This is a genomic window from Novosphingobium sp. 9U, assembly GCF_902506425.1.
Classification (GTDB): Bacteria; Pseudomonadota; Alphaproteobacteria; order Sphingomonadales; family Sphingomonadaceae; genus Novosphingobium.
This window is the reverse complement of the sequence record NZ_LR732488.1, coordinates 57,118-172,228: the sequence shown is the minus strand read 5'-3', so window position 1 is coordinate 172,228 and position 115,111 is coordinate 57,118. Positions and strand designations below refer to the sequence as shown.

The following is a 115,111-nucleotide window of genomic DNA, read 5'->3' as shown; positions in this document are numbered from 1 at the left end:
TCACGGCGCCGTGGTTCGACAGGCGCACTTCACGTGCTTCCTTGGCGATACGCGGGTCGACCTCCGGAATCAGGTCGCCGAGCAGCCAGGGATGGATGGAGGCGAGCACCGCCTTGCGCGCCATGATAGTCTCTCCATCGGCAAGCTCAACACCGGTGGCGCGCCCGCCCGAGACAATCACGCGGGTGACCTGCGCGTTGGTGCGCACCGTGCCGCCGAAGTGTTCAATCGCCTGCGCCAGCTTGTTCGAGAGCTGCTGCGTGCCGCCCTTCACCGCGAAGGCACCATTGGCATGAACCAGCGCGAAGAGGTTGAAGACGAGGATGCCGGTGCCGTTGGCTTCCGGGTTCTCCATCGCCTCGCCGATCCACTTGAGGTGGTGGAGGCGCACCTCGGTCGATTCGAAGTAGCTGCAGATGATGTCGTACGCGCTGATGTAAAGGCTGCGAACTACCTCGTCGCCAAGCGCGCTGCCGCCCAGGAGTTCCATGAATCGGTTGAACGGCATCGGCGGATTGGCCATGCCCATGCTGAGCAGCGGCGCCAGGGTAACGCAACGCCGGCCGAGTTGGCGATAGGCCTCTGCGTCCTTCTCGGAGAACTGCGCGATCGAAGCCGCGGTTGCGTCGATATCCTTGCTGGACACCAGGATCGAGCCATCATCGAACAGCGTTGTAAAGGCCGCTTCCCACTCGATGAACTCGAGGCCGAACTTCGAAAACAGTCCCAGTTCGTCGTTGCGCAGCGCTGGACTGCTGAAGCAGGTCATCAGGCCCGTGGCGTGGGGGTCGTGAATGAAGCCTGGTGCGACCTCGGTGGAAACGGCGCCGCCGCCGACGTGATCGTTCTTCTCGAGGACGAGCACGCTCTTGCCAGCCTTGGCCATGTAGGCGGCCGCAGTCAGCGAATTCGAGCCGCCGCCCACCACCACGATGTCGTGTGTAGCCGTCACAGAAACATCCTCTCGATCCGGAATCAAACGGTTTGTAGGCTTACTTGTTTGATCACGTTTAGGATGTCTGATCCATCCCTGTCCAGTACCTTTTTCCGGCGATACACGCGACACTTTCTATGATTGACGGCAAATTTGCGTATGCCTAGTATGCTTAACCAAGAGGCTCGAGATGAGCCAGACATCACGGGGTGAGAGGGAATGGACGCGACACTGACGGGGCTCGGCTTCGACCTGACCAGCGGTTGGGGCATCTTCTGGATCTGCACGGCCTGGACCTTTCTGGTGGTGACGCTGATCTGGATCATCGGCCTGTTCCAGCCGACACACTCGATGATGGATGGCTGGTACGGCTTCGGCTACGCCACCGCGGCCTGGGTCGCCTACCTGCTCACCCGCACCGCCTCGCCCACTGCAGCCGCGGTGCTGTTGATGACGTCGCTGCACGGCTGCCGCCTGGGGTGGTACTTGTCCAAGCGCTGGTGGGGCTATCGCAAGACGACCGGCGGCGACGCGCGCTACTTCGGGTTCAAGGACAAGCTCTCGCCCGGGTACTGGTGGAAAAGCTTTTTCGTCGTCATGGAGCCGCAGGCGCTGGTCATTGCGTTGATCGGCATCCCGTCGGTATGGGGCATCATCGGCAACCGCGGTTTCGAAGGGCCGATAGGCCCGATCGGCTTCCTCGGCATGATCGTGTTCGGCATCGGCTACTATTTCGAAACGGTCGGCGACGGCCAGCTTCAGGCGTTCAAGGCCGACGCTCACAACAAGGGCCGTTACTTGCGCACGGGCGTGTGGACCCACACGCGTCACCCCAACTACTTCGGCAACACGACGGTGTGGTGGGGCATCTGGTTGACTGCGGTCGCAGGCAACCCGGCGATCTGGTGGACGGTGATCGGTCCGGTGGTGAACACGATCATGCTCACCGGCGTGCTCGGGAAGGCCTTCCAGGACAAGCACATGGGCGTACGCCCGGAGTACCAGAAGGTCATGGCGGAAACGCGCGGCTTCCTTCCCCTGCCCGTTCCCAAGCGCTAGGGTTAGGCGCCAGCCTGCGATCCGGATACACTATGCCTGCCGCTCTCGCCGAACATGTCGAGCACGACGTCGCTGCGAGCGCGCAAGTTGCCGCCGGAACCCCGCTGGGCGTCAAGGCAGGTGCGTGGCACGTCGTGCTCGCGCGGACGGAGGATGGCGTCGTACACGCTCTCAACGATCGCTGCCCGCATGCCGCTTCACGGCTCTCGACAGGGCGGATGCGCAAGGGTCAGCTCATGTGCCCTCTGCACGGAGCGCGCTTCGGTGTGACGAGCGGGCATTGCGTCGGTGCGGCTTACGCTCCAGTCCGCACCTTTCCGGTGCGCGAGGACCGAGGCCGGGTGCTCGTCTCGGTCCCCACCCGCCCTCCCGAACTCGCCGAAGTGCCGTTGTTTTGAACGTCCGGATTTCCGCCGCGGCGGCCAAGAAGCCGCGTCCTACGCAGCAGCGCGTGCTTGCCGTCAGCGCCGAGTTGTTCAATCTCCATGGCGTAGAAGCTGTCTCCGTCGGCATGATTGCCGACCACATGCAGATCAGCCCCGGCAATCTGACGTACCACTATCGCCGCAAGGCCGACCTGATCGAGCACCACTTCGCCTTGCTCGGGACTTGTGCCGTGACGGCGCTCGAAACCTTCCCGGTCGGGGCTGAGCCGCGCGCATTTGCCCGCGCGCTGTTCGACTTCCTCAGCGAGGTTTACCAGTACCGCTTCCTGTTTCTGGGCGCGAGCTTCATCACCAAGAATGATCTTCTCGCCACGTACCGATATCGTCGGCTGCTGCGGCGGGCACATGCCATGACCAACCGCCAGGTCGAGCGGCTGATAGCGCAAGGTCACATGCCACCGCTAGCTCCGCCGATCACCGTGTCACTGTGGATGGAGAGCATTTGGTGGCAGCTTTTGGGCAAGCTGCTGTCCATGCAAATCACGCCCCCTCGTGAGGACGAAGGCGCCAGCCGGGTCGTGGGGCGAGCCATCATCGAGATCATCCTGAGCAACCCGCACTGCGCGACGTTACCATTCTTCCATCAATTGCGTGCCGAGACCGAACGGCTCGCGCGCGGGTGAGACCCTGACGCGTCAGCGGGGGGCATCGGCGGTGCAAGGGCTTCGTGCTCAGACGCCGATGTACTCACCGAACCGATCGGCATAAGAAGCGAAGATCGCGCGCAGGGCTTCGTCGCTGGTCCCGAACATCTCGGCCGAGTAGCGCGCGCTGCCATGCTTCTCGCGCCCGTTGGCAGCCTCCCAGGCAAGCATCCGTGCTGCCGCAGCCTCGCTGAGCGGCATGCCGAGGAAGTCGTACACACTGCGCGCCGCAGCAGGACCGTCATGGGTGATCTGCGCGAAGGGCAGGTCCAGCACCGGCATCGAAGTGCCGCTGCGCCAGGCCAAGTGACTGTCCGCCGCCTGGGAAAACATCCCCGCCAGCATCGCGCCGAGGTTTGCCGGTTGTGAGGCATCGCTGAAAAGCCGGCGATAGCCGTTCGATGTCGCGGCGATCGAGGGGATGCACTTGGCCGGGTCGCGATGGCTGACGATAACCTTGATGCCCCCGAACGCCTGCTCGAGCAGCGCCTCGGCCCCGAAGTGCGTAGGCGACTTGATCAGCCACGGCTTGCCGGCCTGGCCCGTCTGCCACTGGCTATATTGCAGCTGCTGGCGCAAGCTCCTGAACGTAGGGCCGGGATCCACCTGCATCAGCCAGCTCAGATAAGCCGGCACATCGAACACGCCCGCGAAGTTGGGATGGCGGAAGGTGCACTGCAGCAGCCACTGGTCTTCTTCCGCCTCGTCTGTGAATTGCGGGTGACCGCTGAGGATCTCGGGCGAGACCCGGTACATCCAGTCCTCGAACTCCTGTGTAATCCGCCGCCGCTCGTCACGGCCAGCGTCGGGCAAGCCCGGCAGGCGAGAGGGCATGTGCACCTGCCAGAAGCTCAGCGTCTGGAAGTCGCCCGATGCGGCCAGCATGCGATGGAGCTTGGTGCTGCCGGTGCGCGGCAGCGTGCTGATCACGATCGGCGCACCGACCTCCTGCTCCAGGATATCGGGATGGCGCGCAACGTCGTCGACGAAACGCTGGCGATTGGCGACGATGCGCACGAGCCATTGTTCCAGGTGATCTGTGCGATCGGGGCGGATCGCCGCATCGTCGAGCGCGGCTAAAAACACCTCCAGCCCTTCGCGAAAAAACGAGTCGCCCAGCGCGGTCAGTCCGGTCTGCTGGGCGGCCTTTGCGATGATATTGTCGGCTGCAAACATGGCTGGCTAATACGTTGGCGTACTATGTTTGTCGACCGAAAGCAGGGCAGCCGGGCGTGAAAGTGCGAGCCGAAGCCAAAACGAATTGCGATCCGCACTTGAAATCGCCTCAGATATGGTTAGCCAACGTACAGAGAGGAAGGGGAGGTGACGGCGATGCACTTCATTGATGGCAGCGCGGTACATGTCTACCCACCGCAAGATGAGCGCCCTCACCCTCCCGGCCCTGACGAGAGCTGGCAGGAAAGCTTCGTCATCTACTGGTATGATCCGGAAACTCGCGTCGGAGGCGGCTTCCGCCTCGGCACCGAGCCCAACCACGAGGGCGGCCGCAGCCAGTTCCTGATCATGCTGCTGACGCCTGAGGGCGCCTATCGCCGCATCACTTGCGTGCCCTCCCAACCCGGGGATGTCAGCGCGGATGGCGTGGCCAGCGGCGACGGCACCTTGCGGTACCGCTTCGATGGCGAGCGGATCTACTGGACTTTGCAGGAAGCGGGCGTCGCCGTCTCGCTCACGGTCGAACTCACCGTGCCGCCGGTAAATGCCCACCGCCGAGCCGGGATCGGCAGCGCCGAGGCGGTGATGAGCGCGCATGTCGACGCCGCATGCAAGGTGACCGGCTCGGTGATGCTGGAGGGGCGGGCCTATGCGGTCGACGGCTTCGGCATCCGCGACCATGCCTGGGGCAACCGCGACCTTTCCACGTTGCGTTCGCATCGCTGGCTCATCGCCGACATGGGCGATGGCGATACCTTCGTGGCGATGACCTTTCTCTCCGCGGACGATACGCTTGCCAAGTTCGGCTGGATGATCCGCGGAAACACGGTCCATCTCGCGAGCCACGTCGCCACCAGAGCACATGTCGACGACGATGGCGCCACGGCCTGGGGCGGCACCCTGGCCATGACACTCGATACGGGCGAGTCAATCGAGGCGCGCTTCGATCCCGTCTACCGGCCATTCGGCCTGGGCTGGACCTTCATCCACCCGACCTTCTACACCGACGCTTACTGCCGCGTGACGATCGGCGAGCGCACCGGCTTCGGCATCTTCGAGGCCTCAGCCAACATCCGCGGCGGCACCCTGATCCCCGCAACGACCGACGGCGCCATCGTCCGCGATGGCTTCCACCCCGACGTGCGCCCGCTGTGAAACGCCTTCTTCCCTAACTCTCTGAGGAGCAAGCCGATGGCGACCGATTTCAAGCCGCGCCTGGCGATCTACGGCACCGGACAGTTCGGACAGTTCATCACCCGCCTGGCGGTGGAGAAGGGCTGGGAGGTCGTCGCCGCCTACAATCGTGCGGGACCCAAGGTCGGCCAGGACCTCGGCCGACTAAGCGGACTAGGCCGGGACCTCGGCGTGATCGTGCAGGATTGCGACGCCGCGGACTATTCGACTCTGCAGGCCGACGTCGGCATCGTCATGGTCAGCAACCTGCTGCGCGAGAACCTCGCCGGGTACCGCCGCCTGCTCGGGGCCGGGGTCAACGTGCTGTGCCACGGCACCGAAGCTTACTTCCCACACGGCAACGACCCGGAGCTCGCCAAAGAGATCGACGCAATGGCCAAGGCCAACGGCGTCACCTTCAGCGGCAGCGGCATCTGGGACATGTCACGTATCTGGGCGGGCATGCTGCTGGCGGGGCCGTGTACTCGGATCGAGCGGCTGGTCCACACCAGCATCACGGACTGCACTCGCAACGGCAAGGCGCAGATGCTGTTCACCGGCGTCGGCTCCACCCCTGAGCAGTTCGCCGGCATGGCGAATTACCATGCGGTGCTACACACCTACAAGACGATCCCCATGCAGGTTCTGGCAGGTCTCGGCTACGCGTTGACCGACACCACCGTGCGTGTCGAACCGGTGCTGTTTGACGCTCCGATCCTCTGCGACCTGCTCGAGCGCGACATCCCGCCGGGCGAGTGCGTAGGCGCCCGCATCGTTGCCGAAGTGCAGACCGAGCAAGGCGTCAGCGCCGAAGCCCGGATCGAGCTGCGCCTCTTCCATGAGGGCGAGGTCGAGCACATGGCGTGGACGGTCGAAGGCATGCCTGTGTCTCGCATCCGAACCGAGCGCGAGGACTCCAGCCACGCGACCGTCGCCAGTCTGTTCAATCGCATTCCGGACGTGGTCGCAGCAAGGCCGGGGATCGTGCTCGTCTCCGAGATGGGTCCTCCGCGCCCGACAGCAAGACTCTGAACCCCATGTTGACGCAGTAGTAGGATCATACTAGATCGGGAGAAAGTACGCACGCGAACAGATTCGCGCAGACGATCTGGCGCGCTGAGGAGGAGAGAGGCGATGGGAGCCAGCCCACCGGTCGACATGATGGTCAATTCAGCCGCCGAGCACTGGGCGCTCGTGGTCATGGCCGCCTTGTGGTGCGCGGCGCTGATCTTTGCCTTGGTGCACTGGCGACGCAGCGGACGGCCGATCGTGCTGCTGATGTTCCTGGCAGGGGGCGGCATGATGCTGATGGAGCCCATGGTCGACACGGTCGCGGGCTGCTGGTTTCCGCGAGACTCGGTGATCTTCTATAGCGGCTGGGGACGGCCGATCCCCTTGTGGGTCTGCCTGACTTACTTCGTTTACTTCGGCCTCGGTGCCGGGACTGCCTGGCACATGATGACCCGGGGCCTGGGTTACGGTGCGCTTATGGCCTTCTACGGCGGCGAGATCGTGGCCGACACGGTGCTCGAAGTGGTCCTGCTCAACGCCGGCACTTACACCTACTATGGCCATCAGCCGCTGCTCATAGCCTCGTTCCCGTTCTGGTGGGCGACGGTCAACAGCCTCGTTTCGCTCGCCGCCGCGGGGATGACGTACCTCCTCGCGCCGCGGCTTGCCGGCGCTGCCCTGCTGCTTCTGGTGCCGGCTCTGCTCTGCACCAGCGCAGCGGTAAATGCCGCCGCCGGCTGGCCGGCATGGTTCGCAATAAATTCGAACCTTGGAATGGTGGGGACCCAGGTGGCGGGACTTGTCACCTGCACCTTCGCGCTCACGCTCGCGCATCTGATCGCGAGCTACATCAGCCGCGACCATGCGCGTGCCACTTCCTTTGGCATGCGCCCAAACTTTGCCGGAGTAGCCTGACATGGACGCCATGACCCGTAGCTCCGCCAGTTCCATGCAAGCCGAAGGCACGCCCGGATACCGCCCCGACGCGACCATCGCCACGCGCATCTGGATCGGCCTCGGCGTGTTCTGGATGGCCGTGTTCCTTTACTGCCTGATCGCATGGGTGACCGGACCGGATTTTCGGGCGGTAACGTTCGGGCGTGACCAGGCGCCGCACGGCTACGTCGTGTTCCTGAAGTCGCTTGAAATGGCGATGCTGGCGCTGACGATTTGGCTGATCTGGCGCTTCGTGCTCAAGCCGGTCTTGCGCACGGGCCGGCTCAGCTTCGATGGGATCTACTATCTGGCCTGCTTCACGCTGGTGGTGCAGGAGCCTTGGCACAGCTGGATCCGCCCGCAGCTGCTTTATAACGATATCTTCTTCAACATGGGCAGTTGGATGGGCACGCTGCCCGTGTCCAACCCCACCGCCTATCTAACACCCGTGCCGCTGGCTTTCGCTGGGCTTGGCTACTTCTGGATCTATGGCGGCCCCGCGCATGTCGGGTCGATCCTGATGGCAAGGGCCAAGCGTCGCAATCCCTCGATCTCGGCGCCGCGCATGGTGATCGGCACGTTCCTGGGCTTCTGCGTCTTCGACTTCTTCCTGGAAAGCTTCATCCTGCGCACGGGCATGTTCGTCTACCCGAGCACGATCCCCGAGCTGACGCTGTTCGCAGGCAAGTCGTACCAGTTCCCCGTCTACGAGACGGTCGCCTGGGCGGGCAGCTATACCTTCGCGGCCTGCTTGCGCCACTTCCGCAACACGAGCGGCGAGACCGTGGCTGATCGCGGCGTGGGGCTGATCGCGCGCGAGGGTTGGCGGCGCACGCTGGCGTCATGGCTTGCGATGGTGGGCTTCCTGCAGATCGGCCTGCTGGTCACCTACAACCTGCCTTACATGTTCTACGCCCTGCACGGCGGCGCCTTCACGGTGACCGAGCAAGAGCATCCCTGGCTCACCGCGGGTATCTGCGGGCCGAGCACCGCTTACGACTGCCCTGCCCCCGGCGTCCCCTTCGCCCGCCGCGAGTCGCCCACCAACCGCCTGCCCGCACCGACCGGAACCCCCGCGCAATGAACACAAATACTAAGGGCCGCGTGGCTGTCATCGGTGGTGGCATGGCCGGCACCGCCGCCGCTTGGCGGATCAAGACGCTCGGCTTCGAACCGGTGATCTACGAGAGTCGCGACCGCATCGGCGGCCGCATGTGGTCGTTCCGCAAGAACGACTTCATCATGGACGCGGGTATGTCCGCCTATCTGGGGACCTACCGTGAGGCGATCAGCCTCATTCACGAAGTCGGCTTGAGTGACCAATTGTCCGAACTGCCGGCTATCGGTGGCTTTCGCCGGCAAGGACGCAACTACCACATTGATTATACCAAGCCGGTCAGCCAAGGCATCCCCTCCGGTTATCTCAAGCCGCTGGAGAAAGTGCGCGCGCTGCGCCTGGGTCTCGACACGTTCCGTCACCGCAAGAGCCTGGGCTATTCCGACTACACCAGCCTCGCAGCAATCGACGACGAGACGGTCAACGCCTATTGCCGTCGTGTTCTCGACGAAAATCTGATGAACTATGTCGGGCGGCCGCTGGTCAGCGGCACTTGGGCCGCCGACGACAAGGACACCTCGGTCGCTCTGCTGTTCTGGACCGTGCGCAACATGCTGGCGCCCTACGTCTATAATCTCAGCGAGGGGGTTGCCATGCTGCCCGCCGAGATCGCCGCACAAGTCGAGACCCGGTACAGGACCGAGGTCCAGAACGTCGAGGCCAAAGGCAACCGCGTGAACGTGACCACAGCGGCCGGCAGCGAGGACTTCGACGGCTGCGTGATCGCCACTACGGCAGAGCCGGCGCTCGCCATCTACCCGCAAATGGATGCGGCGACGCACCGTCTCTATTCCACCAACCGCTATCGCAAGCTGGGCAACATCTGCATCGGCCTGTCACGAAGGCCCGCCGATCCTTGCACTTACTACCTGCCGACGCCGCACGAGGATCCCGACACCGTCGCCGTCATTGCCGACCACAACAAGACCACGGGGCGCGCGCCGGACGGCAAGGGCCTGCTGACGGTCCTGCTCAGCCACGAGTTCCTCGAACGCAGCGAAAACCGATCAGACGAGGACCTGCTGGACTATGCCCTCGATCGGGCCGGCGCCTACCTCAGCCCAATTCGCGGCGGCGAGGTGGAGGCCTGGAACGTCACGCGCTGGCCCCACTCGGTGCCATCGATCTACACAGGTCGCTTCCGCATGATCGCCGAATATACCGCACAGGTGGACCGCACCGCCCGCGTGCAGTTCGCCTCTGACATGGACCGCATTCCAGGTTGTAACGGCGCCCTGGTCAGCGGTGAGGAAGCAGCACGCCGCCTCGCAGGAGCTCTGGGGGCCTGACGCTAGAGCGCGTGCAGCAGACGACCGATCTCCAGCTCACGCCACTCACTCAGCAGCACCATCAGCAGTTGGCGTTGCGCGCGTCCCAGGAAGTTCCCCTCAAGCCGCGGGTCCTCGCGACCGCTCAGCTCGCGGTACTCGGGCAGCTGCGCCATCACGATCGAGGGCGCATCGATGATCCAGGCCACCCCGAGCAGAGCCACCGACAAGGCGTAGTAGTCATGCAGCTGCTTGACCGCGATCGCCGGCCCACCTGCCGCGCGGTACTCTTCCGCCCATAGCTGAATCAAGCCGTCGCGGTGTTTGGCCAGGAACTCGCATTCGGCGGCGCAGAGCATGCCATATAGGCTCTGGCCCAGGTTCATCTGCGCCGTCGCGCCCCAGTCGAGCAGCCCCGCGCTGAGGCCGCCCGCAGGTGCTGGCTCGAACCAGGCGTTGTCGAGGTTGAGATTCCAGTGACACAGCGCGACATAGTCCGGAGCAGTGTTGAGAACCCTGCGCAACTCACGCTCGCGGCCCAGTACTTCCATCGCGTCGGAAGCAAACCTGTGCAGCAATTCGGGGTCAGCAAGGCCTTCGGGGAACAGCTGCGGCGCCTCCGCCGCAAAGGCGAGCAGCACATCCATCTTCGCGGCAAGTTGCTCGGGAGTATAGGGGATCGCCGCGCCGACATCGACGGCATCTGGATCGAACGGGAAGGCCTCGTCAGCCGATGGCCCTAGCAGCCCGGCCCGGTGGCTGCCCGACAACCGCGCTCCGGCTCGCGTCAGCGCCTCATAGTACGGCAAGGGATCAGCCAGGCGGTTGTCCAAGCACTTGTCATGGCAAGGCTCGATGCCGCTTTCGCCGAATCTAATCCGCTCGGTGATGAGCAAGCTGCTGGCAGTCTGGGGGTCGTAGTCGCCGAAGTAAAGCTTAGGCACCGCGACAGGAAAGGCAGCGTTGCGCGTCAGCTGGTAAAGCCGGATCTCGGGCTCCACTACGGGCGCAAACAGCTCCCGCAAGGGATCGCCGAAAGGCCGTGGCAGCTTGGCAAACAGGGCGCGGTGAAGGCCCGGTTCTTCCTGCGCATAGCGGACATCAAACCGTAGCTTAGGGCCCATGCCGCCCGCCTCGAATGGCTCCCATTGTTCGATCGCGACCACCGCATTGTCGTGTCCGATTGCACCCGAGGCACGGAACAGCTCTGTGAGGTAAGTAGGGCCCGCCTTCTCGAAAGCGTCCAGTGTGGTCGGGATTTCGAGGCAAGAGCGCGAACCGGTAACGAACTCGGGACGCGCCAGTGTCGCGTTCATGCCATCGTTCCCGCGCTGCCGAAGCATGGCACGCGCCGCTCAAGCGCGGCTCGCACGCCTTCGCCGAAATCATCTTGCGCGACGCAGGCGACGATAGCGTCGCGCTCAGCGGCCAAGTGCTCGGCAAGGCTGACGCTACCGGCGGTATTGGCGAGCCGCTTGGCATTCTTCGCCGCCAGCCCGGCGAGCTGCGCCATGGCGCGAGCTGCCGACTCCACGCGCTCATCGAAGCCCTCGTTGGCCGCTATTTCGTTGAGCAGGCCATAGCGCATCGCCTCCTCGGCATCGACACGTGCCGCGGTCAGCATCAGTGTACGAGCGCGGCGCAAGCCGACGACTTGCGGCAGCAAGTAGCTCACGCCGGTATCCGGGCTAAGTCCGACGCGCTGGTGCGAGAACAAGAAGCGGGCGCTCGGATCGCCGATCGCCAGGTCGGCGGCGAGCGGGAACACCAGTCCCCCGCCAGCGGCGACGCCGCGCATGGCGACCACGAGCGGGCGATCGAACCCTATCACTGCGGCGGCGAGCCGGTTAGCCCCCTCCAGCCGCCGCGCGAAGTCCGCTTGGATCTGCTCACGCGGCCCCTCGAGCTTGGCTGCAAAATCGGCAAGGTCACCGCCCGAGGAGAAATGCCGCCCGTTCCCCCGTACCAGGATCGCCCGCACCGCCGGGTCGGCTTGCGCCTTGCCGAACAGGTCGACCAAGAGCGGCACGTCGTCCGAGCGGATCGGGTTTCCCGCTTCAGGCCGGTTAAAGGTAATGGTGAGCAGGCCGTCGTTCATGTCCGACAGAATGCTCGCGCTCTCGTTTATGGTGGTCATGATCTCTCCCGAATTGCCGGTCAGCGCGTGATCACAGCGGCTCGCAAGCGAGCGATCGCAGGCGCTCCTTTTGCGGCTTGTTCATGCTGTTGCGCGGGAAATCATCGACGATGAACCAGCGCTCCGGTACCTTGTACTTCGCGAGCCGCGCTAGTGCGTAGGCCTGCAAGTCCGCGCGCAGGCGGGTGCCTCCCTCGTGCTTAGCCTTGGGAAGAACCCATGCCGCGACCACTTCGCCGAGGCGTGCATCGGGCAGGCTGGCGACTACGGCCTCAGCCACGGCGGGGTGGCCATTAAGCACTCGCTCGACCTCGGCGGGGTAAACGTTGGCGCCGCCGCGCAAGATCATTTCCTTGCGCCGACCGACGATGGTGATGTTACCCGCCTCGTCCATTCGCGCCATGTCGCCGGTGCGCAGCCAAGCGCCGTGGAAGGTGGCCCGAGTGGCTGCGGGTGCGTGAAGGTAGCCCAGCATGGCGCTGTAAACACCGGCCCAAGGCCCGTCCTCGCATGGGCCGGCGCAGAGTTCGCCCACTTCCCCATTGGCGACCGACGCGCCTTCATCGTCCAGTATGGCAATCCTGAGGAATGGATGCGCTTGGCCCACGCTGTTCTCAGGGGGGCGATGCTCGGGCCGGCTGGAGGCCATGCTGCAGGGCGACTCGCTGATGCCGTAGTCAGCCACGATCTCGAAACCGAAGCGATCCAGGAACACCTGCCGGATGGTATCCTCGATCGGCGCGGCGCCGACCGCAACCACTTCGAGCGAGGGCAGCGTCACGTTGGCAAGCTCGGGCTTGACCAGCCAGTCGCGCACTGTTGTGGGCGTGCAGTTGATCGTCTGCACGCCGGCGCGCACGATCCAATCGGCAATACCCGCCGCGTCGGTTCGATCCATCGACACAAAGGTGCCGCCGCTCGCCAGCGCAACCATCGGTCCATAGATCATGCCGTTAAGGATCGTCAGCGGAATCGGGTGACTGCGCACCAGGCCTGGCCGCCACTGCCCGCCCAGATCGCCGTGCAGGCAGCCATTCACGAAGGTCATCATGGTATGCTGCGAATGGACCGCCGCTTTGGGGTCACCAGTAGTGCCGCTGGTAAAGCCGATGGCGGCGGGCGCATGCACATCCACTTGCGGCAATCCAATAGGCGCGGGCGCCGCCTGCGCGACAATGCGGGCGAAATCACTGTCGGGATCGCCGATCGAGCAGTTGCGCCAGGTTGCATCAGCGCGGGCTGCGGCCAGCCGCTCGATCACCGAGGGCTCGGCCAGCAGATGCGTCGCGCGAACGAGATCAAGCTGGGCGAGTTGTTCCGGCGAGGCGAGGAAGCGGTTTACCCCTGCCCAAAGCGCGCCCAGCCGCTGGACCGCGAGAAAGGCTATGATCAGGTCATTACCGTTGGCCGCGCTGGCGGCGACCACCGCGCCGGGGCCGATCCCGAGCCCCTGCAAGCCCCGGCTCGCACGCGCAAGCCTGTCTGCCAGTTGCGCGTACGTCAGCGTACCCGCCGCATCGACAAGCGCAGCGCGATCACCTGATAGGGTAAGGTTCGCCACGAGGTCGCCAATGCCGGCATGTCCGAACGGCATCGTCGCCGATGTTCCGAGCCCGATGCGCAGGCCATCCGGCCCGACCGCCCCTGCTTGCACTTGCGTCATGGTCACCCTTCCCCTCCGTGGCTTGCCCTTCGATTTGTTCCCGATGGTTCAGGCGGCCTGGTTCAGCGCCTGCTGCGGCGCTTCCTGCATCGCGTGCTTCATCCGTTTGAGCAGGTCGATCATCATGTCCCGTTCGTACCCCTTGAGGTCGGCCAGGACGATGCCGTTGTATTCCTCTTGATGGGCCCGGATCTGTTCGACGATGCCGTTGCCCTTGTCAGTCAGGTAGACGCACTTGGCGCGTCCGTCGTTCGGGTGTAGTTTGCGGCGCAGGAACCCTCCTGCTTCCAACTTGTCGAGCAACGAGCCAAGGTTGACGCGGCTCATGTCGAGCATGGAGGCGAGTTCAGACTGGTTCGCTCCCTCGCGCCGAGACACGAACATCACGACTTCCCACTGAGAGCGAGTGATGCCGAGCGGCTGCATGAACCGGTCAAAGTAGCTGAGCTGCAGATGCGCGACATCCTGGATCAGGAAGTTGAGGCGCAAGTCACGCTTGGCCTGCTGGGTCGCTGCAACCATCTCAGCCGCATCAGCCCCTTCCGCTTTCCCGGTTGCATACCCAGCGCCGGATCGTTCTGCCATCACTGTCACTGCCCCTTATCGTTAGGACAACTTGCTTTACAAAAAAGAGCGGTATAGCCTCACCGCGTCGATTGCAAGCTTGCGTACCATCTCATTGGCGGAACACTCGCTTTCGGCGGCATCAACAAGGTGACGGGGAACAGGATGACGGCGGCATTGGAAGTTCGGATCGAGTATCCGGCACAAGGCGTGGCGCGCGTTGTGCTGGACCGTCCACGCGCGCGCAACGCGCAGAACCTCGATCTGCTGTACCGGCTCGACGATGCGTTCACCCATTGCCTTCGAGACGACTCAATACGCGCAATCATTCTTGCCGCCGAAGGTCCCGACTTCTCGGCTGGGCATGACTTGCGCGCGCAGATCTCGGCAGAACCCGCCGAGCGCTTCGAAGCGCGGGGGACCTGGTCGGGCTTCGATGGAGAGGGTGGGCACGCCTATATCGCGCGCGAGCGGGAGCTTTTCTTTGAGCTCACCACTCGATGGCGCAACCTGGCCAAGCCGACAATTGCGCAAGTCCATGGAAACTGCGTCGCTGGCGGGCTGATCCTTGCTTGGGCGTGCGACATCATCATCGCCGCTGAGGACGCGCGCTTCTGCGATCCGGTCGTAGAAATGGGCGTATGTGGGGTCGAATGGTTCGCTCACCCGTGGGAGCTGGGCCACCGCAAAGCCAAGGAGTTGCTGCTGACCGCCGCGGCCTGGAGTGCGCGGGAGGCCGAGCAGATGGGCATGGTCAACCGCGTGGTCTCGCGCAAAGACCTTCCCGATGCGGCGCTTGAGATGGCGGTTCGCATCGCAGCGCAGCCGGTCCTTGCGGCAAAGCTAGTGAAACAGGCCGTCAACGCAGCGATCGACGCCCAGGGGCAGATGCAGGCGCTCGAAGCCGCGTTCCAAATGCACCAGGTCTGCCACTACCATAATCGCGAGCTGTTCGGGATTGAGGGCAATCCCGCCGGCATGCCCTCCCGGATCACCGGCAAAGTCCCGCGCGAAACAACTTGAACGACAAATCGCAGGATAGTGTTGACAGCCACAATCCGCTGCATATTAGTACGCTAGCATAACAGATTGGCGGTCAGACTCGCTCTGACGTGGTCATGCGAGCCCCGGCTCTCGACCCTGCCCGCGAATAAAAAGTAAGGAGGGGATGCATATCATGGGCTATCAGAAGATCCTGCTTTCAATCGGAGCCGGCGCCGCAGCACTTGCCGTGGGGACCCTCGCACAGGCGCAGGACGCGGGAACGCCCCAAGCAGCCGATGGCGTTTCGGCACCGGGCGAAATCGTCGTGACCGCACAGCGCCGCGCCGAAGCTTTGGAGAAGGTCCCTGTGGCAGTGACAGCAGTCACCGCGCAGATCGTAACGGACCTCAACCTCAAATCGGTGGACGAGATCGCCGCGCTCACCCCAAGTGTGGTATTCGATACAGGTCTCGGGTTCTCGCAAAGCTACATCCGTGGAATTGGCGCCAGCTATCCTCAGGCCGGGCTTGAATCACCCGTCGCCGTCTATGTCGACGGCTCCTACCTTCAGCGTACGCAGGGCGTGATTTTCGACCTGCTCGATCCCGGCACAATCCAGGTGCTGAAAGGCCCTCAGGGCACGCTCTACGGGCGCAATGCCACCGGCGGTGTCATTCTGCTGAGTTCGGCTGACCCTACCTTCGAAACCGAAGGTCATGTCACCGCCGAATACGGTAACTACGAACAGGCGATGGGCGAGGCCGTCGCTAACTTCCCGTTGAGCGATACGCTCGCGGTCCGCTTCGCCGGGCGCTATCGCCGCGGCGACGGCTGGGTGCACAACCTGGCGACCGGCGACGATGCCAAGGGCAATCGCACATACGCCCTTCGCGGCAAGCTGCTGTGGAAACCTACAAGCGAGGTCACCGCCAAACTCACCGTCGACCATAACCGCCAGAAGCTGCAGAATCCCTTCGCCGTGCGCGGCCGTCTCACGGCCCCGGGGTGCCTTGCATGCGCGTTAGGTGGCAGTAGCACCAGCGATCCCTACTCCGTCTACAACGATGTCGACGTAGACCTCATCAACAAGGGCACAAGCGTCAATCTGAGCATTGAGGGCAAGTTCGACGGCCTCAACGTCAGCAGCGTCACCGCCTATCGCAAACTCAAGGTCACCAACTCGATCCTCGATGCTGACGGCACCGACATTCCGCTGTTCGCCTTTGCCAACGATGTCGGCGGTACGACGTGGACACAGGATTTCACCGTATCGACCGAAACCCATGGCTGGTACGATGTGCTGTTCGGCGCGAGTTTCCTCGATGACCTTGGCTATGCACGGTCGAACCCTAATGGCCTCGCCTTTGCTCCGATCGAGGCTGCAGTGGGGGAGCAGCCCTTCTCCAGCCAAGACGTCCGTACTCGATCCGCTGCCGCCTTCGCCGAGTTGACCTTGCGCCCGACCGAGCGCCTGTCGCTCACCGGCGGCGCTCGTTACAGCTACGATCATCGTGACATTGATGTGGATGCCAATCTCGCGGCTGTCATCGGCTTCGGCGGCGGTGTCACGCCTCCCAGCTTCAAACAGTCTGTCAGTTTCCGCAGTGTCACCCCTCGCTTTGTGATCGCCTACGACCTCGACACGGTCAATCTTTACGCCAGCTTCAACAAGGGCTTCCGCGCTGGCGGCTACAACACGCCCACCTTCGCGCCGCAAATCGCCGTTGCGCCAGAAAAGATCAAGAACTACGAAATTGGCGCGAAGTATCGCTCACCTGACGGCAGCCTGCGGCTTTCGCTCGCGGCGTTCTACTACAAGTACACCGACGTGCAGGTATCCGTCGCCAACATCGACGCGGGGGGTACCGTCGTGCAGAACGCCGCCTCAGCCGACGGGCGCGGCGTCGAATTGGAAGGCAGCTATTCGCTCAACAAGAACTTGAGGTTCTTCGGCGGGGGCTCTTACCTTAAGGCCAAGTACAAGTCATTCGAGGATGCATCGGTCGTCGACTTCGATCCGGGGGTGGGGTTGTTCCAGTCGTTCGAGGATCTCTCGGGATCGCCGCTGCCGCGTTCGCCCAAATGGACTGGCTTCATCGGTCTCGATGCCTCTATGCCGATCGGCGACACCTATGCGATCGGCCTGAACGGCTTGGTGCGCTACACCGACGGCTACGACTTCTTCCCAGGCGCCGGTGGCCCGCTTCGGCTCGACCGTCAGCCCGCAGTGACCATGATCAATGCCAGCATCGACTTCGGCCCAGCCGACGAAACCTGGCAACTTAGCGTCTTCGGCAACAATCTTGCCGATGAGCGCTACTACGAGGACCGCTCGACGCTCGCACCGTTCAACGCCAACGAGTCGGTAGCGCAGCCGCGCACCTACGGTGTGCGCGCGAGCTACAAGTGGTGACAGGAGAGGCCGCAATGACCCTTGATCCCGGGCTCAGGGACTTCCATGGGCGGCCCGTGGCCGCCCACGTGCCACCCGAGCTCATTCGCCGGATCGACTACTTCAACGACCCGCTGATGGCACGCGACCCTTTCGCGTTCATACGCCGGGTCGGCGAAGAGCCGCCGCTGGTCTATAACTTGTGCAATCCGCTCAAAGGCCAGAGCTGGCTGCCGACGCGTGCCGAGATCATCCGCATGGTGCTCTCGCGTCCCAAGCTGTTCTCGGCGCGCAACCAGACCGAGTTCTCGCAGCTGATCGGCGAGACCTGGCGGTTCGGCCCGATCGAGATGGACCCGCCCGATCACGGGAAGTTCCGCGCCCTGATGAACCCTTGGTTCTCGCAACCGGCAGTCGAGGCCTTGGGAGATCGCATCCGCACCGTCGCGCTCGACCTGATAGAGCCGCTGGCAGCGAAGAGCGGCTGCGACTTCGTGCAGGAGTTCGCGATACCGTTCCCGATCTCGGTGTTCCTCGAGATTTTCGGCCTTGCCGGCCATCCGCGCGAGACATTCCTGGAGTGGGTCCGCCAGCTTCTGCATTCGTCCGACCTCGCCGAGAACGCCGCCGGCGCGCAGTCGATCGCGACATTCTTGCGGGCGCTGCTGAAAGAGCGCGCCGCCAACCCGCGGCATGACATCGCCAGCCGCATCGCTACCGCCGAGATCGACGGCGCACCGGTGTCGGATGACGATAAGCTGGGCATGGCCTTCGTGCTGTTCACTGGCGGGCTCGACACCGTCACTGCCTCGCTAGGTTTTCACTTTCAGTACCTCGCCACGCATCCAGAGGTGCAAGCGGAGTTGCGAGCGCACCCCGGGAAGATCCCCGAGGCCATCGAAGAACTGCTCCGCCGCCATTCTCCCGTCCACATCTCGCGCCAAGCGCAGGAGGACGTGACGATAGAGGGTGTGACGATCCGCAAGGGCGACTGGGTGACCATTTTGACTGGCCTCGCGAGCCTGGACGGCTCGGTGTTCGCTGCCCCCGAGACCGTCCGGTTCGACCGACAGGGTCGGCACACCGCGTTCGGCTTTGGCACGCACTTCTGCATGGGCGCGAACCTCGCGCGCTACGAGCTGCAACTCGCGATGCGCGAGTTGCTCGCACGCATCCCGCCTTTCGAACTCGCGGAGCCGCAAGAGCCGCCGCACACCCGCGGCGGCTTCGTGTTCGGAGTGGAAACGCTGGAGCTCAAGTGGTGAACGTCGAAAGCGGAACCATAACGGCACCAGGGCGGGAAGGATGCGTCATGCTTGGAGGCAAAGTCGCGATCGTCACCGGCGCGGGGCTGGGCATTGGCCGCGAGGAAGCACTGGCGCTCGCCACCCATGGCGCGCGGGTGCTGGTAAACGACTTGGCGCCGCAAGATGGCGGGTCGGACAACGCCGCCGAGACTGTGCGCATGATCCGCGGGGCTGGCGGAGAAGCGGTCGCTTTTCATGAGGATGTGGGCTCGTTCGATGCCGGGCGCCGCATTGTCGAGGCCGCGCTCGATGCATTCGGCCGCCTCGACATTCTCGTCAACAATGCCGGGTTTGCCCGGCCGGCGTCGATCGCGGAAATGACAGAGGAGGAGTGGCACTCGGTCATCGCCGTCCACCTCACCGGCCACTTCGCCACGACGCGCCACGCTGCGCCGATCTTCCGCGACCAGCGCAGCGGCGTGATCGTCAACACCGCCTCGGAGTCCGGCCTCGGTCATCTCGGCATGGCGAACTATGCCGCCGCCAAGGAGGGCATTGTTGCCTTTACCAAGTCGGTAGCGCGCGAGCTGGCGCAGTATGGCGTGCGCTGCAACGCGATCCGCCCGCGTGCCCTGACCAACATGGGCTCGGAGAAGCTGTTCGAGACGCTGACGACGTCGCAGGACGTGCTGGGCTTTCCGATCCACGGCAATCGTTGGGTCAATCTCGACGAGATCAACCCGCCCGCCCAAGTGGGCCAGTTCGTCGCATGGTTGTGCAGCGACGCCTCGCGCCCGGCGAACGGCGAGACGTTCTTCGTCGGCGGCGGCACTGTCGGGCTCTACTCCGATCCCGAGATAGTGCGCTCGATGCACGACGCGGACGGCTGGACGCCGCAGCGGCTATCCGAGCCTGCTGCCCGCGCCTATCTGCTCGACGGCGTCGAAGACCGCTATAGCGGCAAAGCGGCACGGCGTGAGGGCGTGTTGTGAGCCGCCGATTCGAGGGCAAGGCGGCAATCGTCGTCGGCGCTTCTGCGGAAGGAGGCTCGGGTTGGGCAACGGCAGAGCGGCTCGCGGCAGAGGGCGCGCGCGTCGTTGTCGCCGCCCGTAACGCGACCGAGCTGGCGCGCTTGGCCGAGCGCATCGGCGGCCATGCAGTCCCCTGCGACGCCGCTGATCCCGCGCAGATCGCACACCTGGTTGCACGCAGCGTCGAACTGCTCGGCCCGATCGACATCGGCATCTACGCCGCCGGTTGGCCGCTTGCCGGCACGATGGAGGCGATCGCGCCCGAACAGCTGATCCAGGCGATGGGTGTCAACTACATCGGGCCGTTCTGCTTCGTGCGCGACGTTGCGGCGAATATGTCCTTGGGTGGTGCGATAAGCGTCATCTCCTCGATTGCCTCGACCCACGTCGTCCCCGAGCAGATTGCCTATGCCTGCGCCAAGGCGGCAACGAACACCATGATCCGCTACGCCGCGCTCGAGTTCGGCGCCAAGCAGATCCGCGTCAACGGCGTGGTTCCGGCACTTATCGAATCGCCGATGACCGAGCCGTTCCGCGCTGCCCCAGGGGTGCTCGAGGCGATCCTCAAGGAAGTGCCGCTAAAACGCGGGGCGACCGCCGACGACATCGCCGCGGCCTGCCTCTGGCTGGCCTCGCCCGAGTGCTTCGTCACTGGCGCACTGCTGCCGGTCGACGGCGGCAATCACCTGCGACGCTCGGCCTTTCCAGAGGACTTCGCCGCCGGCGCCTTTGCGACGATGAACACGTGACGTGACGGAGAGGCAGGCCATGGACAACGACAGCGACGCCGGCTTCCGACTGGCAGTCGATCTCGCCAGTCAGAACGGCATGGATGAGACCGCGCGCGCCAATCGCGCCAGCCTGCTTGAAGCATATCAGGACATCGCCGAAGGCAAGATGGAGCGCTTCATGGCGCTGCTCCACCCTTCTGTCAGCCTGCATCAGGCTCCGTCGCTGCCCTATGCGATGGACACCAAAGGCTTGGATGAGACGCTCGCCGGCTTCGAGCAGGTCATGGTTGCCTGGGCCAAGATGCACGTGACGATTACCGAACTGACCGCCGCGGGCGACCTCGTGGTTGCATGCATGCAGGTCTCTGCCCGGTCGGCCGCCACCGGTGCACCCTACGAGGCTCCCTGCACCGAGGTCTTTCGCTTCCACGATGGCCAGATCTTCGATTGGCGACCGCTCTACTGGGACACCCATGCGGTGCGCAATGCATTCGGCTTGCCTGCAACCACGCAAGGAGCACCGGCGTGAAGGATATCGTCGACACCATCACTCGCGCTTACGAGCGCGATGCCGCGAGCCCGCCGTCCGCACTCACCGCAACTGACATCCCTTGGAGTTCGGAGTCGATGACGCCGGCGTGGTTCACCGCGGTGTTGTGCCGCAACACGCCAGGTGCGAAGGTCGAGCACATCGTGCTCGGCGAACGGGACGACGGCTCGACCAACCGCCGGCACATCGAACTGCGCTACAACGAGGCCGGACGCGCGGCCCGTTTGCCCGAACGACTGTTCTGCAAGGTCGCCGATCAGCTGCTCAACCGCATCATGCTCGGTGCCGCCGGCACGGCCCAGGCTGAGGTGTTCTTCTTCAACAACTTGCGCGCCAAGCTGCCAATCGAGGCTCCCCGAGCGCTGTTCGCCGGTTTCGATGAGGAGAGCTTCGCCTACGCGGTCGTGTTCGAGGACTTGTCCGACAAGGTCGCGTTTTGCGACGAGAGCACAGTCATCGACCGGGCGCGTGCCGAGTCCATGGTCACCCTGCTTGCTGACTTCCACGCCGCCTTCCATCAGGACCCGGCGCTGGGCACTCCAGCAGTGCCCTATCGTCCCTGGCCCGAGTTCTGGGGCAATCTGATGCTCCACTCGCCCGGGTGGGATGACTCCAGCCGCCGCTCGATCGACCGCATGGGTGAGCGCGTGCCGCCCCCCCTGCTCGCGCGGCGCGACGAGATCTGGCCCTGCACCGAAGCCTCGGTTCGGGCACACGCCGCTTTGCCCCAGACGCTGATGCACAGCGATGTGCACCTCAAGAACTGGTACGCAATGCCGGATGGCACAATGGGCCTGAGCGATTGGCAAATCATGTCGATCGGCAACTGGAGCCGGGACTTCGTGTACGCGGTCACCACCGCGCTCGCCGTTGAGGATCGCCGCGCCTGGGAAGACGACCTCCTGCGCCTCTATCTTGAGCGTTCTGCCCAGAATGGCGTCGGCGCGCCGTCGTTCGACGAAGCGCGGCTTCTGTGCCGGCAGCAGGTGTTCAGCGCCTTGGCATTCTGGACCGTGACGCTGTGCCCGGCGCAGAACATGCCCTCCATGCAGCCCGAGAAGACCAGCCTGGTGTTCATCGAACGCCTGCTCACGTCGATCGACGATCACGACGCACTCGACAGCTTTTCCTGAGGAAGCCGGCACCATGATTCCGACCACCCTGAAGAATGCGGCAGGCCGCCAGCTCCAGCGCGGCTACGGCAACGAACACCGTCCCGTGGTGAAGACGCTATGGGAGCGAGATTCCCGACCGGCTGAGCCGGCCACGCTCGCCGTAGGCGATTTCGAGCCTGATCGTCCGCATGTCGACTTCGCGCGCTATTACGAGCGCAGCTTCATGGACAAGGAAATCGAGCGGGTCTGGTCTAGGTCCTGGCTCTACGCCGCACGCGAGGAGGACATTCCCGAGGTGGGCGATCGCGTGCCTTTCGATTGCGGACCGCTGTCGTTCGTTCTCGTGCGCACCGAGGCAGATGCATTCAAGGCATTCTATAACTCGTGCCCCCACCGCGGTACCCGTCTGTGCAACGAACATCAGAACGCTGCCACCATCCGCTGCCCCTACCACGGCTGGGAGTGGCACACCTCGGGAAAACTGAAAGGCATCCCAAGCCATTGGGATTTCCCCGAGATCACACCGCTCAACGGCGGCCTGCGCGAGGCGCGTATCGAGAGCTGGGGTGGGTTCCTGTTCATCAATGCCGATGCGGATGCGCCCCCGCTCGTCGAGGCGCTGAGTGTTATGCCGGAGCATTTCGCCAAGTTCGGATTGGATAACCGTTACACCGCCGCACGCTTCCGCAAGCTGGTCAAGGCCAACTGGAAAGTGGCGCAGGAAGCCTTCATGGAATCCTACCACGTCTATGCGACGCACCCGCAGGGCGTGCCGTACAATGGCGATAGCCAGACCCAGTACGATTTATGGGAAACCGGGACCGGCCACGTAGCGCGGCAAACCACACCATCGGCCGTGCCCAGCATGCATGCGCCATCCGAAGCCAGCGCGATCGAGGCGGCACAAGTCTATGCGATGGTGACCGGCGGCTGGCATTATCCCGAGTTTCCCCAACCCGAACTCGATCCACAAGGCGACGTGCGGGCCCAGATTGGCGAGTGGCACCGCCAGGCGTATCAGGCGACCTATGGACGCGAGCGGCACGCAACCGACGGGGTCATGCTGGACAGCCTGCTCTACTTCATGTTCCCGCACGCGGTGTTCTGGCTCGCAGAATCGCTGCCGTTCACATACCAGTTTACTCCACACCCGAGCGACCCGGAGCTCTCGTTCTTCGAGGTACGATTGCTGCGTCCGATTGCAGAGGGCGCGCCACGCCCCCCCTCCTCGCCCGCGGTTGAAGTCGGCCCCGAGGAGCGCATAGAGGACAAGGTGCCTGCTTTTGGGCTTCTGGGCACCATCTTCGATCAGGACATGACCAACATGCCGCTGATCCAGCGCGGCATGCACGCCGCCCCCGCAGACCGGGCCTTTTCCACCTTGGGCAAGTACCAGGAAATGATCATCCAGCACTGGAACGAAGTTTTGGATGCGCTCATGGCCGATCCTGCCACCTGAACTCTTCGACATGGACCTGTTCGAGCGAACGGAGGAGCAGGACCTCCTTGCTGCCATGCTGGGCCGCTTCCTGGGTGATACCACCTCGCCCGGTCAGCCTTGGGCCGGCGACTTTTGGAGGGCCCTGGGCAGCGAACTCGGGGTGCTCGCAGCGCCCTTCCCCGAGCCGCTCGGTGGGACTGGGGGTGGCATGTTCGATGCCGCTATCGTGCTCGAAAAATTGGGTGAGCATGGCCTTGCGACGCCATACTTGGATACGGTCGTCATGGCCGGCCGCGCTTTGCTCAGAGCGGACGAAAACCGACACGACAACCTGCTACTGGCGATCGGCAAAGGCGATGAGATCGTAGCCGTCGCGCACGACGAACGCGGATTGCGGGGACGCGCTGGGCCGCTGCGGACGGTTGCTCAGGCAGATGATGCTGGTTGGCGATTGACGGGCTTAAAGTGCGGGGTCCGTTTCGCTCCGATCGCTCGATACCTGCTCGTGTCCGCCCATTCTGAAGATTCAGATGGACCTGGTCTGTTCCTGGTGCCCGCCGACCGCGCAGGTGTCACTCTCTCTAGCTACGATGCGATCGATGGCGCCCCGTGTGCAGACGTACTGCTCGACGGCGTACATCTCGGCCGGGAAGACCGGATCGCTAGCAACGCCGCCGCCTTGAGCGCGCTGCTGCTCGACGGGGAGGCAGGTCGCTGCTGCGAAAGCCTGGGCCTCATGCGCGCAATGCTCCGCACTACCGCCGACTACGCGCGCCAGCGCAAGCAATTCGGCAAGCGATTGGCAGACTTCCAAGTCCTGCGCCATCGCCTCGTCGACTTGTACATTGCCCTCGAACAGGCCGAAGCGCTTACCGAAGCCGCCGTTCAAGGGCTCGCTCGCGACCTTGACCGCCGCCCTCTTCTGGTCGCGGCGGCCCGCTACTCCGCCTCCACCGAACTGAACCGGGTGGCGAGAGACGCCGTGCAAATCCACGGCGCCGTGGGGATGATGATTGAGACGCCGGTCGCACGCCTTTTTCGACGCGCCACAGTGCTCCAGCGCGAGGGTCGTGACAGCCAAGGCAGTCTATCGGAGGTGGCTTTGTGCGTGGGGGCGACCTTGCCCGACACGCACCACGACCTCCTTGGCAGACTGCAAGCGGTAAATGCCGGTGCCGAAGCGCTGCGTGCCGAAGTGCGCGCCTTCCTGGCAAAAGAACTCACTTCAGAACTCGCGTGGCAAGCGGACCTGGAGACCGGTGCGTTTTCTCCTCCTCACGTCAGCACCGCGTGGCAACGGCGGCTCGCCACCAAGGGCTGGGTCGCGCCGGGATGGCCGAAGGAACAAGGCGGCACTGGCTGGAGCCCTCGCGAACGGCAGGCGTTCGAACAGGAGATGGCGCTCGCGGGTGCACCACGACTGCCTGCCATGGGGTTGCAGATGCTCGCGCCGGTGCTCATGCGTTTCGGGACGGCCGAACAGAAGGCGCGGTTCTTGCCCCGCATCCTTACTGGAGACGACTTTTGGTGCCAGGGTTACTCCGAACCGGGCGCCGGCTCTGACCTTGCGGGCCTGCAGTTGCGTGCTGCTCGCGACGGTGAGCACTACCGACTCAATGGCTCGAAGATCTGGACCACATTTGCTCAGTTCGCCAACTGGATCTTCGTGCTCGCACGTACGGACACCCAAGCCGCGCGGCATCGAGGAATCAGCTTCCTTCTTGTGCCGCTCGACAGCCCTGGCATCGAAGTGCGGCCCATCATCTCGATTTCGGGCGATCACGAAGTCAACCAGGTCTTCTTCGACGATGTGCTGGTGCCGGTAACGAACCTTGTCGGTGACGAGAACGAAGGCTGGGAGGTCGCCATGTACCTCCTTGAGCACGAGCGCGGCGTCGGACATCAGGTACCGACGCTGGTGCGCGAACTCGCCCGGCTGCGCAGCATCGCCGAGTCACAGCCTAACGCTAGTGACGGATCGATGTGGGATGATCCCCTTTTTCGGACATCGTTTGCTCAGTTGGAGGTTCGCTGCCTTGCCATTCGCCTCATCGAAGTGCACCGGGTATACAGTCCAGCACGGGTCGCGGCATCACAAGAGATGACCGCTTCCGTTCTCAAGCTGCTTTGGAGCGAGGCAGGGCAAGAAGTCGACGAGCTTGTGATGCAAACGCTCGGATCTTTCGCTGTTGTCGATCTGCCTGATCACTTCCGTGATGACGAAGTCATCACCAGAGACACGAATCACAAGGCACTATCATCAACTCGGCGCTACTTGAACAACAGGGTTCTCACGATTGCCGGCGGCTCAAGCGAGATCCAGCGCACGGTGCTCGCGAGACACATACTCGATATAGGATGAAAGTATCTTCTCTACTTCAGCCATCCTCGCGAGCTGCGCCAATGCTCATACCGCAGTGACCACTGGCAGCGGCAAGGCGAGACAGGTTAAAGAACGTGCCACTTTCGTAGCGACAATCGTCGGCATGCGCCTTACTTTGACGGTGCTCGGCGTCAAATCTGCGGCCTCCGTCGACTTGGCAACGCAAACAATTGATCTAACGAGTGCGCGAAGCCGATACTGCCCGACGGTACCCTGCCCTGTACCTCGCCAAACGCTCGATGCCGCAGCGACAGAAACACTCCCTTTCGCTCTTACAGGATTGACCTGTCTCCAATCCAGCTGATCTACTACGCTTTGCGTTCCGGCGATCCGGTAGGGTGCAGGAGGGCCATTGCTCTTCCTGGCTGCAATGTCGAACAGCTAACCAGCTCGCCGCGCAGTAGCGTCCAGCTCGGCGATGCACTCAGAGCGGATGGCGAGGACTACGCGGCCGAGCTCCTCCACGCGTTCGCCGAGCCAAGTAAGCTCGTCCGCGCTGATCTGATAGTGCTTGGAGTAGCGCGCCTCGACGTACGCATCCTTGAGCCTCTCAAACATGGCACGCTCGCGCCGGGTCTCACGAGGCCATGCGTACACCAAGCGCATGTCCAACCGCTCGGCCTGTATGCGTAGAAACGCCAGATTGTGGTTGTGTGGCGTGTAAAAGGTGCTGACCAGCAGCACGCTATGGTACAAGCGCTCGGCCGACTGTTGGAGCCGGAAGGCAGAACTGTTGTGCCGTCCCTTCGACAGATTAAAAAGGTAGTTTTAAAGGAACTCCGCCGCGCTCGGAAAACATTCGTCGAAGTACTCCCGCGCCATCGCAAGCGCCCGCTTTGGAGTTTCGGGCTTCGGCTCGGGAACGTCCTGTCGTCGACCTTCTGCAGCACGACACCATCACGTGCGATGTCGAGGAAGAAGAATCTTCCGTGTGCGAGCCGTCGCCTACTTCCTGCCAGGAGTGCACCACGAAATTGACCGGCGTGCGCAGACGCTCGACAAGCTTCTCCTCGATAAGACGCTGCTCGGTCGCGGTCCAGTAGGCGGCCCTATCGGTAAGCTCCTTCTGGTCGACGATGACAAGTAGGTCGAAGTCGGAGACGTAGCCCGTCGCCGTATGCGGCTCGTCGACCCAGCCACCGCGTGCATGGCTGTCGTAGAGGATCAGCTTAAGGATGCGCCCCCGCTTGCGCCGAGACGTAGCATTCTCGTGCGCGGCATAGAATTCTTCAAAGATGATAAGAACACCGCCTACGGTGGAGACCATCCACATGCTCACCGAGCGAAGGTCTACATGGCAGGACGCTACAGTGCTGGTGGGCAAGATCAGCCGGGCGCTGCGCAGATGGGCCAGCTACTTTTCGGTTGGCTCCACGCGCAGGGGGTACCGCGTGGAGGCACGCTCCCCGATCGTCAGTGTGACGGGCATCCGAGACGGTGAAATGATCCGCGAGCGACTCTGACCGGTTCACGAACTGGCTTAGTCTGAGGGTTGCGCTCATTCCCGAGAAATTCAACGTGGGGCGGCGTGCGCGCGATACACACAACCTACGTCGCACTCGGATCATTGCTCTGCATTTCTCCGTTATGGCAGATTGCTGCACAGTACGCGTCCCCGCGCAAGTTTCGTGTTCAACGGGTGCTACCCAACGTCCTAATCGCAAGGACTCGCCTGCCCTCTTCGCGTTAGAACGCGAGGAATACCGAGGTGCACTATGAAATCTACGATGTCCGGCGCGGCCATTTTGATCCAATCGCTCGTCGACGAGGGTGTTGACACGATCTTCGGCTACCCGGGTGGCGCGATCCTCCCGGTCTATGACGCTCTGTTTCAACAAAACCAGATACGTCACATTCTTGTCCGGCACGAGGCCGGTGCCATCCACGCTGCAGAGGGTTACGCCCGTTCGACGGGCAAGGTCGGAGTCGTGCTCGTGACGTCAGGGCCGGGAGCCACAAACACGGTGACCGGACTTGCTGATGCGCTCATGGATTCAGTCCCCGTGGTCGTCATCTCCGGCCAGGTTCCCACGCAACTTATTGGGACAGACGCCTTCCAGGAGTGTGACACGGTCGGCATAACTCGACATTGCACCAAGCATAACTACCTAGTTAAGCATCCCGACCAGCTCAACGGTGTGGTGGCCGAGGCGTTCGCAATTGCCTCGTCAGGTCGACCCGGGCCGGTCCTCATCGATTTACCGAATGACGTGCAGATTGCGGAGGGCGCCTACGCGCCAACGGAGGCTCGAGCACAGGCAGCAAAGCGCTGCAAGGTTCCTAGCAGCGCGTCGGCCGGCAACCTCGGACGGGCAGTCCAGATGCTCGCACAAGCCAAACGTCCTGTTATCTACACGGGTGGGGGCTTGATCAATGCTGGACCTCAGGCAAGCCGGGCTCTGTGCGAACTCGCCAAGTTGTCCGGAGCGCCCGTCACCTCAACACTGATGGGCCTCGGCGCGTTGCCGGCTGAACACCCACAGTGGCTCGGTATGCTCGGTATGCACGGCACCTATGAAGCCAACATGGCGATGAACCAGGCGGACCTCATCCTCGCCGTGGGTGCACGCTTCGACGATCGGGTGACTGGCAGGCTTGATGGCTCCAGCCCTAACTCCCGCAAGGTCCACATCGACGTCGATCCCAGTTCAATAGGGAAAATAGTGCTGGTCGAGCTCGGCATCGTTGCTGACGCGGCTGAGGCACTGCAGACAATTTGCGCCACGTGGCGCCAGCGGCAAATTACGGCAGCAGACAAACAAAGTTGGCTAGACCAGATCGAGGTATGGCGCCGCAGAAGGTGCCTGGACTACGCACAAGGCGACGGACCTATCCTGCCCCAGTACGCTCTGGATAGGCTCAACCGCGCGCTCAAAGACCGCGACGCCATCGTGACCACCGAAGTTGGGCAACACCAGATGTGGGCCGCGCAGTATCTCGGCTTTGTCAAACCAAACCGCTGGCTGACAAGCGGCGGATTGGGAACAATGGGGTACGGCTTGCCAGCAGCCATCGGCGCGCAGATTGGGAATCCGGACACTCTCGTGGTTGAGGTCGCAGGAGAAGCCTCACTGCTTATGAACATCCAAGAACTGTCCACAGCGGCCCAGTATCGCCTGCCGATCAAGATCTTCCTCCTCAACAATCGGCGCCTTGGCATGGTGAGGCAGCTTCAGGATGTCAGTTACGCCGGGCGATACGCCGCGAGTTACTCCGAGGCATTGCCCGACTTTGTCGCGCTTGCTCAGGCGTTTGGCTGGCATGGCTTGCGTCTCAGCGAGGCGGGTGAGGTTGACGACACGATTGAAAAGATGTTGCAAACGGAGGGACCGGTTCTGGTAGAGTGCGAAGTCGCGCAATCTTCAAATTGCTACCCGATGATCCCTAGCGGTTCCGCTCACACCGAGATGCTATTCGGCGACGCGGACATCCCCAACACTCAACGTACTGCGTCGCTGTGTGAGGTCTGATGCAAGCTGCCTGCGACTTCAATAGCTTCTCGACGCAGCTTCTCCAAAGCTGTTGTGAGACGTGCATAACATACACTCCGACGGCATCGGGCGAAGCCTCGTGTCAGGCATCTGGCCACATCCAAGCATCGGCTTGGCTGCGAGCTGGCGAATGGACAGGAATGGATCGAGATCCCGATACCGCTTAGCTCGCGGCATCTTAGCAAACCGCACGCTCGCACTGGTGCGCCCAATCGGAGAGATGTAGTGACCACGCTCATTAATTTCCGCGACTTCGGCGGGAGTCGGAACGTCGAGGGCCGTTACGTGCGGGAGGGGTGCCTGTATCGCAGCGGCCACCTCGCGTCGCTCGCACGTGACGCAAGCGAGTTGATGCTGGCGATGGACTTCGATCTGGTGGTCGATCTGCGCTACTTTGATGAACGCACTAAGCACGTGTCGCCTTGGCCGCCGGCGCACGCCGAACGCCTGATTTACCATCCCAGCAAGATCGGTGAGGATGCACCACACCTCAATATAATGCGAACCGCGGGGGAAGGCGTGGCGCAGATCGATGCAGCCTACCGCGAGTTCTACGCCGCCCTCCCCTTCGATGCGAACTACAAGCCACTTTTCGCGAACGCGCTGGAGCGCATGGCTTTTCGCGGCGGCCGCACGCTCATTCACTGCTCCGCAGGAAAGGACCGGACGGGCACGCTCGTAGCCCTGCTCCTTTCGGTTTTAGGCGTCGACGACGCGACGATTGTCGACGAATATATGCGATCGAATGGGGCGCCTGGAATGGAGCGGCTCCGCGAGTATGTCCGCGAACATCCCACGCCTTCCGGGAAGATATGGGATGATGCGCTTGTAGACGCTCTGATAGAGGTCAAACCGTCATATATCGCTGCAGCCCTCAACGCTATCCGCGAGCGGCATGGCAGTGTTGAAGGCTACCTTCGCGATGGCGGCCTCAACGCCTCCGCGCTCGAACGTCTGCGTGGAGCTTTTTTGGCAGATGGACCTGACGGCTGAGGGGGGCATGACCGGCCAAACGCTGACCGACGTGCGAACGAAAAACAGAGCCGATGAACATACTCGTCGGACGCGCCAGCAGGAATGGCGAGGCCAGCGAGCTGTGGGAATGGCCGTATAGAGTTCGCTAGCCACCGAGCGGGTCCTCCTGGTCGAAGGTCAAAGCCGTGGTGGCCGAGAACTTCGCCGCGGCAACGACACTAACGAGCTCATGACATTGGCACTGCACGTCCGTCCCGAGGCCCGATGCGACGAGCGATAGTAAGGCTAGGGCAATCCGTTCGTCGGCAACCGCATCGATCCGCGCGGCGCCGACAAGAAGTGCTCGCTTCGGTGCTCCGTGTGGAGAATTCTCAACGTGCGGATCACCGCGTTGGCACAGCTCGCCTGCTCACTTTCGATTACTTGCACAGCAGTTCGGAGCGGCATCGGCCCGGCAACTGTGTGCCCCACCTGCACGAGCAGCGGCTCGAGGTGCCTGCGGAGCCAGCCTGATGAGCCTGTCAGCAGCACCCGTACGGGTCAGCTCTCGTACTTCGCCGTGGTCTTGCTCGCGACCTCTTCGGCGCTCACTCCTGGCGCCAGCTCTACCAGCTTGAACGCGCTCGCGTGATCGGGCCGGGCGAAGACGCATAAGTCGGTGACGATCATGTCGACGACGTTCTTGCCGGTGAGCGGCAGGGTGCACGCGGGGATGAACTTGGGGCTGCCGTCCTTGGCGGTGTGCTCCATGACGACGATGATCTTCTTGACCCCGGCAACGAGGTCCATGGCGCCGCCCATGCCCTTGATCATCTTGCCCGGGATCATCCAGTTGGCGATGTCGCCGTTCTGGGCGATCTCCATCGCGCCCAGCACAGCGAGATCGATGTGCCCGCCGCGGATCATCGCGAAGCTCTGGGCGCTATCGAAGTAGGCCGAGTGCGGCAGTTCGCTGACGGTCTGCTTGCCCGCGTTGATGAGGTCGGCGTCGACCTCGTCAGCGTAGGGGAACGGGCCGATGCCCAGCATCCCGTTCTCGGACTGGAGGGTCACGGTCATGCCCGCAGGCACATGGTTGGCGACGAGCGTCGGGATGCCGATGCCCAGGTTCACGTAGAAGCCGTCCTCAAGCTCCTGCGCGGCGCGGGCAGCCATCTGGTCGCGGTTCCAGCTCATCAGGCGGTCTCCCTCTCGCGTGTGGTAGTGAACTCGATCTTCTTGTCATAGGGCGCGCCCAGGATCAGGCGCTGGACGTAGACGCCCGGCAAGTGGATCGCGTCGGGATCGAGGCTGCCGACCGGCACGATCTCTTCGACCTCGACCACGCAGACCTTGCCGCAAGTCGCGGCAGGCACGTTGAAGTTGCGCGCGGTCTTGCGGAACACGACGTTACCGGTCTCGTCCGCCTTCCAGGCCTTGACCAGCGCCAGGTCGGCGAAGATGCCTTCTTCCAGCACGTATTCCTCACCGTTGAAGACCTTGGTCTCCTTGCCCTCGGCAATCAGGGTGCCGACACCTGTCTTGGTGTAGAAGCCGGGAATGCCGGCGCCGCCCGCGCGCATCCGCTCGGCCAGTGTGCCTTGCGGTGAGAACTCCACCTCCAGTTCGCCCGAGAGGTACTGGCGCTCGAACTCCTTGTTCTCGCCCACGTAGGACGAAATCATCTTGCTGACCTGCTTGGTGCGCAGCAGCTTGCCGATGCCTTCGTTGTCGATGCCTGCGTTGTTGCTGGCGAAAGTCAGGTTCTTGACGCCGCTGTCGCGCACGGCATCGAGCAGCCGCTCGGGAAGTCCGCAAAGACCGAAGCCGCCGCTCGCGATCAGCAAGCCATCACGCAAGAGGCCGTCCAGCGCGGCGGTGGCATCGGGGTAGAGCTTCTTCATCTGAATTCTTGTCTCCATGTTGAGGAGTCGAACGCCCAACGCTAAGAGTGGCGACCAGACCACAAAGTTGTAAATTTTCGCCAAAAGTCGGAGATCAGCCACTCACCCTATCTGAGTATAGACCTATCCATCAATCTCCAAGGGAACTCTTGTGTTATAGACAACCGGCCGCAGTGCAAAACTTGTGGTTACACCAGACACGCCGGGGATCTTGGTCAGCTTCGACCTCAGGAAATCTTCGAAACTCTCGAGCGATCTGGATAGTACACGGAGTTGATAATCACAATCGCCTGTCATCAGGTAACATTCCATGATCTCGGGAAACTGAGCCACGGCCTTCTCAAAGGCGGTCAGATGACCATCGTCCTGCTGGTCAAGACGAACCCGTACGAACGCGCTAACCGCCTGATCGACCTTGCCCGGATCGACTAGAGCCACGTAACCGGAGATCACGCCGCTTTCCTCCAAGCGACGCAGGCGGCGCAGGCAAGGACTTGGCGAGAGTCCGACTGCCTCGGAAAGCTCCTGATTTGTAATCCGTCCATTCTGCTGCAATGCCGCAAGGATCTTTCGATCAAGCGCATCTAGCTTCACCTGGGCCACTATGTGCTAAACTTCCCACTAATATCGGCAGATCCTGCGCTCAGTGTATCGATCCTGACCAAATGCGCAAGGACCTGCCAAGGGGTTTTGAGGTACACAGCGGCAAACGGCAGGAAGCATTGTAATGGGAATCGAAGTCCGGCACGAGGCGCAAGGCGAACTCGTCACGCACCTGGCAACCTTGGAAGACCGCCTTCGCTGGCTATCGTCCTGGATGGTCCACAATGCCAACAACATCCGCCCGAAGCGCGACGGCCTCAAAGTAGGCGGCCACCAGGCAAGCTGCGCGTCGATCACGACGATCATGTCGGTGCTCTACTTTCATGCGCTACGGCCTCAGGATAAGGTGGCGGTGAAACCGCATGCCGGGCCGGTGCTCCACGCGATGCACTACCTGCTGGGGGAGCAATCGCTCGACAAGATGCAGCGCTTCCGGGGCCTGGGCGGCGTCCAGAGTTATCCTTCGCGCACCAAGGACACGATCCCCGTCGATTTCTCGACCGGCTCGGTTGGCCTTGGCGTGGCAGTCACTGCGTTCAGCAGCCTGGTCCAGGATTACCTGGTTGCTCATGGTCGCCTCGACGAGGCGGACACCGGCCGCATGATCGCGCTGATGGGCGATGCCGAGCTCGATGAGGGCAATATTTACGAGTGCCTCATCGAGGGCTACAAGCACGATCTTCGCAATTGCTGGTGGATCGTCGACTATAACCGCCAGTCGCTCGATGCGACTACTGCCGACCGCATGTTTCGCCGCTTCGACGACATCTTCGAGACCTGCGGCTGGCGCGTTCTGACACTGAAGTACGGCAAGCTGCAGCGCGATGTATTCGCGCGCCCTGGCGGCGAGGCGCTCCGTGAGTGGATCGACAATTGCCCCAACGCCGAGTTCGCGGTGCTCACCTACCAGGGCGGCGCCGCGTGGCGCGCGCGCCTCACGACGGACATCGGCGGCAAGCCGCAGGTCGCCAAGCTGCTTGCCAGCTTCGATGACGATGGCCTCGCCAAGCTGATGACTAACCTTGGCGGCCACTGCATCGAGACCTTGATGGAGGCGTTCGCAACCGCCGACGATGATCGGCCGACGCTGTTCATCGCCTACACCGTCAAGGGCTATGGCACGCCGCTGGCTGGCCACAAGGACAACCACTCGGGCAGCATGAATGGTCCGCAGATCGAAAAGTTGCGCGACGACATGGGCATCGCCGCCGGTCAGGAATGGGACAAGTGGGCCGGCGTCGGCGCCAATGCCGTCGCTCAGTTGCAGGCGTTCCTCGAGCAAACACCGATCGCCCGCAAGCTCCGGGAGCCCGACGCCGCGCAAGTGCCGGTGCCCGCATCCTTCCCCGTTCCGACCGGCGACGAGCTTTCGACCCAGGCCGCGTTCGGGCGCGTGATGCTCGATCTCGCCAAGTCAGGCGAGCCGCTGGCCGACCGCCTCGTCACCACGGCGCCCGACGTCACACAGACCACCAATCTGGGCGCCTTCGTCAACCAGCGCGGGTTGTTCCGCCGCCAGGAGCTGCACGACGTCTTCCAGCACGCCAAGATCCCCTCGGCGCAGAAGTGGATCCAGCACGCGGCCGGGCAGCACATCGAGCTGGGCATTGCCGAGAACAACTTTTTCCTGATGCTGACCTCGCTGGGACTTGCCGCTTCGCACTTCGGCACGCGGCTGCTGCCGGTGGGAACGGTCTATGATCCCTTCATTGCACGCGGCCTCGATGCGCTGAACTACGGGTGCTACCAGGACTCCCGCTTCCTCCTGGTCGGCACGCCCTCGGGCATCACGCTGGCCGGCGAAGGCGGTGCGCACCAGTCGATCAACCCGCCTCTGATCGCCATGGGCCAGCCCAAGCTGACCTACTTCGAGCCGGCCTTCGCTGACGAAGTGGCGATCATGATGCGCTGGGCGTTCGACTACATGCAGCAGCAGGACGGCAGTTCCGTTTACCTCCGCTTGTCGACCCGCTCGATCCCGCAAGCCAAGCGCGCTGACGATGCGTGGCAGGCCGATGCGCTGGCGGGCGGCTACTGGCTCCGTGAGCCCGGCCCGGATGCCGAAGCGGCAATCGTCTTCACCGGTGCTGTTGCTCCCGAGGCACTCGCCGCATGGGAGTCGATGATTGGCGACGTGCCGGGGCTCGGCCTCCTCAACGTAACCTCGCCCGACGTGCTTCACCGCGGCTGGTCGGCCCGCCATGCCGCGCGCTGGAAAGGTGCGTCTCCGACGCCGTGCCATGCCGAGACGCTGCTTGGCCGGCTCGCTCCGGACGCGGCGCTCGTCACGGTACTCGATGGCTCGCCCGCGGCGTTGTCCTGGCTTGGCGGGGTTAAGGGCAATCGAGTTAGCCCGCTCGGCACCGACACCTTCGGCCAGACCGGTGACATTCCCGATCTCTACCGCACTTACCGCATCGACGCCGACGCCATCGTCGAGGCGGTCGCCGAACTGATCCTGGAGAACTGAGACCATGGCCATCGAACTCAAGATGCCGGCGCTGTCCCCGACCATGGAGAAGGGCACGCTCGCCAAGTGGCTGATTTCCCCGGGCGACCTCGTGAAGGCCGGCGACATGATCGCCGAGATCGAGACCGACAAGGCGACGATGGAGTTGGAAGCCGATGCCGACGGCCGCCTATCACAGATTACCATCCCTGACGGCTCGGAGGACGTGAAGGTCGGCACGGTGATCGCAGTGCTGGTCGGCGTGGACGAAAGCGTTGAGGCGCGGGCGCCTGCAGCCGATGCTCCTGCCGTTCTGGAGCCTGCTGAACCTGCCGAGGCGCTACCATATCCAGATGCGCTGCCTGGGTCCGAGACGCAGAAGGTCAGCTCGCCTCCTGCGGCGGCCCCGCCGCCGACCACCGCTGCGACCGGAGAGCGCCCGACGTTCGACGAGACCCGCGCCACTCCCCTCGCGACCCGCATCGCCGCGATGAAGGGCGTCGACCTCTCGGCCATTTCGGGCAGCGGCCCTCGCGGCAAGATTGTCAAGGCGGACCTTGGCATCCCTGCGTCGATCGTTCGTGCCGCCCGGGCTACGGCACCCACTGCCGAAGCTCCACTGGCCCGCACGATCTCGGTCGAGCCCCCTGCGGGCGTTCCTCTCACACGCGAGAAGTTCAGCTCCATGCGCAAGACGATTGCGCGACGGCTGACCGATGCCAAGCAACAGATCCCGCACTTTTACCTGACAGTGCGCTGCAACCTCGATCCTCTCCTGGCGCTGCGGACGCAGCTGAACGGGGCGTTGGAGGGTCGTGGCATCAAGCTGTCGGTCAACGATCTGCTGATCAAGGCGCTTGCCTTGGCCCTCGATCAAGTGCCCGAAGCCAACGTGCAGTTCGGCGGCGACGAGATCTACCGCTTCGAGCGCGTCGATGTCTCGATGGCCGTGGCGATCGAGGGCGGGCTGATCACACCTGTGCTGCGTGACGTGGGCAGACTGTCACTCGCCGGAATAGCCGCCCAGAGCAAGGCGCTCGCGCAACGGGCGCGTGACGGCAAGCTGACGCCGCAAGACTATACCGGCGGCACAGTCTCGATCTCGAACCTGGGTATGTTCGGCGTGGATGAGATGGTCCCGGTGATCAATCCGCCCCAGGCCCTGATCCTCGGCACTGCGGCAGGTATCCGCCAGCCCTGGAACGTCGACGGCGAGATCAAGCTGGCCACGGTCATGGCGGCGACGGCCAGCTTCGACCACCGCGTGATCGACGGCGCTGTCGGTGCGCGGTTCATTGCTGCCTTCAAGGACATCGTCGAGCAGCCGCTTCTCATCTGCGCCTGAGCGCAAGCAGTCCGAAAACAGAGGCGCCCTGGGAGTCATCCCGGGGCGCTTGCTTGTTGGCCATTTGGACGCGAGCTCATCTCCGCCAACCGAGAGGTCACACATGCCCTGGGATCGTGCTGATCCGCAGCGGAACAGTGCTCGCCGGCTCAGAAAAGGAGGCCCTCTTGGATCCTCCCCGCAGCGTCAGCTCTGACGCAGTAAGGCCGCTACCCTCTCCTGCCAGGGAGAGGGTATTGGATCTCAGAATCCCACCTGATCACCGCCCTTTAGCGCCAAGATCTCGCGTGCTTCGGCAGGTGTCGCGATTTCGCCGCCCAGCCCCTTGATGATCTGGCGCACCTTGGTGACTTGCGCCGCATTGGTCTGGGCAAGCTCGCCCTTGCCGAGCCACAGGCTGTCCTCCAGCCCGACGCGCACGTGCCCGCCCATGCTGGCAGCCATCGCGGCGACCTTCATCTGGTTGACGCCCGCCGCCAGCACGGACCAGCGGTACTCGTCGCCAAACAGGCGGTCGGCGGTGCGCTTCATGTGCATCACATCCTCGGGATGGGCGCCGATGCCGCCGAGCAGGCCGAAGCAGGTCTGGATGAACAGCGGGCCTTGAACCAGGCCCTCCTTCCAGAAGTAGTGCAGGTTGTAGAGGTGGCTGGTGTCGTAGCACTCGAATTCGTAGCGTGTGCCCGTCGCGTTCAGCGTCTCCATTGCATAACGGATGTCCTTGAAGCTGTTGCGGAAGACGAGGTCATGGCTCGCCTCCAGCATCTCGGGCTCCCAGTCGTGCTTCCATTCGCGGCTGCGCTTGAGCATCGGGAACAGGCCGAAATTCATCGAGCCCATGTTGAGGCTGGCCACTTCGGGCTTCCAGGTCTCGGCCGGCTTCACCCGGTACTCGACGGGCATGTAGGGCGAGGCGCCCGTGGTGATGTTGACCACCACGTCGCTCGATTGCTTGATGACCTTCAGAAAGGGCTCGAAGTCCTCGGGCGTGTGCACCGGGCGACCGTCCTGCGGATCACGCGCGTGAAGATGGACGATCGCGGCGCCGGCCTCTGCTGCCTCCAGCGCGCTCTGCGCGATCTGCTCCGCAGTAACGGGCAGGTATGGCGACATCGAAGGCGTATGAATGGAGCCGGTGATGGCGCAACTGATGATCGTCTTGGCTTGCGCCATGGTAGTCTCCTGTCTCGTCTGGAATGTTCGTGCTTCAAGCTTCGATGGTGTCGAAACCAAACGGCGCGAACCAACGGCGGTCCTTGGCGATGCGCGCCCCTTCGAAGCGCAGGATGACCTGGCGGATTGGCGACATCACCGCCGCGTCCCCTTCCTCGCCAGCCGCAGCGACAAGCTCGTCGATGGCGGAGTTCAGCGCCAAGCGATGCGCGCGCGGATCACCGTCAGCCTGACGGCACAGGGCGGCAAGCGCCTCGCGCGCGTCGCTGACCGCGGCACCAAGCCCTTCGATTGCCACCAACGCTTCCGCCAGCTGCCTGGCATCACCCAGTTCCTCGGCCTCGTAAGCAGCCGCGCCGTCGATCTGGCTGCGCAGAATGCCTAGGTGACCCACGCACATGTGCAGTTGCTCCTGAGCCATGCCTGCATCGCCAGGAAGAGAAGGCAGGATCACGTCAGTCAGCGAACGGATGACGCTGGCAAGTCGTTCATCGATCGTCGGCGTCATGCGAATTCCTCCATGCAAAGCAGGCGATGCATGTCGTCGGCGAACATGGGTCCGATTGAGGCGACGAACGACAGCAGGACATCCTGATGATTATGGGCGGCGCGCGCCGCCGACAGGCCGCTCGCGGCGACCACAACGTAGATCTTGAAGGCACTGAGCACGTCATACCAGTGCAGTGTGCGTCGGTTGACAGTCCGGCCCGAAGCCTTCTCGTAGGCGGCGATAAACTCTTCGCGTGGATAGAGGTCGCTCACGCGGAACAGGCCATCGTCCCACGTGCCGAAAACCTGGACCAGCGTGTAGGCGAGATCCTCGTGAAAGTCGCCGATCCGGGCGAGTTCCCAATCGAGCACCGCCGTGATCCGACCGGTGCTCTCATCGAAGAGGTAGTTGCCGGTACGATAGTCGCCATGGATCATGACCAACTCGTCGCAGGACGGCATGTTTTCGATCAGCCATTGCTCGGCGTAGCTCATGATCGGCCGATCCTCGACCTTGTCGGTAGCCCACAGAGCGCGCCAATAGTTTAGCGTCCAGCGCGCGGCCTGCTGGGGATCGGCCGTGGGCGCCTGGAAGCTTGCCAGCCCGGGCACGTCCCACTTCAGCCCGTGCAGGCTGACAAGGTGGTCGACGAACTGCGGGCCGATCTGCGTACGGAGCGGATCGCCGAGCCACGTGCCGACGCCGGTGGCTTTCGCTGCAGCGTTGGACGGTTTCGTTACGCCGCCCACGAACTCCATGATCACCGCGGGCTGGCCGAAAGCGTCCCCTTCCTGGTCCAGCCAGACGGGGAGCGGCGCTGGGATCAAGCCCTGCACCGCGCGGAGGATGTCGTGTTCGCGGCGTCGGTCGGTCTCGGTGATCGCCTCGGCAGGGTCCATTCGCAATACATAGCGCTGGCTCGGAGCACCATCGCGGTCCAGCGTGAAGACAAACTGCTCCTTCGAAGCGCCTCCGCCCATGCGCGCGACACCAGAAACCCGGGCACCAGGCTGATGCTGCGCCAGAAATCGTTCGAGCCGCTCGGCCACTTCGGCGGTATTGCGAGCGCTGTATGGCGGCTGCGGCCGCTTGCGAATGCGGTCGGCGATGAGCCGGGCGCAAGCGGGCTCCATGTCGTCGTAGGGGATCATGTCATCGCCTCGTGGTTTCATAAGGACCATTGGCCCGGATGTGATTGAGGTAGGCAGTCGGCCAGGCGCACTCGAGCCAGCCAACGCCGGGTCGCCCGTCGACGGCGCACTCGCCGGGCCCCTCGTGCAGTTTCAGCTCCGGATGCGAGTCGAGCAGAGTGTGGCCGAAGACCTTGCCGTCCAGCTTGGTCTCACGTCCTTCGGTATCCGTGATCGTGGCCTGGTAGGACCAGTGGAACCACTGTTCGTCGAAGTCGACGTTGAGGTCCATGTCCTCGATGCAAGCCATGAGCCCGTCCTTGTAGACGTAGCCGCGCAGCTCGACCCGGCCAAGCGCCTGAAGCTGCCAAAAGTGGATAGAGACATCCTCGCCCACCTGCGCCAGGAACCACTCGTAGTGCTGCATCGCCATCCAGTCGCGCGTGCCCCAGCTGTGATCGCGGTGGCCGGTGCAGTCCAGCTCAATGGTTTTATCCTGGAACCGCAAATGCCCCCTCACTCGGCCGCTCTGCTCGATGCGGTCGTCAGCGCAGAAGCTCGGGCACCCCTTCGGATCGCCGGCATAGGAGTACGGCGGGTGCGTTGCCTCGAAGGTATAGTCGAGCGAGATCGTCTCGGTGTCCCAGCGAATGCGTGCGCGATCGAACGCGAGGTCCTGCTCCATGCTGAAGGCACCGATGTGCCAAGCGTCGAAGTTGTCGGACTCGGCGACCGCGCGATCCTCCATCTTCTCGTAAAGGGTGCCGCCTTCGACCCCCGGGCCGAAGATCGCGATCTTGGCGCCCGCCACGCCTTGGCCGGAGACGTAAGTGTAAGTGAAGAAGGCCAGCTGGTGCTCGGGAAGGACCACGATGTAGGCGCTGGCTTCTCGCGCGAGCGGCCGATCGGAAAGGCGGTGGCGCCCATCATGCACGAGGTCGATCGCCATGGCCGGATCGGCAAGTTCAGTGTTATCGAACATCCAAGTCTCCTGGATGAAAATTTTGGTGAGGCGTGTGCGGCGAGATCAATCGTCCCCGAAGAAGCGTCGCGCGTCGGCGTAAGTGGGCAAGTGCGCCGTGGTGCCGCCATCGACGCGCAAGATCTGCCCGGTCAGGTAGCGTGCGTCGTCAGACGCGAGGAACGCGACACTGGCGGCGACGTCATCCACGGTGCCCAGGAACGGAGTCAGCGTTGCCTCGAGATTGGCGTCGAGCAATTCCTGCGGGATTACCGACCGCAACAGGGGCGTGTCGATCATCGAGGGCGCAACTGCGTTGCAGCGGATACCCTTGCGGCCAAAGCGCGTTGCCACGTACTGCGTCAGTGTGTTGATGGCGCCCTTGGACACGCCATAACTTACCTGCCGGTTGAACGCGCTCATGCCGTACATCGACGAGGTGTTGATGATGCTGCCGCCGCCGTTCTTGAGCATTTCGATTACGGCGTAGCGGCAGCCCAGCATAGTGCCACGCAAGGTTCCCTGCATCACCGCGTCCCAGTTCTCGGTTGAGAGCGTAAGGATGTCGATATCCTGCGCGAACACTTCAGGCGTCACGAAGGCCGCATTATTGTGCACGATGTCGAGGCGGCCGCTGCGAGCCGCCGCACCCTCAACGGCTTCGCGAATGCTTTGCTCGTTGGTGATGTCGCAGTGAACGGCATAGGCCTGCCCACCCGCGGCGGCGATCTCTGCGACGACAGCGTTCGCGCCCTCGTCATTGATGTCGGCGATTGTGACGACCGCGCCTTCCGAGGCCATCCGCTTGGCGCAGGCCCTGCCGATCCCCGAACCGCCTCCAGTAACGAGCGCGATCTTACCTTCAAGTCTTGCCATGCAGCATCTCCCAAGCGTTCCGCAGCCCCTTCGCAGGACAACCCCAAACGCGACTCATCGCATCGTTGCCCCGACAGTCACGCGACCAGAGGTGATGAAGACGCAGCCCGTTCGTTCTCACGCGAGGCCGAGCGGACCGACTATGGTCCCCGACGGCATGATGGCGGCGAAAAGTGTCTCTCCCATCGCCGGCCCAGTCGCATGGCCAGCTCGGTCGGACGCTATTCCTAACTGACCATTTGCGCAATACCGATAATCCGGTCTATGCTCGCCGCGGACGAAGTTTGGACGAGGATCCGCCATGAAGATCGCGCGCTACTCCACGACGCAGGGAGAGGTTCGCCTCGGCCTCATCATCAACGACGGCATCATCGATCTGGCGCACTTGCCTGAGGCACCTTCGTCACCAAGCGAGCTGATCGAGAACTGGAGCAGTCTGTCGGGAGGCGTGGCCGCGCTTGCCGGACGCGCGGCCGATCACCAGCTGGATGAGGTCACGCTGCTCGCACCGCTGCCTCGACCAGGCAAGATCCTGGCACTTGGCCTCAACTATGCCGATCATGCCGCGGAAGCCGACATGGAGCTACCCGCCGAGCAGTTCTGGTTCTGCAAGCAGGGCACTTGCATCAACGACCCATTCGGGCGAATTGAACTGCCGAAGGTGTCTTCTGCGCTCGATTACGAGGCAGAGCTGGTCTTCGTGATCGGCAAGCGAATCCGCCACGCCACGCGCGAACAGGCCAAGGAGGCAATCTTCGGCTTCATGTGCGGCAACGACGTGTCTGTGCGCGACTGGCAATTTAAGACCACCCAGGTGATGATCGGCAAGTCGTTCGATTCGCACGCGCCGATCGGTCCCTGGATCGTCACCGCCGACGAAGTCGATCCGCACAACCTCGACATCCGCTGCCTCGTCAACGGCGAGAAGAGGCAGAGCTCGAACACCCACCACTTCATCTTCGATTGCTACGACCAGGTCGAATACCTCTCAAAGGTCATGACGCTGGAGCCGGGTGACATCGTGTTCACCGGCACACCATCGGGCGTTGGCGCGGTCATGCAGCCGCCAAGGTGGCTGAAAGAGGGCGACGTCGTGCGCGTGGAGATCGATGGCATCGGCGCAATCGAGAACGTCGTGCGCGCGGAATGAGTATTGGGCACGGGGGCTTCACCCCCGTGCCCGATCACGTCAGGCTCAAGCTAGCGCCAAGCCCAGCGTTGCCAGGGTAGTTCCGACGCCCCACCCGCCATCGACAGCGTAGGCTTGACCGGTCACGTAGCTCGCATCGTCGCTCGCCAGGAAGTGAATCATGGCGGCGATCTCCTCGGGCTTGCCGATGCGGCCGAGCGGCGCCAGCGCAAGCATCGCCTTGTCCAGTGCATCGCCGTTCACTTCGACTGCCAACGGTGTACGCACGCCGCCCGGACACACCGCGTTGACGCGCAGGCCTTGCGGGCCCAGTTCTACCGCGGCAGTTTGGGTTACAGAGATGATGGCAGCCTTGGACATGGCGTACTCCGCCCAGCCCGGCGTGCCGCGCACCGCCGACAAAGACGCAATCGAAACGATAGAGCCGCCTGCGGTCATGCGCTTGGCTGCCTCCCGGATGCCGGCAAGAACGCTCAGCGCGTTGACGCGATAGTAGCGGTTCGCTCGCTCGAGATCGGCTTCGGCGACGGCGTGGGTGTTGGCAATCGCGGCGTTGTTGACCAGCACGTCGAGCTTGCCGAAGCGGTCGACCGCTTCGTCGAGCAGCGCGGCCATCTGCGCCTCGTCGGACACGTCGGTGCGGCGGAACTCGCAACCCCACCCGCGGACTGTATTGCCCACATCCGAGATGTCGCCCACGAGCACGTGCGCGCCCGCACGCTGCAGGCGCTGCGCCGTCGCTTCGCCGATCCCCGAGCCAGCGCCGGTGATGACGATGCTCTTGCCGTTCAAATCGAACATGATGATTGTCTTTCTGTGGTAATGTCCGGGCAGACGGCCCCGTTCCGCGACGGCTCAACCGGCAGGTTCGCGCCTCACCAGGTTTTGCTCAGCTCAAGAGCGGTTGAATACTGGGCTGACGAGGCGGCTGGCGATTTTCCAGTTCTCTCCGTCCCGCCTCAGGCGGTCCGTCACATCAGCGACAGAAGCTACCGTGCTCACGCGGCTCTCATCGTCCGAGCGGAACAAGGTCAAAAGCGAGCGAACGACCATGCCGTCATCGCCCTCGCGCTCGACGCTGAGGTTCGACAGCACATGGCGGGTGGTCACGTGCGTCTGGGCCTGGCGCGCGGTCATAGCGCCGCGGATGGCCTCGCCTGACACAGTTCCGGGCACCGGGGCGCCCGGTCCGAAAGTGATGCTGCCATCGGCAGTGAACAAGTCGGCGGTCTCAGCAGCGCGACCTTCATCGACCAGTCGGAAGAAGAGATGGACCAGATCAGTGGCCGCGAAGCGCGTATCGAGCGGAACGGAGTTGCTCATGTCAACGCAGCTTCACGTCAGCGAGGCCGCGCGGACCGATGTCAGGGCGCCGCTTGACGTCCTCCTCAGGCTCACCCGCCTTCAAGCGCCGGATCAAGTCTTCAGGATCGAATTCGACTCCAATGGGGTTCTGCGCGAACGCGTCCGAGTAGAAGAACTTGGTGGCCTCTTCGACCGTGTCGTAATTGTCGACCTGAAGCTCGATCTGATTGCCGTCAGGGTCGGCGTAGTAGATCGAGGTCGTTGGGCCATGATTGATGGGGAACACCGGCATGATGCCCAGGTCGCGGAGACGTTCGTAAGTGCTCAGCAACTCATCGAGCGACCGGTAGGTAAAGGCGACGTGATGGAAGCCGGCGATGCCCTCGGGCTGCTCAGCCAGATCGGGCACGTTGAGCACTGCGACGCGATGATGCTCCTCGTCATAGGACAGGAACGCCAGGATATCGTTCTTGAATGCGGGCTTGGCGCCGAGCACCGTTTGGTACCAGTTCACCAGTTCTTCGAACTTGGAGGTGCGCACCACCATGTGGGCGAAACGTTCGGGCGAGATCACCCGGTTCAAAGATTGCTCTTCACGGTCAAGAGTCTGGGCAGACATATCGCTCTCCTCGCCTATCGCCGGTTACCGACTCATGGTTCGCTATGGACACCGGGCTTAGTCGAGAATCTGCTTCATACTTTCCATTTGGTCAATATTAGAAGTCCACTCTGCCACGTCGCGAGGAGGTTTTTTCCGCTAGCTCAGACAAACAGGATCTCAAAGATGAAGGCGATGTTGCGGAGGATCTCGGCCTCGGAGAACACGTCCCGGCCAGTGAGGCGCTCGTACTCCACCGCTAGCGTGAACGGTGTGCCGCCGGTCCCGATTATAAGATAATACAGCCGCGCCGGATCGCACTGGCGAACAGTGCCTTCCGACTGGCCGCGGCGCACAAGTTCACAGATCGCGGAGTAGTGCCATTGGAGAAAGTTTTCGATCACCCAGTCGAGCCGATCAGTGCCCTGATTGCCCTCGGCAGTGAGGATGCGGTGGATTTGGGGCTTCTCTGCCGACATTCGCACGAATTGCTCAACGAAACGGGCGAGCGCGACCTTCGCGCTTTCGCTCGTGGCGGCTTCCAAGTCGGCGCGGATCTGAGCACCGTACTCTTCCAAGGCCGCCTCGATCGTTGCGGTCCAGAGTTTGTCCTTGGACTGGAAGTGGTAAAGCACCAGCGTGTGGGTCACGTCAGCCCGTTCTGCCACCGCACGGGTTGAGGTACCATCGAACCCGAACGCACCAAAGCAGTCTAGCGCTGCAGCAAGGATCCTGCTGCGCACCTCGTCGCCGCGTCGGCGACGCTTGCCGCCCTCTGCTTCGCTCGTCGACGGTGAAACCTTGCGATCGGTCAGCCGGACAGCGGTGCGCCCAGACCTCCTCGGCTGTCCCTCGGTCTTGGCTGGAGCTGCCTTCGTCATGTCCTGACCGTTGTGTGTATGAGCATCGCGAGTCTGTCGCATCATGGGTAAGATATTGCAACCGGCCCGCGCCAGGCAGGGCCGCTTGCGTCCATGTAGCGAAGCCCCGGACAGGAATGACCGTCCGAGGCAGCAATTCATCAAACCGCCGTGTAGCCACCGTCCACCGGCATGATGATGCCGGTCACAAAGGAAGCGGCGTCGGTGAGCAGCCACAGGGCTGCCTCAGCCTGTTCCGAAGGTTGGCTGAAGCGTCCGATCGGATGCACGCCCTTGCAGAACTCCTCGAGTTGCGGATTGACTTCGCACGCCTTCACGAACAGCTCGGTGTAGACGGTCCCCGGCGCGATCGCATTGATGCGGATGTTATCGTGCCCGTAATCGACCGCGGCCGCCTTTGTCAGCCCGGCCACGCCGTGCTTGGCGGCAGTGTACTCAGCGGTGCCTGGGACATTCACCAGCCCGGCCACGGAGCAGGTGTTGACGATGGCGCCGCCACCCGTCTTCAGCATCTCTTCGACCTCGTGCTTAATGCAGTAGAACGTGCCGCTCAGGTTGATGTCGATCATGCGCTGCCAGTCGGAATACTCCAGTTCATGTGTGCGTTTGCCGACATTAGGGATGCCCGCGTTGTTGAACGCACCGTCAAGCCTACCGTACGTCTCAACCGCCTTTGCCACCATAGCCTTGACTTGCGCCGGATCGGCAATGTCCGTGGCAACGAACTGCGCTGTCCCGCCCGCCGCTCGAACTTCCTCAAGCACGCGCTCGCCTTCGGAGGCGTTGCGGTCGGCAAGGGTCAACTTGGCGCCCTTCTGCGCAAAGAGGATGGCCGCAGCGTGGCCGATGCCGCTGCCCGAGCCGGTTACAATGATGGAACGATCTTGTATGCCACTCATCTTATTTCTCCTTGTATCAACGTGCCAGCAAGCCTCGGGTCACCAGGGCGCTGGCCAGAGAGCGGCCTTCCTCGATCGCTCGGCTCCGACGCGCGGGACTAATCGTACGTTTCCTTCAGGCGCGCCATGTACTCGTTCATGTTGGGTAACCCGGTGGCGGCGGTCACACCGCCGTCCACCGGGATAACGGCGCCAGTCACGTAGGAGGCTGCGTCCGAGAGCAGGAACGCGATGACATTCGCCACCTCTTGCGACTGTCCCAGTCTCCCGAGCGGCGTCGCTCTCAAGAAGCCTTCGAGTAGCCCGGGCACGCCTGCAACCCCAGCCAACAACGGCGTGTCGATGCCGCAGGGACAAACCACATTGGCACGGATGCCTTCGCGTGCGTGGTCCAGCGCAAGACTGCGCGTGTAGTTCACCACCGCGCCCTTGGCCGCGTTATATGACGCCATGCCATAGTCGCCACGCATGCCGGAGATCGACGCGTTATTGACGATCACTCCACCGCCGCTGGCGCGCATGTGCGGGATTGCGGCGCGACAGGCGTGATAGACCGATGACAGATCGACCTCGATGACTTGACGCCAGAGCTCGGGCTCGGTCGTGGTGGTCGATCCCATGCCACCCATGCCGGCATTGTTGACCAGCATGTCGACCCGACCGTAAGTCGCCACCGTCATCTTAACGAGAGCTTCAATCTGGTCGGCGAATTGCACGTCGCAGCGCTGGTAGCTGGCCGAGGGGCCCAGTTCGGCGGCAAAGGCGTCGCCCTTGGCTTTATCCAAGCCGGCGAGCATCACCATGCCTCCCCCTGCAACGAGCAAGCGCGCTGTAGCCGCTCCAATTCCAGAAGCGCCACCCGTTATGATCGCCACCCGTCCGGCGAAACACTCGGCAAACATAGTTCTCTCCCGTTCTCTTCGATGCTCCGACCGTCAGCAAAGCGCATGGATCGAGATCACCATGTCCGTGACCGTCAAAGGCAGCGGTTTGGTCTTGGTGCCAGTCCCAGGTAGCTGACCATACAATCTGAAAGGCCGAGTCAGACCAAAACCTTGCTCAGCGGCGACGAAAACGCCCGCGCGGCGGATGGGCCAGGGTTGGCTAGCTGTGAGCGCCTGAGCGCGTCCGGTCGCCGCCCCCCAACCCCGCACGGAGGGACAAGTGCGGCCAATCAGCACTTCAACTCTTCATAGCGGTCGATCGGGGCGAAGTTTACGTCGCTCATCGCCACGTAGACCGGCTCGAAGAACACCGATTTATCGATATCTTCGGAGAGAGAGTATTCCGGATGGCGACCGAACGCGTCCTTGACGCTCTGCATGAACGCCACCACATCGTCTGTTTCGAAGTAATACATCGAGAGATAGTTGAAGCGGTTCTCCATTTGGAATGGGAACATCGGTTCAAGTTCAACCGCCTTGAAGCGACCTAACGGGGTTAGACCAGGAATAGACTTGTAAGTGGGATACGCTGTGTTGTCGTACCAGGCGTTGTACTCGTCAGTCCGACCCTCGACTGGGTTGGTCATCGCCAGCAGAACATATTTCGCCATTGCTTGATCCCCTCTGGTTGCGTTACGCGGGCTGGGCCGCGAGGCGCGCCCAGACTGGGGCGAACGTCTGAGCATCGAAGTACTCGTCGATGCTGGCGATCTTTCCGCCTGCAACCTTGATCACCATGCAGGCATTGAGCCCCGGCATGTTTGCGCCGTCGTCAAATGTTCCGACGAGCGTGTGCTGCTGGACCAAGCCCTGCTCGATGTCATGACGCCGTACGTCGGTATACTCGAGCCCGGACGAGATTGCGAACACGGCCGTCAGCATTCCGATATTCTCGTCCTTGCCCATCGCACTGCCCGTGGCGCCGTGCCAAACGCGGATATCGTCTGCGTAGATCTGGCGCAGCAGGTCAGGGTTGCGCTCACGAATGGCTTGGCCAAGCTTGTCGGCCAGTGCATGCGCCTCAATGTCCATTATCTGCTCTCCACTGTCTCGGCCGTCGTCGCGGCTCTCGCCCATTGAGTGGAGCAAACAGACCTTCTGGTCAATTACGATTCTCAAACCTCCGGATGATTGGTCCTTGCCCAAACGCAGGGCCAGCCCGCGATACTCTGAATAGTGCTCATCTCGCGGGCTGTGCGTTGCCGACTTGACTTGGCCGCCAAGCCGTCGGATGTAACTGACCATTTGGACCATAACAGCCGCCAAGAGCATGATAGAGGGTGCGAGAAAGCGATTGCGCAAAGTGCATAGCGATCGCCCCCTTGTGCGCAACCGACGGCATCTGACGGGAACTGAGAATGAGCAAGCAACCTGCCGTTGAAGCCGAGTACGATGTCGTGGTGGTGGGATCCGGCGTTGCTGGTCTGACCGCCGCGGTAGTCGCCGCTAAGCAGGGATTGAAGGTGCTCGTCGCGGAAAAGGCGGAACTCTTCGGCGGGACGACCGCCTTCTCCAGCGGTGGCGCCTGGATCCCCAACAACCCGTATATGGCCAGCGTTGGCCAGCACGACACGCCCGAGGAAGCGTACACTTATCTGCGCGCCACGCTGGGCAACAGCTACGACACAGATCTCGTCGAGGCCTTCGTCGAAACCGGCCCAGAGATGCTTAAGTTCATGGACGAAAAAACGAAGGTGCGGTTCTACCCCGTGCTGCTACCGGACTATCATCCGGGCGAACCCGGCGCCAAGGCCGCGCGGACTATCATCGCCGAAGCTTTCAATGGCCGTGAGCTGGGCGACTACATTCGCCATGTGCGCAATCCGCTGCCCGGCTATGTCGCGTTCGGATCTTTCCAGACCGACATGCAGCACGTACCAAAGCTGACCTCCGCCTTCCGGACGTGGGAAGGCTTCCGGTTCAGCGCCAAGCGCATGGCCGGCTTCGTGCGCGACGTAGTCACCTACGGCAAGGGTACGCACATGGCACACGGCAATGCCCTCGTGGGACGCCTGATGCGCACTGCGCTCGATGCGGGCGTCACGCTGCGCCGGGACACACCTGCGGTCCGCCTGGACGAGAGCGACGGCCGCGTGGTTGGCATCGTGCTCGAGATCGGTGGCCAGCAGCGTACCATAGGCGTGCGCAACGGCGTGGTGCTCGCCAGTGGTGGCTTTGGCGCAAACCTCGAGATGCGCGCCAAGTACATTCCACTGGCGGAAGACCATCTGTCGGCGCAGCCAGCGGAGAACGTGGGCGATGGGATCCGCATGGGGCAAGGCGCCGGCGGCGTTTTCGCGGAGCCTAACATCTCCAATGGGATCTGGGCGCCCTGCTCGGCTCATCGGGCAAAGGACGGCACCATCAAATCGGTGTTCCCGCACTTCGGGCCAGATCGCGGCAAGCCCGGCACGATCATCGTCGACACCGAAGGGCGCCGCATCGGGAACGAGGCTTCTCCCTACCAGGAGTTCGTCAGCCACATGAACGCCTCTGGCATACGGAAGGCCTGGTTCATCGGCACCAAGGTTGCGCTGAGAAAGTATGGCATGGGCGTGGCGATGCCAGCGCCTCTGCCCTATCGGCATCTGGTCCGCGACGGCTACCTCATCGAGGCTGGGACGATCCCGGGCCTGGCGCACAAACTTGGCATTCCCAAGGCCAACTTCGAGCAGACCATCGCCCGCTTCAACGAGTTCGCGGCGCGAGGGGAAGACCCCGATTTTGGTCGCGGCTCGAACTCCTACGACAATGCGCAGGGCGACTTCAACCACACGCCCAACCCTAACCTCGCACCTCTCGATCGCGGTCCGTTCTACGCTATCGAGATTCACCCTGGAGATTGCAGCACAACCCTCGGCCTCAAGACTACCCCTGACGGCCAAGTTCTGAACGCAGAGTCACAGCCGGTGCCAGGCCTGTTTGCAGTCGGACTTGACATGAACTCGCTGATGTATGGGCGCTACCCGGGCGGCGGCTCAAGCATTGGTCCGGCTCTGGTGTTCGGCTATCGTGCGGGACGCAAGCTGGCTGCTTGAGAAAGATCCAAGCCTCGGCACCGTCGAGTTTATCCATCGCCCCCCTGGAGCAGGGAGGGGCCGACTTCCTGGTAAAATCCTCACTTGGTCGGCGCGCTTAGCCCAAGGTGACCACGGCCGCGCTACGGCAATGATTTCGTCAGCGGCAAAGCGCGGGGTCGTCGCTTGTAGCTGCGTTACTCCACCCTGTCTCAACCGCCTCGAATGCTCGCCCCATCTGCGCGGCATATCGCAAAGGACTTGCTCTGCGAGGCGCAAATCAACTGTCCTCCTTGATCGCCCTCAAGCCGGCGGATCGTGCCCGTTTGGACTAAGACAGTACCTTCCTTCACTTTTGACTTCTCGGCCCCACTGCTTAGACTGAAGGGGACGCGAACATCGTTTCGATGCTCGAAGTGCGAACGGCTTTGCCGAGTCCCCGGCAATCAGCAGCACTCGCCCTGCACGTGATGAACAAAAAAAGGGCGGCGGATTGCTCCGCCGCCCAGTCAGGGTAGATCAGTTTGACCGGTTGCCGTCAGTACTTGAAACCGACGCTCACGCCGTAGGTCGCGGGCATGCCCGTGTAGCGCACGATGGTGTCGAACGCGGAAACGACGTTGTTCCAGTAGTATTCGTTGAAGATGTTCTTGCCGAACACCGACACCTGCCAACGATCGTTCGGGCCCTTGATGCCGAGGCGAGCGTCGACCAGTGTATACCCGTCGATGCCGTAGACCGCAAAGTTGCTTGGATCGGCAGCCGGTGGGTTCTGTTCGCCGCCGATGACGGAGAACGTGTCGGAACGCATCGTGACGGTACCGCCCACGAACCCTTGCAGATCCGAGCCCACGGGGAAGCTGTAATCCGCGCTTACGGCTACCTGGTGCTTGGGTGTAAAGGGGATACCCGAGCCAGCGAAGTCACTAACCACGCCGCCGCCATTGATGCCGCTGAACTCGTCAATTTTCGTGTGGATGTATGTGTAAGCGGCGTTCACGACCAAGCCCCGCGTCGGGCGCATGGTCGCCTCCAGCTCGAAGCCGTAGATCGTGGACTTCGGGATGTTCTGCAGCACGTCGAGAATACCAAACGGTGCGGCGTCGATCTTCGAGCGCAGCTGCTTGTCGGAATAGTCGTAGTAGAAGCCAGCGCCGTTCAGCTGCAGGGTTCGGTCTAGCAGGGTCGCCTTGAAGCCGCCCTCATAGGACATGACCGATTCTTGCGTAACCGGCAGGTACTGCGCGAAGGTCGAGGCTGAGACGTTGGGGAAGCTGCCGGCCTTGTAGCCGCGTCCGACATTAGCGTAGATCAGCATGCCGGGGCGCGGCTTGTAGTCGACGCCAGCCTTCCAGGACACGTTGTCCTCGTGCAGAGTCGCGTTGTACTGCCCCGGCATCCCGGGAGCAACGCCGCCGATCGTCTCGGGCTGATCGTTGATCGCAAAGCAATAGCTGGGATCGTAGCGCCCGAGGGTGCCGCCGAGAAGCACGTCATAGAAGAACGACCCGACGTTCGTGGTGGTACCCGACAGGTCGCGATTGCAGATCTGGGCCTTCGTACGCGCGTTGGTGTAGCGCACACCGCCCTTCACCGTGAGGGTGTCCGACAAGTCGAGTTCGCCGTTCACGAAGCCGGCATAGTTCCGCATCTTCTGGAAGCTGGTGTAATGGGCGCTGGAGATCGGGTAACCAAGAGTGCCAAGCGTCGAGTTGGACGACGAGGCTGAGTAGTTCAGGTCAACGATCTGGTCGACCTTGCTGCTCTCGATGTTGGCACCCGCAACCCAGCGGAACGAGCCCTGGCCGCCGTTCCCAAGACGCAGCTCCTGGAAGAAGCTCTTGATGCGACCGCGGTCACTCGGCAGGTCGAGGTTCTGTGGTGGGATACCGTCGCCTTCGTCCGCCTGGTTCTGCTTGTAATCAACATACGACGTCAGCGAGGTCAGCGTGATGCTGTCGGTTAGATCGATATCGCCGCGCAGCGCGGTTTGCCACAGGCGATTGTTTGCGAACGGAAGTCCCGGTGTCCAGTCCGAGGCGCGCGCTTTCATCGGCGAGAGCTGCGCCGCTTCCCAGGCCGGATTTGGAACCGGGTTCTGAAGGTTGCGAGCGATGAACTGCGGCGTTTGGGGGTCGCTCTTGTCCTTCCAACCGTTCACATTGAGGCTGAAGCGGATCGTGTCGGTCGGCTCGAAATTGACGATCGCACGGCCCATGTAGTTTTCGATACGACCGTTGCGATCGCCCGGGCGGCTGTTGCTGATCTGCCAGCCATCCATCCGCTCGATCCTTCCGGCGACCCGCGCCGACAGGTTCTCGCTCAGCGGGCCGCTGACGTAGCCCTCGCCGATAATCTGATTGAAGCGACCGTAGGTTAAGTTTAGCCCTGCCTGAAGATCCTTGGTTGGCTTAGCCGCGACGTAGTTGATCGCACCTCCGGTGGAGTTCTGACCGAAGAGCGTACCTTGCGGACCCTTGAGGACCTCGACGCGCTCAAGATCGTAGGCCGAGTGACGCGTCAGCACAGCAAACGGGAGCGGGGCTTCGTCTACGTAGACGCTCACTGTCGGGTAAGCGCCAAGCGACGTCTCGTAGAACCCAATGCCTCGCAAAGTGTACACCGGGGTGCCATTCGCCGAGTTGGTGTACGACAAGCTAGGAATCGACTGTGCCAAATCCTGCAGGTTCACGATTTGCTTGGACTTGAGCTCGTCGCCGCCGAGCACCGCCACGGTGATGCCGACGTCGTTGAGCTTTTGCTCACGCTTGTTGGCGGTAACGATGATGTCGCCCTCCTGCACGCTGGAGGTTTGAACGGGCTCAGCACTTGCCTCGGGCGCGCCCGGCGCGGTCTGACCGGCCTGTCCAATTTGCGCGGATGCGACGCCCGGAACTGCGAAGAGGCTCGCACCCACGAGCAGCGAAATTTTGATCTGACTGTGCATTTACGTCTCCCTGCGGGCATTCTGCACCGCTTGCATGTGTGCCCACCTTATGGGTGACCGACGGTGGGCGGCGGTTTCGATTGTTGACCAGAGTACGGTGGGCCGGAGAAATCGGCTTCTTACCACCGCCTCTCGCTATCTTTCAGCTCCCCTCATTTGAACTTAACGGTGACGTCAAGAGACGCCCAACGTGGCAGGCCGATCTGCCCGTACCGATAGCCGCCAAGTCCCTGGAGCAGGAACAGCGAGGTGATATACGTCTTGTTGAACACGTTCTTGACCGAAACGCCGACTTCGAAGCGGTCGTTCGCGTCCGCCAGGTCAACGCGTGCATTGACCAGTTCCATGCTCGGGACTTTAGCCGCAGAATCGTTGCCGGGATTGTTGTAGAAGGAGTCGCGCGCCCGCGCGTCCGCCTGGAGCCCAAGGCGGTAATCGCCGTTCGCTATCGGCAGCTCGTAACGAATGGACCCACCCACCGACCAGGAGGGCGCTAGCGGCATGTCACGGTCCGCAACCACCAGCGCGGCATTAGCAACATCCTGCAACTTGCTGTGAACCAGTCCGCCGTTGAGCTTCAACGTCAGGCCCTCGACAGGCCGGAGGCTGATATCGCCCTCGATCCCGTAGAGAGTGGCGTCATGGTTATCGGTGAACGAGGCTACGCCGACAAACGAGAGCGTGTCGAAATTCTTGTAATCGTAGTAGAAACCGGACAGGTTGAAGTTGCCGATCCGCCCGATCTCCTGCTTGAGACCCAGTTCGTAAGCAGTCAGCACCTCAGTCTTGAACTGGTACTGCTCCGGCGTGAGCCCGATGGAAATAACGCCGTTGTTGAAGCCCGGCGACTTGATGCCGCGCGAGATCGATCCGTAGACCAGCGTCCTGTCGGTGGGCTTGAAGTCCACTTCACCCTTTGCCGACCATGTCGTCTTGTTGATCCTGGTGAGCGATCCCGCGGTGGACTCGTCAAACAGGTTTTGCGCGATCGTGTCGCCATACGGAATGTCCAGCGCCATCGTGTTCCAGTAGTTGGGGAACGGGTTCGCTGGATCGGCGGGCAGTACGAAACGCAAATCCTGATTGAAGTGTTTCTTGTCTTTGGACACGCGTAGACCGCCGATCACAGTGATCGTCGGCGTTGCGTCCCACTCTACGTTACCGAATGCGGCGTAGCTCCTCGACCGCTGCTGGCCGTCCACCCGCTGCGCGAACGTCACCGAAGGCACATTCAACAGAAGCGGGATGAAGTTGCGCAAGTTTACTTTGTGCCAGAGATAATAAACACCGCCGGTGATCCGCACGCCACCCAGATCTGTGAAAGAGCGCAGCTCCTGCGTCACCTGCCGGCTGACGTTGTCGTAGTGCGTGTTACAAATCGACGGCTGGAGACCGTCGCAATCCTCGATTTGATCACGATGGTAATGGTTGTACGCGGTCACCGAGGTGATTGTGGTGGCGCCGAGATCCCAATTGAGCGTGTTGGAGACGAGATACGAGTTTGTCCCATTCAGACGCCGAACCGAGCCATTGTCGCTTTCGCCCGGCTCCACGTTGGCGAGACCAAAGGAGTCGCGCTGCGGTCCGGTTCCATAGAAGTCCTGGTTCGCTCCTAGAACGAACTGGTTGCCGGTGACCGCGTCAATCCCAACTGCCTGATGGAACACCCCATTGGTGTATCCATGCGCATTGTCGTACGAGAACTTGATGTCGTCGGTAATCGTATCGGTCGGCTTCAGCCGCAGTATCGCGCGGACCGAACGGGTCTTGAGCTGCCCGTTGTCCGGCTGGGTCCCGGACAGATTGTTCATCCAGGCGTCGTTGTCGTGGTACTGGCCGGCGATGCGCAGTGAGACCTTATCCTGAACGATCGGGATGTTGAGGACGCCCGTAATCTCTTTCGTGTCGTGCGACCCGTACATGCCGCTGATGGAAGCATAGAAATTATCAGTCGGCTTTGCGGATATGAAGTGGATCAAGCCGCCGGTACTGTTGCGCCCAAACAGCGTACCTTGCGGTCCGCGCAGCACTTCCACTCGCTGCATGTCGTATAGCGGAAAGGAGCCGGCTCCCGTCGGGACGAGATAGACATCGTCCACATAAGTGGCGATCGGGGATTCCGTGCCATCGTTATAGTCGTTTTGAGCAACGCCGCGCACGGAAAAGTTGGTGTTCGATCCGGGACCGAACACGGGTGCATTCTCAAGATTTGGTACAGAGAACGTGATGCCGGTGGAGTCCGTGATGCCTGATTTGGCGAGCGACTCCGCGCTCAAAGCAGTAATCGAAATACCAACATCGTTGACGTTTTGCTCACGCTTGGTGGCGGTCACCACGATCTCGTCCAGGTTCCGCAGACTATCAACAGTATCGGCCTGATCGTTGTTCTGTGCAACATCTTGCGCGGCTGCCGAAGTAGTCCAACTGGCCGTTAGAGTAAGCGCCAGGACGATGCGTGAGCACCGGACGCGCTGCCGTACTTTGCTCAACCTTACGTCACGGCATCTCGATACGCTCTTCATCCATCCATCCCCTCTAAGATTATAAAGCACCGCAACGGCCTGGTTGTACCCCGACCTCTTGCTCCACGTTCTCAAGTCAATGCTCAGCGGACGTCCGCTTCGACCTCTTCCCATTTGCCGGGTCGCGTTAGGCAACCGGGTCCTCTTCTGTGATCTCTAGCACTACTGCGACCTGACAATCTGGTCAATTACCTCTTCGCAGCTAGACCGTTTTCGGGTTATGTACCTGGCATTGCTGAAGAAAATGCCTCCGCTCAGCCATCTCGAAAGTTGCACTTGATGCGGATGGTCAAGAATCATCTGGCACTGTGTCCTTTGCGCAACTCCTGTCGTTCGCGATGATAGATATGTCGCTTCGAGTATCATTCCCCGTGGTAAGCCAGTGTTTCTGCCCATGGCATCCTCTTTGCTGAGCCCCCAGTCGGCACGGGGTAAGGCTCCCCTCCCCGTCTGCCCGGCACCAGAGCGCCGACGTTTTCTTGACACTCTGGTCAATTGTTCGGAGAAAGGCGGCGACTTGCGGCGCTGATCGGCAAAAAATGAGCGCGCGAGTCGATAGACCCAGAGGACGCAGGAAAGGTTATGGCTCGCATGCTTGAGGGAAAGAGCATCATCATCACGGGTGCCGCCTCCGGCATCGGCCGCGCCGCCGCCCGACTTTTCGCGGAAGCCGGCGCCCGCCTTCTTATCTGCGACTGGAACAAGGCCGGCGTCGATGAGACGGCGGACATGGTGAGGCAGGCCGGCGGCGAAGTTGGGACGATGCAGGTCGACGTCAGTGATGAGGCCCAGGTAAAAGCCCTAACAGAGAAGGGAGTCGAGCTGTATGGGCACCTGGACGGCGCCTACAACAACGCCGGCGTGCAGATGTTGAACAAATTGACGCAAGACCTCACGTTGGATGATTGGCACAAGGTCAATGGCGTCAACGCCGTCGGGATCTTTCTGTGCGTGAAGCACGAGATCGCTGCCATGCGAAAGTCAGGCAGAGGTGCGATCGTCAACACCGCCTCGGCTAACGGCGTTGTCGCGCAGGCCTACTCTACGGAGTACGTCGCCTCGAAGCACGCGGTAATTGGAATCACCCGCGGCGCCGCGAGCGAAGCCATTGAGACCGGCGTACGTGTCAACTGTGTGCTACCTGGCATGATCAACACACCGATGATTGTCGACCTGGTCAACAATCCCGAGTTCAGGCCCCACTATGACTCTGCGCTCGCGCGCCACACGGTAGGCCGCTTTGGCGAGCCTGAGGACGTTGCCTACGTCGCCCGTTTCCTCCTCTCTGACCAAGCGGCCTTTATGAACGCTGCCGCAGTTGCAGTCGACGGGGGATACACGGCGCGATGAGCCGGGGCGACTTGACGCCGCGGCGCCTTTGCCGCATTTAACTGACCATATGGTCTGTGAAGCGTCATAGGCGCGGGCAGCCCAACTGTGTTCCGATACATTCTAGGGAGCGGATTTTAGCATGGGCAACTCACAGGACGTGCCTGTTCTCATCGCCGGTGGCGGGCCGGTTGGGATGGCACTCGCCCTAAACCTGGCGCGTTACGGCGTTCGCTCGATGCTTGTCGAACGAAATCCCACGACCACGCGCCACCCTAAGATGGACCTGACGAATGGCCGCAGCATGGAGTTGTTCCATCGCTTGGGGCTCGACGAAAAGTTGCGTGACGCAGGCGTGCCGCGCGAGAACGCGTTCGACATCCTGTGGGTAACGTCCATGGTCGGACACGACCTCCACCGCTTCCCGTATCCTTCCGCGAATGAGAAGACGGACATCATCCGCTCGTGCAATGACGGCTCGCAAGGTGCCCAGGCTCCGCTACGCGTGAGCCAAATCGAAATCGAGCCTGTTCTCAAGAGGGCGATCGACGAAAGTCCGCTAGTGGACGTCCGGTTTGGCACCCGGTTCGAGAGCATCATCGACAACGGCCCGGACGGGGTCGTCGCCGAGATTGCCAACGACGCCACCGGCGAAGCCGAGACAGTCAATTGCGCTTACCTGGCAGGCTGCGACGGCGGGCGTAGCCGCGTGCGCGCGTGCCTCGGTATCAACCTGCAAGGCGACGAGAACGTTGCGGGTGCCTACATGGTACACTTCCGCACCAACGATGCCGAACTGCTGCAGCGCTGGGGGCCGGTCTACCATCTCCAATCCGGCTCGGGCACGATCATCGCGCAGAACGACAAGGACATCTACACTCTGCAGGCCTGGCTTACGCCTGACTCGAAGCCGGATGAGATGACGCCCGAGCAGGTGCTGGAAGGCTGGGTCGGGAAGCCGTTCGAGTATGAGATCCTCCAGGCCAACCCTTGGTTCGCGCACTTCGTGGTTGCGGAACGTTACCGCGAGGGCAACGTGCTGCTCGGCGGCGATAGTGCCCACCAGTATATTCCAACGGGCGGCTATGGCATGAACTCCGGAATCGCCGATGCTGCGGCGATGGCTTGGGTCCTCGCCGCACGCCTCCATGGCTGGGGCGGCGATAAACTGCTCACCGCGTACGACCTCGAGCGCCGTCCAACCGCGTGGTGGCACCTTGAGGCCTCGCGTCGCCACATGGGCGTGCGGATCCAGATTTCCGGGCTTTACCAGGAGGCTGGCGACCTTGAGGCGCAGGGCCCCGAAGCGGACGCACGTCGCGCCGAACTGGCTCGCAAGATCGAAGCGCTCGGCAACGCTGAAAACGAGAGCTGGGGGGTCGAGTTCGGCTATCGCTACGATCAATCTCCGATCGTGGCGCGCGAGCCCAACCCACCTGCGATCGACCCCATCGTCTACCAGCCCACCACTTGGCCCGGCGCCCGCTTGCCACATGTGTTTCTGGCTGATGGGGAGTCGCTGTACGATAAGCTAGGGCTCTACTTTACTCTTGTCGTCCTCGATGGCACGGACACTTCGTCACTGGAAGCAGTGGCGACCGAACGCGGTGTACCGCTCGACATACTGCGCCTGGAACGGCGGGACTTGCGCCCGATCTACGAGCGCAACCTGCTCCTCGTTCGTCCCGACCAACACGTCGCATGGCGTGGCGATGCACTCCCAGACGACACCGCCGCGTTGTTGGATCTCGTCGTGGGACGATAAACCGCTTTTCTTGCAACTGCGCCGCCCGAAAAAGCTTGATCGTGAGGCCATACCAGCCTTTTGCCTAAGCGATCGACACGATGCGCCGGCCTCGGTCGGCGCATCAGCTATGGGGCTGGTTGTGAGCATCAGGCGCGAGAAGAAGAAGGACGAGAAGAAGCATACAATTCTCGCTTCGGCCGAGGCCCTAGTGCGCGCGCAAGGCCATACCGAATTTTCAATGGCCGAACTCAGCAGAAGCGCGGGTCTGAGCACCGCCACCATCTACAACCTGCTGCAGTCGAAAGCCTCGGTGCTCTACGCGCTGCTGAACAGTTCGCTGGACAAGGTCATTGCCGCAACGCCCGCGCAGGGGAACGATCCGGTCGAGAATGCTATCCGGGCCTCGGAGATCGCTGCCAATACCTTCACCAGCGACACGGCCCTCTTCAAGCCGCTATACCGCTACCTGCTAGGGGTGTCAGATCCGGTTCACCGCCCTGCCTTCATGGGGCGTGCCCTTGCCTTTTGGATGGAACACCTTGCGGGGCTCCGAGACGCGGGGATGCTGCCGCCGGGTGTCGGGTTGGAGGAGCTCGCAAGAGACCACCAGATCTACTTTTTAGGAACGCTTGACCTCTGGGTTCAGGGGGAGCTCAGCGATGAAGGCTTTAGGGCACAAATCATCTACAGCAGCATCTTGCGGCTCTACGCGGTCCCAGGCGAAGCGGAACGTGGCCGCCTCGCCCCTCTGGCCGAAAGCCTCGGCAAGGTCGTTCGCGCCGAGGCCGGCTTTTAGGGCCGTTGCTGCGGCGCGGGGCTCCACCGCTCGAGTGATAGATCAGTCGGGTCTCAGTGCCTCGCGAACCGTGTCTGCCTCCACCCACTTGTGCAATTGTTTCAGATTATGGCGGATCAGTACTTCTGCATCCTGCAACGGCATGTCCGACTTTGCACCCGAAGCGATACCCTCTTGAGTGCGCTCGGTGTTGCCTACGTCCTCAAGCAGGACTTCGCCGAGCCGCGCGATATAATGTTCCTGCTGTAGCCGCTGCCAGACATCGATCGCATCGGGCACATAGAAGCGAGCTTCCCAGCGCGTCTCGTCCTGCGACACAGGCCAAAAGTGGTGTGTCCAGAAGCCGCCGGGAGAGACATCGATCTGGAAGTTCGGGAAGATCCAGTTGACGTCCACCGCCCAGCTTTCGGATTTCGTGGGGTTGATGGCCGGGTGGCTGAGCAATGTCTCGGTATCACCCAGACTTGCGGCCGAGAGCACGTTGCCTGTGGTGATGTTGCTGTAAAATAGCCGCTCTACGTGCGCGCCTTCCGGTGGGACGTACTCCGGGTTGCCATACGTCGAAAATGACCGGTGCGGGCCCCAGGTGTTGGCGCTGATAGGCCGGGCGAACGGGTTATCATTGCTTGCGAACGTCGTACCGATCGTCGCCGGATGGATCGCCGGCACGTGGTAGGTTTCTGCAAACGCGTCCGCGATGACCTTCCAGTTTGCCCTGAGCCGTGACACGAACAGCACCGACGTTTCGGCATGTGGGTACGGTATACCGCGGAAGGCTTCGCCATAATCGCCGAGGAACTCCTCGAGCGTCACCTCGGGCTCGGGCTGAAGATTGATAAAAATCCAGCCCTCCCAGACGTCGCAGGCGATCGATGTCAGGCCGCACTTCCTTTTGTCCAAATCGAAGAAGTTCGCTGCATCAGGCACCCCGATTAGCTCACCGTCGTTGCGGTAAGTCCAATTGTGGTAGCGGCAGACAAACCGCGATGCGTTTCCAGAGTTTTCAAGCACGACCTTGTTGCTTCGGTGCGAGCAGACATTGTGAAAGGCGCGGACCTCGCCCGCTCTGGTGCGAGTGATGATCACCGACGCCTTCGCCACGTCGATCTGCTCTAAGAAGAAGTCGCCCGGAGTCTTGATCCGCTCGACGCGCCCAAGGCATAACCAAGCTCGCTTGAAAACCTTCTCGACTTCGCGCTCGAACCAAGCTTGCGAGCGGTAAGGTTCAAGCGAGACCGGCCCCTTATCCAGCCCAGCCGCTTCGGTGAAATGGGTCCGGTCCGCTCGGAAGTCCGAAGTAATCTCGTTCATTCGATCGCGTCCTCAAACTTCCATCGTGTCAGCTGAACAGCCGCACCCCTTCGACGAGACGAACGTCATGGGGATAGGGCGTGTGCGGCGCGCGGGGTTGCCCGTGTAGTTCGGTAGCCATCGAGGCGTGCGCCAACGCCAGGAGCAGCTCCATGAGCCGAACGTCTTCTGGCGGCAGTTCGTCGAGCGCGCGCCCCTCAAGATGGCGGATCGCATCGCGAGCGACTTCCAGCATCGCCGTGTAGAACGCGCTGATCTCCGCCATCGAGGCTGCTTCGCGCCGTTCCCGTCGAGCCTGGGTACCGGGCACCGCCCAGTAGTCGACGAAAGGTTCCAGAGCGGCAAAAGCTGGAAGCAGCTGGGCGGCCATCATGCGTTCTCCATTGCGGCTTGTTCCTTCATCGACAGCACCTGCATGACCCTCTCCAACTCAGCGGCGGGATCAAGCGGCGCCCGTGCCGAGCGCCATGCGACATGCTGGTCGGGGCGAACCAGCAACGCGCCGCCGCGTTCGAGGCCGCAGAGCGCATCCCAACGCCCGTCGACGCTGCGATACTCCCCGCGCTCGCCGACGCACACGCAATTGACGGGAATGCCGATCGCCTTGGCTGCACGCGATGGCGGCGTGCCATCCATCTGCAATTTCCGAGACGAATAAAGTGAAGTGCTTCAGCGTGACCAGGTAGAGTGTCGAACACGTCCGCCCTTCGCCCTCGAGCCAGGCATGGGCCAGCCGGCTGCCCGGGCGCATCGACGGCACATGAAGGTCGCCGAGCCGGCCGGCTTCCGGGCGGGTTCCATCTGGCAACCAGGGCACCATTCCCTCTCAATCAGGCGCGACTTTTTTGCCTGCACCTCTGCTTTTCCCATCTGAGCTTCATCGCCGGTCTGCGTGCTCCAGCGGCACTCAGGTGCCGATCACTCGAGACACGGAGCCGTAAGCCCTTGATCTTATCGGGCGTTGGCTGGGTCTCTTGGACCTTCGAGCAGTTCGCTCATTGGACGCACCGGACGCTCGCCGTTCCAATCCTTCGACGCTGCCTCGACCCCGTCGAACAGCGCGCGGATTTCGGCCGTGTCGTGGTGGAACTCGGTAAAGAAACCGACCGAGGACCGTGTATCCATGTAGGCGAACGGGGTGCTGCCGAACATGCCGATCATGCCGCGCTCGCATCCTGCATCCTCGTATGCGCTGACGGCGGCCTCGAAATCTTTGGCCAGCATGCCCACGTGGTGAAAGCCTCCGCCGCTGCCCTTAGGGTACATGTCATTGTAGACTGTGGGATTCTTGCTGTTGTCCTGGATCAGCTCGATATGGATCGGTCCAGCCTGGCCGAGAGCGAAATCGATGTCGATTCCCGACGGCTTGCCGCGGTACTCTATTTCCAGATTGTCCAGCTTCCTGTTCACGAAGAACGGCCCGGCACCGATGGTCTTGATCCAATGCTCGATCGCTTTGTCGAGATCGTCGACAACGTAGCAGTTCTGAAAAACGCGGCCTGCACCATCAAACATCATCATCCTCCTTTGAGCACTTATGTCGAAGCTTGTGTGATCGCGTCGCGGCTGGGTTCAGCCGAATGGGGCGACGCCGGAGATGAGCTCGACACGGAAAGGGTACTCCGTCTTGGGCGGCAGCGGCTGACCCTGGATTTCGATCGCAATCGATGCTTGTGCCAAGCCCAGCAGCAGCTTCATGAGGTTGGCCGCATCAGGCGCCAGACTGTGCAGTGGCATGTCCTCCAGATAGTCCAGCATGGCGGGCGCGCGTTCGATTGCCGCATCGTAGAAGGCGCGGGTCTCGACCATCTCACTGCTGCACCGGGCATCGATGCGGGCGTTGACCGTTTCGCGAGCCCAGAACGGAACGAAGGCTTCCAGGTCGGCAAAGGAGGGCGGTAGCAAGTTGCTCATGCCGACATGGCCTCCCGAACGGTGCCCGCCTGCGTCCAGCGGATCACGTTGTCCATCGACCGCCGGATTGCGATCTCGTTATCCTGCAACTGCATGGTGCTCTTCGCGCCCGACGCGATGCCTCGCTGAGTCCGCTCCATGTTGCTGAGATCTTCAGCGATGATCTCCATCACTCGGCCCACATAGAGCTCCTGCTGCAGGCGCTCGCGTGGCGTGGTCGGAGCGGCCATATAGAAGCGCACCTCATGCCGCGTGCGGTCGACCGCTAGTGGCCAGAACTGGTGGAGCCAAAATCCGCCTGGGCCCCAATTGATGTGGGTGTGCGGAAAGACGTGGATCGAGTCCATTGACCATCCGTTGGTCTTGGTCGGGTTAACTACTGGATGGCCCAGGAATGCTTCCATGTCGCTCAGCTTGCCGGCCGAGATCACGTTACCCGACCCATCTGCCTTCTGGGCGACACGGTCGATCTTGTGTTTCTCCTCCAGCTGAAAGCTGGGATTGCCGTACATCGAAACAAACGCATGCTGCCCCAGCAGCTTGGCATCGATCAGGCGGGCAAACGGGTTCGCACGCGAGGAGAATGTCGCCCCGATCGTTTCGGGGTGAATCGCCGGAATGTGGTAGGTCTCGAGAAAAGCATCTGAAACGACCTTCCAGTTTGCCCCCACCTCTGTCCTCACCACGAAGGCGTTGTCCGCAAAGGTATAGGGGACCCCTGCTAGGAAGTCGGCCAAAGGTCCGAGGAACTCTGCCAGCGTCACCTCGGGCTCGGGCTGCAGGTTGATGAAGACATAGCCCTCCCAAACGCCAACATGGATAGGCGTAAGGCCGCAGTTCTTCTTGTCGACACCGAAAAACGCCCGCTCGTCCGGCACGCCGATGAGTCGCCCATCATTGCCATAGGTCCAGTTGTGATAGGGGCACACGAACCGTGACGCGTTGCCCTGCGACTCCATCACCACCTCGGTACCGCGATGCGAGCAGGTGTTGTGAAAGGCGCGGACCTCCCCACCCTTCGAGCGCGTGACGAGCACTGAAGCCGCGCAGATCTCGACCGGCTTGAGGACGAAGTCGCCGGGCTTAGGCAATTCCTCTTCGCGTGCGATAACGAGCCAGGCCCGGCGGAAGATACGCTCCTTCTCGGCCTCGAAGAAAGCCTGGGAACGATACGGCTCGAGCGACACCGGACCATGCGAAAGGCCCGACTGCGTTGTGAATCGATGGTCGATCTCGAACGTGTCAGCTGAGACAGGAGAATTCATGGTAGCATCTCTCGGTGTAAGGATCAGTCGAAGAAAGAGCGTCCGCGTAGAACGGCACCGTCACCGTCGTGCCCCCGTCGGCGCGCAGGATCTGGCCGGTGAGGTAACGAGACCGGTCGCTCGCAAGGAACAAGACGATCTCGGCGACGTCCTCGGGGGTGCCGAGATCTGGCGTAAGGGCGGCGGAGCGGTGAAGTGCGACATATTCTTCCGGCATCGCCCGCTCCAGCAGCGGGGTCCGGATCACTGAGGGCGCACTGCATTGCAACGAATGCCATCGCGCCCGTACTTGGCGGCAACCCACTGAGTCAGCAGATCGATGCCCGCTTTCGCCGTGCTGTAGGCGGGAATGTTGTTGTCCACGGCCAGCGAGACCATCGAAGACGTGTTGATGATGGATCCACCACCGCGCTTCATCATCTGATCGACGGCGAAGCGGCACCCCAGCATGGTGCCCCGACGGGTCACCTGCATCACCCGGTCCCACATGTCGGTCGGGATCGTGCGCATATCCTTGTCAGCAGCCAGCGACTCGAAGTCGAGCAGCGCGGCGTTGTTGTGCATGATATCGTGCCGGCCGAACCATGCAATCACTTGCGCGATCAGAGACTCGACTTGCTCGGCATCGCTGATGTCGCAGCTGATCGCGCAGGCGGTGTCGCCAAGCTCTTCGGCGAATGCCGCCGCCTTCTCGGCGTCGATGTCGGCGATGCAGATGCGAGCGCCGGCCGCGGTTAGCTTCTCCGCCAAAGCGCGGCCGATCCCAGAGGCGCCGCCGGTCACGATCGCGACTTTCCCGGCCAGCTCGGCAGATACCTGACCTGAGCTCATAGACACCCCTCCTCAGCCGCAGCTTCCATTCAGTCGCCGGACTTCACATTGCCCTTATATCGATTCTAGAATGCGTTATTGTTTTGCCTTAACGAGCGGCAGCTAATCGGTCAAGACTTGGAAGGGCACCTTGTCGAAAGTGAAACTGACCCTCGCTCGGCTGGACGTAATCGGCAGGCGCGCTGGGTGCATCCAACCGGGCGAGACCCTGCTAAGATAGGACAAATGCTAGTGAATTCCGTAATAGGAGACGAGAAATGACGAGCGCGACTGCACTGGAGTTGGCACGAGAGCTGGAGGTGCGCCGATGTGGCCACATGACGCGCCACGAGCATGATGCGCTCGAGAGGCTGCTCGGAGAAACGCTCCTCTATGGGCACTCCAATGGGATGCTCGATACAAAGCAGAGCTTTCTAGGGCTCCTACGATCGGGCACACTGACGTACATCGATGTATCGCCGGAGGTCGACGGCGCGAGCTTCCTCGATGCGGCCACGATCGTCGCCAGCGGCATGCTGAAGACCAAGGCGCGCATCGGCGACGTGGAAAAGGATCTGGTCGGCCGCTATCTGTGCATCTGGAACAATGGCGCCGCAGGGTGGCAGCTGTGCGGCCTGCAGGGGTCGAGCCTGCCCTCCTGAGACGGTCAGGATCTGCGCCGGCCTTGCTAGGCTGGCACCCCGTTCAGCGCAGCGCTCCGCTTCGCTGAACGGCGGAGAGCATGAACGACAGGTCCGCTCGCTTTAGTCAATTCGGATGACGATCTTGCCCACGTGCTGGGCGGCCTCAAGCTTGCGGTAGGCATCGAGCGCGCTATCGAACCCGAATACTTCGTCGATCACCGGTTCGAGGCGATGGACCTCGAGCATGCGGTTCATCGCCTCAAAGTCGTCGCGCGAGCCGACCATGATCCCCCGCAGGGTCTTCCAGGACATGATGGTCAGCGGATCGATCTGCCCTGACGTCAGCACGCCGATCATGTGAACCTGTCCATTCACCGCCGCCGAAGCGGAATTGGACTGCGAACATCGAGACTCCGCCTGTCCCGAGCGTGAGTACGGTGTCCCCTGCCCTCACCGGCGTGGGTCCGTTCAGCGCCGCCCTTGCGGTGACGGCCGCGCAGGGCAAGCACGCCGCTTGCTCGAACGAGAGGTATTCGGGGGGCTTGACCGCTGCCGTCTCGTCACACACCACGTACTCGGCTAGCACGCCGTCGACAAAACCGCCCAGCGATGTCGGCAGATGCTCGGCCCGCGCCGGACCGGCGACCCAGTTGTTCGAGAAGGTCGGGCAGGCACGATCTCCAACGGCGAAGCGGGTGACGCTGTCGCCCAGCGCCACCACCTCGCCGGCGCATCCGACAGGGGGATCACCGGCATCGGCAACTCCACGCCGTAGTAGCCGTTGGCGACCAGCAGATCGCGGAAGTTAAGCGATGCCGCTCGCATCCTGATCAGGATCTGACCCCGAGCCGGCGTCGGAACCGGGCGCTCGATCCGTTTGAGGTTGTGGATGCCGTCCGCACCCACGAGTTGATAGGCAAACATGGTTCTTTTCTCCTGGCGGGGGACCGTCTGCCACGATCCGCAGCCGAGGGGATGCAATTTGCCAGTTGCGGGCTTTAATCAGTCTTGCCGATGATGGTCGTCTGATGATCCACCGCGTACCAGCGCGTGGCATCCATATCCAGGAAGCAATGCTCGTCGGGGATGACCTCGGCCTGAAAGAACGGCAGCGCTAGCAGCGCGTCGCGAGCTTCGAGGCTGGGGTACCAGACTTCCGAGAAGCCATCGTAATCTACGCCGGGCGGCACCGGCTGCGAAGGATCGGGCTCCAGGTGATGCTGGACGTAGCGCAGAAGATAGCGATCAATGTTCGGGATGCTGGCGATGAGCGGCCCATGGACGTCGCGCCAGTACGTGCTGAATTGCGCATGGGTGAGGCCGGGCTTGCGCTTGTAGTACCCGAGGTTGATGATCATCGCGTGCGTCCTCTTGGGTGCAGAGAGTTGATCCTTGCCCCTATTCGTTTCCAGACGGCGGAAGCGGCTGCCAGGCTGGGGTGGAAGCCTCCGGCCATACGCCGGAGGTGGTCGCAAGCCAGCGGGTCAGCGCCGCGTTTGTCCTGGTAGGCTCCTCTTGGGCGGTCCAGTGACCGGCCGGGATGGTTACTGCGGTAAGGTTGCGGCAGTAGCGCCGCATTTCCGCTCCGAACGCGACGTTACGCACCGTGTCGCACCAGTGGTCGTAGTCGGCCGACAGGAACAGCGCCGGCATGTCGAGATAACCATCGTCGGCCGACTGCGCGGTGAAACGGGCATTCGCCTCGCTGTTCACATAGTACGAGTCCGGGCCGAAGAAGCCAGTGCGCTGGAACGCAGCGATATACGCGGCCAGACTCGCCTCGTCCGCCACACCAGGATCGCGATCCATCGTTGGGGGTGGCGCGTCGCCTCCGAACCAACCTTCGCGCGCGCAGACCCCTGCGGTGATGGTCGGAACGTTCGCACCCGAAGCGTCGCCCCGTCGGAACATGAGCTTGAAGAAGTCTTCCGTGTTGCGCTCGAACACCGCACGGGCACGGTCGAAATGCTTATCATGGAACAGCATGTAGTCCCACTGCCCCGCCGGATGCTCCTCGGGATCGTAAATGTCGCGATTGACCGTCGAGATCAGGTGGTCGATCCCCAGCTCCACTGTGCGGTAGGGTACGCACAAGCTCGCCACGGCAGCGCAGCGTTCCGGGTAATGCGCCGCAAGGCTCCAAACCACGACACTGCCCCAGTCATGGCCGACCCATACGGAGCGATGGGCGCCAAGATAATCCTGAAACTCGACTAGATCGGCCGCCAGGTGCTCCAGCTCATAAGCCTCGTGCGTGTCATGAACCACCGACCGGCCATAGCCTGGCATGTCAACTGCAACGGCGCGGAAACCAAGCTGTCCGAACACCGGCAGCTGGTGTCGCCAGCTGATCGCCAGCTCAGGCCAGCCGTGGACGAATATCAGAAGGGGACCATCGGTAGGTCCTGCGGCAAGGTAGGCGAGTCCTCCGCGCGAGAGCGAAGCAAAGCCCTCAGTGATGATGCCGTCGCTGTTCAAGCTGCCGCTATCATGTATCAAAACACTCTCCCCGGGTTGCATTGCAGGTGCGCGGATTTAGTATCGTTCTGCCGCTCAATCGGCGATCGCTAGGGCAATCAGCCTGGAGTCCGCCAAAGCCGCAGTCCGGTGATAAAGCACCGCTTGGTAGTCGGGATCGTTGAAGACTGAGTTGATCGCGGCGAAATCCGGGTACTGGACCAACAGCGCCTCGTCCCACTGCTCCCCTTGCGGCGCGACCAAGGTGGCCAGAACCTGCCCTTGCCAGAACGCTTTACCGCCAAACTTCTCGACGACCTGCAGGGAGATCGCGGCATATCGGTTCATGTAGGCGTCGCGACCCGAACAGGGCTGATCGTTCTCATTCTCGGCATATTCGGTCCGGCCCCGAAAGCGCAGAAGGTTGATCATCATGATCGGCTGGTCACGCGGCAGTTCCTGCGCCGCATTGTCCATGTCATCCGCCGATATGTCGATTGCGGCCTGCATCGCGCTCTCCTTTACTTATTTTCGGTTCTTAGTGACGCAAGACCCCGCACCTGCGCCTCTCGCTTGTGGGCGCATCACTCTGTATCTGATGAAGGATGCGCCCAAAGAGCACGTCTAGTAGTTGAAGCCCAACGTAACGCCGTAGGTTGCCGGACGCCCCGCATAGCGAACGATGTTGTCGATCACGCCGACCACGTTGTTCCAGTAGTACTGGTTGAAGATGTTCTTGCCCCAAACCGAGGCGCTCCAACGTCCATCCGTGCTACGTACGCCCGCACGCAGATCGACCAGAACATAGTCGTCGATCCGGTAAAGCGCCTTACCCTGCGGCGTCGCCGTCGGTGGGTTGATTTCGCCACCGATGACTGCCGAAGTCGCCGATCGCAAGCTGACGCTCGCACCCGCGAAGCCGTCGATACCTTGGCTCAGAGGGAATTTGTAATCGAGATCGGTATTGACCTGGTACTTGGGCGTGAACGGGATCGCCTCACCGGCGAAGTCGGCCGATACGCCGGCCGCGTTGATCCCGGCGAATTCATCGATCTTTGCGTCCACGTAAGTGAATGCTGCGGTGGCGGTCAGTCGCCGGATCGGACGTGCCGTCATCTCGAGCTCGAAGCCCTTGATCGTGGACTTCGGCACGTTTTGAAGAATATCGATCACGCCGAAGTTCGGGTCGAGGAATTTCGAGCGCAGCTGCTTGTTGCGGTAGTCATAGTAGAAGCCCGCTGCGTTGAACTGCAACGCGCGATCGAGCAAGGTCGCTTTGATGCCGCCTTCGTACGACAGCACAGACTCCTGGGTGACTGGAAGATACTGCTGGAACACCGACGCGGACAGTACGGGGAAGCTGCCGGCCTTGTAGCCCTTCGCGACGTTGCCGTACACGAGAAGGTCGGGCGTGGGTTTCCAATCGACACCGACCTTCCAAGAGATGTTGTCTTGGTTCAGCTTTCCTGTGAACTCACCCGGGCGGCCAGGCGCCACACCGTTTACCGTGGTCGCCAAGTTGTTGACGGGGAAGCAAGAGCCGCTCGGATAGCGGCCGAGCGCACCACCGAGCACGACATCGTAGAAGAGCGATCCTGTATTCGTCGTCAGACCGCTCTCGTCCTTACTGCATGACGACCCGCTATCCTTTGTATTCGTGTAGCGAATTCCGCCCTTAACAGTGACGTTCGGCACGATATCGTACTCGACGTTTCCAAAGAAGGCATAGTTCTTCATAACTTGATCGGTGTTGTAGATCAAATTGATGATCGGATATCCGATCTGCCCATATGTGTTCGACGAGGAGGCATTCGGGAAGTTCACCTGCGCCGACTGGTCGACCTTGTTGTGTTCGTAATTGGCGCCAAGCACGAAGCGGAACGCGCTGGACGAAGCATTGGCGACGCGAAGTTCCTGGAAGAACGTCTTGATGGTGCCGTTATTGTCGGTCAAGTCGAGAGTGACGATCGGAAGACCATCGCCTTCGTCTCCCTGCCGCTGGCGGAAGTTGACGTAGGAGGTCAGCGAGGTGAGTTCGATATTGTCAGTCAAGCTGATGTCGCTGCGCAGCGAAGCCTGGAACAGGCGATTGTTCTTTCTCGGCAAGCCCGACGTCCAGTCAGCGGCACGCGGCTTGTCGGGCGAGAACTGTGAGGCGAGCAGGAGCGGGTCGACGACCGGCAGCTGCGGGAAGAGGCCGATATACTGCGGCGCCTGCGTCTGGCTGCGATCAAGCCACCCGTTGACGTTCAGCAGGAAGCGGGCCGACGAGGACGGCGTATAGGCAAGCTGCAGGCGACCCATGTAGTTGCGCGTCTTGCCATTGCGGTCGTCGGGCCGGGAGTTGCTGACCTGCCAGCCATCGCCATGCTCCACACGACCCGCCACGCGCGCCTTCAGCGTGTCGGTCAAGGGGCCACTGATGAAAGCCTCCCCGTTCACCTCGTTGAAGCGACCGTATGATACCGATCCGCCAGCATGAAGCTCGTCTGTCGGTTTTGCGGCGATGTAGTTCAGCGCACCACCCGTAGCATTCTCCCCGAAGAGTGTGCCCTGCGGTCCCTTCAGCACTTCCAGGCGCTCCAGATCGAACGCGGAGTGCGTAGTCAAGGCCGAGAACTGCAGTGGGATTTCGTCTACGTAGGTGCTGACGGTCGGGTAGGCGCCGAGGGAGACTTCGGTAAAGCCGACGCCGCGTAAGGTATAGATCGGGGTGCCGTTGGCGCTGTTGGAATAGCTGAGGCTCGGCACCGTATTCGCGAGTTCCGCAACCGTGGAGATCTGACGCTCCTGCAGCGAAGCAGCCGAGAGCACCGAAACGGTCAAGCCTACATCGTTCAGCCGCTGCTCGCGCTTGTTCGCGGTCACCACGATGTCGCCGGTGTCGCTTGCGGATGCACTAGCCACCTGCGCTTCTGCCGCATCGCTTGCCGGGGCGGGCGTGTCTTGGGCATGCGCCACGCCTGACAGCCCCACGATAGAGGCGCTTGCGAACAGGAACGCGGACTGGAAGCGACTTCCGGTTCTCTTGCCCGCGCCAGCAGCCCTCAACGGGCTGAACGCGTGATGCTGCGGTGCCGAACGATAGGCCATAGGTACCTCTCCCTGAATCGATTATGCGTCGTTTTTATATAACGCGTTCTAACAGCGCAACCCTCAAGTTTGACCGTTTGGAAAGGATGGCTCGGCGCCGCAATTTCGCGCCAACGCGCACACCATCGGACCAATCGTCGGCGCGAGGCTCACCATCGGCGCCATCCCCGGTGCTATTCTGCCGGACGTACGGGCTCTTCGACGTCCAATGATAGATGTAGCGGCCTGCTTTTTGCGCCAGCGGACTCAGGTGCATGCTTTCCGCTGAACGCGGAAAAGCTCTACAGCTCAGCTAGACGCAACGCTACATTCGGTCAGCGTAATAGCGAAAGGGCCTTGCGGCACGCCGATAACCTTATAACATGTACCATACATGCAAGAGCAGTTATGCACGGAGAGGTTATGGTTGGCATTTTGCAGGATCGCACGGCGCTGGTGACCGGCGCGGCGAGCGGTATCGGTTTGGGGATCGCACAAGCTTTCGTTCGCGAGGGCGCACGCGTCATTGCCGTCGACATCTCGGGTTCCACGCTGAGTGCAGCCTTCGACGGGGTGGACGCAGTGACTCAGGTCGAGCTCGACGTCTCTCTGCCCGATGCCCCCTCGCAGTTGGTCGAGACAGCACGCGCCACATTTGGCGGGCTCGACATCTTGATGAACAATGCCGGCATCACCGGCGCACTCGCCCCAATCCACGAGACCGACGACGCCAACTGGTACAAGGTCATGTCTGTCAACATGGACCCAGTCTTCCGCATTACCCGTGACTTCGTGCCGCTCCTCAAGGAGAGCAAGTTTGCGCGCGTCATCAACACCGCCTCGGTTTGCAGCAAGTATGCAATTCCCCTCGTCGGCGTCTATACGGCCTCGAAACACGCGGTGCTGGGGCTGACGAAAGCCTTCGCGCTCGATCTCGGACAATACGGCATTACCGTGAATTGCATCATGCCGGCCAATGTGGTGACCGGCATCACCAAGGACTTCTACCCCGACCCCGAAAGTGAATACGGCAAGGAGTTCCTTTCCGGTGTCAGCCTCATGGGTCGCTACGGACGGCCCGAAGACATGGCGGGCGCGGTACTCTATCTCGCATCGGATGCTGCGACTTACGTGACCGGCACTGCGCTGGCAGTGGACGCAGGCATGATGGCCCGCATGCCCAGCCTGCCCGACGTTGCCGGACAGGCGAGATGACCAGCGCGAATCCGGTGCAAGCGGGCAGCGAGATCGGTGCCGATGCCTTTTCGCCTTCTCCCATGAGTGATACCGATAGCCAACTGCGCTTCATGCAGCTGGCTATCAACACGAACGATCTGCCCGGCACACTGAGGCTCTACCATGAGGCCTTCGGGTTCGCGAACGCCGGTGCACAGACAGCCTGGGGTGACTTGATCCGGATCCAGGACCTGCCGCCCTCAGCACGGACGCTGGTCTGGTTCATGGTGGGCCGGCAAGATTTCGTGCAGTTCGAGATCTTTCACCACACCGTGCCGGCGCAACGTCTACTGCCCGCTGACTGGCGGCCATGCGACCTTGGCTGGGTGCGCTTCGGCGTGTCCGTTCCCGATCTCGACCGCACGATCGCGGCACTGGCGCGTTGGGACGTCGAAATCTTGTCCGGGCCGATCGATCTCGGCCGTGGCCGTCGCCTGTGCTTTCGCGACCCCTTCGTCGGCGTTATGGTTGAGGTTATGGAGGAGTCCGCTACCCTCCCCGGCGGCGTTCGCCACCGTCGCTTCGATCTAGAACCGGCGATCATCTACGTCACCAGCTCTGTGCCGGATATCAGGGCAGCACGCCACTTCTGGGAAACGCAGGTCGGTCTGCCGATACTCCCGCTTGCGACGCTGCATGCCCCCGAGGATGAAGCGCTCTGGGGCCTTGAGGGCGCCGAGATGGAGGGCTTCGTGGCGGTTGCGGGCGACGTCCTACTCGAGATCGTCGAGTATCGGACGCCAAGCGGGCGCGCGAAGCCCACCGACTATCGGCTTTCCGACCAGGGCATCGTCAATATCGCCGTGACTACGCAGGACACCAGTGTGGTCCAGGCCGTGATCGACCGCCTAGACGCGGAGGGAAGAGGTCCGCCGCGTATCACCTCCGGTCCTGGCATCCTCGGCACCTACGTTCTGGATCAGGGCCGGGAACTCGAATTGCTGGCTCTGCCCAAAGCCTATGAAACTGCACTGGGGCTGGTGCCCGGGCCCGATTTTCTCGGAGCCCCATCAAATCCGCAGAACGCCATGATGCTGACGGAGCGCTAATGGGGATCACAGTTCGCCCCGCGTGAGGCACAAGGAAGGGGGAGCGCAGGACATGCGCTCCCCCTTTCTCGCATTTGCCGTCAGTCGAACAAGGGGCGCGCCTGCGCGTACATCGGCACAGTGATCGTCGTTCCGCCATCCGCGCGCAGAACCTGACCGGTCAGATAGCGAGAAGCGTCGCTGGCGAGGAAGTAGACGATATCGGCGATATCGTCGGGCGTCCCGAGCCCGGGCGTAAGTGTGCAATCTTCGTGCATCTTCACAAGCTCGATCGGCATCGCGCGCTCCAGCAAGGGCGTGCGGATGATTGAGGGTGCCACCGCATTGCAGCGGATGCCCTCTCGTCCGTACTTTGCCGCGACCCACTGCGTGAGCATGTTGATCCCGGCTTTGGCGACCGAATAGGCCGGCAGGCTGTTGTCGACCGCCACGCCGAGCATGGACGACGTATTCACGATCGCGCCGCCGTCGTTCCTGCGCATCGCATTCACCGCATAGCGGCAACCCAGCATCGTGCCCCGCAGCGTCACCGACATGACCGAGTCCCAGATCTCCGTTGGAATCGTGCAAATGTCCTTGTCGTGCTCGAGAGTGTCGGCGGAAAGCAGCGCGGCGTTGTTGTGCATGGCGTCGAGCCTTCCATCGGCGGACATGACGGTCTCAACCGCACTGCGGACATCATCCTCGACGCCGATGTCGCAGCGCAACGCCTTGGCTGCTCCGCCGGAAGAGACGATCTCGGCCGCCAGCGCCTGGGCGCGGTCCACGTCCACGTCGCTGATCCACACTTTGGCTTCGGCATTCGCAAACCGGCGTGCTGTAGCGGCCCCGATACCGGAAGCACCTCCGGTCAGCAGAACGGTTTTCCCTCTAAAGCTATCCATCAAGATACGCATCCATTGTCTACAAGCTCGGGCCACCCGAGCCAAAATTTACGAAGATTTAGGGCAAGGCGGTGCGCGCACCCTCGCAGATGCTTGCCACTCGACATGCTCGCTTGCGAAACGCCTGAGTGGGCGCTTCAGAGATCGAACATGTTCTAATATTTTGGCGGCCTGGTTGCAAGTCAATCGCGATTGCGCTTTAGCGGCAAACGACGGATCGGCGGCGGACAGCGAGGCTAAATGCTGAGGGAGCAGAAAAAGCAAGGGCGACGAGTAGCAATCCTGCACGCGGCTGAAGTGCTCATTCGTGAAACAGGTTCTACGGAATTTTCAATGCGGGATTTAGCCGCCCGTGCCGGGTTCAGCACCGCGACGACTTACAACTTGATCGGCTCGAAATCGACCGTCCTCTACGCGCTTCTGAACCAGTCCCTCGATCGCGTCGGCGCTGCGAGATCCAACTTGCCGATCGGCCCGGACCCTATCGAACACGTCTTCCAAGCGGCGGACGCGGCCGTGAACTACTACACGGCCGATGCCAATTTTTACCGGCCCCTCCAGCGTTTCCTGCTAAGCATGTCTGATCCGATACAGCGCCCTCGGTACATGCAGCGCGCCTTTGTCTATTGGTATGATGCCCTGGCAGGCTTCGAGAATACTGCGACTTTGAAAGGCAAGCTGGTGCGCGAGGATCTCGCGAACCAATTGATGCTATCCTACGCCGGCGTCATCACCCTGTGGGTACACGATGAGTTGGACAGCCAACAATTCCGCGACCAGATCCGCACTAATGTCGCGTTCACACTCCTCGCACTTAGCGAGCCAAAGCACCGTGAGCGGCTCCTCGACCTGATTGGGGATGCAAGAACCACCGCCCCCATCCTTATCCAAGGCGGCGACCTCGACGATTTCACGGTGACTGAGTAGGTACTTGCGTCAGCGCGGCCAGCACGTGTCGATCTTGGCTGCTAACACGTGGTTATGACAGTGGAACCGCAATCCGAAGCATCGTCCGTTGAAGGGAAGGAAGCGCCTGAGTTCTGGAAGTAGTTGCGCCCACTGCAAGTGCCATGCGGCCAGGATCGACCGACCTGCTCGCTCCGCCCCTACGCATTGCGATCCACCGTGTTGGTGCTGGCATCCGTCCCAAAGTTCGCGTCGCTGCATCGAGCACGTGGAGCACCGCTTGTACGCGCTTGGTGCTCGCCGCATCGCGAGACGAGAAGCCATGACTTCGTCGCACGGGGGCGCACCGCGCATCCGGGCTGCCGTATGGGTCAATGCCGGTGCGATCGTGTCATGTGGCCAACTTAGAGCTGAGGACAAGAGCGGGGGCCGGAGGTGGCCGGCATCCGCGTCTCGCTTTCCTCGTCGAAGGTGGAGGTGACGCTTGTCGGGCGCATGTCGGCCACAAACGCGTCGGACAAGATCAGGCGCCTGGACCTGCATAGAAGTTCCGAACCCTCAACGGCCTCTTGACCTCTCCCGTCTCCGTCAAATCGTTTACCTGAATGCGAATGAGACCAAGTGCTCTGCAATCGCCGAGGGAGCAGCGCGGGCGAACGCTGGCTCATGTAAAACCAAGTTGATCCACAGCTTGTGACTGTGCGGCAAGTACCGGCGCAGCGCCTCGGATGAGCGGGGTCATTAGCCACTTAGAAGCCAGCCGATCACTATGTCCTTCCCCTCGGATCCGCCTGGCGCCCCCCTGAGCAGCTCGACCAAGCACCATCTACTCAGGTACACGCAGACCTGTCGGCAGTGAGGACGCGACTCTCGACCGCGCCTACCTTTACCAGTTGCGTGCATGCAGCCAGCGCCATTCCGCAATGGCACCTCGTAACTGCCGTTTTCAGCCTTAAACTAGGTCGTCACTTCGGCTTATCATCACCCCGCCTGCAGCTCGCGGACCAGTTGCTCGGCCATCTTCTTGGCGTCGCCGAACAGCATCTGGGTATTCTCGTTGAAGTAAATCGGGTTGTCGATGCCGGCGAAACCCGCCGCCATGCCGCGCTTCAATACGAACACCGTGCGCGCCCGGTCTGCCTCGATGATTGGCATGCCCGCGATCGCGCTAGCCGGATCGTCGCGAGCCGCCGGGTTCACCGTGTCATTGGCGCCCACCACCAGCGCGATGTCGGTCTGCGGCATGTCGGGGTTGATGTCCTCGAGCTCGACCAGCTTGTCGTAGGGCACGTCGGCTTCGGCGAGCAGCACGTTCATGTGCCCCGGCATGCGCCCTGCGACGGGATGGATCGCGAATTTGACGTCAACGCCGGCTTCTTCCAGGTGCTTGTAGAGCTCCGCGACCCGATGCTGTGCCTGCGCCACGGCCATGCCGTAGCCAGGGATGATTACCACCGAGCCGGCCATGTCGAGCATGGGCGCCGCCTCTTCCGCACTCATTGAGCGGACAGGGCGGTCGTCCTCGCCCTTCGCCGCGCTGCCAGCTACCATTTGGCCAAAGCCACCGAACAGCACGTTCGAGAACGAGCGGTTCATCGCCTTGCACATGATAACTGCGAGGATGAAGCCTGAGGTACCATCGAGCGCACCCACGACAATCAGCAGCTTGTTATTGAGCGCAAAGCCCATGGCACTCGCAGCCAAGCCGGCGTAGGAGTTGAGCAAGGCGATGACGGTCGGCATGTCGGCGCCGCCGATCGGGATCACCAGCAGCACGCCAAACAGCAGCGCAAGCCCTACAAAGACGGGGAACAGAGTGCTGGATGGCGGCGTGAAGATCAGCACGCCGGCGCAAGCGATCGCCGCGGCGAACACGAGCGCGTTCACCACACGCTGACCCGCGAACATGATCGGCCGTGTGTTCATGATCTCCTGCAACTTGGCGAAGGCGACCACGCTGGCGCTGCAGGTGAGGAAGCCCAGCAGCATCTCAAACATCAGCGCCCATAACACGAAGCTGCCCGCTGGTTGGGCCTGCGCCAGCTTGTAGTACTCGGCCGCGCCGATCAGCCCGACCGCCAGCGCGCCGAACGCGTGGCTAATGGCGGTGCGCTGGGGGATTGCCGTCATCGGCATCAGGTACGCCATCGGCACACCGACTGCCGACCCCAGCAGCACGGCGATGAGGATCAGTCGGTAGTCGACGATCTCATGATGCAGGAGGGTGCCGGCAACGGCGAGAACCATGCCGACCTCGCCTGCCCAGACGCCGCGGCGGGCAGTAGCGGGGCTGCTCATCCATAGCAGAGCGAGGATGAAAAGGCAGGCGGCGATCAGGTAGGCCGCCTGCACGAAGGTGGTGACATCGCCCTGCATCTCAGTTCTTCTTCTTCGTCTTGAACATTTTGAGCATGCGGTCGGTGATCAGGAAACCTGAAACCGCGTTCACGGTGGCTGCAGTCACGGCAATGAAGCCGAGCACTTTGGCGAGCGGCGTCGCACCGTCCTCTGCCGCGACCATGATCGCGCCGACGACCACGACCGCGGCGATCGCGTTGGTGAGGCTCATCAGCGGCGAGTGGAGCAGCGGCGAGACCCGCTTGATCAGCTGGAAGCCGAGGAACGCGGCCAGCATGAAAACGAACAGCAAGTCCGTCGTAGAAGATGCAGTGTGCATGCCTGGTGGTCCTTACTCGGCCGCGACCGGCTGCGGCAGCAGCCTTGCGTTGACGATCCGGCCGTCCTTGGTGAGGCGGACGGCGTCACCGACCTCTGCGTCGAGGACCGGCCTGCCGGCTTCCTTGTCCCAGAAGGCGAAAAGGAAGTTGTAGAGGTTGCGCGCGTAGAGTGCCGAGGCATCGGCGGCAACGCGGCTGGGTACGTTGGTGTAGCCGACGATCGTGACGCCGTGGCGCACCACCAGTTCGCCGGCGACCACGCCTTCGACATTGCCACCTTGCTCGACGGCGAGGTCAACGATCACGCTGCCTGCCCGCATGGTGGCGATCTGTGCGTCACTGAGCAGGCGTGGTGCCGGCTTGCCCGGGATGAGAGCGGTCGTGATAACGATATCCTGCTTGGCAAGATGCGCTGAAACCAGCGCCGCCTGCGCGGCCTGGTACTCGGGCGACATCTCGGTGGCATAGCCGCCGCTTCCTTCGCCTTCGATGCCACGCACGCCCTCAACAAAGATCGGCTTTGCGCCGAGTGATTGGATCTGCTCGCGGGTGGCGGAGCGCACGTCGGTCGCGGAGACTTGCGCGCCTAGACGGCGCGCGGTGGCGATCGCCTGCAGCCCAGCGACACCCACGCCCATGACGAACACCTTGGCCGCGCTCACCGTCCCCGCGGCAGTCATCATCATCGGAAAGGCGCGACCGTAGACCACAGCCGCCTCTATCACCGCCTTGTAGCCGACGAGGTTGGATTGGCTGGACAACACGTCCATCGACTGCGCGCGGGTGATACGCGGCATGAATTCCATCGCCAACGCCTCGAATCCGGAGGCGGCGTAAGCCTCGATCTTGGCCCCGTGCGCAAAGGGGTTGAGCGCGCCGACCACCCAGGCACCTGGCGTGGCACCGGCAAGACTGGCGGCTTCTGGCCCTTGCACCGCCAGCACGATGTTGGCTTCGGCAAGCGTGGCCGCGCGGTTCGCCACAGTCGCGCCTGCGGCGCGGTAGTCTTCATCGGTAATGTGGGAAGACGCGCCGGCGCCGACTTCAACTGCGATGTCGGCACCAAGCGCGATGAACTTCTTCACCGTCTCGGGCGTCGCGGCCACGCGCTTCTCTCCATCCGCGTGCTCGCGGACAACGGCGATCTTCATCGTATAACTTCCCCCACGGAGCCCATACGGCACGACAGAAGCGATTTACTTCCAACGTTGAGACAACGACCCGGTCGGCAGCCCATAAGACATACCGCTTTAGATGGCGACACCGCCGCCATCACATCCAGGATATCGTTGAAGGCAGCAGCTCGCTTGCCCGAACGAGCTGGCGAACTGCTGCTCGACGAAACCCAACCAACCCGGCGAGAAATGCTGGCAGCTGAGCAGCCCTCCCCCGGGGCAAGCCTGGAGAGGACCTCCGCTCAGCCCATGTTGACCCAAACGGCCTTGGTGTTGAGATATTCCTCGAGGTGCTCGCGGCCGGACTCGCGGCCGTAGCCGCTCATCTTATAGCCGCCGAACGGGACGTTGGGCTCCATGACCTGGTAGCAGTTCACCCACACCGAGCCGGCCCGAACTGCTCGCGCCAACCGGTGAGCCTTGCTGACGTCGCGTGTCCAGACACCCGAACCAAGCCCGAACGGCGTATCATTGGCACGACGCACCACTTCATCCAGATCGTCGAAAGGGATCGCCGAGACGACCGGGCCGAAGATCTCCTCGCGCGCGATAGTCATGGTATCCGACACGTCCTTGAACACGGTCGGGGAGACGAAGTAGCCCTTCCCGAGATCGCCCTCGGTCAGCTGCGCACCGCCAGTCACCAGGCCTGCGCCTTCGTCCTTCCCCTTCGCCATGTACCCGGTGACCCGCTCCAGCTGCTTGCTCGAAACGAGAGGGCCGATCTGGACGCTGGGATCGAGACTGTTGCCGACCTTCAATGTCTCGGCGAAAGCCGCGACCCGCGAGACAAACTCGTCGTAGATCTTGCGCTCGACGAAGAGCCGGCTTCCCGCGCTGCAGATTTGGCCGGTGTTGGAGAACACTGCCATCGCCGCCCCGGGCACGGCCGCGTCGAGATCGGCGTCGGCCAACACAATGTCGGGAGACTTGCCGCCGAGTTCGAGCGAGAGGCGCTTGATGTTGCCGGCGGACGCCCGGATGATCCGCTGACCGGTCTCGGTCGAACCGGTGAATGCGATCTTATCGATGCCGGGATGCTCCGACATCGCCGCGCCGACATCGCCCTTGCCCGTGACCATGTTCAGGACGCCAGGCGGCAAGCCCGCCTCCGTCGCCAGTTCGGCAATGCGCAGCGAGGTGAGCGACGCTTCCTCGGCCGGCTTGAACACCACCGTGCATCCGGTCGCGATGGCAGGAGCAATCTTCCACACCGTCGAGGTGAGCGGGCTGTTCCACGGGATGATGGCGCCGACCACGCCGACCGGTTCGCGCAGCGTGTAGGCGAAGATGTCGCCGGGCGCCGAGTTTTCGATGGTCTCGCCGCCAAGCTGCGTCGCCATGCCGGCGTAGTAGTGCAGCAGCGACAAGGCGCGGCGCTTGATCCACGCCGCGCGTGCCACCGGCGCGCCCATTTCGAGCGTGTCGAGCATGACGAGTTCGTCGAAGTTACGGTCGATCAGATCTGCCAGCCGCAGCAGGATCAACTGTCGATCGTATGGCTTGACCCGACTCCACTCGCCTTCAAAGGCCCGGCGTGCAGCGGCGACGGCAGCGTCGACGTCCGCAGCCGAGCACTTCGCGACGCGACCGATTACCTCGCCGGTGGACGGATTGAACGTCTCAAAGGTTTGACCATCGATTGCGTCGACCCACTTGCCATCGATCAGGACCTGCTTGTCGCCGCGACTGATGAAGCTTGCGGCGGGATGTTGCATGTTCACGTCGTCACTCCTCGCCGACGGTGGCGCCGGCGATTGCGCCGGCAGGATGTTGATGATCAGCGTCGAGGACGATCACCATGCGACCGATCACACGGCCGTCACGCAGCTCGTCCAAAGCCTCGTTTACGTCGTCCAGGTTCCGCGGAGTGACGGGGATGGCCGGCATCAAACCCTGTTTGGCAAGTGAGACGACCTCTCTCAGCTCTGCAAGGCCGCCAACATAGCTGCCCTGCAGCGTCGCCGACTTGGCCGGCATCAACGGCAAGGGCAGCTTCAACTCGCCGCCGAACAGGCCGACCTGGACGAGCTTGCCGCCTTTCGAGAGCGCATCGAACGCGAACTCGGCCGTGGGAGACGCATTCACCGTATCGATGATGGAGAACACGCGCCCGTCACAGGCTGCAGCGATCTTGGCGACGGTCGATGCACTGTCCCCATCGGCCAGCACCACGCTTGCGGCCCCTTGTGCCACGGCGGCGTCCAGCTTGCTCTGGCCAGTATCGACGGCGCAGATTCGTTCATGCCCGAGTGCTCGCAGCAGCGAGATTGCGTTTAAACCCAGGCCACCTGCACCGATCACGACGATCGTCTCCGCGTGGTCAAGCGGCATGAGCTTGCGGATTGCGCTGAAGACCGTCACGCCCGAGCAGGCATACGTCGCGGCGACGGCAGGATCCAAGCCCTCGATGTCGAGCAGGTACTTGGGATCGCTGACCAGGACATGCGTGCCGTAACCACCATCGGTCACGAGGCCCATCGGACGAGTGGAAAGGCACAGGTTCTGCTCATCGGCCCGGCAGCGCGAGCACTCGCCGCAACCGACCCAGGGGAACACGAGCTTCAGATCGCCCGCAACCAAGCCTTGGCCGTCGGCTTCGGGTCCCCAGGAGACCACCTTGCCAACGACTTCATGCCCGGGAATAAGCGGGAGCGTCAGCCCTCTCTTGCCAAGTTCCAGATCGCCTCGGCTACCAAGGTCGTAGTGGCCCTCGATTACGTGCAGGTCGGAGTGGCAGATCCCGCTGTGCGTGACGGCGACGAGCACCTCGCGGCCGACTGGTACCGGAGTTGGGCGCGACACCTTCTCCAATGGACGGCCGTGTTGAATGATTGCGTACGCTTCCAAAGCGCCCTCTCCTTGCTTTTGCCGTGGCGTTGGCCTCGCCATAGGCTTATATAGTCCGAACTTAATAGGCGGGTCTAGCAGATTTCTTCAGACAAGAAGCTGCCCGGGCTGAGCAACAGTGCTGAGAAACGAGGGAGAGTGGAAATGCCAAGTCAGGAATCTGAAGCCCTGTCAGACCTCTATCGCGACTGGTCACGACGGATGGCGGCGAACCCCGCGATGGCAATCGACGAGTTTCGTGACCTCTTCGAAGAGTGGGCAGGGGTGACAGGGACACCTGAAAAAATCACGTTCACGGAAGCGATGGTGGGAGACATCCCCGTCACTTGGGCCCGGCCGGACGATACCTCCGAACGCCTCCTCGTGTGCCTGCACGGCGGTGGGTACGTGACGGGTTCACGTGCGTCGCACGGTAAATTGTTCGGACATATAGCGCTTGCGACCGCGGCGTCGGCGTTGATCGTCGAGTATCGCCGTGCACCCGAGAGCCCCTATCCTGCAGCTCTCGAAGATGCGCTCGCGTGTTATCGGCACGCACTCGCATCCGGAGTGGCTCCCGAGCGCATCGCGTTCGTAGGCGATTCAGCGGGAGGCGGCCTTTGCATCAGTGCGGCACTGGCCTTGCGACGCGATGGCCTACCCCGCCCGGGCGCAATCTTTCTCATGTCACCTTGGCTGGATCTCTCTGCCAGTGGCGAAAGCTATGATAGCAATGCCGAGCATGATCTGATCGTCAGTCGACCGGTGATCCAGGGCCTCGTTCCCGCATTGCTCGGCGAGCATGGCGACATTAACGACCCGATCGCCAACCCGATCCTTGCCGATCCGAACGGGCTCCCGCCATTACTCATCCAAGTCGGGGGACATGAATCGTTCGTCGACGACAGCCGCGCTTTTGCAGCCAAGGCACAGCAGGCCGGTGTGACAGTTGAGCTGGAGATCGTGCCAGAAATGCAGCACGTGTTCCACTTTCTCGCGGGAGCAGCTCCAGAAGCTGATGCGGCGATCCAACGCGCCGGCGCCTGGCTGAAGGCTCAGCTCGGCGAGCATTGAAAGTATGGGAAAAGGTACGGGAGCGAAGCGGCTAAGCAACTTCGCTCCCGTATGTAGGCAGGTGGGGTGGATTGAGAATTCAGTTTATCGCGTCGCCGCTATCTTCGAGCAGGTAGATCCGGATTGACGAGCGGTCGAACACCCGCTCCTCGTCAGCGCCCAGCACCGCGGCGACTTCCGGCTGCGATAGATGCGCCATGGCCTCTTGGAAGTCGGCCTCGCTGTCGAACCACATCTCGGTGATGACGTCGAGATCCTGGTGGTCGTCGCCGCCTGAGTAAGTAGCGTTGCCATAAGCGGTGGCAAAGTGCCGCGTGTATCGCCGTAACTTCGGCATCAGGCTCGCCGCGAGCGGAGCGTGCTTCGTCTCGTAATGCTCGCGAAATTCCGCGACAGTGAGCGCAGGGTTCTTGCGGATCAGAACTGCGGTCTTGAACATCACGCAACGCCTCCGGGCGACATCCAAAAGGACCCACTCAGGGCCGAGCGTCACCGCAACCCCGTGCGGCGCCGCTCGGCCTCTTGTGATCAGTACCTTGCCGAGAGCGTCACGCCGTAGGTCCGCGGCATACCCGCGTATCGGACCGTGGTGTCGGTGATGCGCGTCGCGTTGGTGAAGTAGTAACTGTTGGTCAGGTTGTTGGCGTAGACTGACAGGCGGTACTTCTTGTCTTCTGTCTCCAGCCCCGCCCGAAGCCCGAGCAGCGCGTAGCTTGGAATGGTCAGACCCTGTAGGCTGTTGAGCTCCGGATAGGGGTAGCTCGTCTGTGGGCCAAGCGCACCGATGGTGTCGCTCTGGTACGTAAGGCTTCCACCCAGGAAGGCGCCCAACTGCTCGGACAATGCCCAATTATACTGGCCATCGATCACGATCTGGTACTTCGGCGTGTACGGGAAGGCCGATCCGCCAAAGTCGCGCGTCGTGCCGTAAGAATCGATGTTCACGAAGGAACCGCGGACCTTGCTGTCGATATACGTGGCACCGATGCTGACGTTAAAGCCAGGCGTCGGACGCAGATCAAGCTGGATCTCGGCACCCTTGATCTCCGACTTGGGCACGTTGAACAGGCGCTCCAACGGTCCGAAAATGTCCGGGTTGGAGATTGAGCGGCCCTTCAGCTGCTTGTCGCGATAGTCATAGTAGAAGACTGCGCCATTGAGCTGGGCAGTGCGGTCGAGCACGCTGAGCTTGAACCCGGCTTCATAGGCCGTCACCGACTCTTGCGTCACCGGATCGAACTGAGCATTGTCGCTCGCCGCGAGCAGCGGGAAACTGCCCGACTTGTAGCCACGGCTCACGCTCAGGTAGAGCAGCACATCACGACTGGGCTTATAGTCGACGCCGGCGCGCCAGGAAACGTTGTGCTCCTTGAGCGTTGCCGTTCGCAGTCCCGGCGAAAGCGTAGGAATGTCGATCGAGACGCAGCTGCCTGGAGCAATCGTGATTGGTGCCAATCCAGCGGGAACCCGGATCGAATTCAGGACGGTTTGATAGCCCAGGGCGAGGGTGCCGCCGCCGTCGTCCTGAGTACAGCCCTGGAACTTGGTCTTCGCCTCGGTGTAGCGGACGCCACCGTGCAGGATGAAGTTGCCCAGCGTGTAGTCAACGTTGCCGAAGACGGCCTTGTTAGTGAAGTCCTGCTTATCGCGATCGGTGAAGCCGAAAAACGGTGGGAAGCCGGTCACGCCGAGTGCGGCGAACGTGTCGGTGAACTGGTAAGCTGACGTCGCGTCGGCGAACGAGTTATCGTCACGCTGCCGGGTACGTTCCTTGCTGTAGTTCCCACCAACGATGAAGTTGAAGTTCGGCCCGATCCTTCCACCAACGCGCAGCTCTTGGGAGAACGAGTTGATGCGGCCGGTGGTGTGATAGAAGTAGTCGTTCAGTGCGACGCCGTCGGGATCGATCCGCTGATTATGCTTGTACTTCGAGTATGCCGAGATCGATGTCAGCGAGATGTCAGGGGTGAATTCCCAATCTCCACGGAACGATGCCTGCCAGAATGAGTGATCGCGCCGGGGCTTCGGGTTGGGAGTCCAATCTGCCTGACGTGCGTTGTCGAGGGCACGTGGCGCGGCGTTAAGCGCACCGGCCCGTGCAGGATTGGCGAGCGGCGTAAGCGCGATGTACTGCGCCACGCTTTCGTCGCTCTTGTCGATGTAGCCGTTGACGTTCAGCTCGAACTTCAGGGTCGAAGTAGGCTTGAAGTCTACGATCACGCGTCCGGTCGAAAAGCGCTTGTCACCGATCTCGTCGTCCGGACGTGTCAAGCTGCGCTGCCAAGCGCCGCCCTGCTCGGTCCGACCAGCCACACGAACGCCCAAGGTGTCAGACAGCGGCGCCGAGATGAAGGCTTCGCCGGTGAACTTGCCGAAACGCTCGTAGCCGACAGTTGCGCCAGCCTCCAGCGTGTCGGTAGGCTTCGCGGCTATGTAGTTGATCGCGCCACCGGTCGAGTTCTGTCCGAACAAGGTTCCCTGAGGCCCCTTGAGCACTTCGACGCGCTCGAGATCGAGCGTCGCGCCGCGGGTGATGATTGAGAACGGCAGCGGAACTTCGTCGACGTACACGCTGACGCTGGGCTTAGCCGCAATGCTCGTGTCGTAGAACCCAACGCCGCGAAGGGTATAGACCGGTGTCGCGAAGGCGCTCTCGGTATAGGTAAAGCCGGGGACCAGCTTGGCGAGATCGGCAACGTCGGTGATGTTGCGCGCCTTAAGCTGTTCACCGCTCGCAACGCTGACCGACAGCGGGACGTCATTGAGCGACTGTGCGCGCTTGTTGGCCGTGACGATGATGTCGCCGGGAGCACTTGCCTGGCTGCTGGGAACAGCCGGCGCAGGTGTCTCGACCGCAGACGGCGCGGCCGGCGAGGTCCCTGCCGCCTGATCCTGAGCCTTTGCCGAAACCGCCGTCGTCAACGCGATCAGCGAACAACCGTATAGCGCATAACGCCCCATCATACGTCCTCTCCTCTGGGTCCGATCCATATGGTTCGAACTTATTTATAAGTTCGTCTTTTATGCCTGGAGCTCGGCCTGTCAAGCACGACTGCAGCAAAGACGAAGTATTTCGCGATCGGTGTGACTATCCCAGAACGCGCGGCTAGGCGCCGCCGCAACCCGGTAAGCAGGTGCAGACATATCGAACAATTGACATGGCACAGAACTACGACGCCGCCGCGAGCATGCGGCGGTCGTCACGTCATGCAAGTTGCGGCACTTAGCTCGGCAGAGCGAGAACCTGCTTGGCGAGGATGTCGCGTTGGACCTCCGAAGTACCGCCATAGATCGTCGTCTGGAGCGACTGCAGCCAGATGGCAGAGGCCTGGACGTCGCCGAGTTGCTCCACCAGCCCTTCAAAGCCTGAATACCCGTCGGCGTAGTCGACCATGGTCTGGGCGATGCGCTTGTAGAGCTCAGTCTGGTTGATCTTCAGCATCGACACATCGGGACCGATGGTCTCGCCACGCCGCAACCGGTCGATATAAGTGCTGTATAGCGACACGTGGTCAGCGAGATCGACCACGAGCTTGCCGTGACGCGAGCGGAACTCACTATCATCAAACAGGCTCAAATAACGCGCCATGGTTTCGAGTCGCGATAAGGCGTACGCGGACTGTGCCGGCGATCCGACGAAGATGCGCTCGAACCCGAGCAGCGCCTTCGCCATGGTCCAGCCTTGATTGAGCTGACCAACCAAGGCATCACGAGGCACTCGAACATTGTCGAAGAACACCTCGCAGAACTCATCGGACATGCCGAGAGTCAGGATCGGCCTGACGGTGATCCCAGGAGCATCCATCGGTACAAGCAAAAAGCTGATGCCCTGCTGCTTCTTCGCCTCTTTGTCGGTGCGGACCAGCACGTAGATCCAGTTCGCGTCGTTGCCGAGGGTGGTCCAGATCTTCTGGCCGTTGATGACCCACTCGTCGCCATCAAGAACGGCTTCGGTCCGCAAGCTGGCAAGGTCCGAACCCGAATTGGGCTCACTGTAACCTTGCGCCCAGATGTGTTCCCCAGTCAGAATCTTGGGCAGAAAGAAGGCGCGCTGCTCTGCCGTTCCATAATTCATCAGCAGCGGACCGAGCATCAGCACGCCTTGGTCGCTGAAGCGCGAGCAACCGTGACGCTCGAGTTCCTCGATGAAAATTACCCGCTTGTTGGCATCCAGGCCCATGCCGCCGTGCTCGACCGGCCAACCCGGCGCCAGCCAGCCCTTCTCCGCGAGAAGATCATACCAGACCTTCGTATCGACCCGATGCAGCCGTTCGATCGGGAAACGCAACTCAGGTGGGTAGTTCTGCTCGATCCACGCGCGGATCTCGGCGCGGAAATCGTCGTCGCTCATTGCGTTGTAGTCCACCACAGGGGCACGGACCAGAGTATCGGTGTTGCTCATGATTCACCTCCCGCGGCGGCGAGATAACGCGCCCGGTTTGCGTTCGCAGTGCCGAACTGGTTGTAGATCGACAGGATCTTGCGGCAGTAGAGACCGATGTCATGCTCGTCGGTGATGCCGATCGCGCCGTGCATCTGGACCGACTCGCGCGCGATCAGCATGGCCGTGTCAGAGACGCGGGCAAGCGCGCGTGCAGCGCTGCGCACCTGCTCGCTCTTGCTTGCGCCGCTCTCTACGGAGGTCACCGCTTCATCGAGCACAGCATGGCTTAGCGCCAGCTGGATCTTTGCCTCCGCGGCGCGGTGCTGCAGAACCTGGAACGAGCCGATGAATTTGCCAAACTGCTTGCGAATGCCGAGATAATCGAGCGTCATCTGGAATGCGCGCTCGGTTGCACCCAGAAGGTAGGCACTGTGCGCGAGCGACAACTCGTGAAGCGCGTCTTGGGCATCGCCAATCAGAAGAGTACAAGGCGTGCTGCTCATGGACAGCGTCGAAATCTGACCGCCGTCCTGCGTCTTGTACGACTCAATTGTGAGGCCCGGCGCGTCTCGCTCGACCAGAACCGCGCCCTCTGCCGTAGTGACGACGAAAGCGCCGGCCATGACTGCCGACGGAACCAGGATCTTGCGCCCACTCACCGTGCCATCTGAGACGCTCATGCTGGCAGCCTCGCCGGCCTTGTTGATGCCTTCGCGCCACGCCGGCACGACGATCAGCGAACCTTCGAGGACCTTGTCTCGCTCAGCATCGTTCAGCAACGGGACCATCGCGGCAACGGCGAGCACAGGCTCGGGCACCAGAGCGGCTCCGAGTTCCTCGCCGATCGCGCAGAGTTCGCGCACGCCAAGGCCAAGGCCACCCCGTTCCTCATCGAGCCGCAAGGACAGCCAACCAAGATCGACAACCTGTTGCCACACGGGCTGATCCAGGCCGAATGCATCGAAGCGCAATGCACGTACGCGCTTTAGATCACCGCCCGCAGGTGCGATCGCACCAACGCTATCGCGGATCATCCGGACGCTTTCAGAGGCTTCCATTAACATATCCTCACAAGAACCTTATGGCGCCAATTCGAAGAACGGCAGCGTCAACTCGTCCGACTGGCGCTCGAACCGAACTTTCACCCGCTGGCCGATCCGCACTGCTTCGGGGTCACCAGTTATCCGGCTCATCATCCGCGGGCCCTCGTCAAGCTCGACAATCGCGACCACGTAGGGCGTCTCATCGGAGAAAGCAGGGCCGGCCGGGCGCCGGCAGACGGTGAAGCTGTAAATCTCGCCCAGACCGCTGACGTCGGTCCAGCTCAGCTGGTCCGAATGGCAGTGTGGGCAAAGCTCGCGCGGATAGAAGTGCGATTTGCCGCACTCCGCGCAAGCCTTCACGATCAGGCGCTCCTCAGTCAGCGCTTGCCAATAGGGCACGCTTTCCGGATCGACCGCTGGCGTGGGCTTTTGATTGCTCATGTCAGTTCACCGAAAGGATGCAGGTTGCGCCGCTCGAAAGCGTGCCCCCCGTGCCATGGACCAGGACGTTCGAAACGTCCGCGACCTGCCGCTCAGGCTCCACCTCGCCGCGCATCTGCCGCACAGCTTCGATCAGCAGGAAGATGCCGAGCATGCCGGGGTGGCAATAGGACAGGCCGCCCCCCGAGGTATTGGTCGGGAACGCCCCACCAGGTGCCAGGCGCCCCCCGCGAACGAACTCCGCGCCCTCCCCCCGCTTGCAGAAGCCTAGCGCTTCCAGGGTCATGAGCACGGTGATGGTGAAGCTGTCGTAGAGCTGGACCAGATCAATGGAGTCGAGGCCGATCCCCGCCATCTCCAGCGCACGCTTGCCAGCAATCTCGGCTGGCACCAACCGCGTAAGATCGGGCGCCGCCGCAATCGTCCAGTGCGTGGCAGCTTGCCCGTGACCGCGGACGTATATCGGCTTCACCGGCATCGACTTGGCGTGCGACGCGCGGGTCATCACTACGGCGCCCGCACCATCGGTAACAAGGCAGCAGTCGAGCACGCCTAGCGGATCGCTGACGGCAGGTGCTCCCAACACATCGTCGATCGTCAGCGGACCGCGCTGCGTCGCGCGCGGGTTCAACGCCGCCCAACCACGCGCAGCGACGGCGATCTCCGCCAGGTCTTCGCGCTTGGTTCCAAACTCATGCATGTGGCGCATTGCCGCGAGTGCGTAACCGCCAGCTGGAGTCGGGAGACCCCACGGGGTCTCGTACTGGAAGGTCAGGCTTGCAGGGCGCCCGGCGAGATTGCGAGACCGTTCGGACTTCTGAGCGCTTCCGTAGACGATCAGCACGACATCGGCCTCGCCGCGTTCAATCGCCAGCGCCGCGTGCGCGACGTGCGCCTCGAAGGCGGCGCCTCCGAAGTTGGACCCGTCGTGCAAGGTCGGCGTGATGCCGAGGTATTCCGACAAGGTGATCGTCGGCAGCATCCCTGCGCCGGGCAAGCCCCACATGTTGGCGGTGCACAGGCCGTCGACGTCAGCCAAGGTCAGTCCGGCCTGAGCCAGCGCCGCCTTGGCGACGCGGGCCTGCGCCTGCAGCGGCGAAGCGGGCGTCGCAAACATGCCCCGCTCCAGCGGTTCCTCGGCCACGCCGACGATAACGGCTTCATCCATTTGCGATCTCTCCACGGATGCCGGCCTCGCCGGTAAGCGTCAGGCGGTCGTCGACCCAGCACTCGACCTTGCAGAGCGTCATGCCTGCTGCGCTTTCCTTGACCTCGGCGCGCACAACCACCTCGTCCTCTGCGAACACCGGTGCGACGAAGGTAACCGCCAATTCGCCCTGGTTTTCCCATGCGGCTCCAGCCCAGTCACGCATCATCTGCGAGACGAAGGCGAGCGTCATCATGCCGTGCGCGATGGTTCGGCCGAACTTCGTGGTCTTGGCAAACTCTGGATCAAGGTGGAGGGGGTTCCAGTCACCCGACACATCGGCGTACCGACTGATCAAGGCTTGAGTGACATGGAAGCGGCGCTCGGGCAGTGTGAAGCCGACCGTGGCGGACTGAGCCGGTGCGGTGCTCATAACTCCTGCCCCCAAACCTGAGTGAGACGGCCGATGCAGACCACCGCACCGTCCTGGTTGGTCGTGCGTGTTTCGCTCACGACGAAGTTGCGCCCATTTCGCTCGTACAATTCCTGAACTTCGAGGACGGTGTCGAGCGTGTCACCGACCTTGACCGGGACGCGAAACTCGAAGCGTTGCTTGGCATGAATGCCGCCGGGAGGGCCGTTCAGCGCGTTTTGGGCGGGGCGAATATAGACCGCCGCCAACGTCGGTGGCGCAATGGTGGCGTCTGCACTTGCCGTCCCGCCGCCGATCTCGCGATAGGCGTCCACGACTTCTTGCTTCACGGCGTAACGTGCTGGCTCTTCGGGGAACGTCGCTCCGATCCGGAGGTCGGCGTAGCGTCTTGGGCTGGTCATACCAGAACAGTCTCTGCTGGCGCCGCCTCAGCGGCCACGGTTTCGATGAATGCGTCGACCGCGATAGCGCCCTCCCCGCGTGGCAGAACTAGGAAGGGATTGATATCGACGGAGGCAATAGTTTCGGCGTTGGCCGCCGCGAAGAGCGAGAGCTTCGACAAGGCATCGGCCAGTGCATCGGTGTCGGCAGGAGGTGCACCGCGCACGCCCTCGAACATCGCGCGGCCACGGACTTGCGAGATCATTTCACGAGCTTCCGCCACGCCGAACGGTGCTGGTCGGAACACGACGTCGCGCAGCACCTCGACGAAGATGCCGCCGAGCCCAAACATGACCACGGGCCCGAACAGCGGGTCCTTGACCACGCCCAAAACCGTCTCGAGCCCCTTGGGAACCATCGCGGCCACTAAGACGCCGTCGAGCTGGGACCCGGGTGACGCGCTCGAGACACGCTCCATGATTGTCGCGAAGCCTGCGCGGGCCGCCGCTTCGTCGGCAAGATTAAGCAACACGCCGCCGACATCCGACTTATGCGCAATATCCGGCGAAACGATCTTCAGGACCACAGGGAAGCCGATCCGCGCCGCCGCCCTTGCAGCAGCGTTTGCGTCGGTGACGATCTCTTCCTGCGTCACCGGGATACCGGCTGCGGCCAGCATCTGCTTGCCTTCCGCTTCGGTGTAGCGACCGCCGGCGCGGGCGTCTGCAGGAACGGGCAAAGGCAACGATTCGGGCCGTGCTTCGCCAAAGCTCGCGCTGAAGCGGGCCAGCGCGCTCGCCGCACGAACAGCCCGGTTCGGGTCTTCGAACACGGTATAGCCGCTCTCTTCCAGTTCGGCGCGCACATCGGCATGCGCGAGCAGCGACACTGAGAGGTAACGATCAGGGAAGCGACTGGAGACCCGCTTCAGCCCTGGAAGAAGCTTTGCAATGATTGCCGGGTTAAGTCCGAGATGCGAGAGGAAGACGATAACCGAACCGTAGTTTCCTGCTTCCAGCAGCAGCGAAAGCATGGGCTCAATCAGGTCGGGATCGTTCAGGATCTGCGCCGTTACATCGACTGGGTTCCGCGTTCCGGCGAAAGGGATCAGCGCGCGCAAGTCGCCCTGGGTCTTGTCCGGCAATTCGGGCAATGCAATCCCGACTTCGGAAGCGGCATCCGCCATCAGCACGCCTACGCCACCCGAGACCGTGACAATCCCCAGCCTGTCGCTGTCCGGCAAGTGGCCGCGCGAACAGGCGTAGGCAACATCCATCAGTTCATCGATGCTGGTCGCGCGATAGACGCCATAGCGCTTCGCCACGGCATCGAACACGGCGTCCGATCCGGCAAGGCTCGCCGTGTGCGACGCCATGGCGGCGGCGCCCGCGTCGGAAGTGCCGACCTTCATAACGATCATCGGCTTCTTGTTGCGCTGCGCGATCTCGAACGCCTCGATCAGGCGACCGGCGTCGCGGACACCTTCGATGCTGCCGATGACGACGTCGGTGTTCGGATCGGCCGCCATGTAGGCGAGGAAGTCCGACACTTCAACATCGCACTGGTTGCCCGTCGTCGCCCAGAGATTGAGTGCAAGCCCACGTTCGCGCATCAGTGCCAGGCAGTGCGACCCGAAGGCACCCGATTGGCTTGCAAGGCTGATCCGACCCGGCTGTGGCGCGGCTTCGACGATCCCGCTGGTGAACGTCGCAAGCACGCCCGCCCGCGTGTTGATCGTGCCCATGCAGTTGGGACCAAGTAGCCGCATGCCCGAAGCCCGCGCGCTCGCTTCCATCCGGCGCTGCGCCTCCTCGCCTTCGGCACTCGCCTCCGAGAAACCGGCCGAAAAGACGATCGCAGCTTTCACTCCGCTCGCCGCACAGGCGGCGACCGCATCGGGCACCGCTTGCGCAGGCAAGGACACGATTGCCAAGTCAACTGGCTGGCCAACGTCTTCGATCGAGGCGAAGGCCTGCAATCCCTGAACGGTCTGGTAACGCGGATTGATAGGGAGAATTTTGCCTTCGTATCCGCCGAGCAGGAGATTGCGGATAGGGCGGCCGCCGATCTTCGTGGGATCGTCGGAAGCGCCGATGACGGCAATGCTGCGCGGCGTGAAGAAGGCCGAGACGTCGGACAGAACGCTCATCAGATCGGCGTCCAGGAGAAGACGTCGGTGGTGACGTCGAGCGGCACCAGCGAGGGCTTGAAAGCAGGCAACGCTTGCTCGACCAGCGCCTCGGCCGTCCAGCCGCCGTCGCGATGGACGGAGCGCATGGGCCGGTGCTGGTTCATCAGGAATATCTCGTTCTTGCGCACCGCGAAGATCTGTCCATTGATATCGCGCGTGGCATCGCTTGCGAGCCAGACCGCGGCGACGGCGATCTTATCGGGCGTGAGCGATTGAAGCGCCTTGAGGCGCTCTGCCTGCTCGGGCGTGTCGGGGATCGACCCGATCATGCGGCTCCAGGCAAAGGGCGAGATACAGTTCGAACGCACGCCGAAGCGCTTCATGTCGATTGCGATCGACTTCGACAAACCAACAATGCCGAGCTTTGCGGCCATGTAGTTTGCCTGGCCGGTGCCACCAATGAGACCCGAAGTGGAGGTCATGTGCACGAACGTGCCGGTCGATCGCTCGCGAAAATGCGTGGCGGCTGCGCGGCTCACGTTGAAGCTGCCGTAAAGGTGAACCTTGATGACGGCATCAAAATCTTCGTCGGTCATCTTGTGGAAGATGACATCGCGCAGGATGCCGGCGTTGTTCACGACGATGTCGAGTTGCCCAAAGGTATCAACCGCCTGCGTAACCATCGCGCGTGCTGCATCGGCGTCCGCGACACTGCCGGTATTCAGTTCAGCCTGGCCGCCAGCAGAGCGGATCGTGTCTACCACTTCCTGGCCTGGACCCGTGTCACTGCCCTGCCCCTGCAACGAAGCACCAACGTCGTTGACGAGAACCTTGGCGCCCGCGGCCGCCATCTGCAGCGCGATCTCGCGCCCGATGCCCCGGCCCGAGCCGGTCACCAGCGCAACTTTTCCGTCAAGCAAACCCATCCTCGCCTCCAGCGTGTTTGAGCCCATTTTCACCGGTGCCGCGCTCTTGTCAATAGTTCGAACTTAATTCAAACGTTTCCGCATGACGAAACCCGAAACACGCGAATGCTGGACCATGATGGTCACCAGCCCCGGACCGCCCAGCGTTCTGCGCTGGCAACGCGGCCTCATCGCCGAGCCCACCGAGTCCGACGTGATCATTCGACAGCACGCCGTTGGCCTCAACTATCACGACGTATACGTGCGGAGCGGCGTTTACCGAACGATGCCGTTCCCGGGAGTTCCCGGGATCGAAGCTGTTGGCACAATCGAGTGGGTCGGCTCCAGGGTGGAGAATGTCTCTGTCGGCGACCGGGTTGGGTACATAACGGGGAGCTACGGCGCTTATACGACCCGCCGATCATTTCCAGCGGAGTGGGTCGTGCCAATTCCCGACGAGATCTCCTTCGACGTCGCGGCCGCGGCGCTGCTGAAGGGGATCACGGCAGACATGCTTCTGACGAGGTCGCAAAAGGTGGCGGCCGGATCAGTCGTGGTCGTGCATGCCGCCGCAGGTGGGGTTGGGCAGATCCTCACACAGATGGCCAGGCTGTGTGGTGCCACGGTAATCGCAGCGGCCGGCAGCACTGCCAAAGCGGATTTGCTCCATGCGCTCGGGTGCGAGCACGTTACTGTCTATAGTGATGGCCTGCTAGGCAAGATCGTTGCCGACGTAAGCGGAGGCACGGGGGCCGACATCGTGTTCGACGGGGTGGGCGCCGCCACCTTCGATCAATCGCTCGACTGCCTGAAATCATTCGGACAACTTGCCTTATTCGGTCAGGCCTCCGGCCCGGTCGCGCCGATCGCCCCGGCTCGGCTAGCCGCGAAGTCGCTATCCGTGTGGCGCCCAATCGTGTTCCACCATGCAAGTGAGCTAACCCGCTACCGCTGCTCGGCGCAGCGCCTGTTCGAGGCCATCAGCTCGCGCGCGCTGACTGTCGCAGACCCTGCGACTTTCCCGTTGAGCGAGGCAGCGGCCGCCCACGATCTTCTGGAGCAGGGTGCAACAACTGGCTCGACTGTGCTCACGGCCTGACAGGATCAGGCTCGCTGACGTATTATGCTGCGGATGCGATAGCGATTCGCCGGGTAAAGATTGTGCGAAACTTCAAACGTCTCGCCTGTATGCGCGACATACCGGCGCTTCACCAGAAGCGCAGCAGCATCACCCTCAAGGTCGAACAATTGCATCATCCCCGGAGGCAGTGTCGACGCGGTCACCTCCTGCTCGACATACTCCAAGCGAAATCCGTTATGCGCCAACACCTCCTCGTAGATAGCTTGAGACGAGCCCAGCAGTTGATCGCGCGCCGGGCTGAAACGCTCTGGCACCAGGATTTCGGCCCAGCACAGTGGCACACCTTCGCCCCTGACCAGGCGCAGGCCCGCGATGCGAAGCCACTTCCCGTCCGGGATATCATCGAAACCCGTGAGCAATTTTGAATCGGGCGAGACACCACCCACGTGAGTCATCTGCAACTGCGTCGTCTCGGCGAAGTCGAGCAAGCCTTTAAGATCCCGCAGGCTATGGACGTACGGCGAGACGGGAGACGTTGCCAAGACGAACGTGCCGGTCTTCCGTCGCCGGCCTACAAGGCCCTGCTCGGTCAGCAACTTCAAGGCTTCCCTGATCGTGTGACGCCCGACCCCGAACCGGCCTCGTAGCTCGAGCTCAGAGGGGAAACGCGCGCCGACGGCGTACTGTCCGCTCGAAATTTCATCGGCAAGTTCGGCTGCGATCATCTGAGTGCGCGACGCAGCGCTGCCTTCGTCCTTTGCCATAGCCCCCCTCTCGCGACCGCGAACGCCGCCATCGGACTTTTGCGCCTACAACATAATGGGACCATTCCCAATATGTTCGAATGTTCGATCTTTTCTCGTCCAAACGTCGAACGAGACTTGCGTTAGGCAATTAGTTCGGACTAATTGCAAGCGGAGCTCAGGCTCGTGGATGATCCAAGCGACTTAGCCGGACGATTATCACATAAGATTGGAACGAGAGGGGACGATGGCTCAAGGCATCTTGGCGGGTTTGACGGTGATCGACCTAACTCAGAACGTAGCCGGCCCGTTTTGCAGTCAGGCGCTTGGTGACCTGGGAGCAACCATCATCAAGGTGGAACGTCCCGGTGCGGGCGATGACACGCGCGCTTGGTCTCCGCCATCGGTGGGGCGACACTCGTCGACCTTCCTTGCGCTGAACCGCAACAAGTCGAGCATATGCATCGATGTCGACACGGTTGAAGGGCAGCGCTTGCTCGGAGAGCTTGCCGCCACGGCGGACATCTTCCTGCACTCGATGAAGCCCGGCAGCGCCGAGCGTCGCGGTCTGGGCTGGGAAGACCTGCGCAAGATCAATCCCAAGCTCGTCTATGCAGCAATCAGCGCATTCGGATCGGCCGGGCCTCTGAGCAGCTTGCCGGGCTACGATCCGCTGATGCAGGCGTTCACCGGCGTCATGAGCACCACCGGCAACGAGGGCGAGGACCCTGTCCGCGTGGGCGTGTCGCTGATCGACATGGGTACCGGCATGTGGGCAGCGATCGGTATCCTCTCCTCGCTTCTCGCCAGAGTGCAGACCGGAGAGGGCGCCAATGTGGAAGCCAGTCTGCTCGACACCGGCGTGGGCTGGATGAGCGTCTTCGTGTCGAACTTCGGCGCGTCTGGCCAAGTACCGAAGAAGATGGGCTCGGCGATGGCCATGACCGTGCCGTACGAACTCTTCTCTGCAGCTGATGGCTCGGTGTTCATCGCCGCCGGCAACGATCGCCTTTTCGCAAAGGTCTGTAAGGGCCTCGGCGCGCCCGCATTGAGTGAAGACGCTCGATTCCGGACCAATCCCGATCGCGTCCACCACCGCCAGGAGCTCCACGCCGAACTGACCAAGCTGGTCAGCAGCAAGTCGGTTGCCGATGTCGTCGAGGCCCTGCGTGATGCCGGAGCGCCGTGCAGCGAGATGAACACGGTCGACAAGATGCTGGAGCATCCGCAAATCGCCGCGGCTGGCATCGTCAAGCCGCTGCCGGTAGCGGACCACGCCGACCATCGCGTGGTCGCGTTGCCCGTCAAGATCGACGGCGCACGCGGCGCGCGCTTCGAACAGCCGCCCGAGCTGGGTGCGGACACGGACTCGATCCTGGCCGCCCTTGGCTACGATCCCGAACAAGTCGCTGCGCTTCGCGCCAGCGGTGCTATCGCATAAACCGATTGAGGCTTGATCGATGAGTTTCGAATATACCGATACGCAGCAGGAAATCCGCGAAGCGGTGCGCCGACTCTGTGCCGATTTCGGCCCGGACTATTGGCGGGATTGCGATCACCGCGGCGACTACCCGGAGGCTTTTGTCAATGCGATGACCGAGGCGGGCTGGCTCGCCGCGCTCATTCCAGAGGAATACGGCGGCTCGGGCCTCGGCGTGCTCGACGGCTGCCTGATCCTGCAAGAGATCAACCGGTCGGGAGGCAACGGCGCGAGCTGCCATGCGCAGATGTACACCATGGCCTCGATCCTCAATCACGGCAGCGAGGAGCAGAAACGCAAGTACCTGCCGCGTATCGCTGATGGCAGCCTCCGCTTGCAGGCGTTCGGCGTCACCGAACCCGATGCCGGCTCGAACACGCTGAACATCAAAACCTTCGCCAAGCGGACCGACGAAGGCTTCGTCATCAACGGCCAGAAGATCTGGACATCGCGTTACTTCCAATCGCACCTCTACCTGCTGGTCGCCCGCACGACTCCGCTGTCCGAAGTGAAGCGAAAGACGGATGGGCTTTCGCTATTCCTCGTCGATATCGCCAAGGCCGGCAACAGCCTGCAGGCGACGCCAATCGAGACGATGCTCAATCATCACACCAATCAGGTGTTCATCGACAACCTGCACGTAACCGCGGATGACTTGATCGGCGAAGAAGGCAAGGGCTTCTACTACCTAGTCGACTCGTTGAACTCTGAGCGCCTGCTCGTTTCGAGTGAATCGATCGGCGACGGGCAGTGGTTCGTCAACTCGGCCTCGGCTTATGCGAGCGAGCGCAACGTGTTCGATCGTCCGATCGGAGCCAATCAGGGCGTGCAATTCCCGATCGCCCGCGCGCACATGAACATCACGGCCGCCGAGCTCATGCGCAACAACGCTGCGATGCTGCTCGATGCAGGCAAGCCTTGCGCGCAAGAGACCTTGATGACCAAATATCTTGCGACCGAAGCGAGTTGGGAAGCCGCGGAGGCCTGCATGACGACGTTCGGCGGCTACGGTGTTGCCACCGAGTACCATGTCGAGCGCAAGTGGAAGGAAGCGCGCTTGTTCCGGACAGCCCCAATCTCCAACAACCTCGTCCTTGCTCAGGTTGCCCAGCACGGCCTCGGCATGCCGCGCTCGTACTGAGTCGACACCGATGCCGCTCACGAGTTCCATGCTCGCTTCTTTCACCGTCACGCAGGCGGTCAACGATGCGACGCGCGCGGCATCGGCACTGGCGGTTCTCGACACGCTCGCAGTAATTTCCGCAGGCTACCTCGAAGACCCCGTGGCTTGTATCGCCTCGACCCTGGAAAGTTCAGCCAGCTCCGGCGCTATGCCATCGTTCCTCGGCGTTCGCGGGTATCGACCGGAGGACGCGGCGCTGGTTTACGGCACTGCGTCCCACGCGCTGGATCTCGATGATGTCAGCATGCTGGCGATCTGCCATCCCAGCGCGCCCATAGTTGCAGCTCTATTGGCCGCGAGGCCTTGGGCCGACTTGACCGGACCTGCGCTGTGCGAGGCTCATGCGATCGGCACCGAAGTGATGATCCGCATGGGGCAGGCAGTCGGGTTCCGGCACTACGAGCTCGGTTTTCATTCGACTGCGACGATGGGCGTCTTCGGCGCCACCGCGGCAATCGCGCGGCTCCTCAAGCTTGATGCCGAGACAACTTCTACAGCGTTTGCGATCGCGGCCAGCCTGAGTTCCGGCCTACGTCTGAACTTCGGCAGCATGATCAAGCCGATCCACGTCGGCATCGCCGCCGCAAATGCGATCCGCGCAGTCAATTGGGCTAGAGCCGGCGTCGAGGCGTCGCACGCCGACCTGCTTGGCCCTGACGGAGTGCTGGAGACGTTCAGCGGAGGCACGCAAATCACGTGGCCTGAAGCGATAAGGCTCGGAGCACCGTTTGCGGTGGCTGAGCCTGGCTTCGAGCAGAAGCGCTATCCGTGCTGCTACATGCTGCACAAGATCATCGCACTGGGGATCGAGGCGTGCGCCGCAGGCCTGCGTCTCGACGACATCGCGCAGTTCCGCATCGAGATGCCGCGTGGCGGCACTCGCCCGCTCATTCATCCGCGACCGTCGTCAGGCAGAGAAGCGATGTTCAGCGCTTCCTATGCCCTACTCGCCGCCATCGAGGATGGTGACATCGGGTTTGCGAGCTTCACGGACGATGCCGTCAGCCGCGCCGAAATCCGCGCGCGTTTCGACGATGTCACAGTCGAGGAAGTCGGTGATAGGCGGCTGACCGCGGCGGAAGTCGGCGACGCGCCGGTGCGCCTTGCGCTGCATCTGAACGACGGTTCCGTACGACACCTCGAGCGCCACGCTGCGCCGGGCTCGCCCGGAGATCCGCTATCACCCGCCGATCTGCGTGGGAAATGGGTGGACTGCCTCGGGCGTGCCTGCCCGACCCTGTCCGGTGAGAAGCGCGGATGGCTCTACGACGACGGCCTGGACCGGCTCCAGAGTGGTCAACTCGCCCCATGGCTTTCCGCGATCTGGCACGAACTCAACACCGCGAGTGATGCGGCGCCCAGGAGACTATCGGCATGAGCGAAGATCGCACCCTGACGATCAAACAGCCCGCCGAGCACGTCCTGCTGGTGACGATGAACCGGCCGGACCGCTCGAACGCGCTCAACACGGCGATGGGCCTCGAGCTGATGGAGGTCTTCGAGGGCCTGCTGATGCAGGCAGGCGATATCCGCTGCGTGGTCCTCACCGGCGCGGGCGAAAAGGCGTTCTGTGCCGGCGGCGATCTCAAGGAGCGCAACGGCATGACCGATGCCGCCTGGCGCGATCAGCACGTGATCTTTGAGCGCATGGCGCGTGCAATCCTGAACTGTCCGGTGCCCGTCATCGCTGCGGTCAACGGTGCAGCGTACGGCGGCGGATGCGAGATCGCGGCATGCTGCGACTTCATCTACGCGTCGCAATCAGCCCGCTTTGCGCTGACAGAGGTGTCGCTCGGCATAATCCCTGGAGCTGGCGGCACGCAGAACATCGCGCGGTCCATGGGCGAGCGACGCGCCAAGGAACTGATCATGAGTGCCGAGCCGTTCGGCGCCGCAGCAGCCGAAGCTTGGGGCCTAGTCAACAGGACGTTCACTGCTGAGGCTCTGGTCCCGGCAGCGATCGAGCGGGCTCAGCGCATCGCCGGCAACGCTCCCCTCGCCGTTCGCCAGGCGAAGCAGGCGATCCACCGCGGGCTTCAGATGTCGCTAGCCGATGGGCTCGCTTACGAGATCGAGGCCTACAACCGCCTCGTCCCGACCCAGGACCGCCACGAGGGGGTCCTCGCCTTCAACGAGAAGCGGAAGCCCCGCTTTCAGGGACACTGACGATGGAGCGCGTCTATCTCCGCGAGGTCGGCCTTCGCGATGGCCTGCAAATGGTCAAGACGGACCTTTCGACCGAACGCAAGATCGAGTGGATCGAAGGCGCGGTTGCCGCCGGGCTGACTGAGATGGAGGTAACGTCGTTCGTGCCTCCCAAGACCTTCCCGATCTTCGCCGATGCGGCGAAAGTCGCAGAATTCGCGCTCACGGTGCCGGGCCTCACGCCGTCCGCACTGGTGCTGAACCTGCGCGGCGCGGCGGACGCGTTCGCTAGCGGGCTGCGGCAGGTCAGCTATGTGCTCTCAGCCAGCGAGGCGCACAGCAGTGCCAATGCGCGTCGCACCAGCGACGAGGCTGCCGAGGAGTTCGAGCGGATCGTCGCCTTGCGCGACAACCTCGGTTTCAAGGAGACGGTGACGCTGAGCTGCGGCGTCGCGACGGCGTTCGGTTGCTCGCTGCAGGGCTACGTTGATGAAGACCGGGTGCTCGACCTTGCCGAGCGCGTCACCGCAGCGGGTGCGGCCGAGGTCCTGATCGCCGACACCGTTGGCTATGGCGCACCTGGTCAAGTCGAGCGGCTGTTCACCCGTCTGCGCGAGCGGCTCCCGGCACAGCCGGTTGCGGCACACTTCCACGACACGCGCGGAATGGGCCTCGCCAACGTCGCAGCGGCCTTGCGCGCGGGGGTCCGCCGCTTCGACGCTTCGATCGGCGGGCTGGGCGGCTGCCCCTTTGCGCCGGGCGCTACTGGCAACATCAACTTCGAGGACGCTGCGTTCATGCTCGAAGCCGAGGGTTTCGAGACCGGCGTCGACTTCGATCGGCTGCTGGCGCTTCGGCGCAAGGTGGAAACTTGGCTGCCGCAAGAGCGGTTTACCGGCGCGATCCTGCGCGCTGGGTACAAGCCCCCCGTACTCACGGCATAATGGGACGAGCATCGCGTGGAACAGCCAACATCTCTTACCAATCCCGATCCCACGGTGGCGCCGCTATTCGAACGAGTGACACTCGGCGGTTTGGAGCTGCGTAACCGCCTGGTCATGGCACCCATGACGCGGGCATTCTCACCGGGCGGCGTGCCCGGCGCAAATGTCGCGGAATACTATCGCAAGCGCGCTGAGGGCGGCGTCGGTCTGATCATTTCCGAGGGCACCTGGATCGATCATCCTTCTGCCTCGAATGATCCGAACGTACCGGTGTTCCATGGCGAGGCCGCGCTCGCGGGCTGGCGCGAAGTGTGCCGTCAAGTCCAATCCGCCGGAGCCAAGATGGTGCCGCAACTCTGGCACGTTGGCGCCGCCGCCAAAAGCGAAGTCGCCGAAATTTATGAGGATCGCGGCGCTGATGAAGCCGAGCGGCTTGGTCCTTCGGGGCTGGTGAAGAGCGGCGTCGAAGGTGGCCGAGCTATGACCGGGGCCGAGATCGAGCACATCATCGACGCTTACGCCAAGGCAGCGCGTGACGCTCTCGATATTGGCTTCGACGGTGTCGAGATTCACGGCGCCCACGGCTACCTCATCGATCAGTTCTTCTGGCATGAGACCAACGCCCGCACCGATCTTTACGGCGGCGACATCACCGCCCGCACCCGCTTCGCCGCCGAAGTCGTTCGCCGGATCAGAGCGAACACGACGCCGGACTTCCCGATCATCCTGCGCTTCTCGCAGTGGAAGATGCAGGATTACACGGCACGCGCTTGGCCGACCCCGGAGGAACTTGAAGCGTTCCTGCAGCCGTTGGTGGAAGCCGGCGTGGACATCTTCCACTGTTCGCAGCGCCGGTATTGGGAGCCTGAGTTCCCCGACTCGGACCTCAACCTGGCGGGCTGGACGCGCAAGCTTTCGGGCAAGCCGGCGATCACGGTTGGATCGGTGACGCTCGACGCAGAGATGATCTCGACCCTAATGGGCGGCGAGACTGCGCTGCCGCGGTCGTTATCTGATTTGGTCGAACGCGTCCGCAGCGAAGAGTTTGATCTCGTCGCCATCGGACGCGCGCTCATCATCAATCCAGATTGGCCCAAGATCGTCGCCGCAGGCGCGGCGACCAGCCTCAACCCATTCTCGGTCAGCGCCCTTGCCGAACTGAACTGAGGTCAACGACGGCGCCGAGCGCCTCGAAACGATAGTTGGAGAGACGATGTGACTGAGAGATTGAGTGACAAGATCGCCGTGGTCACCGGCTCGGGCAAGGGCATTGGCCGCGCCATCGCCGAGCGATTTGCCCGCGCCGGCGCCAGCGTGGTGGTTTGCGACATCGACCAAACCGCCGCACAGTCGGTTGCCGAAAGCATCAATGCTTCAGGCGGCACTGCGGTAGGCTTCAAAGTCGACGTTTCCAACAAGGCCTCGGTGGAGGCGCTCGTCGCCGCATCGCTGGAGCACTTCGGCCGGGTTGATGTGGTCTGCAACAACGCCGGCGTGCTGGACGACTTCACGCCGCTCGGAGCTGTCACGGACGAACTGTGGCAGCGGATCATAGGCATCAACTTGACCGGGACCTTCATGGTCAGTCGCGCCTTCCTTCCCGGCATGCTCGAGCAAGGGTCCGGCACGTTCGTGAACCTCGCCTCTATGGCGGGTTTGGTCGCACAAGCGGGTGGGCTTGCCTACACTGCCTCGAAGCACGGCGTAATCGGTCTGACCAAGCAGGTTTCAGCCGACTACGGCCAGGCCGGCATTCGTGCCAATGCGATTTGCCCGGGTGCGATCGAGACCGATCTGTCGCGATCCTTCCTGCAAGATGCGCCCGAGGTGATGGCCGTGGTCGAAAGCGTTCCCGCAGGTCGCCAGGGCCGGCCCGAGGAGATTGCCGAGATGGCGCTCTATCTTGCCAGCGACGAATCCAGCTTTGTCCACGGTGCTTCGATGGTAATCGACGGCGGATGGACGATCCGCTGAGCAGCCCCACAACATAACAATAAGCCGTTGAGCCACTTCGGGTGCTCGAAAAGGCGATCCGAGCGATCGTTTGGAGACAGTAATGAGTGAAGATCAAACCGGCGATCAGAGCCAGATCGACCTGGACGCCATTCGCGAGCGCTATGAGGCCGAGCGGCTGAAGCGCATCAAACCTGCTGGCACCGACCAGTACACCTTCACCGACGGCAAGTTCGCCAAGTTCGCCGAAGATCCGTATGTCGAAGAGATCAAACCCCGCAATCCGCGTCAGGAAGATGTCGATGTCCTGATCATCGGCACCGGGTTTGGTGGCATCCAGCTTGCGGCGACGCTTGAGCAAAATGGCATCAAGAACTTCCTGATGGTCGATATAGCCGCCGACTTCGGAGGCACTTGGTATTGGAATCGCTATCCGGGCCTTCGCTGCGATGTGGAATCCTACATTTACCTCCCGTTCTTGGAGGAGACCGGCTACATACCCACCGAGCGTTACGCGCGAGGCAGCGAGATCTTCGCCTACTGCCAGCAGCTCGGGCGCCACTTCGGTCTGTACGAGCGCACTTTGTTCCAGACCAAGGTCACCGGGGTCACCTGGAACGAACAGGACGCGCGCTGGACGGTCATGACCTCGCGCGGGGACGAGCTGCGAGCGCGGTTCGTGACAACCCAGAGCGGCATCTTCGGCAAGCCGCAGCTGCCTGGCATTCCCGGTATTGAGGATTTCGCCGGCTGCGCCTTCCACAGCGCGCGCTGGCGTTACGACTACACCGGCGGCAACTCGGATGGCGGGCTGGACAAGCTCGCCGACAAGCGGGTGGCCATCGTCGGAACCGGGACAACCGCGCTGCAGGTGGTTCCCGAGCTCGCCAAGGCGGCAAAGGAAGTTACCGTATTCCAGCGCACGCCCACGGCCGTGGGCGTGCGCGACAACAATCCCACGGACATCGAGTGGTACAAGTCGCAGCCGGCAGGTTGGCAGCGGCAGCGCATCAAGACCTTTAACGCCTTGTCCAATGGCGAAAGCATGGACTGTCCGGTCGATGATGGCTGGGCACGCTTCTTTCGACGGCTGATCGACTCAGTCATGGCATTACCGCCCGAACAGCGCACCCCGGAAGGTATAGCCCAAGCACAGGAAATCGCCGACTTCGGCTACAACGAGGAAATCCGCGCGCGTGTCGATCAGTACGTGCACGATCCAAAGAAGGCCGATTTGCTGAAGGCTTACTACCGTACGATGTGCAAGCGGCCGGGCTTCAGCGACCACTATCTCCAGGCATTCGACCAGGACCACGTCAAGGTCGTCGATGTGAGCGGAGGGATCGAACGGATCACCCCCGAAGGTCTTGTTGTCGATGGCGTCGAGCACAAGCTGGATTGCCTGATCTTCTGCACTGGCTTCGAACTTGGAACCACCTGGGCCCATCAAGCGGGATACGACGTAATCGGACGCGGCGGCGTGAAGCTTTCGGACAAATGGGCCGAGGGGCTCATCACGTACCACGGCCTCTTCAGCCAGGGCTTTCCGAACATGTTCTTCATGGGCCTGACGCAGACGGGCGTCACCATCAACGTACCGCACATGCTGCAGGAGCAAGCTGATCACCTGACCTTCGTCATCAAGCACTGCTTGGACAACGGAGTCCGTATTGTCGACACGACGGCAGAAGCCGAAGATAGATGGCAGGATGCCATCGCCGCTGTGGCGGAGGCGCGACGGCCGTTCCTCGAAGCCTGCACGCCAGGCTACTACAATGCCGAAGGAAACGTGGCGGACCGGCGCAGTGCGATCGGCTCGGGTTGGTACCTGCCTTCCACTCAGTTCTTCGAAATGTGGGAGCAGTGGCGCGCAAGTGGCAAGTTCGAGGGCCTGGTCCTGCAGTAATCGGCTGGTGGCGATGAAGGTGTATGCCTCGTCTTCCCTTCATCGCCAAACATGCCGGGCTAGATCGGCAGGATCGAAGTGCTTTTGATCTCCGATAACGCCATGATCGAGTTGATCTCCTGCACGCCCGGAACCATCGAAAGCTTGTCGAAAAAGAACCGTTCGTAAGCTTCGATGTCCTTCGCCACGATGCGCAGCATGAAGTCAACGCTGCCCATCAGCACGAAGCAGTCGAGCACTTCGGGAAACTCTTGGATCGCGCGGGTGAAGTCTTCAACGTTGGACCGACCTGTTGCCGTAAGCTTGATCTGTGCGAAGATTTGCGCGTTGAAGCCCAACTTGCGCCGGTCGAGCAGAGCCACCTGACTTTTGATGTAGCCGCTCTCCTTCAGCTTTTGAATGCGCCGCCAGCATGGCGCCTGAGATAGCCCCACGCGTTCCCCGATCTCCGCTGCGGACCGGGACGCATCGATCTGCAACTCACGGAGGATGCGTTTGTCGAAGTCGTCGAGATTTTCCAACATCCTATGCTTCATAGAAGCACAAGCAGAATGAATCATGCTGAATATGGTATCCGAAGGGGTGCAATCGCATTTTTTTTAAAGAGCTTCTTCAGCTAGTCTCAACTGATTGCGGCTCGTCCGAACCCGGCATGCATGCCGTTGATACACATCACGAATTTCCAAGACATCGCGAAAGAGTGCCATGAACTATCCGTTGAACCGGACGGGCTTGCATGTTCCGGAAGCCCTGAGCCGCCCTGCCGATGAGCCCAGCTTCTCGCACGTGGCGATACCTCCAGCCGGGGCCGTCAGCCGCCCTAGCATTGATGCCGACCCGTCCTCGATGCGCGATCATGCGTTCGGCCTTATCCGCGTGCTCGACGAAGATGGTCAGGCTGTCGGTCCGTGGGCTCAAGGTATCCCCGTTGAGCTGTTGCTCAAGGGTTTGCAGGCGATGCAGCTGGTCCGCGCCTATGACGTGCGCATGATGCGCGCACAGCGGCAGGGCAAGACGAGCTTCTACATGAAGTCGACTGGCGAGGAAGCGGTCGCCGTGGCGGCGGCGCTCGCGCTCGACCGGCAGGACATGTGCTTCCCGACCTATCGCCAGCAAGGCCTGCTGATCGCCCGCGACTGGCCGATGGTCGACATGATGAACCAGGTTTACTCGAATAGCGGTGACCGCCTGAAGGGCCGTCAGATGCCGGTGTTCTACTCGAGCCGGGAGGCCGGGTTCTTCTCGATATCGGGGAACCTCGGCACTCAGTACAGTCAGGCGGTCGGCTGGGCGATGGCCTCTGCTGCGGACGCGGACACTCGCATCGCCGCTGCCTGGATCGGCGAAGGCGCGACCGCCGAGGGCGACTTCCATCACGCCCTCACCTTCGCCAGCGTCTATCAGGCACCGGTGATCCTCAACGTCGTCAACAATCAGTGGGCGATCTCCAGCTTCTCGGGCATTGCCGGGGGCGAGCGGACGACCTTCGCGGCTCGCGGGCTCGGCTACGGTATTCCAGCGTTGCGGGTAGACGGAAACGATTTCCTCGCCGTCTATGCAGTGACCCGCTGGGCTGCCGAGCGCGCGCGAGATGGTGGCGGTCCGACGCTCATCGAGCTGTTCACCTACCGCGCTGAGGGCCACTCCACCTCCGACGATCCCACCAAGTACCGTCCGGCAGCGGAAAGTGCGGCCTGGCCCCTCGGTGACCCGATCGCGCGCCTCAAGGCGCACCTCATCGCCCGCGGCGACTGGTCGGAGGATGAGCACGCCGCGATGGTCAAGGACGCGGAGGAGCAAGTGCGCGCTGCGGGTCGCGAGTCCGAGCGGTTCGGAACGCTGAAGGAAGGCGAGCGGCTGCAGGCTGCCTCGATCTTCGATGACGTTTACAAGGAGATGCCCGCGCACCTCGTAGCCCAGCTCAAGGAGTCGGGGCTATGACGCTGGTGGCCGAAGCAACCCGCAACATGAGCATGATCGAGGCGATCAACCAGGCGCTCGACATCGCACTGAAGCACGATCCGGCGGTGATGATCTTCGGACAGGACGTCGGCTACTTCGGCGGTGTGTTCCGCGCCACTGAAGGCTTGCAGCAAAGGCACGGACGCGAGCGCGTGTTCGACGCACCGATCACCGAAGCCGGCATCGTCGGTGTCGCTGTGGGCATGGGCTGCTACGGCAAGCGCCCCGTCGTCGAGATTCAGTTCGCCGACTACATCTATCCCGCGACCGACCAGATAATCTCGGAAGCGGCGCGCATGCGCTACCGCACCTGCGGCGAGTGGTGGTCGCCGCTAACGATTCGCAGCCCCTACGGCGGCGGGATCTACGGCGGCCAGACCCACAGCCAGTCGCCCGAAGGCATCTTCACGCACGTCGCCGGGCTGACGACAGTGATCCCATCCAATCCCTACGATGCCAAGGGGCTGCTGCTTGCAGCAATCGAGAGCGACGACCCGGTGCTCTTCTTCGAGCCCAAGCGGCTCTACCACGGCCCGTTCGATGGCTATCACGACAAGCCGGTGCAGCCCTGGGCCAACCACCCCGACAGCGCCGTGCCCGAAGGTCACTACACCGTGCCGTTGGGCAAGGCCCGCGTCGTAAAGGAAGGCGAGGCGGTCACCGTGCTCGCCTATGGCACGATGGTCCACGTGGCGCTCGCCGCAGCGGCGGAGACCGGGATCGACGCCGAAGTGATCGACTTGCGTACGCTGGTCCCGCTTGACCTGGAGACGATAGTGGTCTCGGTCAGCAAGACAGGGCGTTGCATTGTCGTGCACGAGGCGACCCGCACCTGCGGCTTCGGCGCCGAGCTCGCCGCCCTCGTCCAGCAGCACTGCTTCTTCGTACTCGAAGCTCCAATCGAGCGCGTGACCGGCTGGGACACGCCCTACCCTCACGCTTTCGAGTGGGAATATTTCCCTGGCCCAGCACGGGTGGGGGAAGCCTTGCAACGCATCACCGGGATCTGACACGTGCCTCACTATTCATTTAAGCTGCCGGACATCGGCGAGGGTATCGCTTCGGCCGAGATCGTCGGCTGGCACGCCAAGGTTGGCGACCGGATCGAGGAAGACGATCCCATTGCAGACATGATGACCGACAAGGCGACTGTCGAAATGACGGCCCCCGTCAGCGGCGTGCTCGTCAGCGTGGCCGGTGAGGTAGGAGACGAAGTTGCGATCGGCGCTGTGCTGGCAGTGTTCGAAGTCGATCAGACCGAAAATGTGGCCGTTCCGGAAGCGAAAGCTGCCGAGCCGGTTGCGCCGCCACCTGCTGCATCGCCCCCAGTCGAAGCGGGACTCCAGCCGCAGCCCGTCATTCAGGAGTCGATCACCCAGAAGCCAGTCGCACAGGGACCTGCTCCCGCTGCAATCGCCGCGGCAAGTTCAAGGTCGCGCGTTCTCGCTTCGCCCGCGGTCCGCGACCGGGCGAAAGCGCTTGCAATCGACCTCGCAGATGTGAAACCCGGCACCGACGGACGCATCAAGCACGGCGATCTCGATGCCTTCCTCGCCTACAATGCGAGGGGCGGCTACGGAACGAGCGCCGCCGCTGCCGCCGACGAGCCGATCCGGGTCATCGGCCTGCGCCGCCGCATCGCCGAGAACATGGCCGCCTCGAAGCGGCACATTCCGCACTTCTCCTATGTCGAGGAGATCGACGTCACCAAGCTCGAGGCTTTGCGCACCGACCTCAACGCCGAGCGCGGCCAACGTCCCAAGCTGAGCGTTCTGCCGCTGCTGGTGGTGGCGCTATGCCGCACCCTGCCCGACTTCCCAATGATCAATGCGCTATACGACGACGAGGCTGGCGTCGTCACTCGCAAGGGTGCCGTAAACCTTGGCGTCGCGACGCAGACCGATGCCGGCTTGATGGTGCCGGTGGTCCGCAACGCACAAACGCTCAACATCTGGCAACTGGCCGGCGAGATCGCCCGCCTTGCCGAAGCCGCGCGCTCCGCAAAGGCCAAGCCGGAAGAACTGTCGGGCTCGACACTCACCGTGACGTCACTCGGAACTCTTGGTGGTGTCGCCACCACGCCGGTCATAAACCGCCCCGAGGTGGCGATCATTGGGCCGAACAAGATCGTCGAACGCCCGATCGTGCGCGACGGCCGAGTTGAGATTGCCAAGATGATGAACCTCTCGATCTCCTGCGATCATCGCGTGGTAGACGGGTGGAACGCGGCATGCTTCGTGCAGGCGCTTAAACGCCTGATGGAAACTCCGGCGCTTCTGTTCGCCCCATGAACCCGCATGCTGGTTGGTCCGCCCTGCCTTGTAGAAAGTCTGGGGTGTTGACCGAGAACCCAAGTTGTTAGTGAGCGCCGAGAGTTTGTGAGTGAATGACCTCGCCTGCAGAGTGCCGCTCCCGGGGCAGCACTCCATCGCGCTCTCACGAGGCTGCCAGTTAGAGTCGCGACAAGGGGCCATCGACAAGTCCCGAGCTGGTGTGCGTCATCTGCTGGTCTAGGCTAGCCCGGTCTGATCCGGCGGTACGTACTCCGCCACCAAATTCGTGTTCGATCACAACTGCGAAAGTTTCCTTCCATGTCCGATGTTGCTTCGTCGCACGTGCATCCCTTGCGTGCTCCTCACATTCCGATCCCCGCAAAGGTCCCGCACGCGCATGGCTGGATCCTACATCTCGCTTGTCTGTCGTGCACAGAAGCGTTGCCACGCATTTTTGGGATCCTTGCTCAGCACGAGCTGATTCCCTTGACGATCGACTACTGCCGCACGGCCGATGGCTTCCGCGTCACCCTTCTGATCACACCGAGGGACAAGCGAACTGCCTTTCTGCTGGCCGGTCGCATCGAGCGCGTGGTGACCGTCACCAATGTTGAAATTGTGCCGGTCGATCCTGATAGCCCGAGCCTGCCACATCCGCATTGCTGACCTACTCCTTCGTGCCAAAGACCGCTCTGAGCTCCTTGTGCGGTTGCGCGTACGCTCTTCTGTGTTCTCTCGGTTTTCTTGAAGAGCGGAAGGAAGGTATTGCAGTGTTCCGGGGCTGCTCAAGTGCTATTTCTCGAGCTGCCTGCCGTGATCGGATCGCAAGAGTCGGAAGCGAATTTAGTCGTTAATCAGTTTGGCGTCACCCCTCGCCTGACGCTCGCGTGTCCGATCCTCAAGTAAATACGCGCGATCTCAATTCGATTATTCAAGACTGAAAGCCTCAAAACCTAAGCGCTACGCTATGCCCGAGGAACGTGATTCTCGGACTAAGATGCTGCAATTCAAAAGTGCGTTGTTGGGTCTCATTGGCGAGTCCTCGTGGCCCTGAAGGCCACATAGCTCATTTCGTGCAAGTTGAGGTGGCTAGCGCGATCGGGAGAGTTGCAACTCTTCGAATAGATCGCGGATAGCGCATCGACGAAAGACATTCCACCAGCGCTGCCAACGATGCTCCTGCGCATCGTGCCGCATGTGACACCGTTGGCAAAAAGCCGCCAGGTTTGAAGGAATATTGTTGCCTGGGTCATGATCCAGGTGAGCGCACGCTAGAACCACGTAAGTGCTGCAAACATCACGCAGCACCAAACCAGCAACCTTGATAAGCCGGCCATGATCGTCGCGCCAGCGACGCGCGTCAGCGTCCCACCAGCGACCGTCACCAAGATGCAGAACTCGCCGCATGTGAGGACGCTTGCACTGCTCACATCGCGATCGGGTTCGCTCGAACCAAATGGCTCTCGATAGCTGCGGCCAGTCAATCGGGTAAAACCAGCGGTTCTCAGGGCGGATCGGCATTCCTCCTTCTGAATCACTCGGAGGCGCGTGAAAAGCGCTTTGTACATGATTTATCCCCTGAGTGTTCCACGGGTGTTCGCAATCTCGCCCTGCCCTTAGGGCCAAACACTCTTGACCATCCAAGCGCGTTGCCGGAACATATGAGGAACAGCCGAGTCCTATCCGATGCCCGTCGCCGCCGAGAAAACAACGCCCAGCGTCCCTGAACTTCGCTCACTTGTTGGTGCGGCGGAGGGTATGGCGGTGCATCGGTGCTTGCCGTTCGGCATAGAGGCTCTTGATCGACGGCTAGGCGGTGAGGGCCTGCGCGCCGGCGCCCTACACGAGATTTCCGGAGGAACCTGCTCCCTCGTCGACGATGCCGCAGCCACCCTCTTCATCGCTGGCATTGCCGCCCGTGAGGCGGCTTCAAGCGGTGCTCCGGTCCTCTGGGCAAGCTGCCGTAACGACCTCTATGCGCCAGGTGTCGCTCAAGCAGGCCTCCATCCCGCGCAGGTCATCCACGTACAGCCGCGGGATGAAAAGGCGCTGCTGGCGGTAGTTGAAGACGCCCTGCGAGATGGCACGCCCTGTGCAGTCGCCGCCGAGGTTCGCAAGGTGTCCATGGTCGCGAGCCGTCGCCTGCAATTGGCAGCAGCCGACGCCGACATCCCTGTCCTACTCCTGCGTCAGCGCCGTCATCGCGAGCGAGATCCACTAGAGGATCCTTCTGCGGCCTGGACGCGGTGGCGGATCGGGAGCGCGCCTTCCGAGCGGCTCGCTGTTCCCGGAGTAGCCCGGCCACGCTGGGTCGTTGAGCTCGCACGCCAGCGGGGCGGCGATCCATTCTCCCTGCTATTGGAGGGTTGCGATGAGACGGGTCGTCTCGCTGTTCCTGCCGAACTTGGCCATAGATCGGCTGAGACGGTTGGAACGGTCCGCCAAGTCGCTGCCTGACCGCGCGCTGCTCCAGCTTCCTGTTGACGATGATCCGGGTGCCTGCTCTGTTCCACGCGGGGGAAGCTGGCGGCCCGGCGCGCGTTGGGCGAAATCGGAGCCTGCATCTCGCGACGAAGTGCAGCAGCAGATCGATGCGCTGCCTAGCCATGCACAACCGGCCATGCGCGAGCTCGGCCGGCGATCGGAAGCTGCCGACCATCCCTTCAAGCGGCCAGCTCAGAGCGCGCCCATCGCCACCATCTCGGCGCCTGCGGAGCATGCACCCCTTGCAATTGTCGGCAAGGTCGGACGCCGCGAGGAGATCGTCGCCGCCTGCCCTGCCGCATCCGCGCTAGGCATCCATCCAGGCATGGCCGCGACGCACGCGCGAGCTCTGATCGCCGATCTCGACTTGCGTCCCGCTAATCCGCAGGCCGATGCCCATGTACTCGACCGCTTGGCGCTGTTGGCAGTCCGCCGCTGGTCACCCATTGCTGCGGCCGCGCCACCGGACGGCCTGTGCCTAGACCTCACCGGGTGCGATCACCTTCATGGCGGCGAGAAGCGCTTCTGCGAGCGTCTGCTCGCATTCCTCCGCCGCGCCGGCTTTACAGCTCGCGTCGCAATTGCCGATACGCCGGGCGCTGCGGATGCGCTTGCACGGTTCGCGCGCGAAGACCTGACCATCGTGGCGCCGGGCGGAACGCTTCGCGCGATCACGCCGCTCCCCATCGCAGCGCTACGCCTCGATGGCTCTGCCTTAACCGCGGCACGGCGGTTCGGGTTCGAGACAGTTGCGGACTTGCTCCCTGTCGCTCGCGGGCCGCTAGCGCGTCGCCTTGGGCTAGGGGCAATCAAGCGGCTAGACCAGGCGATTGGCGCAGTCGCGGAACCAATCACCTCATGCGAGGACCTTGAAGTCCCGTCAGTGGAGCGGCGCTTGCTCGAGCCGATCGGCACGGCCGAGGCAATCGCGCAGGTCATGGCCGATCTGCTCGGCGATATGGCAGAGCTGCTGCAGGCCAGGGGTCTTGGCGCCCGTTCGCTGCGCCTCTCCGCATTGCGGATCGACGGCGGCGAGGAAGTGATCGCGGTCGGTACCTCGCGCCCGACGCGCGAAGCCGCTCACTTGCTCCGGCTGCTCAAGCTCAAGATCGAGCGCATCGATCCGGGCATGGGTCTGGAGCAGTTTCGCCTCGCCGCTCCCCACACCGAACCGCTGACCGCGGTCGACCTTGGCAAGATCCTCGCCGGCGACATGCAGGTGCGTGATCCCGCCCGCTTGGTCGACGTGGTCGCCGCCAGGGTTGGGGAAGGCGCCGTCTACAGAATGGCGCCTGTTGCCAGCCATGTGCCCGAGCGCGCGGCCGAACGGGTGAGCCCGATCAAGACGCCGGCGAGCTGGCCCAAGTGGGAGCGCCCCGTGCGCCTGTTCGCCAGGCCCGAGCCGCTGTGGGGCGTGATGGCGCTAATGCCGGACCAACCGCCCAAGCGTTTCGAGTGGCGTGGCCGGTCACACAAGGTCGTTGCCGCGGACGGTCCCGAGCGGATCCATGGCGAGTGGTGGCGCCGCGACAAGGAAGTCTGGGCGGTGCGCGACTACTTCCGCATCGAGGACGAGCACGGTGGCCGCTACTGGGTGTTCCGACGCGGCGATGGCGCGGACAACGCGACCGGCGATCTTAGTTGGTGGGTCCACGGGGTGTTCGCGTGACCGCTTACGTCGAACTTCAGGTCCTCACGCACTTCTCGCTCCTGCGCGGCGCATCGAGCCCCGAAGAGCTGTTCTCGGCCGCAGCGCTGCTCGGCTACCCTGCCCTGGCCGTCTCGGACATCGGCACCGTCGCCGGCGTGGTGAGGGCCTGGGAAGCGCAGAAGGTGACCGGCGTGCGTTCGATCGCCGGCGCGCGCGTGGATCTCGCCTGCGGGCGGCGCCTCCTCCTCTACCCGACCGCCCGGCCCGCCTGGTCGCGGCTGACGCGACTGCTGACGATCGGCAAGCGGCGCGCCGGCAAGGGCAAGTGCGAGCTGCACTGGCACGATCTTGCGCCCTGGTCCGAGGGGATGATCGCCATTCTCCTCCCTCATGAGGCGGATGAGGACAACGCCGCAGCCCTCGCTGACCTTAGCAGGGTCTATGGACGACGCGGCTACATGGCGCTGTTCCAGCGCCGCCGCCCGAACGACGCTGTCCGCATCGATGCCCTGGCCCGGCAGGCGAGTGCTGCCGGCGTGCGCGCGGTGGTCACCGGTGATGTGCTCTACCATGCACCGGAGGCTCGCCTGCTGCAGGACGTCGTCACAGCCGTGCGCGAGAAGTGCACCGTGGACGAGCTCGGCTACCGCCGCGAGGTCAACGCCGATCGCGCGTTGAAGTCGCCTGCCGAGATGGTCCGGCGCTTCGCCGCCTACCCCGATGCTTTGCAGGCGAGCGTCGACATCGCGCAGGCGTGCACCTTCGACCTGGGCGAGCTTGCCTATCAGTACCCGCACGAGCGCGTGATCGAGGGTCTGACCGCGCAGGAAGCGCTTGAGCAGATGACAGCGGATGCCGCCGAGCGGATGTTCGATGGCGATGTTCCGCAAGCCTACCGTGAGCAGATCGCCCACGAGCTGCGCCTGATCGCCGAGCTGGGCTATGCGCCCTACTTCCTTACCGTGCATGCGATCGTCCGCGAGGCACGGCGCCGCGGCATCCTGTGCCAGGGACGTGGCTCGGCCGCCAACTCATGCGTCTGCTTCGTCCTTGGCATCACTTCAATCGACCCGATCAAGCACGAGTTGCTCTTCGAGCGGTTCGTCTCGGGCGAGCGGCGAGAGCCGCCCGATATCGACGTTGACTTCGAGCATGAGCGCCGTGAGGAGATCATCCAATGGATCTACGATACCTATGGGCGTGATCGCTCGGCGCTGACAGCCGTCGTCACCCGCTACCGCGCCCGCGGCGCTGTGCGCGATGTTGGCAAGGCGCTGGGGCTGCCTGAAGACCTCACGTCCTCGCTGGCCGGCATGGTCTGGGGCTGGTCGGCCGAGGGCGTCGGCGAGAAGCAAGTCGAAGAGCTGAACCTCGATATCGCCGACCGCCGGCTTCGGCTTACGCTCGATCTTGCGCGCCGGTTGATCGGTGTGCCGCGGCACATGAGCCAGCACCCCGGCGGCTTCGTGCTCACGCACGACCGGCTCGATGACCTGGTGCCGATCGAGCCCGCGGCCATGGAGGACCGCCAGATCATCGAGTGGGACAAGGATGATATCGATGCGTTGAAGTTCATGAAGGTCGATGTGTTGGGCCTTGGAATGCTTGGCTGCATGAACCGAGC

At 62.4% G+C, this 115,111-nt stretch carries 100 protein-coding genes and 2 pseudogenes (2 of these 102 running past the window's edge); 46 read left to right on the top strand and 56 right to left on the bottom strand.

The genetic code is table 11. The annotated features are described in order from the left end of the window. Nucleotides 1-952: the 5' portion of an NAD(P)/FAD-dependent oxidoreductase gene (locus GV044_RS15010; RefSeq protein WP_159872303.1), read on the bottom strand. 641 nt of this gene lie to the left of the window's left edge; 952 of the gene's 1,593 nt are visible here — the first part of the coding sequence; its start codon is at nucleotides 950-952; its stop codon lies off the left edge, out of view. Nucleotides 953-1,153: 201 nt separating this feature from the next. Between GV044_RS15010 and GV044_RS15005 the strand changes: the two genes are divergently transcribed. Genes GV044_RS15005 through GV044_RS14995 form a run of 3 tightly spaced genes read left to right on the top strand, consistent with a single transcriptional unit; the run spans nucleotide 1,154 to nucleotide 3,062 of the window. Next, the gene (locus GV044_RS15005; RefSeq protein WP_159872301.1) at nucleotides 1,154-1,993 is read left to right on the top strand and encodes a DUF1295 domain-containing protein; all 840 of its coding nucleotides are present in this window, start codon (nucleotides 1,154-1,156) and stop codon (nucleotides 1,991-1,993) included. Between the two features lie 32 nt (nucleotides 1,994-2,025). Beyond that, nucleotides 2,026-2,391: a Rieske (2Fe-2S) protein gene (locus GV044_RS15000; RefSeq protein WP_159872299.1), complete on the top strand. Its 366-nt coding sequence runs from the start codon at nucleotides 2,026-2,028 to the stop codon at nucleotides 2,389-2,391. After that, nucleotides 2,388-3,062, top strand: coding sequence for a TetR/AcrR family transcriptional regulator (locus GV044_RS14995; RefSeq protein ID WP_159872297.1), 675 nt, complete (start codon nucleotides 2,388-2,390; stop codon nucleotides 3,060-3,062). The genes GV044_RS15000 and GV044_RS14995 overlap by 4 nt, the downstream gene beginning before the upstream one ends. Before the next feature lie 48 nt (nucleotides 3,063-3,110). Here the strand turns inward: GV044_RS14995 and GV044_RS14990 are convergent, their stop codons facing one another. Continuing rightward, nucleotides 3,111-4,259 (bottom strand): sulfotransferase, encoded by a 1,149-nt coding sequence (locus GV044_RS14990; RefSeq protein ID WP_159872295.1) that lies wholly within the window; start codon nucleotides 4,257-4,259, stop codon nucleotides 3,111-3,113. 156 nt (nucleotides 4,260-4,415) lie between these two features. Between GV044_RS14990 and GV044_RS14985 the strand changes: the two genes are divergently transcribed. The 5 genes from GV044_RS14985 to GV044_RS14965 all read left to right on the top strand — a co-directional run bounded on the left by GV044_RS14985 (nucleotide 4,416) and on the right by GV044_RS14965 (nucleotide 9,785). Beyond that, a complete protein-coding gene (locus GV044_RS14985; protein WP_159872293.1) occupies nucleotides 4,416-5,414 on the top strand; it encodes a hypothetical protein in 999 nt (332 codons plus the stop codon). 36 nt (nucleotides 5,415-5,450) lie between these two features. Beyond that, complete coding sequence (locus GV044_RS14980) at nucleotides 5,451-6,464, top strand: hypothetical protein (RefSeq protein WP_159872291.1); 1,014 nt, start codon at nucleotides 5,451-5,453, stop codon at nucleotides 6,462-6,464. A 102-nt stretch (nucleotides 6,465-6,566) separates the two neighbouring features. Then, nucleotides 6,567-7,358: a hypothetical protein gene (locus tag GV044_RS14975; protein WP_159872289.1), complete on the top strand. Its 792-nt coding sequence runs from the start codon at nucleotides 6,567-6,569 to the stop codon at nucleotides 7,356-7,358. Between the two features lies 1 nt (nucleotide 7,359). Further along, entirely contained in the window at nucleotides 7,360-8,463 is a 1,104-nt protein-coding gene (locus GV044_RS14970; protein ID WP_159872287.1) for a spirocyclase AveC family protein, read from the top strand. Continuing rightward, a complete protein-coding gene (locus tag GV044_RS14965; RefSeq protein WP_159872285.1) occupies nucleotides 8,460-9,785 on the top strand; it encodes an NAD(P)/FAD-dependent oxidoreductase in 1,326 nt (441 codons plus the stop codon). The genes GV044_RS14970 and GV044_RS14965 overlap by 4 nt, the downstream gene beginning before the upstream one ends. Nucleotides 9,786-9,787: 2 nt before the next feature. Here GV044_RS14965 and GV044_RS14960 read toward each other — a convergent pair whose 3' ends face one another. The 4 genes from GV044_RS14960 to GV044_RS14945 are packed head-to-tail and all read right to left on the bottom strand — an operon-like array spanning nucleotide 9,788 to nucleotide 14,086. Next, the gene (locus tag GV044_RS14960) at nucleotides 9,788-11,080 is read right to left on the bottom strand and encodes a hypothetical protein (protein ID WP_159872283.1); all 1,293 of its coding nucleotides are present in this window, start codon (nucleotides 11,078-11,080) and stop codon (nucleotides 9,788-9,790) included. Then, nucleotides 11,077-11,901: an enoyl-CoA hydratase/isomerase family protein gene (locus GV044_RS14955; protein ID WP_159872281.1), complete on the bottom strand. Its 825-nt coding sequence runs from the start codon at nucleotides 11,899-11,901 to the stop codon at nucleotides 11,077-11,079. Before GV044_RS14955 ends, GV044_RS14960 begins: the two co-directional genes overlap by 4 nt. 31 nt (nucleotides 11,902-11,932) lie before the next feature. Next, the gene (locus tag GV044_RS14950; protein WP_159872279.1) at nucleotides 11,933-13,564 is read right to left on the bottom strand and encodes a class I adenylate-forming enzyme family protein; all 1,632 of its coding nucleotides are present in this window, start codon (nucleotides 13,562-13,564) and stop codon (nucleotides 11,933-11,935) included. A 48-nt stretch (nucleotides 13,565-13,612) separates the two neighbouring features. After that, the gene (locus GV044_RS14945) at nucleotides 13,613-14,086 is read right to left on the bottom strand and encodes a MarR family winged helix-turn-helix transcriptional regulator (protein WP_159872277.1); all 474 of its coding nucleotides are present in this window, start codon (nucleotides 14,084-14,086) and stop codon (nucleotides 13,613-13,615) included. Nucleotides 14,087-14,293: 207 nt separating this feature from the next. Here GV044_RS14945 and GV044_RS14940 point away from each other — a divergent pair, with 207 nt between their 5' ends. The 9 genes from GV044_RS14940 (at nucleotide 14,294) to GV044_RS14900 (ending at nucleotide 25,981) form a co-directional block, all read left to right on the top strand. Beyond that, the gene (locus GV044_RS14940; RefSeq protein WP_159872275.1) at nucleotides 14,294-15,151 is read left to right on the top strand and encodes an enoyl-CoA hydratase; all 858 of its coding nucleotides are present in this window, start codon (nucleotides 14,294-14,296) and stop codon (nucleotides 15,149-15,151) included. 154 nt (nucleotides 15,152-15,305) lie between these two features. Further along, a complete protein-coding gene (locus tag GV044_RS14935; protein WP_159872273.1) occupies nucleotides 15,306-17,525 on the top strand; it encodes a TonB-dependent receptor in 2,220 nt (739 codons plus the stop codon). A gap of 14 nt (nucleotides 17,526-17,539) precedes the next feature. After that, nucleotides 17,540-18,769, top strand: coding sequence for a cytochrome P450 (locus GV044_RS14930; protein ID WP_159872271.1), 1,230 nt, complete (start codon nucleotides 17,540-17,542; stop codon nucleotides 18,767-18,769). Between the two features lie 47 nt (nucleotides 18,770-18,816). After that, a complete protein-coding gene (locus GV044_RS14925) occupies nucleotides 18,817-19,743 on the top strand; it encodes an SDR family NAD(P)-dependent oxidoreductase (protein ID WP_159872269.1) in 927 nt (308 codons plus the stop codon). Beyond that, nucleotides 19,740-20,531, top strand: coding sequence for an SDR family NAD(P)-dependent oxidoreductase (locus GV044_RS14920; RefSeq protein WP_159872267.1), 792 nt, complete (start codon nucleotides 19,740-19,742; stop codon nucleotides 20,529-20,531). The genes GV044_RS14925 and GV044_RS14920 overlap by 4 nt, the downstream gene beginning before the upstream one ends. A gap of 19 nt (nucleotides 20,532-20,550) precedes the next feature. After that, nucleotides 20,551-21,042 (top strand): nuclear transport factor 2 family protein, encoded by a 492-nt coding sequence (locus GV044_RS14915; protein ID WP_159872265.1) that lies wholly within the window; start codon nucleotides 20,551-20,553, stop codon nucleotides 21,040-21,042. Further along, complete coding sequence (locus GV044_RS14910) at nucleotides 21,039-22,196, top strand: phosphotransferase (RefSeq protein WP_159872263.1); 1,158 nt, start codon at nucleotides 21,039-21,041, stop codon at nucleotides 22,194-22,196. Before GV044_RS14915 ends, GV044_RS14910 begins: the two co-directional genes overlap by 4 nt. 13 nt (nucleotides 22,197-22,209) lie before the next feature. After that, the gene (locus GV044_RS14905; protein WP_159872260.1) at nucleotides 22,210-23,637 is read left to right on the top strand and encodes a Rieske 2Fe-2S domain-containing protein; all 1,428 of its coding nucleotides are present in this window, start codon (nucleotides 22,210-22,212) and stop codon (nucleotides 23,635-23,637) included. Nucleotides 23,638-23,647: 10 nt separating this feature from the next. Next, complete coding sequence (locus tag GV044_RS14900; protein ID WP_159872258.1) at nucleotides 23,648-25,981, top strand: acyl-CoA dehydrogenase; 2,334 nt, start codon at nucleotides 23,648-23,650, stop codon at nucleotides 25,979-25,981. A gap of 402 nt (nucleotides 25,982-26,383) precedes the next feature. Here GV044_RS14900 and GV044_RS14895 read toward each other — a convergent pair. Further along, nucleotides 26,384-27,275 (bottom strand): annotated as a pseudogene (locus GV044_RS14895) (HEPN domain-containing protein). 442 nt (nucleotides 27,276-27,717) lie between these two features. Here GV044_RS14895 and ilvB point away from each other — a divergent pair. Both ilvB and GV044_RS14885 read left to right on the top strand, forming a co-directional pair. Next, nucleotides 27,718-29,472: a biosynthetic-type acetolactate synthase large subunit gene (gene ilvB, locus GV044_RS14890; RefSeq protein WP_201299118.1), complete on the top strand. Its 1,755-nt coding sequence runs from the start codon at nucleotides 27,718-27,720 to the stop codon at nucleotides 29,470-29,472. Nucleotides 29,473-29,718: 246 nt separating this feature from the next. Further along, nucleotides 29,719-30,486, top strand: coding sequence for a tyrosine-protein phosphatase (locus GV044_RS14885; RefSeq protein WP_159872254.1), 768 nt, complete (start codon nucleotides 29,719-29,721; stop codon nucleotides 30,484-30,486). Between the two features lie 522 nt (nucleotides 30,487-31,008). Here GV044_RS14885 and GV044_RS14880 read toward each other — a convergent pair. The 3 genes from GV044_RS14880 to GV044_RS14870 form a co-directional block, all read right to left on the bottom strand. Then, nucleotides 31,009-31,644 (bottom strand): CoA transferase subunit B, encoded by a 636-nt coding sequence (locus GV044_RS14880; protein WP_159872252.1) that lies wholly within the window; start codon nucleotides 31,642-31,644, stop codon nucleotides 31,009-31,011. Beyond that, nucleotides 31,644-32,351: a CoA transferase subunit A gene (locus GV044_RS14875; RefSeq protein WP_159872453.1), complete on the bottom strand. Its 708-nt coding sequence runs from the start codon at nucleotides 32,349-32,351 to the stop codon at nucleotides 31,644-31,646. Before GV044_RS14875 ends, GV044_RS14880 begins: the two co-directional genes overlap by 1 nt. Before the next feature lie 123 nt (nucleotides 32,352-32,474). Beyond that, complete coding sequence (locus GV044_RS14870; RefSeq protein WP_159872250.1) at nucleotides 32,475-32,954, bottom strand: Lrp/AsnC family transcriptional regulator; 480 nt, start codon at nucleotides 32,952-32,954, stop codon at nucleotides 32,475-32,477. Between the two features lie 124 nt (nucleotides 32,955-33,078). On the opposite strand from GV044_RS14870, the gene GV044_RS14865 reads away from it, so the two are divergent. Both GV044_RS14865 and GV044_RS14860 read left to right on the top strand, forming a co-directional pair. Next, nucleotides 33,079-35,424 (top strand): transketolase, encoded by a 2,346-nt coding sequence (locus tag GV044_RS14865; RefSeq protein WP_159872248.1) that lies wholly within the window; start codon nucleotides 33,079-33,081, stop codon nucleotides 35,422-35,424. A gap of 4 nt (nucleotides 35,425-35,428) precedes the next feature. Beyond that, nucleotides 35,429-36,748 (top strand): dihydrolipoamide acetyltransferase family protein, encoded by a 1,320-nt coding sequence (locus GV044_RS14860; protein ID WP_159872246.1) that lies wholly within the window; start codon nucleotides 35,429-35,431, stop codon nucleotides 36,746-36,748. A gap of 243 nt (nucleotides 36,749-36,991) precedes the next feature. Here the strand turns inward: GV044_RS14860 and GV044_RS14855 are convergent, their stop codons facing one another. The 5 genes from GV044_RS14855 to GV044_RS14835 are packed head-to-tail and all read right to left on the bottom strand — an operon-like array spanning nucleotide 36,992 to nucleotide 41,378. Further along, on the bottom strand, nucleotides 36,992-37,921 hold the full coding sequence (locus tag GV044_RS14855) for a 3-keto-5-aminohexanoate cleavage protein (protein WP_159872244.1): 930 nt from the start codon (nucleotides 37,919-37,921) through the stop codon (nucleotides 36,992-36,994). Between the two features lie 34 nt (nucleotides 37,922-37,955). Further along, complete coding sequence (locus GV044_RS14850; protein WP_159872242.1) at nucleotides 37,956-38,429, bottom strand: hypothetical protein; 474 nt, start codon at nucleotides 38,427-38,429, stop codon at nucleotides 37,956-37,958. Beyond that, nucleotides 38,426-39,562 (bottom strand): phosphotransferase family protein, encoded by a 1,137-nt coding sequence (locus GV044_RS14845; protein ID WP_159872240.1) that lies wholly within the window; start codon nucleotides 39,560-39,562, stop codon nucleotides 38,426-38,428. The genes GV044_RS14850 and GV044_RS14845 overlap by 4 nt, the downstream gene beginning before the upstream one ends. Before the next feature lies 1 nt (nucleotide 39,563). Next, nucleotides 39,564-40,523 (bottom strand): hypothetical protein, encoded by a 960-nt coding sequence (locus tag GV044_RS14840; RefSeq protein WP_159872238.1) that lies wholly within the window; start codon nucleotides 40,521-40,523, stop codon nucleotides 39,564-39,566. A 45-nt stretch (nucleotides 40,524-40,568) separates the two neighbouring features. Next, the gene (locus GV044_RS14835; RefSeq protein WP_159872236.1) at nucleotides 40,569-41,378 is read right to left on the bottom strand and encodes an SDR family NAD(P)-dependent oxidoreductase; all 810 of its coding nucleotides are present in this window, start codon (nucleotides 41,376-41,378) and stop codon (nucleotides 40,569-40,571) included. A gap of 301 nt (nucleotides 41,379-41,679) precedes the next feature. Between GV044_RS14835 and GV044_RS14830 the strand changes: the two genes are divergently transcribed. Next, nucleotides 41,680-42,528, top strand: a complete 849-nt coding sequence (locus GV044_RS14830) for a fumarylacetoacetate hydrolase family protein (protein ID WP_159872234.1) — start codon at nucleotides 41,680-41,682, stop codon at nucleotides 42,526-42,528. Nucleotides 42,529-42,573: 45 nt separating this feature from the next. Here the strand turns inward: GV044_RS14830 and GV044_RS14825 are convergent, their stop codons facing one another. The 8 genes from GV044_RS14825 to GV044_RS14790 all read right to left on the bottom strand — a co-directional run bounded on the left by GV044_RS14825 (nucleotide 42,574) and on the right by GV044_RS14790 (nucleotide 48,400). After that, complete coding sequence (locus GV044_RS14825) at nucleotides 42,574-43,329, bottom strand: SDR family NAD(P)-dependent oxidoreductase (protein WP_159872232.1); 756 nt, start codon at nucleotides 43,327-43,329, stop codon at nucleotides 42,574-42,576. A 93-nt stretch (nucleotides 43,330-43,422) separates the two neighbouring features. Further along, nucleotides 43,423-43,851, bottom strand: a complete 429-nt coding sequence (locus tag GV044_RS14820; RefSeq protein ID WP_159872230.1) for a nuclear transport factor 2 family protein — start codon at nucleotides 43,849-43,851, stop codon at nucleotides 43,423-43,425. 1 nt (nucleotide 43,852) lies between these two features. Then, a complete protein-coding gene (locus GV044_RS14815; RefSeq protein WP_159872228.1) occupies nucleotides 43,853-44,452 on the bottom strand; it encodes a VOC family protein in 600 nt (199 codons plus the stop codon). Nucleotides 44,453-44,595: 143 nt separating this feature from the next. Further along, nucleotides 44,596-45,453, bottom strand: a complete 858-nt coding sequence (locus tag GV044_RS14810; protein ID WP_159872226.1) for a TetR/AcrR family transcriptional regulator — start codon at nucleotides 45,451-45,453, stop codon at nucleotides 44,596-44,598. Then, nucleotides 45,453-46,211, bottom strand: coding sequence for an SDR family NAD(P)-dependent oxidoreductase (locus GV044_RS14805; protein WP_159872224.1), 759 nt, complete (start codon nucleotides 46,209-46,211; stop codon nucleotides 45,453-45,455). The genes GV044_RS14810 and GV044_RS14805 overlap by 1 nt, the downstream gene beginning before the upstream one ends. Before the next feature lie 98 nt (nucleotides 46,212-46,309). Then, entirely contained in the window at nucleotides 46,310-47,113 is an 804-nt protein-coding gene (locus GV044_RS14800; RefSeq protein ID WP_159872222.1) for an SDR family NAD(P)-dependent oxidoreductase, read from the bottom strand. A 272-nt stretch (nucleotides 47,114-47,385) separates the two neighbouring features. Next, the gene (locus GV044_RS14795) at nucleotides 47,386-47,766 is read right to left on the bottom strand and encodes a hypothetical protein (protein WP_159872220.1); all 381 of its coding nucleotides are present in this window, start codon (nucleotides 47,764-47,766) and stop codon (nucleotides 47,386-47,388) included. A 22-nt stretch (nucleotides 47,767-47,788) separates the two neighbouring features. Then, nucleotides 47,789-48,400, bottom strand: coding sequence for a nuclear transport factor 2 family protein (locus GV044_RS14790; protein WP_159872218.1), 612 nt, complete (start codon nucleotides 48,398-48,400; stop codon nucleotides 47,789-47,791). Between the two features lie 113 nt (nucleotides 48,401-48,513). Between GV044_RS14790 and GV044_RS14785 the strand changes: the two genes are divergently transcribed. Beyond that, nucleotides 48,514-50,193, top strand: coding sequence for an FAD-dependent oxidoreductase (locus GV044_RS14785; RefSeq protein ID WP_159872216.1), 1,680 nt, complete (start codon nucleotides 48,514-48,516; stop codon nucleotides 50,191-50,193). A 517-nt stretch (nucleotides 50,194-50,710) separates the two neighbouring features. On the opposite strand, the gene GV044_RS14780 is transcribed toward GV044_RS14785, so the two are convergent. Beyond that, the gene (locus GV044_RS14780; protein ID WP_159872214.1) at nucleotides 50,711-53,119 is read right to left on the bottom strand and encodes a TonB-dependent receptor; all 2,409 of its coding nucleotides are present in this window, start codon (nucleotides 53,117-53,119) and stop codon (nucleotides 50,711-50,713) included. 152 nt (nucleotides 53,120-53,271) lie between these two features. After that, a complete protein-coding gene (locus GV044_RS14775) occupies nucleotides 53,272-55,608 on the bottom strand; it encodes a TonB-dependent receptor (protein WP_159872212.1) in 2,337 nt (778 codons plus the stop codon). Nucleotides 55,609-56,223: 615 nt separating this feature from the next. On the opposite strand from GV044_RS14775, the gene GV044_RS14770 reads away from it, so the two are divergent. The 3 genes from GV044_RS14770 (at nucleotide 56,224) to GV044_RS14760 (ending at nucleotide 59,513) form a co-directional block, all read left to right on the top strand. Beyond that, complete coding sequence (locus GV044_RS14770; protein ID WP_159872210.1) at nucleotides 56,224-56,991, top strand: SDR family NAD(P)-dependent oxidoreductase; 768 nt, start codon at nucleotides 56,224-56,226, stop codon at nucleotides 56,989-56,991. Nucleotides 56,992-57,112: 121 nt separating this feature from the next. Next, the gene (locus GV044_RS14765) at nucleotides 57,113-58,735 is read left to right on the top strand and encodes an FAD-dependent monooxygenase (protein ID WP_159872208.1); all 1,623 of its coding nucleotides are present in this window, start codon (nucleotides 57,113-57,115) and stop codon (nucleotides 58,733-58,735) included. 109 nt (nucleotides 58,736-58,844) lie between these two features. After that, a complete protein-coding gene (locus GV044_RS14760; protein WP_159872206.1) occupies nucleotides 58,845-59,513 on the top strand; it encodes a TetR/AcrR family transcriptional regulator in 669 nt (222 codons plus the stop codon). A gap of 42 nt (nucleotides 59,514-59,555) precedes the next feature. Here the strand turns inward: GV044_RS14760 and GV044_RS14755 are convergent, their stop codons facing one another. The 7 genes and pseudogenes from GV044_RS14755 to GV044_RS14720 all read right to left on the bottom strand — a co-directional run bounded on the left by GV044_RS14755 (nucleotide 59,556) and on the right by GV044_RS14720 (nucleotide 64,834). Continuing rightward, the gene (locus GV044_RS14755) at nucleotides 59,556-60,824 is read right to left on the bottom strand and encodes an SRPBCC family protein (RefSeq protein WP_159872204.1); all 1,269 of its coding nucleotides are present in this window, start codon (nucleotides 60,822-60,824) and stop codon (nucleotides 59,556-59,558) included. 28 nt (nucleotides 60,825-60,852) lie between these two features. Next, nucleotides 60,853-61,194 (bottom strand): hypothetical protein, encoded by a 342-nt coding sequence (locus tag GV044_RS14750; protein ID WP_159872202.1) that lies wholly within the window; start codon nucleotides 61,192-61,194, stop codon nucleotides 60,853-60,855. Beyond that, on the bottom strand, nucleotides 61,194-61,460 hold the full coding sequence (locus tag GV044_RS14745; protein WP_159872200.1) for a hypothetical protein: 267 nt from the start codon (nucleotides 61,458-61,460) through the stop codon (nucleotides 61,194-61,196). Before GV044_RS14745 ends, GV044_RS14750 begins: the two co-directional genes overlap by 1 nt. 315 nt (nucleotides 61,461-61,775) lie before the next feature. Then, nucleotides 61,776-62,339: a VOC family protein gene (locus GV044_RS14740; protein WP_159872198.1), complete on the bottom strand. Its 564-nt coding sequence runs from the start codon at nucleotides 62,337-62,339 to the stop codon at nucleotides 61,776-61,778. 57 nt (nucleotides 62,340-62,396) lie between these two features. Further along, the gene (locus GV044_RS14735) at nucleotides 62,397-62,738 is read right to left on the bottom strand and encodes a hypothetical protein (protein ID WP_159872196.1); all 342 of its coding nucleotides are present in this window, start codon (nucleotides 62,736-62,738) and stop codon (nucleotides 62,397-62,399) included. Next, on the bottom strand, nucleotides 62,735-63,925 hold the full coding sequence (locus GV044_RS14730; protein WP_236555009.1) for an aromatic ring-hydroxylating dioxygenase subunit alpha: 1,191 nt from the start codon (nucleotides 63,923-63,925) through the stop codon (nucleotides 62,735-62,737). The genes GV044_RS14735 and GV044_RS14730 overlap by 4 nt, the downstream gene beginning before the upstream one ends. Before the next feature lie 55 nt (nucleotides 63,926-63,980). Beyond that, nucleotides 63,981-64,834 (bottom strand): annotated as a pseudogene (locus GV044_RS14720) (SDR family NAD(P)-dependent oxidoreductase). Between the two features lie 257 nt (nucleotides 64,835-65,091). Here GV044_RS14720 and GV044_RS14715 point away from each other — a divergent pair. Next, nucleotides 65,092-65,475, top strand: a complete 384-nt coding sequence (locus tag GV044_RS14715; protein WP_371741630.1) for a nuclear transport factor 2 family protein — start codon at nucleotides 65,092-65,094, stop codon at nucleotides 65,473-65,475. Between the two features lie 102 nt (nucleotides 65,476-65,577). Here the strand turns inward: GV044_RS14715 and GV044_RS21880 are convergent, their stop codons facing one another. The 6 genes from GV044_RS21880 to GV044_RS14690 all read right to left on the bottom strand — a co-directional run bounded on the left by GV044_RS21880 (nucleotide 65,578) and on the right by GV044_RS14690 (nucleotide 71,007). Continuing rightward, a complete protein-coding gene (locus tag GV044_RS21880; RefSeq protein ID WP_201299117.1) occupies nucleotides 65,578-65,814 on the bottom strand; it encodes a zinc-binding dehydrogenase in 237 nt (78 codons plus the stop codon). After that, nucleotides 65,717-66,175 (bottom strand): hypothetical protein, encoded by a 459-nt coding sequence (locus GV044_RS22795; protein ID WP_371741629.1) that lies wholly within the window; start codon nucleotides 66,173-66,175, stop codon nucleotides 65,717-65,719. Before GV044_RS22795 ends, GV044_RS21880 begins: the two co-directional genes overlap by 98 nt. Nucleotides 66,176-66,455: 280 nt before the next feature. Then, entirely contained in the window at nucleotides 66,456-66,815 is a 360-nt protein-coding gene (locus tag GV044_RS14705) for an EthD domain-containing protein (protein WP_159872186.1), read from the bottom strand. Nucleotides 66,816-66,855: 40 nt separating this feature from the next. Beyond that, nucleotides 66,856-67,935, bottom strand: coding sequence for an alpha/beta fold hydrolase (locus GV044_RS14700; RefSeq protein ID WP_159872184.1), 1,080 nt, complete (start codon nucleotides 67,933-67,935; stop codon nucleotides 66,856-66,858). A gap of 75 nt (nucleotides 67,936-68,010) precedes the next feature. Then, nucleotides 68,011-68,424, bottom strand: coding sequence for a DUF1330 domain-containing protein (locus GV044_RS14695; RefSeq protein ID WP_159872182.1), 414 nt, complete (start codon nucleotides 68,422-68,424; stop codon nucleotides 68,011-68,013). A gap of 114 nt (nucleotides 68,425-68,538) precedes the next feature. Next, nucleotides 68,539-71,007, bottom strand: coding sequence for a TonB-dependent receptor (locus GV044_RS14690; protein WP_159872180.1), 2,469 nt, complete (start codon nucleotides 71,005-71,007; stop codon nucleotides 68,539-68,541). A 402-nt stretch (nucleotides 71,008-71,409) separates the two neighbouring features. On the opposite strand from GV044_RS14690, the gene GV044_RS14685 reads away from it, so the two are divergent. Then, nucleotides 71,410-72,201, top strand: coding sequence for an SDR family NAD(P)-dependent oxidoreductase (locus tag GV044_RS14685; RefSeq protein ID WP_159872178.1), 792 nt, complete (start codon nucleotides 71,410-71,412; stop codon nucleotides 72,199-72,201). Continuing rightward, nucleotides 72,198-73,271, top strand: coding sequence for a VOC family protein (locus tag GV044_RS14680; protein ID WP_159872176.1), 1,074 nt, complete (start codon nucleotides 72,198-72,200; stop codon nucleotides 73,269-73,271). The genes GV044_RS14685 and GV044_RS14680 overlap by 4 nt, the downstream gene beginning before the upstream one ends. Nucleotides 73,272-73,351: 80 nt before the next feature. On the opposite strand, the gene GV044_RS14675 is transcribed toward GV044_RS14680, so the two are convergent. After that, the gene (locus tag GV044_RS14675) at nucleotides 73,352-74,191 is read right to left on the bottom strand and encodes an SDR family NAD(P)-dependent oxidoreductase (protein WP_236555014.1); all 840 of its coding nucleotides are present in this window, start codon (nucleotides 74,189-74,191) and stop codon (nucleotides 73,352-73,354) included. A gap of 204 nt (nucleotides 74,192-74,395) precedes the next feature. Here GV044_RS14675 and GV044_RS14670 point away from each other — a divergent pair, with 204 nt between their 5' ends. Beyond that, the gene (locus GV044_RS14670; protein ID WP_159872172.1) at nucleotides 74,396-75,082 is read left to right on the top strand and encodes a TetR/AcrR family transcriptional regulator; all 687 of its coding nucleotides are present in this window, start codon (nucleotides 74,396-74,398) and stop codon (nucleotides 75,080-75,082) included. A gap of 960 nt (nucleotides 75,083-76,042) precedes the next feature. Here the strand turns inward: GV044_RS14670 and GV044_RS14665 are convergent. The 5 genes from GV044_RS14665 to GV044_RS14645 all read right to left on the bottom strand — a co-directional run bounded on the left by GV044_RS14665 (nucleotide 76,043) and on the right by GV044_RS14645 (nucleotide 81,764). Continuing rightward, complete coding sequence (locus GV044_RS14665; RefSeq protein ID WP_159872170.1) at nucleotides 76,043-77,437, bottom strand: NAD(P)(+) transhydrogenase (Re/Si-specific) subunit beta; 1,395 nt, start codon at nucleotides 77,435-77,437, stop codon at nucleotides 76,043-76,045. Nucleotide 77,438: 1 nt separating this feature from the next. After that, nucleotides 77,439-77,738 (bottom strand): NAD(P) transhydrogenase subunit alpha, encoded by a 300-nt coding sequence (locus tag GV044_RS14660; protein WP_159872168.1) that lies wholly within the window; start codon nucleotides 77,736-77,738, stop codon nucleotides 77,439-77,441. Nucleotides 77,739-77,750: 12 nt separating this feature from the next. Next, nucleotides 77,751-78,890: an NAD(P) transhydrogenase subunit alpha gene (locus GV044_RS14655; protein WP_159872166.1), complete on the bottom strand. Its 1,140-nt coding sequence runs from the start codon at nucleotides 78,888-78,890 to the stop codon at nucleotides 77,751-77,753. Nucleotides 78,891-79,156: 266 nt separating this feature from the next. After that, the gene (locus tag GV044_RS14650; RefSeq protein WP_159872451.1) at nucleotides 79,157-80,632 is read right to left on the bottom strand and encodes an aldehyde dehydrogenase; all 1,476 of its coding nucleotides are present in this window, start codon (nucleotides 80,630-80,632) and stop codon (nucleotides 79,157-79,159) included. A 10-nt stretch (nucleotides 80,633-80,642) separates the two neighbouring features. Next, nucleotides 80,643-81,764, bottom strand: a complete 1,122-nt coding sequence (locus GV044_RS14645) for an alcohol dehydrogenase (RefSeq protein WP_201299115.1) — start codon at nucleotides 81,762-81,764, stop codon at nucleotides 80,643-80,645. A gap of 144 nt (nucleotides 81,765-81,908) precedes the next feature. On the opposite strand from GV044_RS14645, the gene GV044_RS14640 reads away from it, so the two are divergent. Next, complete coding sequence (locus GV044_RS14640) at nucleotides 81,909-82,817, top strand: alpha/beta hydrolase (protein ID WP_159872162.1); 909 nt, start codon at nucleotides 81,909-81,911, stop codon at nucleotides 82,815-82,817. Nucleotides 82,818-82,896: 79 nt separating this feature from the next. Here the strand turns inward: GV044_RS14640 and GV044_RS14635 are convergent, their stop codons facing one another. From GV044_RS14635 to GV044_RS14590, 10 genes are all read right to left on the bottom strand, one after another. Next, nucleotides 82,897-83,256 carry an EthD domain-containing protein gene (locus tag GV044_RS14635; RefSeq protein WP_159872160.1) on the bottom strand — a complete coding sequence of 120 codons (360 nt, stop codon included), beginning with the start codon at nucleotides 83,254-83,256 and terminating at the stop codon, nucleotides 82,897-82,899. An 89-nt stretch (nucleotides 83,257-83,345) separates the two neighbouring features. Then, nucleotides 83,346-85,781, bottom strand: a complete 2,436-nt coding sequence (locus GV044_RS14630; RefSeq protein WP_236555008.1) for a TonB-dependent receptor — start codon at nucleotides 85,779-85,781, stop codon at nucleotides 83,346-83,348. 259 nt (nucleotides 85,782-86,040) lie between these two features. Further along, nucleotides 86,041-87,219 carry an acyl-CoA dehydrogenase family protein gene (locus GV044_RS14625; RefSeq protein WP_201299114.1) on the bottom strand — a complete coding sequence of 393 codons (1,179 nt, stop codon included), beginning with the start codon at nucleotides 87,217-87,219 and terminating at the stop codon, nucleotides 86,041-86,043. Next, nucleotides 87,216-88,259, bottom strand: coding sequence for an acyl-CoA dehydrogenase family protein (locus tag GV044_RS14620; RefSeq protein ID WP_159872158.1), 1,044 nt, complete (start codon nucleotides 88,257-88,259; stop codon nucleotides 87,216-87,218). The genes GV044_RS14625 and GV044_RS14620 overlap by 4 nt, the downstream gene beginning before the upstream one ends. A 21-nt stretch (nucleotides 88,260-88,280) precedes the next feature. Further along, entirely contained in the window at nucleotides 88,281-88,685 is a 405-nt protein-coding gene (locus GV044_RS14615; protein ID WP_159872156.1) for a Zn-ribbon domain-containing OB-fold protein, read from the bottom strand. A gap of 1 nt (nucleotide 88,686) precedes the next feature. Next, nucleotides 88,687-89,853, bottom strand: a complete 1,167-nt coding sequence (locus GV044_RS14610) for an acetyl-CoA acetyltransferase (RefSeq protein WP_159872154.1) — start codon at nucleotides 89,851-89,853, stop codon at nucleotides 88,687-88,689. Continuing rightward, nucleotides 89,846-90,265 carry a MaoC family dehydratase gene (locus GV044_RS14605; RefSeq protein ID WP_159872152.1) on the bottom strand — a complete coding sequence of 140 codons (420 nt, stop codon included), beginning with the start codon at nucleotides 90,263-90,265 and terminating at the stop codon, nucleotides 89,846-89,848. The genes GV044_RS14610 and GV044_RS14605 overlap by 8 nt, the downstream gene beginning before the upstream one ends. Continuing rightward, complete coding sequence (locus tag GV044_RS14600) at nucleotides 90,262-90,594, bottom strand: MaoC family dehydratase (RefSeq protein WP_159872150.1); 333 nt, start codon at nucleotides 90,592-90,594, stop codon at nucleotides 90,262-90,264. The genes GV044_RS14605 and GV044_RS14600 overlap by 4 nt, the downstream gene beginning before the upstream one ends. Before the next feature lie 68 nt (nucleotides 90,595-90,662). After that, entirely contained in the window at nucleotides 90,663-92,795 is a 2,133-nt protein-coding gene (locus GV044_RS14595; RefSeq protein ID WP_159872148.1) for an acetate--CoA ligase family protein, read from the bottom strand. After that, nucleotides 92,795-93,703, bottom strand: a complete 909-nt coding sequence (locus tag GV044_RS14590; RefSeq protein WP_159872146.1) for an SDR family oxidoreductase — start codon at nucleotides 93,701-93,703, stop codon at nucleotides 92,795-92,797. The genes GV044_RS14595 and GV044_RS14590 overlap by 1 nt, the downstream gene beginning before the upstream one ends. A gap of 82 nt (nucleotides 93,704-93,785) precedes the next feature. Here GV044_RS14590 and GV044_RS14585 point away from each other — a divergent pair, with 82 nt between their 5' ends. Further along, nucleotides 93,786-94,781, top strand: a complete 996-nt coding sequence (locus GV044_RS14585) for a quinone oxidoreductase (protein ID WP_159872144.1) — start codon at nucleotides 93,786-93,788, stop codon at nucleotides 94,779-94,781. A gap of 5 nt (nucleotides 94,782-94,786) precedes the next feature. Here the strand turns inward: GV044_RS14585 and GV044_RS14580 are convergent, their stop codons facing one another. Then, nucleotides 94,787-95,527, bottom strand: a complete 741-nt coding sequence (locus tag GV044_RS14580) for a GntR family transcriptional regulator (RefSeq protein ID WP_159872142.1) — start codon at nucleotides 95,525-95,527, stop codon at nucleotides 94,787-94,789. A 226-nt stretch (nucleotides 95,528-95,753) separates the two neighbouring features. Here GV044_RS14580 and GV044_RS14575 point away from each other — a divergent pair, with 226 nt between their 5' ends. From GV044_RS14575 to GV044_RS14540, 8 genes are all read left to right on the top strand, one after another. Beyond that, the gene (locus GV044_RS14575) at nucleotides 95,754-96,947 is read left to right on the top strand and encodes a CaiB/BaiF CoA-transferase family protein (protein ID WP_159872140.1); all 1,194 of its coding nucleotides are present in this window, start codon (nucleotides 95,754-95,756) and stop codon (nucleotides 96,945-96,947) included. Nucleotides 96,948-96,966: 19 nt separating this feature from the next. After that, complete coding sequence (locus tag GV044_RS14570) at nucleotides 96,967-98,127, top strand: acyl-CoA dehydrogenase family protein (RefSeq protein WP_159872138.1); 1,161 nt, start codon at nucleotides 96,967-96,969, stop codon at nucleotides 98,125-98,127. Nucleotides 98,128-98,155: 28 nt separating this feature from the next. Further along, nucleotides 98,156-99,547, top strand: coding sequence for an MmgE/PrpD family protein (locus tag GV044_RS14565; RefSeq protein WP_159872136.1), 1,392 nt, complete (start codon nucleotides 98,156-98,158; stop codon nucleotides 99,545-99,547). Next, a complete protein-coding gene (locus tag GV044_RS14560) occupies nucleotides 99,544-100,335 on the top strand; it encodes an enoyl-CoA hydratase/isomerase family protein (RefSeq protein WP_159872134.1) in 792 nt (263 codons plus the stop codon). The genes GV044_RS14565 and GV044_RS14560 overlap by 4 nt, the downstream gene beginning before the upstream one ends. Before the next feature lie 2 nt (nucleotides 100,336-100,337). Further along, nucleotides 100,338-101,258, top strand: a complete 921-nt coding sequence (locus tag GV044_RS14555) for a hydroxymethylglutaryl-CoA lyase (RefSeq protein WP_159872132.1) — start codon at nucleotides 100,338-100,340, stop codon at nucleotides 101,256-101,258. Nucleotides 101,259-101,273: 15 nt separating this feature from the next. After that, entirely contained in the window at nucleotides 101,274-102,425 is a 1,152-nt protein-coding gene (locus GV044_RS14550; protein WP_236555007.1) for an NADH:flavin oxidoreductase, read from the top strand. A gap of 60 nt (nucleotides 102,426-102,485) precedes the next feature. Continuing rightward, on the top strand, nucleotides 102,486-103,232 hold the full coding sequence (locus GV044_RS14545) for an SDR family NAD(P)-dependent oxidoreductase (RefSeq protein WP_159872131.1): 747 nt from the start codon (nucleotides 102,486-102,488) through the stop codon (nucleotides 103,230-103,232). Nucleotides 103,233-103,314: 82 nt separating this feature from the next. Then, on the top strand, nucleotides 103,315-105,117 hold the full coding sequence (locus GV044_RS14540; RefSeq protein WP_159872129.1) for an NAD(P)/FAD-dependent oxidoreductase: 1,803 nt from the start codon (nucleotides 103,315-103,317) through the stop codon (nucleotides 105,115-105,117). A gap of 59 nt (nucleotides 105,118-105,176) precedes the next feature. Here GV044_RS14540 and GV044_RS14535 read toward each other — a convergent pair whose 3' ends face one another. Next, nucleotides 105,177-105,641: an Lrp/AsnC family transcriptional regulator gene (locus tag GV044_RS14535; protein WP_159872127.1), complete on the bottom strand. Its 465-nt coding sequence runs from the start codon at nucleotides 105,639-105,641 to the stop codon at nucleotides 105,177-105,179. Nucleotides 105,642-105,822: 181 nt separating this feature from the next. Here GV044_RS14535 and GV044_RS14530 point away from each other — a divergent pair, with 181 nt between their 5' ends. From GV044_RS14530 to GV044_RS14500, 6 genes are all read left to right on the top strand, one after another. Further along, the gene (locus tag GV044_RS14530; protein WP_159872125.1) at nucleotides 105,823-107,058 is read left to right on the top strand and encodes a thiamine pyrophosphate-dependent enzyme; all 1,236 of its coding nucleotides are present in this window, start codon (nucleotides 105,823-105,825) and stop codon (nucleotides 107,056-107,058) included. A gap of 26 nt (nucleotides 107,059-107,084) precedes the next feature. Beyond that, the gene (locus GV044_RS14525; RefSeq protein WP_201299126.1) at nucleotides 107,085-108,089 is read left to right on the top strand and encodes an alpha-ketoacid dehydrogenase subunit beta; all 1,005 of its coding nucleotides are present in this window, start codon (nucleotides 107,085-107,087) and stop codon (nucleotides 108,087-108,089) included. A gap of 3 nt (nucleotides 108,090-108,092) precedes the next feature. Further along, nucleotides 108,093-109,370, top strand: a complete 1,278-nt coding sequence (locus tag GV044_RS14520; RefSeq protein ID WP_159872123.1) for a dihydrolipoamide acetyltransferase family protein — start codon at nucleotides 108,093-108,095, stop codon at nucleotides 109,368-109,370. A gap of 468 nt (nucleotides 109,371-109,838) precedes the next feature. After that, the gene (locus GV044_RS14515; RefSeq protein WP_159872121.1) at nucleotides 109,839-110,018 is read left to right on the top strand and encodes a hypothetical protein; all 180 of its coding nucleotides are present in this window, start codon (nucleotides 109,839-109,841) and stop codon (nucleotides 110,016-110,018) included. Nucleotides 110,019-111,723: 1,705 nt separating this feature from the next. Further along, complete coding sequence (locus tag GV044_RS14505; protein WP_159872119.1) at nucleotides 111,724-113,505, top strand: DNA polymerase Y family protein; 1,782 nt, start codon at nucleotides 111,724-111,726, stop codon at nucleotides 113,503-113,505. Next, nucleotides 113,502-115,111: the beginning of an error-prone DNA polymerase gene (locus GV044_RS14500; protein ID WP_159872117.1), read on the top strand. Its footprint extends 1,669 nt past the window's final position; only the first 1,610 of its 3,279 coding nucleotides appear in the window; the start codon lies at nucleotides 113,502-113,504; its stop codon lies beyond the right edge, outside the window. Before GV044_RS14505 ends, GV044_RS14500 begins: the two co-directional genes overlap by 4 nt.

Excerpts from the sequence above, each read along its gene's own strand:
- GV044_RS14595 (WP_159872148.1), bottom strand. The coding sequence starts at position 92,795 with ATGAGCGTTCTGTCCGACGTCTCGGCCTTCTTCACGCCGCGCAGCATT.
- GV044_RS14970 (WP_159872287.1), top strand. The coding sequence starts at position 7,360 with ATGGACGCCATGACCCGTAGCTCCGCCAGTTCCATGCAAGCCGAAGGC.
- GV044_RS15000 (WP_159872299.1), top strand. The coding sequence starts at position 2,026 with ATGCCTGCCGCTCTCGCCGAACATGTCGAGCACGACGTCGCTGCGAGC.
- GV044_RS14555 (WP_159872132.1), top strand. The coding sequence starts at position 100,338 with ATGGAGCGCGTCTATCTCCGCGAGGTCGGCCTTCGCGATGGCCTGCAA.
- GV044_RS14915 (WP_159872265.1), top strand. The coding sequence starts at position 20,551 with ATGGACAACGACAGCGACGCCGGCTTCCGACTGGCAGTCGATCTCGCC.
- GV044_RS14905 (WP_159872260.1), top strand. The coding sequence starts at position 22,210 with ATGATTCCGACCACCCTGAAGAATGCGGCAGGCCGCCAGCTCCAGCGC.
- GV044_RS14535 (WP_159872127.1), bottom strand. The coding sequence starts at position 105,641 with ATGTTGGAAAATCTCGACGACTTCGACAAACGCATCCTCCGTGAGTTG.
- GV044_RS14945 (WP_159872277.1), bottom strand. The coding sequence starts at position 14,086 with ATGGTTGCAGCGACCCAGCAGGCCAAGCGTGACTTGCGCCTCAACTTC.
- GV044_RS14685 (WP_159872178.1), top strand. The coding sequence starts at position 71,410 with ATGGTTGGCATTTTGCAGGATCGCACGGCGCTGGTGACCGGCGCGGCG.
- GV044_RS14630 (WP_236555008.1), bottom strand. The coding sequence starts at position 85,781 with ATGATGGGGCGTTATGCGCTATACGGTTGTTCGCTGATCGCGTTGACG.
- GV044_RS14625 (WP_201299114.1), bottom strand. The coding sequence starts at position 87,219 with ATGAGCAACACCGATACTCTGGTCCGTGCCCCTGTGGTGGACTACAAC.
- GV044_RS14795 (WP_159872220.1), bottom strand. The coding sequence starts at position 47,766 with ATGGCGAAATATGTTCTGCTGGCGATGACCAACCCAGTCGAGGGTCGG.
- GV044_RS14865 (WP_159872248.1), top strand. The coding sequence starts at position 33,079 with ATGGGAATCGAAGTCCGGCACGAGGCGCAAGGCGAACTCGTCACGCAC.
- GV044_RS14760 (WP_159872206.1), top strand. The coding sequence starts at position 58,845 with ATGGGGCTGGTTGTGAGCATCAGGCGCGAGAAGAAGAAGGACGAGAAG.
- GV044_RS14580 (WP_159872142.1), bottom strand. The coding sequence starts at position 95,527 with ATGGCAAAGGACGAAGGCAGCGCTGCGTCGCGCACTCAGATGATCGCA.
- GV044_RS14745 (WP_159872200.1), bottom strand. The coding sequence starts at position 61,460 with ATGGATGGCACGCCGCCATCGCGTGCAGCCAAGGCGATCGGCATTCCC.
- GV044_RS14965 (WP_159872285.1), top strand. The coding sequence starts at position 8,460 with ATGAACACAAATACTAAGGGCCGCGTGGCTGTCATCGGTGGTGGCATG.
- GV044_RS14975 (WP_159872289.1), top strand. The coding sequence starts at position 6,567 with ATGGGAGCCAGCCCACCGGTCGACATGATGGTCAATTCAGCCGCCGAG.
- GV044_RS14705 (WP_159872186.1), bottom strand. The coding sequence starts at position 66,815 with ATGATCATCAACCTCGGGTACTACAAGCGCAAGCCCGGCCTCACCCAT.
- GV044_RS14850 (WP_159872242.1), bottom strand. The coding sequence starts at position 38,429 with ATGACGCCGACGATCGATGAACGACTTGCCAGCGTCATCCGTTCGCTG.
- GV044_RS14660 (WP_159872168.1), bottom strand. The coding sequence starts at position 77,738 with ATGCACACTGCATCTTCTACGACGGACTTGCTGTTCGTTTTCATGCTG.
- GV044_RS14505 (WP_159872119.1), top strand. The coding sequence starts at position 111,724 with ATGAGACGGGTCGTCTCGCTGTTCCTGCCGAACTTGGCCATAGATCGG.
- GV044_RS14755 (WP_159872204.1), bottom strand. The coding sequence starts at position 60,824 with ATGAACGAGATTACTTCGGACTTCCGAGCGGACCGGACCCATTTCACC.
- GV044_RS14955 (WP_159872281.1), bottom strand. The coding sequence starts at position 11,901 with ATGACCACCATAAACGAGAGCGCGAGCATTCTGTCGGACATGAACGAC.
- GV044_RS14620 (WP_159872158.1), bottom strand. The coding sequence starts at position 88,259 with ATGGAAGCCTCTGAAAGCGTCCGGATGATCCGCGATAGCGTTGGTGCG.
- GV044_RS14900 (WP_159872258.1), top strand. The coding sequence starts at position 23,648 with ATGGACCTGTTCGAGCGAACGGAGGAGCAGGACCTCCTTGCTGCCATG.
- GV044_RS14925 (WP_159872269.1), top strand. The coding sequence starts at position 18,817 with ATGCTTGGAGGCAAAGTCGCGATCGTCACCGGCGCGGGGCTGGGCATT.
- GV044_RS14960 (WP_159872283.1), bottom strand. The coding sequence starts at position 11,080 with ATGAACGCGACACTGGCGCGTCCCGAGTTCGTTACCGGTTCGCGCTCT.
- GV044_RS15005 (WP_159872301.1), top strand. The coding sequence starts at position 1,154 with ATGGACGCGACACTGACGGGGCTCGGCTTCGACCTGACCAGCGGTTGG.
- GV044_RS14815 (WP_159872228.1), bottom strand. The coding sequence starts at position 44,452 with ATGTCTGCCCAGACTCTTGACCGTGAAGAGCAATCTTTGAACCGGGTG.
- GV044_RS14735 (WP_159872196.1), bottom strand. The coding sequence starts at position 62,738 with ATGAGCAACTTGCTACCGCCCTCCTTTGCCGACCTGGAAGCCTTCGTT.
- GV044_RS14615 (WP_159872156.1), bottom strand. The coding sequence starts at position 88,685 with ATGAGCAATCAAAAGCCCACGCCAGCGGTCGATCCGGAAAGCGTGCCC.
- GV044_RS14935 (WP_159872273.1), top strand. The coding sequence starts at position 15,306 with ATGGGCTATCAGAAGATCCTGCTTTCAATCGGAGCCGGCGCCGCAGCA.
- GV044_RS14930 (WP_159872271.1), top strand. The coding sequence starts at position 17,540 with ATGACCCTTGATCCCGGGCTCAGGGACTTCCATGGGCGGCCCGTGGCC.
- GV044_RS14800 (WP_159872222.1), bottom strand. The coding sequence starts at position 47,113 with ATGTTTGCCGAGTGTTTCGCCGGACGGGTGGCGATCATAACGGGTGGC.
- GV044_RS14820 (WP_159872230.1), bottom strand. The coding sequence starts at position 43,851 with ATGAGCAACTCCGTTCCGCTCGATACGCGCTTCGCGGCCACTGATCTG.
- GV044_RS14990 (WP_159872295.1), bottom strand. The coding sequence starts at position 4,259 with ATGTTTGCAGCCGACAATATCATCGCAAAGGCCGCCCAGCAGACCGGA.
- GV044_RS14780 (WP_159872214.1), bottom strand. The coding sequence starts at position 53,119 with ATGCACAGTCAGATCAAAATTTCGCTGCTCGTGGGTGCGAGCCTCTTC.
- GV044_RS14575 (WP_159872140.1), top strand. The coding sequence starts at position 95,754 with ATGGCTCAAGGCATCTTGGCGGGTTTGACGGTGATCGACCTAACTCAG.
- GV044_RS14880 (WP_159872252.1), bottom strand. The coding sequence starts at position 31,644 with ATGAGCTGGAACCGCGACCAGATGGCTGCCCGCGCCGCGCAGGAGCTT.
- GV044_RS14980 (WP_159872291.1), top strand. The coding sequence starts at position 5,451 with ATGGCGACCGATTTCAAGCCGCGCCTGGCGATCTACGGCACCGGACAG.
- GV044_RS14835 (WP_159872236.1), bottom strand. The coding sequence starts at position 41,378 with ATGGCAAGACTTGAAGGTAAGATCGCGCTCGTTACTGGAGGCGGTTCG.
- GV044_RS14715 (WP_371741630.1), top strand. The coding sequence starts at position 65,092 with ATGACGAGCGCGACTGCACTGGAGTTGGCACGAGAGCTGGAGGTGCGC.
- GV044_RS14805 (WP_159872224.1), bottom strand. The coding sequence starts at position 46,211 with ATGAGTGGCATACAAGATCGTTCCATCATTGTAACCGGCTCGGGCAGC.
- GV044_RS14785 (WP_159872216.1), top strand. The coding sequence starts at position 48,514 with ATGAGCAAGCAACCTGCCGTTGAAGCCGAGTACGATGTCGTGGTGGTG.
- GV044_RS14560 (WP_159872134.1), top strand. The coding sequence starts at position 99,544 with ATGAGCGAAGATCGCACCCTGACGATCAAACAGCCCGCCGAGCACGTC.
- GV044_RS14985 (WP_159872293.1), top strand. The coding sequence starts at position 4,416 with ATGCACTTCATTGATGGCAGCGCGGTACATGTCTACCCACCGCAAGAT.
- GV044_RS14585 (WP_159872144.1), top strand. The coding sequence starts at position 93,786 with ATGACGAAACCCGAAACACGCGAATGCTGGACCATGATGGTCACCAGC.
- GV044_RS14610 (WP_159872154.1), bottom strand. The coding sequence starts at position 89,853 with ATGGATGAAGCCGTTATCGTCGGCGTGGCCGAGGAACCGCTGGAGCGG.
- GV044_RS14650 (WP_159872451.1), bottom strand. The coding sequence starts at position 80,632 with ATGCAACATCCCGCCGCAAGCTTCATCAGTCGCGGCGACAAGCAGGTC.
- GV044_RS14635 (WP_159872160.1), bottom strand. The coding sequence starts at position 83,256 with ATGTTCAAGACCGCAGTTCTGATCCGCAAGAACCCTGCGCTCACTGTC.
- GV044_RS14940 (WP_159872275.1), top strand. The coding sequence starts at position 14,294 with ATGACGGCGGCATTGGAAGTTCGGATCGAGTATCCGGCACAAGGCGTG.
- GV044_RS14845 (WP_159872240.1), bottom strand. The coding sequence starts at position 39,562 with ATGATCCCCTACGACGACATGGAGCCCGCTTGCGCCCGGCTCATCGCC.
- GV044_RS14690 (WP_159872180.1), bottom strand. The coding sequence starts at position 71,007 with ATGGCCTATCGTTCGGCACCGCAGCATCACGCGTTCAGCCCGTTGAGG.
- GV044_RS14860 (WP_159872246.1), top strand. The coding sequence starts at position 35,429 with ATGGCCATCGAACTCAAGATGCCGGCGCTGTCCCCGACCATGGAGAAG.
- GV044_RS21880 (WP_201299117.1), bottom strand. The coding sequence starts at position 65,814 with ATGATCGGCGTGCTGACGTCAGGGCAGATCGATCCGCTGACCATCATG.
- GV044_RS14665 (WP_159872170.1), bottom strand. The coding sequence starts at position 77,437 with ATGCAGGGCGATGTCACCACCTTCGTGCAGGCGGCCTACCTGATCGCC.
- GV044_RS14640 (WP_159872162.1), top strand. The coding sequence starts at position 81,909 with ATGCCAAGTCAGGAATCTGAAGCCCTGTCAGACCTCTATCGCGACTGG.
- GV044_RS14670 (WP_159872172.1), top strand. The coding sequence starts at position 74,396 with ATGCTGAGGGAGCAGAAAAAGCAAGGGCGACGAGTAGCAATCCTGCAC.
- GV044_RS14525 (WP_201299126.1), top strand. The coding sequence starts at position 107,085 with ATGAGCATGATCGAGGCGATCAACCAGGCGCTCGACATCGCACTGAAG.
- GV044_RS14750 (WP_159872202.1), bottom strand. The coding sequence starts at position 61,194 with ATGGCCGCCCAGCTGCTTCCAGCTTTTGCCGCTCTGGAACCTTTCGTC.
- GV044_RS14540 (WP_159872129.1), top strand. The coding sequence starts at position 103,315 with ATGAGTGAAGATCAAACCGGCGATCAGAGCCAGATCGACCTGGACGCC.
- GV044_RS14565 (WP_159872136.1), top strand. The coding sequence starts at position 98,156 with ATGCTCGCTTCTTTCACCGTCACGCAGGCGGTCAACGATGCGACGCGC.
- GV044_RS14875 (WP_159872453.1), bottom strand. The coding sequence starts at position 32,351 with ATGAAGAAGCTCTACCCCGATGCCACCGCCGCGCTGGACGGCCTCTTG.
- GV044_RS14770 (WP_159872210.1), top strand. The coding sequence starts at position 56,224 with ATGGCTCGCATGCTTGAGGGAAAGAGCATCATCATCACGGGTGCCGCC.
- GV044_RS14605 (WP_159872152.1), bottom strand. The coding sequence starts at position 90,265 with ATGAGCACCGCACCGGCTCAGTCCGCCACGGTCGGCTTCACACTGCCC.
- GV044_RS14855 (WP_159872244.1), bottom strand. The coding sequence starts at position 37,921 with ATGGCGCAAGCCAAGACGATCATCAGTTGCGCCATCACCGGCTCCATT.
- GV044_RS14810 (WP_159872226.1), bottom strand. The coding sequence starts at position 45,453 with ATGAATTGCTGCCTCGGACGGTCATTCCTGTCCGGGGCTTCGCTACAT.
- GV044_RS14695 (WP_159872182.1), bottom strand. The coding sequence starts at position 68,424 with ATGCAGGCCGCAATCGACATATCGGCGGATGACATGGACAATGCGGCG.
- GV044_RS14950 (WP_159872279.1), bottom strand. The coding sequence starts at position 13,564 with ATGACGCAAGTGCAAGCAGGGGCGGTCGGGCCGGATGGCCTGCGCATC.
- GV044_RS14840 (WP_159872238.1), bottom strand. The coding sequence starts at position 40,523 with ATGTTCGATAACACTGAACTTGCCGATCCGGCCATGGCGATCGACCTC.
- ilvB (WP_201299118.1), top strand. The coding sequence starts at position 27,718 with ATGAAATCTACGATGTCCGGCGCGGCCATTTTGATCCAATCGCTCGTC.
- GV044_RS14680 (WP_159872176.1), top strand. The coding sequence starts at position 72,198 with ATGACCAGCGCGAATCCGGTGCAAGCGGGCAGCGAGATCGGTGCCGAT.
- GV044_RS14790 (WP_159872218.1), bottom strand. The coding sequence starts at position 48,400 with ATGGTCAGTTACATCCGACGGCTTGGCGGCCAAGTCAAGTCGGCAACG.
- GV044_RS14590 (WP_159872146.1), bottom strand. The coding sequence starts at position 93,703 with ATGGGTTTGCTTGACGGAAAAGTTGCGCTGGTGACCGGCTCGGGCCGG.
- GV044_RS14765 (WP_159872208.1), top strand. The coding sequence starts at position 57,113 with ATGGGCAACTCACAGGACGTGCCTGTTCTCATCGCCGGTGGCGGGCCG.
- GV044_RS14830 (WP_159872234.1), top strand. The coding sequence starts at position 41,680 with ATGAAGATCGCGCGCTACTCCACGACGCAGGGAGAGGTTCGCCTCGGC.
- GV044_RS14655 (WP_159872166.1), bottom strand. The coding sequence starts at position 78,890 with ATGAAGATCGCCGTTGTCCGCGAGCACGCGGATGGAGAGAAGCGCGTG.
- GV044_RS14740 (WP_159872198.1), bottom strand. The coding sequence starts at position 62,339 with ATGTTTGATGGTGCAGGCCGCGTTTTTCAGAACTGCTACGTTGTCGAC.
- GV044_RS14825 (WP_159872232.1), bottom strand. The coding sequence starts at position 43,329 with ATGTTCGATTTGAACGGCAAGAGCATCGTCATCACCGGCGCTGGCTCG.
- GV044_RS14530 (WP_159872125.1), top strand. The coding sequence starts at position 105,823 with ATGAACTATCCGTTGAACCGGACGGGCTTGCATGTTCCGGAAGCCCTG.
- GV044_RS14570 (WP_159872138.1), top strand. The coding sequence starts at position 96,967 with ATGAGTTTCGAATATACCGATACGCAGCAGGAAATCCGCGAAGCGGTG.